This is a genomic window from Bacillus sp. FJAT-27001, assembly GCF_019039175.1.
Taxonomy (GTDB): Bacteria; Bacillota; Bacilli; order Bacillales; family Bacillaceae; genus Bacillus; species Bacillus velezensis.
Genome location: NZ_JAHOAA010000002.1, coordinates 1 through 90564 on the forward strand (window position 1 = coordinate 1; position 90564 = coordinate 90564).

Consider the following 90564-nt stretch of genomic DNA (forward strand, 5'->3'; position numbering starts at 1 on the left):
GGTCACATACCGACAGCTGGCTGCTTAAAGGTGTTTTGATCCCTGTCTCAAAAACGGGGGTCAGTCCCCTATGCAAGGTTTTTTTATTATGCGTTCATAGTGTAAATGGTAAAAGACAGGTATGTGGCAAAAGCGCTCCATAATAAATAAGGGACCAGAAGCCAGGCTGAAGCTTTACTGTATTTACCGGCAATGAGCAACAGAATGAGTGTTGTCACAGCCACAAGCAGGCAATCGATAGATGCAGCAAGCAAATTTTTCTGTGTGAATTGAAAATAGCTGAATCCTTGATTCACGATATAATTGATGAGAAGCATCACCCAAAAAGCTTTGGATTCTTTACATGAAAACTTTGGGTATATCAAGGCTGCTGAGAGCGAAATAAGCGCAAACAAAACCGCCCATATGATGCCGATCACTGATCCGCTCGGCGTCCAGTCAGGTTTTTGCAGCGCGTCATACCATTCACGGTCGATGGGAAAGAGAACCCCCGCTAAAGAAAACAAGACATATGTAATGATAAATACAATAATCGCACCGATATACTTCTTTTTCATTTGTTCCCTCCGTCATTCAATGTCAATACGTTAGTTCCCTTTTTTGGAAATATTAAACCTTTTAAAAGGTTCATGCACCATTAAGTGTATGAGTTTTCAATGTGAAAATGTAGCAAACCATTTATTTGTATTCAAAAACCCCGGCAGGCCGGGGTTTTAATCAGCATGAAGATCGCCAAAGGTCGTCATAATTCCTTCTTCGTCCAGTTCCTGTTCATATTTTTCGTGTGCTTTGCTCGGATACACGGAAATGTTTTTTCCGGTAATATCTGTCGCGATAAAGTTTTCATAATCCTCAGCATAGCCGATGTTTTCTTCTGAGTTCATTGTCATATCCCCATAGCTGAGCGGAGGATCCTCTAAATCCTGAGGCGTTTCTGAGTTTCCGTATTCCTCAACATCCTGATAAGCATCTTCACTATCGTAAGTCGCCCGGATTGATTCATCATCATCAAATTCAAACTGTCCGAACGGTGTTTCCTCTTCAATCGGCCTGTCTTTGGAAACGGCATCCTGCGAGGAATATTCCGCCAATGTCGTAGCCGTCGGCAGAGCTTCGAGTCTGTCATAAGGAATGTCCTTGCCGCTGACTTCACATGTGCCGTATGTGCCGTTTTCAATTTGTTTCAGAGAGTAATCAATGTCGCGAAGGTGTTCCCGTTCATGGTCGAGCAGAGCCAGGTCTTTTTCCCGCTCGTATAATTCGGTCGCCTGATCGCCGGGATGATTGTCATAGGAAGACAATTCGCCGGATGACTGATACGGGAATTCATCAGCTAACTGAAATTGATCATTTTCTTTAAAGCGGCTTAAAATATCATGTCTGGCTTCTTCCAATTCTTTTTTTAAGTGTGTGATCTGTTCGTTTGTAAGCACATCAATCCCTCGTTTCTATGTGATGCTTACTGTTAGTATGAACGCTTTTGCGCAGAAAAATGGTGGATAAAAATAGTCATTTTCCCATGAGGAAGTAAAAGGATACAGTGATTGCCGAGAGTGGGGAAAGAAAATTCAAGTTTGTTTCTTTATTCATTTGCGCAAAAAGGTTTATAATAAGAAATGCAGGCATTTTGTCGTGCTCACATCTGTGTGTTTGACACAAAGTCATCACAGGTGTATTGTATTAAAAGCATTTAACGGATTATGGAGGAATGTCTCATGGTGACAACGGTGCAGCATACGTTCCGAGAGGAAGCAGATCATGCATTACATAAAGCCAAACAAGTCAACCATGCTGTCTTATTGAGCTATTCAAGACGTATTGCGTCTTTAGACCCTCTATCATTTTTCAAAGACGGAGCAAAAAAATATAAAGGCAAACGATTTTTTTGGTCAGAACCCGGTAGTGAATTAACAATAGTCGGTCTTGGCACAGAAGCGCTGTTCCAATCGAATGAAAAAAATGGAAAGCGTTATCACGACGTTTTTGAACAATGGGAGCGCTTTAAAAAGACGGCTTTTCATATTCATGAAGAAGAAGAGGCGGCGCATACCGCGGTCGGCCCTGTCTTATTCGGAGGTTTTTCATTTAATCCCGCTGAAGAGAGAGGAGACGAATGGAACGGGTTCGAAGAAGGACTGTTCTTTATCCCCTCACTCATGCTGACAAAGACGGCAGATGGTGATTATTTAACCGTCAATCAATGGGCGGCAGACGGTAATCAGGCAGAAGATACGCTGAAACGTCTGAAATCTTTTTCGGAAGCTTTTTCAGTTTCTTCAATCGAGTATGAAGAATATCCTGTTTTAACAAAAGCGGAAGAACTTGATGTGGAAAACTGGCTTGAAGCCATTAAAACAGCAACAAATGATATGAAAGCAAATCAATATGATAAAGTCGTGCTGGCAAGGGAAGTCGTTTTGTCATATGATGGGCCTATTCCGGCGGAGAGCGTTGTCCGCAAGCTTTTGACGGACCAAACGACAAGCTATGTTTTTGCGATTGAGCAGGGAGATAAATGCTTTGTCGGCGCTTCACCGGAACGGCTGATCAAAAAATCCGGCAAAGACGTTATGTCCACCTGTCTGGCAGGTTCAATTAAGCGCGGAGAAAATCAACAAGAAGATGAGCGTCTCGGCAAAGAGCTGCTGCATGACGAAAAAAATCTCGCGGAACATGATTTTGTGGTTCAGATGATACACGATTCTTTCTTGTCGAGCTGCAGCGATGTGAAAAAGCCTGCAGGTCCGCAATTATATAAAACAAAAAGTGTTCAGCATCTATATACACCGATCACAGGCCATCTTAAAACGTCCGCTTCGCTGTTTGATTTAATTGAAAAGCTGCATCCCACACCGGCATTGGGCGGAGCTCCCCAGCAGAAAGCTGTTGAAGTTATCGCTGATATTGAACCGATGACACGCGGATGGTACGCGGCACCGATCGGCTGGATGGACGGCAGGGAAAACGGAGAATTTGTCGTGGCTATCCGATCAGGGCTGATTGAAGACAAAAGTGCGCGGCTTTTCGCAGGCTGCGGCATTGTTGAAGATTCAGATCCGCAATCAGAATATGAAGAAACACAAATTAAACTAAAGCCGATGATCTCTGCTTTAGGAGGTGAAAGGCTTTGACAAACCCGATTACACATTATATCGGAAGCTTTATTGATGAATTCGCTCTATCGGGTGTCACCGACGCAGTTGTTTGCCCGGGGTCGAGGTCAACTCCCTTGGCGGTTTTGGCGGCGGCCCACCCGGATATTCAAGTCCATATACAGATTGATGAACGATCCGCAGGTTTTTTCGCACTCGGTCTTGCAAAAGCCCGCCAGCGTCCGGTCATGCTGATTTGTACGTCAGGAACGGCGGCGGCTAACTTCTATCCGGCCGTGATTGAAGCTCATTATTCAAGAGTGCCTCTTATTGTCCTGACTGCTGACCGGCCTCATGAATTGAGGGAAGTGGGGGCGCCTCAGGCGATTAACCAGCATTTTCTGTTCGGTAACTTTGTTAAGTTTTTCACAGACTCGGCTCTGCCTGAGGAAAATCCTCAAATGCTGAGCTATATCAGAACATTGGCCGGCAGAGCCGTAAGTGAAGCCGGGAAGCGCCCGATGGGGCCAGTCCATATCAATGTGCCGCTCAGAGAGCCTTTGATGCCGGATTTATCAGCCGCACCTTTTGATAGAATGAGAAAGGGGCGGCACGTCTCAGTCACAACAGGGATTCAGTCAGCTGATCAAGATTCTCTCTGTCATATTACAGAGCGTCTTGCGGGGACCGAAAGAGGTATGATCGTCTGCGGCGAAATTCACGGTGAAGCAGAAAAGCAGCAAATCATCGCGCTTGCCGAGATGCTTCAGTTCCCGATTTTGGCTGATCCGCTTTCAAACCTCCGAAACGGGGAGCATGATAAGACGCTGATTATTGATGCTTATGACTCGTTTTTAAAAGATGAAGAAATAAAAGAGGCGCTGCGTCCGGACGCTGTGATCCGCTTCGGTCCGATGCCGGTTTCCAAACCGCTCTTTTTATGGCTCAGAGATGATCCTGCCATTGAGCAGTTTATCGTCGATGAAGACGGAGGATGGAGAGATCCCACCCAGGCCGGCGCGCATATGATTCATTGCCATCCGTCTGTGTTTTTGGAAGCGGTCCGTTCAGCTGAAACCGGAAAGCGGCCGTCCGGATGGCTTGAGAAATGGCAGTTTGTCAATGAGCGTTTCCGGAGTCATTTACAGGACGCGAGCATGGATGATTTATCATTTGAAGGAAATGTATATCGTCAGCTTCAGTACCTTGTCCCTGAAGGCAGTTCGATTTTTGTCGGAAACAGCATGCCGATTCGCGACGTGGATACGTTCTTTGAAAAACAAGATCGCTCCTTCCGTGTCTATGCCAACCGCGGCGCTAACGGAATTGACGGAGTTGTCTCCTCGGCTATGGGACTGTGTGAAGGTACAAAAGCTCCTGTCACGCTTGTAATTGGAGATTTATCGTTTTACCATGATTTAAACGGGCTGTTAGCGGCTAAAAAACTTGGAATTCCGCTTACGGTTATTTTAATAAACAATGATGGCGGCGGGATTTTCTCGTTTTTGCCGCAGGCATCTGATAAGACTCATTTTGAAGAACTGTTCGGTACGCCGACGGGTCTTGATTTCCGGCATGCCGCCGCACTGTACGGCGGGACGTATACTTGCCCTGAGACATGGGAAGCATTTAAGGATGCGTATCAGCCGCAGGCGGACAAGCCCGGACTTCATATAATCGAGCTGAAAACAGATCGGACATCAAGAGTTCAATTCCATCGCGATCTGCTGCAGGCCGCAGTGCGGGAAGTGAAAAAAGAATGGAAACTGTAACTGTTAAAACGGCCGACGGCGTGTGCTATCGTGCTGCTGATAGCGGACACGAATCATCTGAAGCTATTGTTTGTCTGCATGGATTTACGGGCAGCAAAGAATCATGGATGTTTTTACGCGGCATGTTTCCCGGCGAACGAATGGTGATGATTGACTGCCTGGGTCACGGGGAGACAGACGCGCCTGTGCAAGCGGCAAGGTACAGTGCGAGCCGGCAGGTTGCGGACCTTGCCGCCGTTTTTGATCAATTAAAACTTCACAAAGTGAAACTTATTGGTTATTCTATGGGGGGAAGACTTGCGTATTCCTTTGCACAGGCATTTCCGCATCGGGTGTCAGCGCTTGTTTTGGAAAGTACAACCCCGGGCCTCAGCACGCTTCAGGAACGCAAAAAGCGGATTCAGTCAGACCGGAAGCTTGCTGACTTTATATTGCGGGAAGGTATAACATCGTTTGTCGATTATTGGGAGGGCATTCCGTTGTTTGCCACGCAGCTTTCTCTGCCGGACAGCGTAAAGGCGTCCATCCGTGCCGGCAGGATGAAAAATAATCCGTCCGGACTTGCAGGCAGCCTGCTCGGAATGGGGACGGGCTCACAGCCTTCCTGGTGGGAGGCATTACACCGCATCAAAGCACCCGTTCTGCTCATATGCGGTGAATGGGATGAAAAGTTTTGCGCTATTAATCAAAAGGTGCATAACCTGCTCCCATCAAGTAAAATAGAGGTTGTCAAACAGGCGGGGCACACGGTACATGTGGAACAGCCGCGAATTTTTGGTAAGATAGTAAGTGAGTTTTTATACGGCTTGTAAAGCATAAAGAAAATAGCTTTTCGGCCGGACTCAGGCAAAAATGAAGGAGGTCATATCAATGGCTGCAGAATGGAAAAGTGAACGTCAGTACGATGAAATCCTGTACGAGACGTATAACGGTATTGCAAAAATAACAATTAACCGCCCGGAGGTACATAACGCATTTACTCCTAAGACGGTATCAGAAATGATTGACGCGTTTGCTCGTGCGCGTGATGACTCCAATATTGGTGTCATCGTTCTTGCGGGAGCGGGAGATAAAGCATTCTGTTCAGGCGGAGACCAAAAAGTCCGCGGTCACGGCGGATATGTCGGAGACGATCAGATCCCGCGTCTGAATGTGCTTGATCTTCAGCGTTTGATCCGCGTTATTCCTAAACCGGTCGTAGCAATGGTATCAGGCTATGCCATCGGCGGAGGCCATGTGCTTCATATCGTCTGTGATTTAACGATTGCGGCCGATAACGCGATTTTCGGCCAAACCGGACCGAAAGTGGGAAGCTTTGATGCCGGTTACGGCTCAGGTTACCTGGCGCGTATCGTCGGACATAAGAAAGCCCGTGAAATCTGGTACCTGTGCCGTCAATACAACGCGCAGGAAGCGCTCGACATGGGGCTTGTCAATACGGTTGTCCCATTAGAGAAACTTGAAGAGGAAACAATTAAATGGTGTGAAGAAATGCTTGAGAAAAGCCCTACAGCCCTTCGTTTCCTTAAAGCGGCATTTAACGCAGATACAGACGGCCTCGCCGGAATTCAGCAATTTGCAGGAGATGCAACGCTTCTTTATTACACGACTGACGAAGCGAAAGAAGGCCGCGATTCCTTTAAAGAGAAACGCAGTCCCGATTTCGGTCAATTCCCTCGTTTTCCGTGATCAGATGACACTACGAAACAGCTTGAGCCGCTCTGGTCCAAGCTGTTTTCTTTTCAAAAACAGTACTTTTACCTCGGAGATGATAACATGCTGACAGAACAGCCGAATTGGCTCATTCAAAGGGCTCAGCTGACACCAGAGAGAATCGCTCTCATATTTGAAAACAAACAGATGACATTCAGAGAATTATATCATGCTTCTAAACAAATGGCCGCGCGGCTGTCCAAATACTGCTCGCTTAAAAAAGGAGACCGGGCCGCGATTTTGCTTTCTAACAGACCGGAAATGGTTTATGCCGTTCACGCTTGCTTCTTATTAGGGGCGGAAGCTGTGCTGTTGAATACGAAGCTCTCAAAACAGGAACGGTTGTTTCAGCTCGAAGATTCACAGGCGAAGCTTTTATTGACGGAGGACGGTTTTTGCCGCGAAGATTATGAATCTGCGGTCGCCGCTGCGGATGTGGACGAGCTGCAGGCCAAAGCCGCGGGAGACATGGAGCCGAAAGCTTATGTAACGCTTGATGATACGGCGACTCTTATGTATACGTCAGGAACAACGGGAAGGCCGAAGGGGGTGCAGCAGACTTTCGGTAATCATTATTCCAGCGCTGTATCGTCTGCGCTGAATCTGGGGGTCACGGAGCGGGACCGCTGGCTTATTGCGCTGCCGCTGTTTCATATCAGCGGTCTGTCTGCGCTGTTTAAGTCGGTCATTTACGGCATGCCTGTCGTGCTTCATCAAAAATTTTCTGTCACTGATGTGCTGGACAGTATCAGCTCCCATCAGGTCACGATCATTTCAGCGGTGCAGACCATGCTTTCGGGCCTGCTTGCGGAAACTGAACAATGTCCTGAATCACTGCGCTGCATTCTGCTTGGCGGGGGTCCGGCACCGCTGCCGCTCCTCGAAGAATGCCGCAGGAAACAATTTCCGGTATTCCAATCTTACGGCTTGACTGAAACCTGCTCACAGATTGTCACGCTTTCTCCGGAATTCAGCATGGACAAGCTCGGCTCGGCCGGTAAACCGCTGTTTTCATGCGAAATTAGAATTGAAAAAGACGGAAACCCTTGTGCGCCGTTTGAACACGGTGAAATTACGGTGAAAGGCCCGAATGTAATGAAAGGGTATTATCATCGTGACGACGCGAACCAGGCCGCTTTTCATAATGGATGGTTTAAAACGGGCGATCTTGGCTATTTGGATGATGAAGGGTTTTTATACGTGCTGGACAGGCGGTCGGACCTCATTATTTCAGGCGGAGAAAACATCTACCCGGCAGAAGTGGAAGCGGCGCTGCTTGCCCATCCGGCTGTAGCGGAGGCCGGTGTTTCGGGAGCCGAAGATCCGAAGTGGGGGAAAGTGCCGCATGCTTTTCTCGTGCTGACTTCTTCTGTCAGTTCTGAGGAGCTGACCGCCTTTTGCCGTGAGCGGCTTGCAAAATATAAAATACCGGCTGCTTTTTTCGAGGTTGACGGGCTCCCGCGGAACGCGTCCAATAAACTGATGAGACATCGGCTGAATGAGCTTCGTAAAGGAGAATTGTCATGATTAAGATTGAAAAAATCACCCTTTATCATGTAAGTATGAGGCTGAAAAAACCGTTTAAAACAAGTATTGAAACGCTGCAGGACCGTAAATTTTTGATCGTGGAAGCGATCGATGAAACCGGGAGAACCGGCTGGGGGGAGGTATCGGCGTTTTCTTCTCCGTGGTATACAGAAGAAACGATTCAGACATGCGCGCATATGCTGAGAGATTTTTTCATCCCAAATGTCGTAGGCCGCGAGTTTTTCCATCCGTCAGAAGTGCCTGACAGTCTCGCGCGTTTCAAAGGAAACCGCATGGCAAAAGCGGGGCTTGAATCAGCCGTGTGGGATCTATATGCCAAGAAAAAGGGGATATCTCTCGCAGAAGCCTTAGGGGGCAAAAGAGATAAAGTGCCCGCCGGCGTGGCGGTGGGTCTGGCTTCGGCTGATGAGATGCTTCGGGAAATTGAGCAATACGTAAAAGAAGGTTATCAACGTATAAAAATAAAAATTCAGCCCGGCCATGACGTTGATCTGGTCAGATCCATCCGCAGCCGTTTTCCGAACGTACCGCTGATGGCGGATGCCAACTCGGCATATGAACTGAAAGACATCAGCAGGCTGAAAGAGTTGGATGAATTCCAGCTCATGATGATAGAACAGCCGCTTCAGGCAGATGATATTGTCGATCACCGCCACCTGCAGAAACACTTGAGAACCGCGGTATGCCTTGATGAAAGCATATGCTCATATGATGACGCAAGGCGGGCGATTGAGCTTGGGAGCTGTAAAATCATTAACATAAAACCGGCGCGTGTAGGAGGCCTGACAGAGGCTTTAAAAATACATGACTTATGCAGAGAGCATCACATGCCGGTTTGGTGCGGCGGAATGTTTGAAACCGGCATTTCGAGAGCGCAGACAGTCGCGCTTGCTTCGCTGCCGCAATTTACGATACCGGGTGATATTTCCTCATCAGACCGATACTGGGAGGAGGATATTGTCACTCCCGACATACGTATCGAAGAGGGATTCATCTCTGTTCCGGACGGTCCCGGACTGGGTGTTGAAGTCAATCAGGAAATAATGAGAAAATACGTCACCCAAATGGACGTTTTTACGACAAACAACTGATAAAAAGACATTTCAGCGAGTTGAGCTGCCTGTATGCTGCTGTTATATTGAAATTGTTCATTATCACCCCTTCCCCCGTTTGAACCGGCTGTATCAGCCGGTTTTTTAATAGGCGGATGCGATGATTTTTTTATTCTTCAAACAGTGTCGGCTTTACATCGCAGGTGTTGCTTTCTGGCTGGGCAAACATGTACATCTTGATAAAAAATTCTGTGCTTGTCATGAATGCGATACTGATCGTACCGTCTGCCGCCTATATTTGCCGACGAACCGCCTTTCTGCCATGCTTCTCATCCGCGCGATTTTCTCCGGCTCAGGGGCTGATTTCAAAAAGGCTTGCGGCGCGGAAATGAAAAAGAGCTGTATAAAACAGCTCTTTTCTTTTATAAATCATGCGGTTTAAAGGTTTTGCAATCCGTTTCTTCACTTTTTTCAGCGGTTTCGCCTGTATGGCTGACCACATAAATCGCGTCGGCCGTGCATTTGTTTCCTCTGCCCCAATATGAACAGTTATTGACTTCACACAGAATTTTTTGGTCCATGCTGGCTCCCCTCCAAGATAAAAGGTACGCCATTAGTATGAGCCGCCCTGATTTTTGTTATTCCTCCTGGCGGATATAACGTCTGTCTTTCATAAAGAGCTTCCAGAAGAAATAAAACCCGGGAAACAAAATGATGAAAGCGACGATATACGTCATAAACAGCGCCCTGAAGGTTGCCGGCTCCGTAAATCCTGACATGACCGTAATATCCGGATAAATCATATAAGGAAGATGCGCCCGTCCGTATGCATAGCTTGCCAGAAAGTATTGAAGCGCAATGGCGATCATGGCGATTCTCGGTTTGCCGAGGTTGCGGCCGAAGCGCTTATTCGGCAAAAACAGAGCCACGCCGGCAATGATAAATGTGATGACAGACAGAATGAGCCATGTCTTGTCTTTCATCATCCCCGTATACAGCCAGCCGGCTTCAGAGCGTAATGTCAGCATAATGAAGAAGGCGAAAAGAAGCGACAGCGGCCCTGTTAGTAAAGAGCTCCGTCTGTAGATGCGGTACGCATGCTCCTCTTCCGCAACATTTGAAAAATCGGCCAGAAGCAGTGAAGATAAAAATAAAGTGCTTAAAATGGCAAAGCCGATAAACGCATACGCATTAAGGCTTGTAAAGACATTTGCCAAATTCAGTTGATACACTCCGCCCGTCTTCTCAATAAACCCTCCGTGTGTGACCGGAAGGACCAAAATCAGCACAGCGGGAATAATGAAGCCCGAAATTCCGGAGATATATCTCATGATTTTTCTTTCCTTCGCCGTATTGGAGAAAACGAGAAAGCCGCTGCGGATGGCTAAAAGCAGCAAAATAATACTCCCCGGGATCAATAAAACGGTTCCCAGCACGAAGGTTGCCCCTGGAAAGAAGCTGAATAGGGCGACAACGATTGCGACGATAAAGACGTTGGTCACTTCCCATGTCGGGGACAAATAACGGTTGGCGATGTTTGTCGCCTTTGTTTGTTCTTTATTTAAATAAATCATCGACCAAAAGCCGGCTCCGAAGTCCATCGTTGCCATGACCGCGTAGATAAACACGAAGCCCCATACGATTGATATCGCAATGAGAGCATCCATGGTAATGTCCATTTTAATTCAGCCCTTTCTATAGTTAGGATTCCGCCGCTTTTACATCCTCCTCAACGGGATGTTTGCGGAAATAATAAAGCAGCACATAAATGACTGCGGCTGCCAAAATGGCGTAAACGACCGTAAACAGGATGAACAGCAAACCGATTGAACCGGTTGTCGTGACGACATCAGACGTTTTCAAGAGATGGTAAATCACCCATGGCTGCCGCCCCGTACAAGCGAATATCCACCCGAATTCAATTCCGATCAGACTGAGCGGTCCTGCGGTTAAAAATAAAATCAAAAGCCAAGTCGGAAAGCTGTCTTTCTTTAAAATTTTTCTCCACACGATGCCGATGATTGAGTACAAAATGAGCAGCATTCCGATGCCGACCATTCCGTTAAACAGTGTATGGATGAATAAAGGCGGCCACTCGTCTTTCGGAAACGCGTTCAATCCTTTGACGACGGTATCAAAGCTGTTTGCAGCCAAAAAGCTTAAAGCCCACGGCACTTCTATCGCCCATTTTACTTTTTCTTCTTTTGCATCAGTAAAACCCCCGATCGCAAGCGGAGCGTGTGATCTAGTTTCAAACAGCCCTTCTGCGCCCGCAAGCTTCTCAGGCTGGTATTCGTAAAGAAGCTGGGCTGACTCGTGACCGTTTAAAGAGGCAATAATGGAGAATATCCCGCCGATCGTTAAGGCGAGCAGCAGCGCTTTTCGGTGAAAGCGGTATACCTGCTCCTGTTTTCTCGTTCTCAGCATTTTATAAGCCGCAACTGACGCAACGATAAATGCCCCGGTCATGAAAGCCGTCAGAACGACATGGCCCGCGGTGGTGAAAAAGCTTGGATTAAAAAACGCTGCCCACGGTTCGACGTCAGTGATTTTGCCGTTTGAAATTTTAAAGCCGGCCGGCGTTCCTTCAAATGCGTGAACATTTGTGATTAAGACGGCAGATGCCGCGGCGCCGATCAAAACGAAAATAACGGCAATGATGCGCATCGCCGGAGTCAGCCGGTCAGCGGCGTAGACATAAATGGACATAAACAGCGCTTCGATAAAGAAAGCATAAATTTCAATCTGAAACGGGAGTGACATCACCCTGCCGATGACCTCCATGAATCCGGGCCACAAAAGGGCAAGCTGTGTACCCGCGATCGTTCCGGTCGGTATCGCCACGCCGAGCAGAACAGCCTGCGCCTTCGTCCACCTTTTCGCCATAATGGCATAATGAGGATCTTTTGTTTTTTGATAAATCAATTCAGCCATTAAAATCATCAGAGGCAAGCCGACACCAAGCGTCGCAAAAATAATATGAAAGCCCATGGTTGTCCCGAACAGACTTCTGGCTAATACTAAATCATCCACGATCATAAACCGCCTTTCTAAATTACCGTTTTATGTAATGTGGTTATATTATTTGCTGAAGCGATTAGATTATTCTTCCGATTCCATATATGTGCAGGGTTTAGAAATCAAGGGATCAGGGCATATATGATTGACAAGCGGATATTTAAGGTTTAAAATAAAACGTAATTATTACGATTTGAGAAAGGGAGATCAGCATGAAAAAAGATATTCATCCGGATAACCATCAAGTGATTTTTCAAGATGTGAACAGCGGCTATCGCTTTTTAAGCCATTCTACGAAAACGTCAGCGGAAACGGCAGAGTGGGAAGACGGAAAAACATACCCGCTGATTAAAGTGGAAGTCAGCTCAGATACCCATCCGTTTTATACAGGCCGCCAAAAGTTCAACGAAAAAGGCGGGAGAGTCGAACAGTTCAACAAAAAATACAATATGGGAAAATAAGACAAGCCCAATGGGGTTTGTCTTATTTATTGAGCACTTTGTCATCTCGTGCGGGGAGTGACGAAATGACCCGTCTTATGTTATATTGTGAATAAAAAAGCAGAAAGGAAACACCAAGATGAGTCTTCTAAACGATATCATGCAATTTAATGAGCAGTTCACTAAAAACAAAGATTATGAAAAATACCAAACATCTAAATTCCCGGATAAAAAAATGGCGATTTTGTCCTGTATGGACACACGTCTTGTAGAATTGCTTCCGCATGCGATGAATATGCGAAACGGCGATGTGAAAATTATTAAAAGTGCCGGCGCGCTTGTCGCCCACCCGTTCGGAAGTATCATGCGCAGCCTTTTAGTGGCCGTATACGAATTAAACGCCGATGAAGTCTGCGTTATCGGCCACCATGATTGCGGCATGAGCAAAATCAACAGCGAGGATATGCTCGATAAAATTATCGACCGCGGTATTCCGAAAGAGCGGATTGACATGCTGAAGCACTCAGGAGTTGATCTTGATCAATGGCTGAAAAGCTTTGATTCAGTAGAAGCGAGTGTTACAGACAGCGTAAACGTCATTAAACACCATCCGCTATTCCCCGACAATGTGCCGGTGCACGGTCTGGTGATTGATCCTGAAACCGGTAAACTTGATCTGGTGATCGACGGCTACCAGCATATGGACTAATGTTTTTGTTTTTTGTCCGGTACGGGATCAACACCGCCCGGATGAAAAGGGTGGCACTTTAAAATCCGCTTCAGTGTCAGCCATCCGCCTTTTAATGCGCCGTGAGTCTTGACGGCTTCGATTCCGTACTGTGAACACGTCGGATAAAAGCGGCATGACGGCGGCGTCAGCGGAGATATGAACTTCTGGTATCCGCGGATGAACGCAATCATTATGGTTTTCATCAAAAAACCACCTTTCTGATGCTAGTATAGAAAAAAAATTTCAGATTGAAAAGCTTCCGCCACAATTCTTATCGGAAAACTGTGTTATAATGGATGCATATTCTGAAAAAAAGGGAGTGCCATTATGCCTTCAGTAGAAAGTTTTGAGCTTGACCATAATGCGGTTGTGGCTCCGTATGTAAGACATTGCGGAGTGCATAAAGTCGGAACAGACGGCGTCGTGAATAAGTTTGACATTCGCTTCTGCCAGCCGAACAAACAGGCGATGAAGCCGGATACGATTCATACGCTTGAGCACTTGCTTGCGTTTACGATTCGCACACATTCTGAGAAATACGATCACTTCGACATCATAGATATCTCACCGATGGGCTGCCAGACAGGCTATTATCTTGTTGTCAGCGGCGAGCCGACAGCGGAAGAAATTGTAGACCTGCTTGACGCTACGCTGAAAGAAGCCATCGATATTACGGAGATTCCGGCGGCCAACGAAAAACAGTGCGGCCAGGCGAAACTTCATGATTTAGAAGGCGCGAAACGCCTGATGCGTTTCTGGCTGTCACAAGATAAAGAAGATTTGCTGAAAGTGTTCGGATAAAAAACAGGCCTTTTTGCTGACATGCAAAAAGGCTTTTTTACATATTTCTAAAAAATGTCACACCTTATGTGTAAGCGTTTGCTAAAATAGAAGCAAACATAAAGGAGTGATGGGATGAAACGGGCTGTATTGGCAGGTATGTGCGGTATGGTATTTCTATTATCTTCCTGCGGGGGCAATTCGGACAAAACCTCCGCGGATGAAGAGCCTAAAGCGCTTGAGGTCAAGCTTACAGGACCGGAAACGACTGCACCGCATGAAAAAGCGGAATACAAGGCGGAAGTTTTTTACGGCGGCAAGCGTGTCACGGATGCGGATGAAGTCATGTTTGAAGTATGGAAAGAAGGAAAAAAAGGCAGCAGCAAAACAAGCAAGGCCAAGGAGGAAAAAGGGGCGTATCACCTGCGGACTGAATTTGATGAAGAGGGTGTGTATACCGTTCAATCCCACGTAACGGCAAAACAGCAGCATAATATGCCGACTGTAAAAGTGCGTGTCGGGGGTGCTGAAGCTGCCGATGATTCCTCCGGCCATGAGGAACAGACGCATCATCATTAAGGATTTTTTTTATCCGTCAAGCCTTTTGATGCGTCCTCCGGCGGGTCAATCGTATGTTTTACATTATAAGCTCTTACAGTCGACCAGATGGATAAAAGCAGCACGGCGAGCACGATAAGAAAGCCGAAGCTCAGAAGAAGCAGCATGAAATCCCTCCTTTTTAACAAATCATAACATATTTTCCATCCGTAAAATCAAGGGCTAAAAATTTTGTTTTAACACACGATATATAGGGTATATCAATAGTAAACCAAAGGAGGAAGATAGGCATGTCAGAAAAACTATTGGACGCAGTCAATAAGCAAGTTGCAAACTGGACGGTCATGTATGTGAAATTACATAACTATCATTGGTACGTCAAAGGGAAGGACTTTTTCACATTGCATGAAAAGTTCGAGGAGCTGTATAACGAAACGGCTACATATATTGATGATCTGGCAGAACGTCTGCTGGCATTAAACGGCAAGCCGATCGGCACAATGACGGAATCATTGAAGACAGCGTCTGTAAAAGAAGCGGAAGGCAATGAGAGCGCAGAACAAATGGTACAGAACATTTATGATGATTTCACTGTCATTGCGGAAGAGCTGAAAAGCGGCATGGATCTCGCAGATGAGGTAGGAGACGAAACGACCGGTGATATGCTGCTTGCCATTCACCAGAATATCGAAAAACATAACTGGATGCTGAAAGCGTATTTGGGATAATCAACAAGGGAAGACCGGGGCTATAAAGCACTCGGTCTTTTATTTGGCTGCCGAAGAGAGGTGTTGTCCATTTTTCTGAAAAATCCAGTCCGTTCCATTCACTTTTCATAGAATAATGTAAGGCCGTTTCTGTGAAAGGATGTTGGATCAAGTGGGCAAAGACTTTGGCATCTTTTCGTTTTTTGCAGTGATCGTGTCGGCAGCGGGGTTTTTCTTCGGAGGTTTTCAGTATTCGTTTCTGATTTTGCTATCGGTCATGGCGATTGAGTTTATCAGTACAAGCTTAAAAGAATCTCTTTTGCAGCAGCTGAGCGCAAGAAAGCTTTTTGCGCGGCTGGTCAAAAAAATCGTGACCCTGGCATTAGTCTCAGTTTGCCATTTTTTTGACCAGCTGCTTCATACCGAAGGCGCCATCCGTAATTTGGCTATCATGTTTTATATCTTATACGAATCGGTTCAGATCGTGATTACGGCAAGCTCGCTGGGCATACCGGTTCCGCAGGTGCTCGTCGACCTATTGGATACTTTGAAAAATAAATTCAAGCGCAAACCGTAACATTTGCTTCAAAGGAGGCTATACTAGCGGGTATGATGGTTTTCCTCTGAATTTTTGATAAAGGGCTTCCGAACAAACGCAACTGTGGTATGATGTATGGAAGATATGAAGGAACGGATTAGAGGGATAAACATGTACGAGTTTAAAGACTATTATCAGAACACTGTTCAGCTCTCCTTTGAACACCAGCCTTTTTCAGACAGCCCGAAGCACGTATGGGTCATATGCCGATATGGAGATAAGTGGCTTTTGACTGAGCACGAAGACCGGGGGTTTGAATTTCCGGGCGGAAAAGTGGAGCCGATGGAATGTGCGGAGGAAGCGGCCCTGCGCGAGGTGAAAGAAGAAACCGGCGCCGCGGTAAGACATCTGAAGTACGTCGGACAGTATAAAGTTCTCGGCAGGGAAAAGGTAATCGTGAAGAATATTTATTTTGCCGATATTGAAAAGCTTGAACAACAGGCTGACTATTTTGAAACAAAGGGGCCGGTGCTGTTCAGCGAACTGCCGGAGAATCTCCCGCGAAATAAAAAATTCAGTTTCATTATGAAAGATTCGGTGCTTCCGATCAGTCTGAAAAAGCTGAAAGAGGACGGCGTATTTCAATCATAAAAACGAAGACCCGGCGTTTACGCACGGGTCTTTTTTAAATTTTTCCTTTCGTCCATTTTCTTTCTAACAGTTCGACTCCCTGATACATCAATGTCGCAAAAATTGCGATGATCAGAAGGCTTAAGAACACAAGAGTGAAATTGAAGACCTGGAATCCGTAAATGATCATGTAGCCCAGACCTTTTTCGGAAACGAGAAACTCGCCGACGATGACACCGACCCAGGATAAACCGACGTTCACTTTAAGCGCGGAAATAATCGCGGGAGCGCATGCCGGCAGAATGACTTCTTTAAACATGATGCTTCTTTTCGCTCCGAAGGTTTTCATCACTTTAATATAGTTTTCATCCACTTCCTGAAAAGCCGTAAAGACGACGATTGTCGTGATAATGACACTGATGACTGCTCCCATGGCGACAATGCTTGTGAAATTCGGTCCGAGTGCCACGATGAGAATCGGTCCGAGTGCGACCTTCGGCATCGCGTTTAAAATGACGAGGTACGGGTCTAAAACCCGGGCGAGCCTGTTTGACCACCATAACAGAGCGGCGAGGCATGTGCCGAGAAACGTGCCGAGCAAAAAGCCGAGAACGGTTTCCCCTAAGGTTACGCCGATGTGCGCCGCAAGGGATCCGTCCGCAATCTTTTCAACTAAAAGCCTGCAAACGGCGGAGGGTGAGCTGAAGATTAACGGATCGATCCAGCCCGCCCTGCTCGATATTTCCCATCCGGCAAAAAATACGATAAAAATGGCGGCCTGATACGCACGGATCCGGAGCTTTTCTTTTTGGTGTCTTTTCTTAAACTGCTGATGAAGCTGTTCAATCGTTCCGCTGCTGTTTTTCAAGGGAATTCAGCTCCTTCCATATGGTTTGAAACAGCGGCTGAAAGGCTGGATCCTGACGCGCGTCAAACGGATCTAAAGCCGCGAGCTCCTTAGGCACGGTGAATATTTGGTGGATGGTGCCCGGCTGATTCGAAAATAAATAGATCGTATCGCTCATGGCGATGGCTTCACCGATATCGTGGGTGACGAGCACGGCGGTTTTTTGAAAATCCTTTAATGTTCTGAAGACAAGGTTTTCCAAGGAAAGCTTCGTTTGAAAGTCCAGCGCGGAAAACGGTTCATCAAGGAGCAGCAGTCCCGGATCTGGCGCAAGAGTTCTGGCAAGTGCCGCCCGCTGCCGCATCCCGCCTGACAGCTCTTTCGGGTATTTCTTTTCAACGCCGATTAATCCGAGCTTAGGCAGAAGGCTGAGAACTTCAGCTCTTTTTTCTTCTGTTAATGTTTTTGAAATGTGTAAACCGAGCAGCACGTTTTCCTCAATTGATTTCCAAGGAAATAAATAATCCTGCTGAAGCATATAACCGATTTGGTGTTCTTTATGGTTCGGCACGCTTCCTTCAATCAGCACCCGGCCTTGCGCAGGGGTGATAAGGCCGGCCAGAATGGACAGGAGTGTTGTTTTTCCGCATCCGCTCGGCCCGAGAAAGGAGATGAAATCCCCTTTTTCAATCTGAAAATGTATATCTTTCACGGCGGTTGTCTTTTCTTTCAGCGAGAAATAAGTATGTGTTACATGATCCACATGTAAAAAAGACATTCATGTTCCTCCTATTGTTCTGAGGTGACTTTTTTGGCGATTTTTGTGTTGACGAGTTTGCTGTACGGAATGTGTTTCGGAAGCTCTCCGGCCTCATCCATAATAGATTGAAGCTGTTCCCATTCATCCTTTTGCAGAACTGGGTCTGCAGAGAATGACTTTTGTTTTTTATATCGCTCTATTGATGTTTCGATAATGGCCGGATCGGTATCGGCAAATTCCTTCTGAATCGTTTTTGCGATGTCTTTGGCCGGATGGCTTTCCACCCATTGCTGGGCGCGATAGATGGCGCGGGTGAATTTTTCCGCCGTCTTTTCATTGGTTTTCAAATAACTTTCTTTTGCCATAAAGGTTGTGTATGGCATTTGGCCGGAAGCTTCTCCGAAGGATGCGACGATATGGCCGATGCCTTCTTTTTCAAATTGGGATGCCGTCGGTTCAAACAGCTGCACATAATCACCCGTTCCGGATGCGAATGCGTTGGAAATATTGGCGAAATCAATGTTTTGAACGAGGTTAATGTCTTTTTTCGGCTCTATGTGATTCTTTTTCAGGACGTACTCACCGGCCATTTGGGGCATGCCGCCTTTTCGCTGGCCGAGAAATGTTTTTCCTTTTAAATCGCTCCATTTGAATGATTTCTCATCCTTCCGTGACACGAGAAATGTGCCGTCCGTCTGTGTCAGCTGCGCGAAGTTGATGACCGGATCTTTTGCTCCCTGCGCCTCCACGTAAATGGATGTTTCAGAACCGATCAGCGCGATGTCTGACCCGTTTGACAAAAGCGATGTCATTGTTTTGTCTCCGCCCCATGTTGTTTGAAGTGACACTTGGAGCCCTTCTTTTTTAAAGAAACCTTTTGCTTCAGCGACATACAGAGGCGTATAGAAGATGGAGTGTGTGACTTCCGCCACCTTTACCTTTGTCAGACTTTCTTCCTGTCTGCAAGCCGGAAGAATGAGCAGGAAAAAGGCGCATATGACAAAAACGCAGCCCGTTTTGAGCCATTTGTTCACGGTGTAACCTCCTTGTTTTAAGCGTTAAAATAACCTTTTCTGCTTTACATATCGTATGATGGGTATAAAAAATGTGTGAGTGCCCATATTCACGTTGGGAAAGAATAAAAAAACTGATGATATAAGGAGGCCATTGTTTTGCTGGTAGAAAAGAAAAGGTTCCCGTCTCCGAGTCCGCATATCCGCCTCTTTGAGGTATGCTATGAGTCAGAAGGGCTGAAGGTAAAGGGGCTTCTTGCCGAGCCTGCGGCGCCGGGAACATATGACGGTTTTTTATATTTGCGCGGCGGCATAAAAAATGTCGGCATGGTACGCCCCGGAAGAATCGTTCAATTCGCTTCCCAAGGCTTTGTCGTGTTTGCGCCCTATTACAGAGGCAACCAGGGCGGCGAGGGAAATGAAGATTTTGCGGGAGAGGACAGAGAGGACGCGTTTTCTGCTTTCCGCCTGCTTCGGGAGCATCCGAACGTCAGAGAAGGGCGGGTGCATATTTTCGGTTTTTCCCGGGGCGGAATCATGGGGCTTTTGACCGCGATTGAAATGAGGCATCAAGCGGCTTCGCTCGTTTCATGGGGCGGTGTGAGCGATATGGTGCTTACTTATGAAGAGCGGAAGGATATGCGGCGGATGATGAAGCGGGTGATCGGAGGCACGCCGAAAAAGGTGCCGGATGAATACAGATGGCGTTCGCCGTTTGAAAACGCAGACCGCATTCAGGCCCCTGTGCTGCTCATCCATGGAGAGAATGATGAGAATGTTTCGATCGAACACGCCCGAATGATCGAGGACAAGCTGAAAGAGGCGGGGAAACCGGTGGAAACTTGGTATTACAGCGGTTTTACGCATTATTTTCCGCCGCAGGAAAACAGACGCATTGTCCGGCGGCTGGCGGAATGGATGAAGACACGGTAAGATGCCTGATTTATGATATGATAATAAAGAATAAGAGAATGAAAGGGGATTTTCATTTTGGGAATGCCTGTTGAATTTAATACCATGATTGTGACAAAAGGCAATGAAAAACGGATAGAGGAAAATATCTTTTTATTGGAGAAAGAGGGCTACCGCGTCTATCCTCTTGATATTCCGATGGACGTGCGCAAAACGAAAACCGGCGAGAAATCCGGCACCGGCGAGGTCCAAAAGCTCGAATGGGCGAACGGCCGGACAAGCATTACATACAGACTCACGTCGCTCCATTCGACAAACTGAAAAAACAAAAGCCGAGGGCATAAACGCCCTTGGCATTTTTGATTACACGAGAGGTCCGCCGGCTTTGGCAATCGAGTCCGCATGGGAAAACTTTTTAAAGTTTTCTTTAAACTCATTGGCTAAAAACAGCGCTTTTTCGTTGTATGCTTGTTTATCGCTCCATGTGTTTTCAGGCTGAAGAACTTCATCCGGAACGCCCGGAACATGAACGGGACTGCGCAGGCCGAAAATGCTGTCTGCAGTCATGTCAGTCTGGTTCAGTCTGCCTTCAATAGCGGCCTTGACCATCGCTCTTGTATACGAAAGTTTCATCCGTTCTCCGACTCCGTACCCTCCGCCGGTCCAGCCTGTGTTGACCAGGAAGACTTGAACGCCGTGTTCGTCGATTTTATGCCCGAGCATTTCGGCATATACATGCGCCGGAAGCGGAAGGAACGGTGAACCGAAGCACGTCGAGAAAGTCGTTTGCGGAGATGTCACGCCGCGCTCGGTTCCCGCGAGTTTACTGGTGTACCCGCTTAAGAAGTGATACATCGCCTGTTCCTTCGTCAGTTTGCTGATCGGAGGAAGCACGCCGAATGCGTCCGCCGTTAAAAAGACGATCGCCTGCGGATGGCCGGCAATGCTCGGCTGCACGATATTGCCGATCATCTCAATCGGATATGCGGCTCTTGTGTTTTCCGTGTAGAAGGAATTGTCGTAATCCGCTTCACCCGTTTTTTCATCAAGCACGACATTCTCAAGAACAGACCCGAAGCGGATCGCACGAAAAATCTGCGGTTCTTTTTCCTCGCTCAGATTGATACATTTAGCGTAACATCCGCCTTCAATGTTGAAAACGCCGGAATCTGACCAGCCGTGCTCGTCATCGCCGATCAGTTTGCGGTCCGCATCGGCTGAAAGCGTCGTTTTCCCTGTGCCGGAAAGGCCGAAAAACAGGGCGACATCGCCTTTTTCACCGACATTGGCTGAGCAGTGCATCGGCAGTATATCCTGCTGCGGAAGCAGGAAGTTCATAATGGAGAATATTGATTTTTTCATTTCTCCGGCGTATTCGGTGCCGCCGATTAAAATGACGCGCTTTTCGAAAGAGACAATGATAAATGTTTCCGAATGCGTGCCGTCCGTCTCCGGATCTGCTTTAAAATGCGGAGCTGAGAGAATGGTGAAAGGCTGCGCTTGCGTGTCTCTTTCATCCGTCTCCGGTCTGATAAACAGCTGGCGCGCGAATAAATTGTGCCACGCAAATTCATTTACGACCGTAATCGGGAGTCTGTATTTTTCATCCGCTCCCGCGAATCCTTCAAACACAAACAGTTCATCCCGCTGTTTTAAGTAGCTGACGACTTTGGCGTACAGCTTTTCAAACGCCTCTTCAGAAATGGGCTGATTCACCGCGCCCCAATCAATTTGATTTTCTGTGCTTTGTTCACGGACGATAAATTTATCTTTAGGTGACCGGCCTGTATATGCGCCGGTGGTGGCGCGTACGGCGCCCGTTGATGTCAGCGTTCCTTCATTTCGGCTGATCACTTTTTCGGTAAGTTTTGGAGCCGATAAATTATGATGCACATTCGGACTTGCAAGTAATGCTTGAAGATCTGCGGTTAAATCAACTAATTTCATAAAAACCTTCCTTTGCCGGTTTATTTGTATTTCGCTGAATGTGGAATTAGTATAACATATATCTGAAAATAGTCTATACTATTTGCGGTTTTTTGTTTGTGTTTTTCCATTGCTTCCCGAAATAAAGGCGCGTAATCGCTTTAATTCATATTGACACTTTCCGCCCTTTTACGATAAGATATTTCATTGAGCGGATACTCTTATCCCGAGCTGGCGGAGGGACAGGCCCGATGAAGCCCAGCAACCGGTTTCTCTGTAAAAAAGCAGGTGAAAACACTGTGGGAAACCAAGGTGCTAACCTGATGCAAGGTTTAATATTTTCCTTGAGCGATAAGAGTGAAAGGCACACAGACCAAACCCTTTCCTCGAGTGGAAAAGGTTTTTTTATTTCATAAAATATGCCAATTAACATTCTCTGATATAGTATGACATTGTATTAAGAGGGAGCGAGTTCCGTATCATATGAAAAGGTCTTGCAAAAGATCTTTTTTCAGGAGGAAAAGTGAATGAGTAAAAACCGTCGACTATTTACATCTGAATCTGTTACTGAGGGTCATCCGGACAAAATCTGTGACCAAATTTCTGACAGTATCTTAGATGAGATTTTAAAAAATGACCCGAACGCGCGCGTAGCCTGCGAAACATCTGTAACGACAGGACTTGTGCTGGTAAGCGGAGAGATTACTACATCAACATACGTTGACATTCCGAAAACAGTCCGTGAAACGATTAAAGAAATCGGCTACACACGCGCCAAATATGGATTTGATGCGGAGACTTGCGCTGTTTTAACATCAATTGATGAACAGTCTGCGGATATCGCAATGGGTGTCGATCAGGCTCTTGAAGCGCGTGAAGGCACAATGAGCGATGCTGAAATCGAAGCAATCGGAGCGGGAGACCAAGGCCTGATGTTCGGTTATGCGTGTAACGAAACGAAAGAGCTTATGCCGCTTCCGATCTCTTTGGCGCATAAATTAGCCCGCCGTTTGAGCGAAGTCCGCAAAGAAGACATTCTTCCGTACCTTCGCCCTGACGGCAAAACGCAAGTTACCGTTGAATATGATGAAAACAACAAGCCGGTCCGCATCGACGCGATCGTTATTTCAACTCAGCACCACCCGGAAATTACGCTTGAGCAGATTCAGCGCAATCTGAAAGAGCATGTCATTAACCCTGTCGTGCCTGAGGAACTGATCGATGAAGAGACAAAATACTTCATCAATCCTACGGGACGTTTCGTAATCGGCGGACCTCAAGGTGATGCGGGTCTGACCGGCCGTAAAATCATCGTTGACACATACGGCGGATATGCACGCCACGGCGGCGGCGCATTCTCCGGTAAGGATGCGACGAAGGTAGACCGTTCTGCGGCATACGCTGCGAGATACGTAGCGAAAAACATCGTGGCAGCAGGTCTTGCTGATTCTTGTGAAGTGCAGCTTGCATACGCTATCGGCGTGGCACAGCCTGTTTCTATTTCCATCAATACATTTGATACAGGAAAAGCTTCTGAAGAAAAACTGATCGAAGTCGTACGGAATAACTTCGACCTGAGACCTGCCGGCATTATTAAAATGCTTGATCTGCGCCGCCCGATCTATAAGCAGACAGCTGCTTACGGCCACTTCGGACGTCATGATGTGGATCTTCCTTGGGAGCGTACTGACAAGGCGGATGCGCTTCGCAAAGAAGCACTAGGAGAATAATTTTATAGCCGCTTACTTAAGCGGCTTTCCCTTTTTGTAGATGCTGCCATGCTTATTTTTTACATAGCGTGAAACCAATGGCGTAACAAAGCGTCTATAAAAAGGGGGTCCAATTAGAAAATTACACTTATGGAGGCTATACTATGTGTGGATTTGTCGGTGTTTTTAATAAGCATCCATTAACTCAAACCGCAGATCAAGAAGAGCTAATCAAACAAATGAACCAAATGATCGTTCACCGCGGTCCTGACAGCGATGGGTATTATCATGACGAGCACGTCGGATTCGGCTTCAGACGGCTCAGTATTATTGACGTAGAAAACGGCGGACAGCCTTTATCATATGAAGACGAAAAATATTGGATCATTTTTAACGGCGAAATCTATAACTACATTGAATTGAGAGAAGAGCTTGAAGCGAAAGGCTACACTTTCAATACAGATTCCGATACCGAAGTTCTCCTTGCGACATACCGTCATTATAAAGAAGAAGCTGCTTCAAAGCTTCGCGGAATGTTTGCGTTTTTAATCTGGAACAAAGCTGACCGCGTCATGTACGGCGCGAGAGACCCGTTCGGAATTAAACCGCTGTATTACACAACCATCGGGGACAAAGTATATTTTGCATCTGAAAGAAAAAGTTTAATGGCCGCTCAAAACGGCATTGATCTTGATACAGCTTCTTTACAGCAATATATGTCTTTCCAATTCGTTCCTGAACCGAGCACGCTTGACGCTGAAGTGAAAAAAGTCGAGCCGGGCAGCCAGTTTACGATCCGCCCGGAAGGCGACATCGCGTTTAAAACATATTTCAAAGCGAACTTTAAGCCTGTTCAGTCTGATGAAGATAAATTGGTGAAAGAAGTCAGAGACGCAATCTTTGACTCTGTCAAAGTTCACATGAGAAGTGACGTTCCTGTCGGTTCGTTTCTATCCGGCGGTATCGACTCTTCTTTTATCGTCTCAGTTGCGAAAGAATTTCACCCGAGCCTCAAAACATTTTCCGTCGGTTTTGAGCAGCAGGGCTTCAGTGAGGTTGACGTAGCGAAGGAAACGGCTGCCGCGCTCGGGATTGAAAACATCAGCAAAGTCATTTCTCCTGAGGAGTATATGAACGAGCTTCCGAAAATCGTCTGGCACTTTGATGACCCGCTTGCAGATCCGGCGGCGATTCCTTTGTACTTTGTCGCGAAAGAAGCGAAAAAACATGTAACGGTCGCGTTATCCGGGGAAGGCGCGGACGAGCTGTTCGGCGGGTACAATATTTACCGCGAACCGCTTTCGCTTAAACCGTTTGAACGCATTCCGTCCGGTCTGAAAAAAATGCTTCTTCATGTGGCGTCCGTCATGCCTGAAGGAATGAGAGGGAAAAGCCTCTTAGTCCGCGGCTGCACACCGCTTGAGGAGCGTTATATCGGTAATGCGAAGATTTTTGAAGAGCCCGTGAAAAAACAGCTGCTCAAACATTACAATCCAGAGCTTTCATACCGTGATGTCACGAAGCCGTACTTTACGGAAAGCCGTTCATACAGCGACATTAATAAAATGCAGTACGTTGACATCCATACGTGGATGCGCGGCGACATCCTGTTAAAGGCTGACAAAATGACGATGGCCAACTCTTTGGAACTGCGCGTGCCGTTCCTTGATAAAGTCGTGTTTGACGTGGCTTCTAAAATTCCGGATGAACTGAAAACGAAAAACGGCACGACGAAATACCTTCTGCGCAAAGCTGCTGAAGGGGTAGTGCCTGATCATGTGCTTAACCGCAAAAAGCTCGGCTTCCCTGTGCCGATCCGCCACTGGCTGAAAAATGAAATGAACGAATGGGTTCGCAACATCATTCGTGAAAGTGAAACAGATGCTTATATTGAAAAGGATTATGTCCTTCAGCTTCTGGAAGATCATTGTGCCGACAGAGCGGACAACAGCCGCAAAATCTGGACCGTGCTGATCTTTATGATCTGGCACAGCATCAATGTTGAAAAAAGACTGGTGCCGGAAGAGCTGAATCATCAGCCGAAAGAAGTCATTTTCGTTTAATCCAAAAGGCTTTCGATGTTATCGAAAGCCTTTTTTCTATTGTTTTTTGTAAACCGTCTATTCCGCTCTGTTTTCGACAAAGTATTACGCAATATTCAGAAAAAGGTTATAATAGGACTAATCGGGTAGATTCCGGAAAGTGTTTTCTGGCTATTTCGTCTCGGTTTGTTGTTTCTTTGTCAAAATCAGGGGGAGGGAGAGTTATGCAAAACAAAGAAAAAACGCTTCACCGCGGCTTGGAAGAGCGGCATATCTCGCTTATGTCGTTGGGCGCCGCGATAGGAGTCGGGCTGTTTCTCGGGTCGGCTTCTGCCATAAAGCTTGCCGGACCGGGGATTTTAGCCGCTTACGCCTGTAGCGGGCTGATTATGTTTTTTATTATGCGGGCATTAGGGGAAATGGCGATTCAAAAGCCTGTAGCCGGCTCATTCAGCCGGTATGCCAGAGATTATCTCGGTCCGCTTGCCGGGTTTTTAACAGGCTGGAATTATTGGTTTTTATGGGTTGTTACCTGCATGGCGGAAATCACCGCGGTCGGCATTTATATGGGCTACTGGTTCCCTGACGTGCCGTCATGGATATGGGCGCTTTGTGCACTCGTCATTATGACGGCTGTCAACTTTCTGGCGGTCAAAGCGTACGGTGAGCTTGAATTCTGGTTTGCGCTCATTAAAGTCTTGGCGATTCTGTCAATGATCGCGATCGGTCTGGTGATGATCGTATTCGGTCTCGGAAACGGAGGCGTTGCGCTCGGAATCAGCAATTTATGGAGCCACGGCGGCTTTTTCCCGAATGGGATTAAAGGGGTGCTGCTGTCGCTTCAAATGGTCATGTTTGCCTATCTCGGGATTGAGCTGATCGGTGTCACAGCCGGTGAGGTCAAAAATCCGGAAAAATCACTGGCGCGGGCCATAGATACTGTTTTTTGGCGCATTCTCATTTTTTACGTCGGAGCTTTGTTTGTCATTATGTCAATTTATCCGTGGCAGGAAATCGGTTCAGGCGGAAGCCCGTTTGTTTTGACATTTGAAAAAATCGGAATACCGGCTGCAGCCGGAATCATTAATTTTGTCGTATTGACGGCGGCCCTTTCTTCCTGCAACAGCGGGATCTTCAGCACGGGGCGCATGCTGTTTAATCTGGCGGAGCAAAATGAAGCGCCTAAAGCATACGGTACGGTCACAAAAGGCGGTGTGCCGGGAAAAGCGGTATTGGTTTCAGCGGGCGCGTTATGCATCGGCGTTCTGCTGAACTACGTGGTGCCGGCGAAAGTGTTTACGTGGGTGACGAGCATTGCGACGTTCGGAGCGATTTGGACATGGTCGATTATTTTGCTTTCCCAAATGAAATACCGGAAAAGCTTACAGCCGGAACAACGGAAAAAACTGAAATATAAAATGCCTTTATACCCCTTTTCCTCATATATCTCGCTGGCATTTCTCGCTTTTGTCGTTGTGCTGATGGCTTTTAATGCAGAGACCCGGGTGGCCGTCATCATCGGGCCTGTCTGGTTCGGCATATTATTAGCCGCCTATTACGGGAAAGGTTTCCATAAAAGAAAAGACATAGGTCTAGAAAACGGACAGACATTCGCCGAAAAAGCGTAAAAAAAGAGCCCGGGACATGGGCTCTTTTTTTCATAGGATCGGGCCGGCGGGGGAAGAATAAAACAAATTCCTGAACATTTTGCTTCTGTTTCCTGACAATCGGGAGAATGCAAATGGTTTTTACTTAAATAATATTTTGAAAAATGGTACAGTAGTAAAACAAAGCTGATCTATTTTTATTTCTCTTGCAGTGTTTTATAGTATCGGCCTTTTTCAACATATTCCGTTCTGATTCTTTCCATGTCCCGTATGTCTTCTTCTGTCAGCCGGCGGATAACCTTTGCGGGCCGGCCGAACGCAAGACAGCCGGGAGGAATGGTTTTGCCCGGAGGAACGAGACTTCCGGCGCCGATAAACGCGCCTTCTCCGATTTCCGCCCCGTCAAGAATGACGGAGCCCATACCGATTAAAGCATTCTTTTTGATGATTGCGCTGTGCAGTGTAACCTGATGGCCGATCGTGACGTCATCTTCAATAAGAAGCGGGCGGTTCGGACTTTGATGCAGACAGCTCAAGTCTTGTATGCTGACTCTTTTTCCGATCCTTGTCGGCGCGACATCCCCCCGGATGACGGCTGAGAACCAAATGCTTGATTGTTCTCCGATCACGACGTCGCCCGTAATGACGGCGTTATCCGCAATGAACGCTTCAGGATGTATGTCAGGCGTAAATTGTTTATAAGGGTAGATTATCATGTCTCATCCTTCTTTCTCTAAATTTATGTAAGAGGTGAACTGCATGTGGACTTGGAAAGCAGACAGGCCCGTCGGTACCATTGTCATTATCCACGGGGCAAGCGAATACCACGGACGTTATAAATGGCTCGTTGAAATGTGGAGATCTTCCGGATATAACGTGGTGATGGGCGATTTGCCCGGTCAGGGAACGTCGACCCGCGCCAGAGGGCATATTCGCTCTTTCCAAGAATACATTGATGAAGTAGATATATGGATTGATAAAGCGAGAACGCTTGAAGCGCCCGTTTTCCTTTTGGGCCACAGCATGGGCGGACTGATTGCGATAGAATGGTTTAAGCAGCAGAGAAATCCCCGCATTACGGCACTCATTTTATCATCACCTTGTCTGGGTCTGCAAATAAAAGTCAATAAAGTCCTTGATTTTGCGTCTAAAGGACTGAACGTCCTCGCTCCGTCCCTCAGAGTGGATTCCGGTTTATCACCTGATATGGCAACGAGGAATGCGGATATGATTGAAGCGGATCAAAACGATTCTTTATATGTCACGAAGGTATCCGTAAGATGGTACAGAGAGCTTTTAAAAACCATTGATGCCGCTATGGTGCCGACTGATGCGTTTTTAAAGGTGCCGCTTTTGCTTATGCAGGGCGGTGATGACAAAATCGTCGATAAAATGAAGGTCCGCAAATGGTTTTCCGGTGTGGCTTCCCATAATAAATCGTACCGGGAATGGGAAGGGCTCTATCATGAAATTTTTAATGAACCGGAAAGAGAAACTGTGTTTAAGGCGGCAAAAGCCTTTACAGATCAGTATATTTGAATTCGCTGGGGGTGCATATGTTGACAGTACCGGAACATCCTTTTAACCTTATGGCAAAAGTGTATCGGGAAATTTTTCCGCTCGTTCATCAGGAATTGAACATGTGGCGGGAAAAATCAGATTCCATTAAAAATACCGAACTGCGGCAGCAGGCGGCCGCAAGTATCCGCGATAAGTCGTTTCATTGTGAAGGCGGCGGCATTTTAGCCCTGCTTTCGGGAGAACAGAAACAAAAATGCGTGCAATTTATCATCGCGTATCAGACAATCAGTGATTATCTGGACAATCTGTGCGACCGCAGCACCTCGCTTGATCCCGAGGACTTCCGCATGCTTCATCTCTCCATGCGTGACGCGCTGACGGTCGGTGCCGAGGTGCGGCCGTACTATCAGTACAGAGACGAGCAGGATGACGGCGGTTATCTTCATGAGCTGGTCAGAACATGCCAGCGGGTGCTCGGGTCAATAGAACATTACGGTATCATTAAACCTTATTTGCTTGAGCTGTGTGATTATTATTGCGACCTTCAGGTTCATAAGCATGTCGTTGAGCATGAACGCGTTCCGAGGCTTAAAGGCTGGTTTGAGCAGTACCGGTCACAGCTTCCGGAAATGGAGTGGTTTGAGTTCTCGGCCTGCGCCGGATCGACGTTAGGCATTTTCTGTCTCGTTGCTTACTCATTCCAGCCTGATTTTAACGAACATACCGCTGAGAAAATCCGCAGCAGTTATTTTCCGTACATACAAGGGCTGCATATACTGCTTGATTATTTAATTGACCAGGAAGAGGATCTGCTTGAAGGCGATCTGAATTTCTGTACGTATTATCAGTCTCATGAAGAAATGATGCAGAGACTGCAGCATTTTATTGAAAAAGCGGATGAACATTTGCAAGGCATTCCGCATGAAAATTTTCACCGGCTGATCAACAGAGGGCTGCTCGGCGTCTATTTATCCGATGACAAAGTCGCCGGCCAAAAAGAAATGGGCCGCCTCGCGCGAAAGCTGATCAGGGCTAGCGGAAAAACGTCATTTTTCTTTTATATCAACGGAAGAGCCTACCGCAAATTTCAGAAGATGGCTTGGACGAAAAGTTCGTAATGGGTGAACTGCGCCTCTCGTGTAAATCATGACGGCGCAGTTTTTTATTTATGACGTGAAGTATGAAATGAAACATTGTTTGCGCCTGCAGAATATGATACTTTAATTTTATGAAAAAATTAAAGTATTTAGCGGTCATAGCATTACTTTCCATTTCCGGAGGCTGCTCCGTCATCCATGCTTCCGCCGGCTATCATCCTGTCTTGATAGCGCACAGGGGCTCTTCTGCGATTGAGCCGGAACATACAGCTTTGTCTTATGCGCGTGCCATTAAAGACAAAGCAGATTATATTGAGATAGACTTACGGGAGACGAAGGACGGCCATCTGATTGCAATTCACGATAAAACGGTAGATCGGACAACAGATGGTAAAGGGATGACAGATGATCTGTCTTTGGCTCAGATTAAGAAACTGAATGCGGGAAAAGGAGAAAAGATTTTAACATTAGAAGAAATCATACAGAAATTCGGACAAACTGCCAATTACTATATTGAGACAAGAGAAAGCAACGGCAGCCTGGTGATGGAAAAGAAACTGATTGACATATTACAAAAACATAAGCTGATTTCCAGCCATAAAGCAGTCATTGAGTCTTTTAGCGGGAAGAGCTTAAAGAAAGTTCGATCTATGGATAAAAAAGTTCCTCTTGTCCGATTATTAAAAGATAACGAGGCTGAGGAGATAAATGATAAGCAGCTGCAAACCATCAGAACGTATGCTGATACAGTCGGGCTCAACGCCAAATTGGCAAATGAAGCAGTCGTGAAGCGTATTCATCACAATAAGATGAAAGTGCACGTGTTTTTTGATAAGGAAGACGAGCATACGCTGACGCCTATTATGCTGAAACAAAAAGCAGATGGTGTCTTTACGAACAATCCCGCTTATACACGCGGCGTGCTGCAAAACAGTAAATAAAAAGAGACATGCGCATTTTACGCTGTCTCTTTTTTTAACGGTTTCTTTTTTGCCGCAAGGTGCATTGCGAATTTGCCGATCAGCCCGATGACAAAAAATGCAGCAAACCACCAGTAATAGGTTTTTGCGAACTCAAATCCTAAATGTCTTGATAAAATGATGACGAACATCACATAGGGAACACTTGAAAATATGATGCGAAGAATATTCAAACTGCCGCTCCTCCCAGATGTTACACTTAAAAGATGAACTTTTTTCCATTACTTCATAGTAATTGATTTTTCAGAAAAAGTAAACACAAAAAGAATCGGCCCGCTTATGTCAGGCCGATTCTTTATTTGCCGGCAGATTTCTTTTCAATCGCTATAATAAACGGCGGGTCGTTTCGCTGGTTGAGAAAGCCGTAGCTCAGCACGCGCGCTTTTTCCTGATCAAGATTGCTGCAGTACTCCAGTAATGCACTTTTTTCCGTCTTGCCTTCAGGATGCCCGTGGTACACAACGAGAACGATCATCCCGTTCTCCTTCAGCAGTTCAAGGAGCTGTTCGATCGCGGAAATGGTTGAGTGGCCGTTTGTCGTAATGCTTTTATCGCCGCCGGGCAGATAGCCGAGATTAAACACGGCGCAAGCCACACGACCGTGCGCATCCTCAGGCAGCGATGCCTTTATTTGATCATGGCTCTTATGGTGAAGCGTGACGCGCGGACTGAAGTCGGCACCGAGCCGCTCCTTCGTTTTAGCGAGTGCGTCCGCTTGAATATCAAAGGCATGGACATGTCCTGTCTCACCGACAAGGCCGGCCAGGAAATATGTATCATGTCCGTTGCCCATCGTCGCGTCAACCGTGATATCACCTTCCTGTGCGGCGGACTTCAGCAATTCTTTACTGAAAGGGAGGATGTGCATCAAGGTCATAGGGCGGTCTCCTCCCCGATCTTTCTGAAGAGCTTTCCTTGATAGCTTCCCCGTGTTTCCAGCTCTTTTTGAATGGCGCCCAGTACTTCCCACTTATTGACGCTCCACATCGGTCCGACCATTAATTCGATCGGCCCGTCTCCCGTAATGCGGTGAACGATCATTTCCGGGGGAATGATTTCGAGCTGATCACATACAAGACTTACATATTCTTCTTGAGAAAGGAACTCCAGCTTTCCTTTTTCATATTGCTTCACCATCGGTGTGCCTTTTAATAAGTGAAGCAGGTGAATTTTAATGCCTTGCACATCCAAATCAGCGACGGCTTTGGCCGTCTCCATCATCATGTCCCTGTTTTCAAGCGGAAGCCCGTTAATGATATGGGAACAAACGCGGATGCCGTGTTTTCTCAGTTTATTGACACCCTCAACATAGCAGTCAAAATCATGGGCGCGGTTGATCAGAAGGGCGGTCCGCTCATGCACGGTCTGCAGCCCGAGTTCAACCCACAAATAGGTCCGCTCATTCAGTTCGGCCAAATATTCCACGACATCGTCCGGCAGGCAGTCCGGACGGGTCGCGATCGACATGCCGACAACGCCGTCAAGCTTGAGGACGGATTCGAATTTTTCTCGCAGCTCCTCTACCGGAGCATGCGTATTCGTGAACGCTTGGAAATATGCGATATATTTGCCGTCTTTCCACTTTTCGTGCATGCGGTTTTTGATATCGTGAAATTGCGTGAGTAAGTCATCGGCCCGATTGCCGGCAAAATCGCCGGAGCCCGCCGCGCTGCAGAATGTGCAGCCTCCGTGTGCAACCGTGCCGTCCCGATTCGGGCAGTCAAAACCGCCGTCAAGCGCGACTTTAAACACTTTATGCCCGAAATGCTCCCGCAGATGATAATTTAATGTATGGTACCGTTTTTCCGTATTTGAATAAGGAAAAGGGTTATTCTCGTTCAATGTTCAAAAAGCCTCCCTCACATCAGATGCATCCTAAAATTGTAGCATGAATGATGGAGCGGAACAATGAAACAATTATGGAACGGTCAGGACGTAATATCTACCTGGTTTTTCTGTTGTTGTTTTAAACGTTTTGGAGAAATATCACTGAACAATGCAAAAATAATTCCTAAAATAAGAATTACACTGCCTACTTTGAATGTATTATTAAAACTGTCACTTATTTTTTCATTATATAAATTTGAAATTTTTTTCTGGATAGCCATAACTTCCTTCTTTTGAATATTGAAGCTTTTTTGTACTTTTTCTTTATACGGATCCGGGGTTATAGAGAGAATTTCTTCCTCTTTTTTGTTTAATTCAGCAATACTTTTGCTTCGATCGAAACCTTTACTGTCTGAATGCTTTAAGTGAGTTATTATCTCGTTCTTTGCATTTTTATCAAAAACCTGATTGCTTTCCACAATTTTAATGGCTTCTTTTTTCGCAGTAGCTGTGTGATCATTTATATTCATTGTAAGCACAGATGTAAGTATGGCAATTCCTAGCGCTTGTCCAACTGTCCGCATCATATTAAGAATACCTGAGGCAATTCCTACTTTCTCAGGAGGAATAAGCCGTATCCCTGAACTCATTGCTGGTCCTATTACAAGCCCTAAAGCTAAGCCGGTCAAACATAACAGAATAATTACTGACGTTATAGAACTGTCGTATCGTATGTATCCATATAAATATGTTGTGATTGTTAAACCGAGCATACCTAGACCCGAAAGCCAAATGCCCCCGAGTTTATCAGATAGCTTTCCAGAAAGTACAGAGGTAAACATAGATGATAGAGCTAATGTAGAAACAATTAACCCCGCTTCTAATTCAGTTTTTCCCATTAAATTAGTGAGGAGTAAAGTAATAATAAGGGTACCGCTTGTTAATCCAAGGCCCTGCATAAAGAGGGTGAAAGAACTGAAACTAAACGTACGTATCTTCAGCATGGATAAGGGAATCATCGGGTTTTTAATTTTAGATTCAATAAAGAAAAACAAACAGAATAATAATACAGAGATTACAAAAAGAGAGATAATTAATGGTGATGACCAGCCTAAGTCAGATACTTTTGCAAAACCAAAGGTTAAACAGAAGAGAGCTCCGGATAAAATAAGAATCCCCATGTAATCAATTTTTTTACTCACTGTTTCATCATAACTCTCAGTAATAAAAAATGCTGCTAAAAAAAGAGAAATCAGACCTAAAGGAATATTTATGAAGAAGATAGCTTGCCAATTAAAATTTTCAGTTAATAATCCTCCAAGTACAGGTCCTAATGTAGCTGCTAATCCTGAGAAAGCACCCCAGATTCCAATGATCATTCCTTTTTTATTTTGAGGTACGATAGCTAAAGCTATAGGCATTGTAACAGGTACAATGAAAGCAGCAGATAATCCCTGAATCACTCTAATTGTGACAAGCATTTCAATTGAAGTGCTCAAACATGCAATAACTGATGTCAAAATAAAAAGTGCTAATCCAAACATAAAAGCTTTTTTTCTTCCAAAATGGTCTGCCAGCTTTGATGCACCTACTAATAAAACCGCAAAAGCTAAAGTATAACCTGTAGCCACCCATGCTACTTGAGAAAGGTTACTCGAAAAATAATCCAGCATCTTAGGTAAGGCGATATTTACTATAGTGGTGTCCATTACTGAAATGAATGTACCTAATAATAATGCAGATAACATAATTAATTTTTGAAAATTCAAACCTATAACCTCCATTAGATATTAATCTAAATTTAAATTCGATATATATCTAAAAACATGATAAATGTAATCTTAAGAGGTGTCAATATTATTCATAAATTGTTTTTTCATCCACTTTTCTCGAAATCATATTTTTATAATTCAACAATTTTGTAACTTGAAATAACTCAATAAGAGCTAAAATTGACCTGTAAATTAGCTGAGATGATGAAGGATTTCTGAAGAGTGTGACATGAGGAGAACACTCAGCAAGAGGTGAGGCAAGTCTAATAAATCTAGGACTGCTCTTGATAATGCTCAGTCAGGTATGTGCTTAAAGGAAAATTCTTTAAAATTAAAAATGAATATTCTTTGAAAGTTCCCTTTTGATTGATAATATTAAAAATGTAAAATGTCTGAAATGAAGATAGTACAACGTTTTCCTTGTGGAAAAAGACTTTATGGGGTGTGAAAAAGTGCGGTTAATAATTAATGACAGTGTTTCAGAATTCTTTGACAAGATATCCTCTATTCTATTCTTGGAACACGAGGAATTCTTCAAAGATTATACAACTAAATTGGGTATAAAATTAGATAATGAATATTTTGTATTACTAGATGATCTTAAAAGAATAAAAGAGTTAGATAGTGAGTTTTTAAATTTTTATTTTGGCAGCTTTTGCGACTACAAAGATGTTAGGAATGCAAATATTTTTTGTTTAGCCACAACCTTTTTTAAAATCCCACAAATTTATACGAAAGATTTTTTTGAAATTATTGATTATTTGTCTGCAGTTACAGAAGAAGAGATAAGAAAAAATATTTTAGAGTCTCTAATTTATTTACAAGGAGATCTTAAAACTGAACCATCTACCCAACAGTATTTAAATGATAGGGAAAGTTTATTTGAGCTACTTAATAATCTAAATATCAAGCCCGAATACAAGTGGATCATATTTAAGGTAATGAAATCTCCTAAAACTTATGTAGATCAATTTTGCAATAAATTAATGTTGGTGAATGGTTATCTTAACGAGGCGATTTATAATTTAATTAAATTTAGAGATGAGTGGATGAATCAATTAAAAAACATAAATATGGATTTTCCAAAAAAGATAATCAGTACGTTAAAAGGTAAGGAATATTTATCTTGTGATTATATTAATATATATCCAACGCTTTTACCTTACACTGCAACTATTACGAAAAGTGAAGATAACATTTATGTTGGACTTGGTTATAAAGTTGATAAAATTTTTGAAAATACATTAGAGAAAGCTGAGATTAATCACATCATTGATTTTTTGAAGCTTTTATCGGATAAAAGTAAGTTCAAGATATTAATCTTACTTAGTCATAAAAAAATGTATGCTAATGAGATTGCTGAACAGCTAAATTTAACCAACGCAACGATTTCACACCATATGAGAATTTTAACGTTGCAAGGTTTAGTTGAGAGTACGAGAAATCAAAATAAAACATACTATTATCTTAATTCTTCAAAATTCGATTCTCTTTTGAACGGTTTGTTGAAAAAATTTAAAGCTGTTCCAGGCTTAGACGGGGATGAGTAAAAAAGGTTTTGGTTTTATAGTTGGTGTTAGTTTCGGGATGATAATTAAAGCTAATAAAAACAGATCGTCTAATGAATTGGATACCCTAAAAAATATGATGAATCCTGGGTGTTTTACACAAAAAAGATAATTTGATGGTGAACAATTTAAAGCGAACCGAAAATCTTGTGAGTGATGTGGGAAAATTTTAATGTTTTTAATAAAAGAAGAATTAAGTTATCGTTCTAAAATGAAGGATTTTTATAAAGAGTTAATTCTGTCTTGATTAAATTATACATTTAATCGTATTTTATACCGTTTCTGTCTTGTGAATGAATTACCTGATATTTCTTGTGAGAATTTATTTGGAATAAGAAATACTATTGATATGACATTATCAATAGGAGGACTGTTTAATGGCAACAAGACAATCAGTAGATGAACATCTCCAAAGAAGCGAACAGGCGTATGAATTTGCGAATGAGCAATTTATGACCGCTTCAAAACAAGAGCATTATAATGATAATGAGTACAGTGAAGCGCAAATGATGCTTGAAAACGCGGTGAATGAATTAAACAAGCTGTCATTATCTGCGAATGATCAGCAAAGAGAGCAGCTTTATCGAATGAGATTGCAGCTGCAGACCTTGCAAAACAATATGATTTTGCAGCGTAATTTTGATTACTGACCGCGCCGTTTCAAATGGTTCAGCAAACCTGCCGGAATCCCGGCGGGTTTTTTGTATTTTTTTAAAAAAAGAATTGACAATAGGGCGGAGTGTGTTTATTGTATTACGTGTACTACTTGATGTAATACACATAAAACACTCAAAAAATGAAATCGACATATAAATGTTAAGCATAGGGAAGGGGAACTTTCATGAAAAACAAAAGATCCGTAAAACAAGATGTGCCTCTTATTATCGCCGCCTCGGTTTTGGCAAGCAGTCTGTTTGTCGTTCTTGTCGTCATCGGTTTTCAATGGCAGAACATTTAAAGAAAGAGAGCAGCTCGTAAAAGAAAGAAGGGAAGTAAATGATTCAAATCGATCCGAGAAGCTCAACTCCGATTTATGAGCAGATCATACAGCAATTGAAAGAGCTTTGTTTAAAAGGGATCATGAAGCCGGGGGATAAACTTCCTTCTGTCAGGGAATTGGCAACGATCATTATCGCCAATCCGAACACAGTCAGCAAAGCGTACAAGGAGCTCGAACGCGATGGTGTCATTGAAACGCTGAGGGGAAGAGGAACGTATATATCGGAGAATGCAAAAACGACATTGGTTGAAGGGAAGATGACGATGATAAAAGAGCAATTGAAACAGCTCATCATCGATGCCCATTACGCGGGAGTTGAGCTGGAGAAGCTGCAGGAATGGATAAAGGAAATCAGCGCTGATGTGAAAGGAGGCAAGGATCATGATTGAATTGCGGAATCTCTCAAAAACGATAGACGGTAAAGAAGTGCTCAAGGATATTTCGCTCACCATCGGAAAAGGGGAAATTTTCGGGCTGCTCGGGCGAAATGGATCAGGGAAAACAACACTGCTCCGACTCATTCAGCAGATTCTGCTGCCGGATCAAGGGACGGTTTTATTTAATCAGGTGGAAATAAAGCGGCATCCGAAAGTAAAACAGAACATCATTTATATGCCTGTTGAAAATCCTTTTTATGACAAGTATACATATAAACAGCTTGTTGCGATTGTAAGCAGAATCTATCCGAATTTTGATGTGACTTACGCCAATGAGCTGATGAACAGGTACGGCATTCCGGAAACGAAGAAATACCGTGAATTATCGACAGGCCTGAAAAAACAGCTTGCGCTCGTCCTTGCCTTTGCTTCACGCCCGGCTCTTATCCTTTTGGATGAACCGACGGACGGAATTGACGCCGTAACGCGTCATGACGTGCTGCAGCTTATGGTGGATGAAGTGGCTGAACGGGAAACGAGCATTCTGATTACCTCACACCGTTTAGAAGATATTGAGCGAATGTGCAACCGGATCGGGTTTTTGGAAGGAAATCAGCTGACGAATGTGATGGACTTGGATGATATGAAGGAAGAGTACATGAAAATCCAAATGGCATTTGAAGAGGACGTCGCCTTGAAGATCAGAGAACAAAACATACCGATTCTCGACCATGCCGGTGTGTTTTATACGGTGCTGATTCAAAAGAACGATGAGAAGAAAAAGAACTTTCTGCAAGAGCTGCAGCCGAAAGTATGGAACGAGCTTCCTGTGAACTTAGAAGAAGTTTTCATCGCGAAGTTTGGAGGGAACCGGAGATGGTAGACAGGGGATTGCTGTACAAGGAATGGGTGCAGAATCGAACTGTTCTTGTGATGGTCGGCATTTTTTTAGCGGCGGTCAATCCATTTGAAGTGTTAAATACCTATCTGGTTTATCAAGGCTGTCTGGACACCCCGGAAGCATATTGTAACTTTTATGTGAATTCTCTGGAGAGCGGAATGCTGAACTTGAACTGGGCGCCCGCTGTCATCTTAGCGGTTTGCTTATTCGGACTGGAGCGTACGAAAGGAACGATTGATGCGCTGTTCAGTCTGCCTTATTCCCGCGCTCAGGTGTTTCACACTAAATTTTGGCTCGGGGCGGCGGTCATTACCGGCGCTCAGGTGATCGGCTACGGGCTGGCTGAACTGCTCATTCTTCTGTTAAAGCCTGAGCGCGTATATTTCTTCCACCATTACAGCGTCGGAGAGATTATTGTGAGTGTTTTGGCTTTTACATTGGTCGCGAGCGCAGGCTGCTTAACGGGGAATACGTTCGCTCAGCTGTTAACGGCGTTTGCCGTGTCGATAGCGCCTTACCTGATTATTACGTTGCCGCTATCCAATGTAGAAGTCATCTTCGGAGTCAGCATATATGAGCTGATGCCGTCAGTCGATGCTTACCTCGAAGTATACAATCTTTTTCAATACTTGAATCCGATCATGTACGTTAATACGGATTGGGTATCTGCCAGCAAGTATATATTAATCATCCCGGCAGTGATGAGCATTGTATTTTATGCCATCGGGTACTTTTGCTATGTCAGGCAGCCGGTGGAACGGAACGGCCGTTTTTTCCTCTGGAGACAGCTTGATAGGCCTATTCAGATTGTGATGATCATAATGGGCGTTCTCGGTTTTGGCCTGGCGGGGTACTCGACGGACCGTACGATGACAGGATATGTGGCCGGGATGATTGTCGGGGGAGCGGTCGGATTTTTAGTCAGTTATTTTGTGATTTATAAAAAAACGAAGCATGTGTAAGAGAGGAGGACCGGAATGATACCGCGGGGATTGTTGTACACAGAATGGAAAAAAAATCAGTGGTTGTTTTTATGCAGCGGCATTCTTTTAATGGCGGCAAACCCTTTTATGGTTTATAACAACTACTCAACATATCAAGAATGTTTGAATAACCCAGCTCTTCAAGATTGTGAATTCGTTGTCAATTATACGAATGGGTCACCTCTTTCCTTCAGCTGGATTGTGAGTGTCATCATTGCCGTCTTCTTATTAGGCTTGGAACGGACAAAGGGAACGATGGATGCTTTGTTAAGCATGCCTTACAGCAGAGGCCAAATCTTTCAGACGAAATTTTGGCTCGGCGGGGCAGTCATTGTTGTTCCTCAGGCGATAGGCTATGGAGCGGCGTCATTGCTGATATCTTTGCTGAAACCGAGCCATACGTACGATTTTGATCATTTTTCAATCGGAATGATTGTCATCAGTTTTATGGCTTACGCCTTGTTAATGGCATCCGGCGCATTAACGGGACAGATATTCGCCCAGCTGTTAACGGCGTTTACCGTCACGGTACTGCCCTTTTTACTCATCGGTCTGCCGGCCGCGAATTTGGAGGTTGTTTTCGATTTTAGTGTGGGAGATCAATTTTCTTTTATCAGCAGTTATATCGAATCCCGTCTTTTTATATTTGTAACCCCTATTGGATATGTGTTTAACGACTGGATCAGAGAAAGGGATTTGGTTTTAATCATTCCGATTGTGATGAGCCTTGTCTTTTATCTGATCGGTTATGTCAGCTTTCTGAAACACCCGAATGAACGGAACGGCAGATTCTTTCTTTGGAGAAAATTGGACCGTCCGGTGCAAATCTTGGTGATTGCCTTTGCTGTTATGGGTTTCGGCGTTTTCGGATATGGGGTCACAGACACGATGTTCGGCTATTTAGCCGGCATTATCTTCGGCGCGATTATCGGGTTTTTCATCAGTTATTTTACGGTTTACAGGAAGTCAAAGCATATGTAGATCTGTTTGAAAATGAGCAGTTTGGAGGAAGGCAAGGTGCCGATTAGCGGTTTGCTTTATAAAGAATGGAAGCAGCGGCAGACGCTGCTGCTCCTTACAGCGGGGTTCTTAGCTATTTTAGGCCCTTTGGCAATTATAAATGAGTATTTTCACTATAAGGATTGTTTGAGTGCGCTTCATCAATATTCAGGTTCAGTTTGTACGTTCAGCATTGATTACAGCAATCGGAATTTGATTGGGCTTCATTTCATTCCTCCGGTTATGATGGGGCTTTTTCTGATAAGAGGAGGCCGGGCTGAAAGGATGTTTACACTGAGTCTTCCGTATTCAAGAAGCCGGATATTTCATACGAAGTTTTTCTTGGGAGCAGCCGTGTTAGCCGGCTCGCAATTTGTTTCTTGCGGAGTATCTGACATATTGTTTCTAGCGCTTAAACCTGACGCTGTCCATCATTTTCAATCATTCAGCGCAGGGGTGCTGGTCATCAGCTTGATGATTTATGCATTAGTGACAGCTGCCGGCACGATAACGGGCAATTTAGCGGCGCAGCTGATCACAGCGTTCACGGTTTCCGTCTTTCCGATCGTGGTTATGACGATTTACCTGTTAAACGCTGAGTTCCTTTTTGGCAGGCAGGCTGTGCCGGATATTGATTTCCCTTGGAGCGGATTTCTGATCTATTTCATGCCTGCCGCTTACATCCATACATCATGGATGTATTACATGAAACACGCATTGTTAATCTCCGCATTAATGGGATGTTGTTTCTATCTATTCGGCTATGTGAATTTCCTGAAAATGCCGAGTGAACGAAGCGGACATTTTATCCTAAGCAAACACATTGAACGCACCATTCAAGTGCTCGTCATGGTGCTCAGTATGCTGGGAAGTGCGGGGGTATGCGGATATGCTTATAACGGTTCGTATACCGGTTACATATTCGGCATGCTTATCGGCGCGGTTATCGGGTTTTTCATCAGTTATTACTTCATCTATAAAAAAACGAAACAGATATAAGGGGGAGTGGTGTACGTGATAGAAGTACAGCATATTGATCATTCATTTAAAATCGGCAGGAAAGGCAGAGAGAGTGAGGTTCCGGTATTGAAGGATGTCTCTTTGACCGTTGAAAAAGGGGAAATTGCCTGTATCGTCGGTCGGAGCGGTTCCGGAAAATCAACGCTTCTGAATTTAATATCCGGATACATAGCGCCGACGAAGGGCCGTATCGTCATTAACGGCACTGATGTGACGGGCTTCAGTGAAAAAGAGTGGGCGCAGTTCCGCCTCGGGCATTTCGGCTTTATTTTTCAAAGTTTTCAGCTCATTCCGAGTCTGACAACCTATGAAAATGTTGAAATGCCGCTTGCCTTAAAAGGCGTCAAACCGTCTGAACGCAAGCAGAAAGTCGCGGACATGCTGAAACGGGTCGGACTTGAGAATCATGCGAATCATTATCCGAATGAGCTGTCAGGCGGCCAGCAGCAGCGTGTCAGTATCGCAAGAGCCCTCATTTTAAATCCGTCAATTATTTTAGCTGATGAGCCGACGGGAAGCCTTGATTCAGAAACGGAACTTGAGGTGCTTGCATTAATTCAGCAGCTGAACCGGGAGCGCGGGATTACATTTGTCATCATTACGCATGACGATGAAGTCGCTTCGATCGCGCATTCAAAATTCCAGCTGCATGACGGTGTATTAAAAGGGGGCGTTACTGTTGAGATTTAAAGATCAGATTCACTTTATCAGAAGAAATATGAAGAAAAACCGGCTGCGCGTTTTCATGACGGTGCTGGCGACGACAATGGCGTGCGCGTTTTTAGTGGTGCTGGCGTCCGTCGGATTCGGCATCCAAAAAACGATTACAGACATTACGATGAGCCAGCAGATTGTTACGGAAATCAATGTGCTCGGCCAAGAGAACGGAAAAGCCGTGAAGAAATCAGACTTGGAAAAGTATAAAAATGTCAAGTCTGTCGTTGAAAGAACACAAGTGTATGAACCGAACAAAGCGTCATTGGGAAACCGAACAAATGAAGATTCAGCCATTGTGCTGACAAACATGAACGATGAAGTCAAAGCCAATATGGAGCTTAATCAGGGAAGGGTCGCCCGTACAGAGAATGAAATCGTGGTCGGCTATGATTTTGCGAAGAACCTATTGACGAAAAAAGAGGCTGACGCTTACGACAAAGAGTTAAATGATCACCAAGGCGACATGTCGGAGGTGAAAAAACCAAAAGGCTATACGAAAGACCTGCTTAATAAAACGATACAGCTGAGCATCTCCAAAACAAACAAAGACGGAGACGTTGAGAAAACGAAAACGTACGACTTTAAAGTAGTCGGAATTACAAAAAAACCGTCCCAAGATTGGATGGAGGATACAAATATTTTTGTGAGTGATCAATTCAAGAAAGACTTCTCAACATTCTTGGATCTGAAGAATGGAAATGCGGAAAAAAGCATCAATGTGTATGCGGACAAATTCGATCATGTCGATCAGCTTACCCATGACCTCACGGATGACGGCTTTTATGTCAGATCTGTCACTACCGAGCTGAAGGGCGTCAACACCTTTTTCCTTGTCTTTAAAATCGGCCTGATCTTTGTCGGCTTTATCGCCGTCGTGATTTCTGCCATCGGTATTTTCAATACGATGACGATGGCGGTGACGGAACGAACGCAGGAAATCGGGATTATGAAAGCAATTGGCGCAAGCCCGTCCATCATCCGCAGAATGTTCCTGATGGAAAGCGCCTATATCGGGATATTAGGTTCTGTCATCGGGATTATCATTTCTTACGGAGTGAGTTTTGCCGTCAATCTGGCTGTGCCGGTTATTTTGAAAGCGGTAGGGGGAAACACCGGAGCCGAAGATCTTCATTATACCTTCTCCTATATCCCGCTCAGCCTCGTTGTGATCGCAGTTGTCATTTGTGCGGGGGTCGCGGTGATTTCCGGTATGAATCCGGCCCGCAAAGCGACAAAAACCAACGTTCTGACTGCATTAAGAAGAGAACTGTAAAGGAAAAAAGCCGGCTGGACATCAGCCGGTTTTTCCTCTATCTATCAGAAAAGGGCGGATACCATGTTTCACATTTTGTTAATAGAAGATGATAACACTTTGTTTCATGAGATGAAAGAGAGATTAACGGGCTGGTCATTTGCGGTGCACGGAATAAAAGATTTCAGCCGGGTCATCCGGGAGTTTTCCGAAATTAAGCCTGATTTGGTGATCATTGATGTACAGCTGCCGAAATTTGACGGCTTTCATTGGTGCAGAATGATACGCTCCCTATCAAACGTGCCGATTCTCTTTTTGTCCTCGCGCGATCATCCCGCGGATATGGTCATGTCGATGCAGCTCGGGGCAGATGATTTTATTCAGAAGCCTTTTCACTTTGATGTGTTAATCGCGAAAATACAGGCGGTGTTCCGCCGTGTGCATCAATACGGTACAGAACCTGCGCTGATGAAAAGATGGTGCGGGGCGGTCATTGACACAGAAACCAACACGGTAAGCCGTAAAAACGGTTCGGTCGAGCTGACCAAAAACGAAATGCTGATCTTAAAACTGCTGGCTGAGCAGAAAAATAAAATCGTCAGCCGGGAAGAACTCATCAGAAGCCTATGGAATGATGAGCGTTTCGTCAGTGATAATACGCTGACGGTGAATGTCAACCGGCTGCGGAAAAAACTCGATCAATTAGGCATCGGGAAAATGATTGAAACCAAGGTGGGGCAGGGATACATCGCAAAGGAAGAAGACGGTCTTTATGATTAAGTCATTTCTGCTCGAAAGAAAAAGCTGGATCGCGATGTTTCTTTTGCAGCAGGCTGTGCTCCTTTTTGCGGCATATATTGATCCGTCTATTCCGTTTTTTTCGGTGCTGTATTTCGTTTACCTGTCGCTTCTTGTGTTTCTTGTATTTCTCTTGTTCCGCTATCGTAAAGAGACCGCCTATTATAAAAGCTTAAGAGAGTGGGACGCCAATTTAGACATGTCTTACCTTAAAGCGCCTGACAGTCCGTTTGAGTCTATCGTTGAAGAAAGCATTGAAGGGCAGACAGAGCAGTTAAGAAAAAGCTCACTTGATCTTCGGGCGGCGTCAGAGCATGAAAAGGACGATCTGATGTCATGGATTCACGAGGTCAAAACACCGCTGACAGCGATGCATCTCATGATTGAGCGCCTTGATGAACAGCCGCTCAAAGCCCCTTTGCTGTATGAATGGCTGCGGATTCACCATCTTCTGGACCAGCAGCTTCATCAGAAACGATTGTCCTTTATTGAAAATGATTTATCATTCCAGCGAATTCAGCTCAGGCCGCTCGTTTTCAAAGAAATTAAAAATCTGCAATCATGGTGTATACAAAAAGGGATCGGGTTTGACATTCAGCTTGATTCACCAGACGTTCACAGTGACGGAAAATGGCTTTCCTTCATCATCAGGCAGCTGTTAAGCAATGCCGTCAAATACAGTGAGGCGGATGACATTACCGTAAAAAGCTATGAACAAAACGGCCGGGTGCATGTGGATATCGAAGACCGCGGCATCGGCATCGAGCCCAAAGATCTTCCGCGCATTTTTGAAAAGGGATTTACCTCGACGCGAATGAGGCGTGATCACGCGTCAACGGGGATGGGCCTGTATTTGGCTCAAAAAGCCGCGGCTCCGCTTCTTATCCAGATCAGCGTGCGCTCTGAGCCGGAAAGCGGCACGGTTTTTACCTTGGTGTTTCCGAAACAGAACGATGCCGTCAGCATGTTCAGTGTGTGACAAAAGTGTCACATGCTTTTCTCTTTTGTTCGCTTAATCAAACGAAAAAAACGGCTTCTGTTTTTAAAATAAAGATAACCAATGTAAAAGGAGAATCAGAACGTGATGATTTTAGAAGCAGGCAATATCCAAAAAAGCTACGGAAACAAGCTGAATAAACAAGAGGTGCTGAAAGGAATTGATCTTCAGATTCACAAAGGGGAATTCGTCAGCATTATGGGCCCGTCGGGATCAGGGAAAACGACCCTTTTGAATGTGCTTTCCTCCATTGATAAAGTGAGCGCGGGCACCATTAAACTGAATGAGACGGAGATTACATCCATGAAAGAAAAACAGCTTGCCGAATTCAGAAAACGGCATCTCGGCTTTATTTTTCAGGATTATAATTTATTGGACACCCTGACCGTGAAAGAAAACATACTCCTGCCGTTATCCATTACGAAAATGTCTAAGAAAGAGGCGGACCTGCGATTTGCCGAGACGGCAGAGGAGCTTGGGATCTATGATTTGCGACATAAGTATCCGAGTGAAATTTCCGGCGGGCAAAAACAGCGGACGTCTGCCGCAAGAGCTGTTATTCACGAGCCGGGCATTATTTTTGCTGATGAGCCGACCGGAGCGCTCGATTCAAAGGCTGCCATGGATTTACTGAATAAACTCAGCCGCCTGAATCAAAAACGCCGCGCCACCATTGTGATGGTGACGCATGATCCGGTTGCCGCCAGCTATTCCGGACGTGTGGTTTTCATTAAAGACGGCCGTGTGTATACACAGCTGAATAAAGGCGGCCAGGACAGACCGGACTTTTTTCAGGATATTATGAAAACGCAAAGTGTATTGGGCGGGGTTCAGGCATGAGTATTCATCATTTGATCTTCCAGAACCTGAAAAAGAATTTGAAAAACTATTACCTTTACGTTTTTGCGCTGGTGTTCAGCGCCGCCCTTTATTTCGCGTTTGTCACGATGCAATACGATCCGGCGCTTGATGAAATGAAAAGCTCCATAAAAGGAGCGGCGGCAATCCGGGCCGCCTCTGTACTGCTTGTGGCGATCGTGTCGGTATTTCTTTTATACGCCAACACCATTTTTATTAAACGGCGCGGCCGGGAAATCGGCTTATTCCGATTAATCGGCATGACGAAAATGCACATTTTCCGCATACTCAGCACAGAAAATTTCATTTTGTATTTCGGATCGATTTGGATCGGTATTTTTGCCGGCTTTTCTCTCTCGAAATTATGTATGATGATGCTGTTTCATACAGTCGGTGTGAAAGCCTCTGTCTCACTGTTTTTTTCAAGCAAGGCGCTCGTTCAGACGTTAATTGTGTTCGGGGCGATTTACGTGCTGATTATGATGATGAATTACTTATTTATTAAACGGCAAAGCATTTTGTCTTTATTTAAAACCGCGTCATCGTCAGAAAGCGGCATAAGACGGCTTTCTTGGGTGCAGATGTCGATCGGTGTTGTCGGTATTGCGGCCATTATCGCCGGCTATGCCGTGTCCGCGGATTTATTCGGAGGCAGTTTTACGAGCATGAATGAACTGTTTTCGGCCATGGTGTTTATTCTCGGCTCGGTCATTATCGGAACCTATCTGTTTTATAAAGGTTCGGTCAGCTTTCTGGCAAATCTCATCCGGAAATCAAAAGGCGGGTATCTGAATGTCAGTGAAGTGCTGTCTTTGTCATCCATCATGTTCCGGATGAAGTCAAACGCCGTCCTGCTGACGATTATTACGACTCTTTCGGCGCTGGCAATCGGTTTGCTGTCTTTAAGCTATATCTCGTACTATTCCGCGGAAAAATCGGCTGAGCAAAATACAGCCGCGGACTTTGCGTTTGATAACCAAAAGGAGACTGACTCATTTACCGCTTTATTGAAGAAAAACGGAATTGAACACAAAGTGAAAACAATCAAGACCATTCAAGCCGGTGTCAATATGAAGAACATCATAAACGGCGACATGAAAAGCTTTCAACAAGACCCGTCCAGCTTGGCGCTGCCGATTATAAGCGAGAAAGACGCAGAAGGGACGGAGCTTTCTGACGGAGAAGCCGTGTTTACCGGATATAATGATATGATGAAAAGATTTCTCGACCTGAAAACGTCAGGTTCCATTGATATAAACGGCAAAACGGATAAAATACCGCTGGCGTATAAGGGCTTGAAGAACGACTTCCTTCTGTCATATACATTTACAAGCGGAGGGCTGCCGACCGTTATCGTCACGCAGCAGGTATTTGACCGGATCGAGAAAGATATCGACCCGTCCATTCAGGGAAAATCAAATCGGTTTTTCGGCATTACACTCAAACGTGAAGAGGACATCCAAAAAGCTGATGGTCTGTTTCAGGCGCAGCACTATTCTGACGGCGCGCTTTCACAATTTGAAACGGCTGACACCCAAAAGAAAAACATGGGGCTGATCATGTTTATTGTCGGCTTTTTGGGGTTAACCTTTCTGATCACCTCAGGCTGTATCCTTTATTTTAAACAAATGGGCGAGTGTGAGGATGAGAAGGCTGATTACACGATATTGCGGAAGCTCGGCTTCACAACGGGGGATCTGCTGAAAGGCATCCGCCGGAAGCAGGCGTATCATTTCGGGATTCCGCTCGTTCTCGGGCTGTTCCACAGCTATTTTGCCGTTCAGTCAGGATGGTTTTTATTCGGAACGGAAGTGTGGACGCCGATGATCATCGTCATGGCGCTGTATACGCTGCTGTACTCCATCTTCGGCATGCTGTCGGTGCTATACTATAAAAAGGTCATTCAATCCGCATTGTAAAACAAGTTGAGGAGCCTCCGCATAAGCGGAGGCTTTTTTTGTATGAATAGAAGAAAGCGATTTTTAAAAGAATAGACATACGTCATTTTCTCGCGCGGGGGAGCCTTATGCAGAAGTATTTTCAATTGAAATCTGAAACAGGAGCCTTTCATCTTTTTTCCAAGGAACACATTTTCACGCTGTTGATCATCGGATTGCTGGGGGCGGGCGTGATCGTATTCCGGAAAAAGCTCAACTACGGCCGGCCGAATCGCGTTTTCCGCTATGTACTGTTCATTCTCCTTGCCGTGTCGCAGATCAGCTATCATATATGGCTGCTTTGTCATCATGCCTGGTCGCTGAAAACAGCTCTGCCGCTGCAGCTGAGCGACCTTTCCGTCTATTTGGCAATGCTGATGGTCATGACAAAAAGCAAAAAACTGTTCGCCTTCCTCTATTTTGCCGGTTTGGGCAGCGCCGTACAGGCGATGGCAACACCTGATTTAGGGGCGTATTCTTTCCCGCATTTTCGGTACATCGTGTTTTTCGTCTCCCACGGCTGTGTTTTTCTTACCTGTCTATTCATGGCCGCTTCAGAAAGGTACAGGCCGTCGGCGCGCGGACTGTGGGTATCGGTGCTGATCGTAAATCTGTACGGGGCGTGTGTCTTTTTTATTGATCGTGTGCTGAATGCAAATTACTTATATTTAATGAAAAAACCGAAGACCGCTTCGCTTCTGAATGTTTTCGGACCTTGGCCGTGGTATCTTCTATCAATGGAAGCGGCGGTGATATTGAGCTTTTTCATTCTGTATATCCCTTTTTGGCTGCTGAGGAAAAGAGCATGAGGCCGGCCTGTTTTTGTGAATCCAATCATTTGTAATTTTTTCAACATTCCGGCATTATTTTTTTCAGATTCTGATGTTGAAAAAAGACGTCCGCGGCGATAGAATGAATGTGCTATGATAACGTGTTCGATACGGAGCCGCGGCTTGCGGTTTCCGTTTTTTCATGGGGTTTTTTATAGAGAGAGGGGGATCGGTATGCCGCGCGCTTTGAAGATATTAATCATCGGAATGTTTATCAATGTGACGGGCGCATCTTTTTTGTGGCCGCTGAATACGATCTATATTCATAATCATTTAGGGAAATCGCTGACTGTTGCGGGGGTTGTTCTGATGCTGAATTCCGGGGCCAGTGTGGCGGGGAATTTATGCGGCGGATTTTTGTTTGATAAAATCGGCGGATTCAAATCCATTATGCTGGGCATTATGATCACATTGGCAAGTCTTCTCGGACTCGTTCTGTTTCATCAATGGCCCGTTTATATTTGGCTGCTCATCATTGTCGGCTTCGGTTCCGGTATCGTGTTTCCGGCCAGTTACGCCATGGCGGGAGCGGTATGGAAAGAAGGCGGGCGGAGAGCTTTTAATGCGATTTATGTAGCTCAGAACGCAGGTGTCGCCGTGGGCTCGGCACTCGGCGGGATGGTTGCGGCGTACTCGTTTACGTACGTGTTTTTAGCCAATGCTATGCTGTATGTGCTGTTTTTCCTTATCGTATTTTTCGGGTTTCGAAATATCAAAACCCAAAATGCGAGCCAGGTTTCTGTTCTGGACTACGAGCCTGTCAGCAGCAGAACGAAATTTACGGCGCTTCTCATATTGAGCGGCGGGTATGTTCTCGGGTGGATCGCCTATTCGCAGTGGTCCACAACCGTTGCGTCACATACTCAAAGCATCGGTATGCCGCTTTCATTATACAGTGTGCTCTGGACCGTAAACGGAATATTAATTGTCGCCGGACAGCCTCTCATGGGAGCTGTTCTGAAAAAATGGTCCGGTGCGTTAAAAACGCAGATGGTCATCGGCTTTTGTATTTTTATCGTCTCGTTCGGCGTGCTTCTCAGCGCCAAGCAATTTCCGATGTACCTCACCGCAATGGTGATTTTAACCGTCGGAGAAATGCTTGTCTGGCCTGCCGTGCCTACCATTGCCAATCAGCTTGCGCCTAAGGGGAAAGAAGGATTTTACCAAGGATTCGTCAACAGTGCGGCGACGGGCGGCAGAATGATCGGGCCGCTCCTTGGCGGCGTGCTGGTTGATCAGTACGGAATGAGCGTGCTGCTGTTGATCCTGATGGTGCTTCTTGTTGTCAGCATCGCAGCGACGGTGCTGTACGACAAACGCCTGAAAACCGTTAATAAACAAAACGTCCAAGTGCGATGACGACATAAAAAAATCCCGCTGTTTCGGCGGGATTTTTTTGTTTATACGACCGGAAGCACGTTGACCGCGTCCTTAACGTTTAAATACGTCTTTAATGAAGAAAAGCTGGCATCAAGCTGATTCATTCTCATGGCGAGGGTAGGCTTGATCCCGGTGATAATCAATTCCGTGCCGATTAATTTAAGCAGGTGGTGCAATTTGAAAATCCGGTCTGCGGTCTGTTCGTTTACCTCGGCCAGACCTGATAAGTCTATAATTAAGTAATCATCTTTAGATGCGGTTAATATGTCCGTCAAAGTTGTCACAATTGAATCAAATCGTTCTTCCGTTAAGTTTCCCACTAACGGCAAGGCGGAGATGCCGTTTCGGATCGGAACAATCGGTGTAGACAGCGTCGTGATTTCTGTGAGGGAATCCTCAAGGAGCTTTTCGTATTCTTTCTGCTCTGTAATGTCTTTTTGAAAACCGACAAAATAGAGCTTGTCTTCAACATAAAGAGGATCAATGTTGAGTTCATTCCAAAACGGGGTGCCGTCTTTTTTGACATTTTTCAGCCGCACCGTGATCTTTTCTTTCTGGGTTAAGCTCTTTCTGATTTTCGCGACTTGTTGACGGTCGGTTTCTTTGCTTTGCAGAAATCTGCAGTTCTTACCTAATATCTCTTCGGAAGAGTAGCCTGTCATATCCATAAATCCCTGATTTGTATATATGATGGGATTGTCCTCAAGAGAGGGGTCTGTAATCACCACGCCGATGCGTGCGTGATCAAGCGCCTTTTTGATAAGCTCCAGCTGCTCCAGTTTTCCGAATACATTTGAGTCAGCCATGTAAAACCCCCTTTTGGCCGTAAAGCTGCGCGCTTTTTCAGCCATTGTTTCTCCCCTTTTTAAATGAATCTACAGTAACCGTAGCATAACATATGTTCTGATTCAAGCAGCCGAAGTTTGCAATTTGTCATTCGGGCTTGTCCTCATATACACTGAATATATAAGGGGAAGGCACATCATCGCTAAGTAAGTGACTAGGTCATTGTCACTGGGTGAAAAATGAATCTAATGCATCAAGCTTACCGATCATGTGTTCACATATAATGGAAGAAACAAGCTTTTTACTTTCCTGCTCAATCGCCGGTATGTAGATATCGAAAATCATCGTATTCGTAAGGGGGCTGGATGGCCTGAAGTCGCTTTACTAAATAAGGGCTTTAGGAAGGTGATGAAGATGCTGCATCAGGTAATAATTGCTTGTGTAATTGGAGGAATCATGGGGGTTCTCGGTCATGTGAAAAAGAGAGGCAGGCTGGAGAAACCCAGAATGACAAAGCGGTTTATCTATCTCGGTTTTTTGGAAGATGGTTTTATCGGAATGGCTGCTTCCATCTTACTTGTCTTATCCGCTGACCCCGATTCAGGAATTCAACTCGTCATCTTATCCATAATCGCAGGCTACGGCGGAGAAGCTGTTCTCAGGAGCTTTGATTTTGTCAGAGAACAAAACAGTAATTCGGCCGAAGCAAAACCACACCAGCAAAAAAATCCTCCATCAAAATAATATCCCCGCTCATGACCCGTTCCGGGTACATTCCCATTGTATACAAACCTGCTTGCACTTATGAACAGAATTCTATAAAATACAGGTAAGATTACGGTAGCGATAAGAACAGTGAAGAGGAGCAGTAAGAAGCAGATTTTGCAATCAGAGAGTTGACGGCCGGTGCAAGTCAATCAAGTCTGTTTCCGAACTCGCCTCAGAGTTGCAGCGGCAAAACCGCTGACGCATAACTGCGTTAAAAGTATCAAGTGAGTGCGGCTCAAAACCGTGCTAACGAGGGTGGTACCGCGGGAAATAAAAATCTCTCGTCCCTTTTTGGGATGAGGGAGTTTTTTTAGTTTTAGAATAATCTGAATATAATCTTTCTCATCCCGTCAATACTTGGACTACATACGCCGTATTCAATCAGAAGGAGGTTTTTACGTTGAGTTTTCAGCACGAAAAAATAGAAAAGAAATGGCAGAATTACTGGTTGGATCATAAAACGTTCGCCGTCAGTGAAGAGAATGACAAGCCGAAGTTTTACGCGCTTGACATGTTCCCGTATCCTTCAGGAGCCGGCCTTCATGTCGGACATCCGGAAGGCTATACGGCAACCGATATCCTTTCGCGCATGAGACGCATGCAAGGATACAATGTGCTTCATCCGATGGGATGGGACGCGTTCGGGCTTCCTGCCGAGCAATACGCGCTTGACACGGGGAATGATCCGGCTGAGTTCACAAAACAAAATATAGATAATTTCCGCCGCCAGATTCAATCGCTCGGATTTTCATATGATTGGGATCGTGAAATCAATACGACTGATCCGGACTATTACAAGTGGACGCAGTGGATCTTCACCAAGCTGTACGAAAAAGGGCTCGCTTACGTAGACGAAGTGCCGGTCAACTGGTGCCCGGCGCTCGGAACGGTGCTTGCGAACGAAGAGGTCATTGACGGCAAAAGCGAGCGGGGCGGCCATCCGGTTGAACGCCGTCCGATGAGACAATGGATGCTGAAAATCACCGCTTATGCGGACAGGCTTCTTGAAGATTTAGAAGACCTTGACTGGCCAGAAAGCATTAAAGACATGCAGCGCAACTGGATCGGACGCTCAGAAGGCGCAAACGTGCATTTCGCGATCGACGGCACTGATGACACGTTTACCGTGTTTACGACAAGACCGGACACGCTGTTCGGCGCGGCTTATGCCGTACTGGCTCCTGAGCATGAGCTTGTGGAGGCCATCACGACGCCTGAACAAAAAGAAGCGGTAGACGCTTATGTTAAAGAAGTTCAGGCGAAAAGTGACCTGGAACGGACGGATCTTGCGAAAACAAAAACGGGCGTCTTCACGGGCGCATATGCCGTAAACCCTGCAAATGGGGAAAAGCTGCCGATCTGGATAGCGGATTATGTCCTCGCCTCTTACGGAACAGGCGCTGTAATGGCCGTGCCGGCGCATGACGAACGTGATTTTGAATTCGCAAAAGTGTTCAGCCTGCCTGTCAAAGAAGTCGTAAAAGGCGGAAATACGGAAGAAGAAGCGTACACGGGGGACGGAGAGCATGTCAATTCCGGCTTTCTGAACGGACTGAATAAAGCGGAAGCGATTGAAAAAATGATCGCCTGGCTTGAAGAAACGAAAAACGGTGAGAAAAAAGTGACATACCGTCTGCGTGATTGGCTGTTCAGCCGCCAGCGCTATTGGGGCGAGCCGATTCCGGTCATTCATTGGGAAGATGGCACGTCAACAGCCGTTCCGGCGGAAGAGCTGCCGCTGATTCTGCCGAAAACCGATGAGATCAAACCGAGCGGAACAGGTGAATCACCGCTTGCCAACATTAAAGAGTGGGTGGAAGTCACTGATCCTGTAACGGGCAAAAAAGGCAGAAGAGAAACGAACACGATGCCGCAATGGGCGGGAAGCTGCTGGTATTTCCTCCGCTTTATCGACCCGAAAAATCCGGATCAGCTCGCTTCACCTGAGAAACTGGATAAATGGCTGCCCGTTGATATTTACATTGGAGGAGCGGAGCATGCCGTGCTTCACCTTCTGTACGCGCGTTTCTGGCATAAATTCCTCTACGATATCGGTGTCGTGCCGACGAAAGAACCGTTCCAAAAGCTGTATAACCAAGGAATGATTCTCGGGGAAAATAATGAAAAAATGAGTAAATCCCGCGGAAACGTCGTCAATCCGGATGAAATTGTGGCGTCTCACGGAGCAGATACGCTCCGCCTGTACGAAATGTTTATGGGGCCGCTTGATGCATCTATCGCCTGGTCTGAATCAGGCCTTGACGGAGCGCGCCGCTTCCTTGACCGCGTATGGCGTTTGTTTATCGAGGAAAACGGCGAGCTGACGGGCAAAGTGACAGAAGGCGCAGGCGAAACTCTTGAGCGCGTCTATCATGAAACGGTCATGAAAGTGACAGAAAACTTCGAAGCCCTTCGTTTTAACACGGGCATTTCTCAGCTGATGGTCTTCATTAATGAAGCTTACAAAGCGAATGAACTGCCGAGAGAATATATCGAAGGTTTTGTGAAGCTGCTTTCTCCTATTGCGCCGCATTTGGCGGAAGAACTGTGGGAAAAACTCGGCCACGAAGGTTCGATTGCATACGAGGCTTGGCCTGCTTATGACGAATCAAAACTGGTGGACGATGAAGTGGAAATCGTCGTCCAGCTGAACGGAAAAGTAAAAGCGAAATTAATGGTTCCGGCTGATGCTGATAAAGCAGCGTTAGAACAGCTCGCACAAGCTGACGAAAAAGTAAAAGAGCAGCTTGAAGGAAAAACGATCCGAAAAATCATTGCCGTACCGGGCAAGCTTGTCAATATCGTGGCAAACTGACCGGGCGAAGCCCCTCTCCTACAGAGAGGGGCTTTTTTATCAGTCTCTATCATAGAAATTGCACCGCGGGCTTTGGTATACTTAACACCATAAAGATGAATGGGAGTGTCACACATTGAAAATAAATGAAATCAGCACAGCCGCACTGGAAGAAAAATTAAAAGCGGGAGAAGAGCTGTATCTGATTGATGTCAGAGAAGACGAAGAAGTTGCCGAAGGAATGATTCCGGAGGCCGTTCACATCCGCATGGGGGACATCCCTGAGAAGATGGATGCGTTAGACAAGGACAAGGAATATGTATTTATCTGCCGTTCCGGAAAAAGAAGTATGAACGTTTGTATGTATTTACATGAGCAGGGCTTCCGTACGGTTAATGTTGAAGGCGGCATGCTGGAGTGGGAAGGCGAAACAAAGCCGAAGAAATAACGCTTTGAAGTGAAAGAAGAAAAGGGACGTGCGTCTTTTTCTTCTTTTTTTATAAAAAAACGGGAGGCGAATCAGGTGAAACCGATGATCCGCGCGATGAAAACAAACGATATCAAACAGGTCCGGCAAGTCGCAGAACGAAGCTGGCATCATACGTATGAAGGGATTATTCCCAGACACATTCAGGATCAGTTTCTCGAATCCGCCTATCAGGATGAGATGATGGAACGCCGGCTCTTGCATTCTCTGTTCTTTGTGGCAGAAGAAGAGGGGCGAGTGCTCGGTTTTGCAAATGCCACCCCGGTTCAAAAAGACGGAAATGCGGAGCTGACCGCCATCTATATTGACCCGGATTGCCAGGGAAGCGGGATAGGCACGGCACTCCTTAAAGAATGCATCAGGCAGTCCGGCGGGGTAAAAAAGCTTTATGTCCATGCAGAAAAAGAGAACCGCATTGCCTTATCCTTTTATCAAGCGAAAGGGTTTCAATGGGTATGTGAATTTGAAGAAGATTTTAAAGGACACACTTTACAGACGGTCAAACTGGTACTGAACATATAAAAGCGTCCGGCCCGCCCAGGACCGGAACGCGAATGATCAGTGATAAGCCGGAAGCCGGTCTTTGTGCGCTTCAAATAAGTCATCGCACAAAGATATGATGTCATTCATGGAAAGCTCGGCGCTTGTATGCGGGTCAAGCATGGCCGCCTGATATACGGCTTCCTTTTTTAATGTAACGGCCGCTTCGATGGTTAAAAGCTGTGTGTTAATGTTTGTTCTGTTGAGCGCCGCGAGCTGCTCGGGAAGTTCGCCCGAATAGCATGGCATAATGTGGTTTTTGACGGCTGTGCAAGGCACTTCAACGACCGCTTTCGCCGGCAGATTCGGTATCAGCCCGGTATTCAGCACATTGCCGCCGAATGTGAACGGTTTGCCCGTCTCCATCGCTTCAATAATTCTCGAACCGTATTCTTTTGAGCGTTCATGCGTCAGGTTTTGGTTGTTGATGATGCCGTCTCTCATCGTTTCCCAATTGTTGATTTGTTCCGCGCATCTCCTCGGATATTCATCAAGCGGAATTTGGAGTTCATCTATCAGCTCCGGATACCGGCTTTTTATAAAATACGGGTGATATTCGGCATTATGCTCAGATGATTCCGTTACGTAGCAGCCGAATTTATCCATCAGCTCAAACCGCACCATGTCCTTATGTTTCGTCTTTTGTTTTTCGCGTGCCCGTCTTTTAATTTCAGGATATAAATCAATTCCGTCTTTTTTAATCTCCAAAAGCCAAGCCATATGGTTAATGCCGGCAATGCGTTCTTCCGTACCTTCGTGATCCATGCCGAGTGAGTCAAACAGATCTTTGGTACATACCTGGACGCTGTGGCACAGGCCGACCGTTTTGACATTCGTATGTCTGAGCATCGCTCCGGTCAGAGAGGCCATCGGATTTGTATAGTTTAACAGCCACGCATCCGGGCAGACCTCTTCCATGTCTTTTGCGATGTCAAATAAAACGGGGATGGTGCGAAGGGAACGGAAAATGCCGCCTATTCCGACGGTATCGGCAATCGTCTGGCGGAGACCGTACCGCTTCGGGATGTCAAAGTCAATGACCGTCGCGGGTTTATAGCCTCCGACCTGAATGGCGTTTATCACATAGCCGGCGTGTTTCAGCGCCTGTTTTCGGTCATCGTAGGAGATGATGGATATACTCGTATTGTAGCGGTCTCTCATGTTTTCCAGCATGAGCTGGGATTCTTTCAGCCGTACAGCGTCAATATCATAAAGCGCGAATTCAAACCCGTTTAATGCTTCAGTCAGTAAGCAGTCCCCCAGTACATTTTTTGCGAAAATCGTGCTCCCCGCTCCGATAAACGTAATTTTCTTCAACAGAAATTCCTCCCTTTTCTTCTCAGCCTTTGACCGCCCCGGAGGACAGCCCTGAGATAAAATATTTTTGAAGCGCCAAAAACAATACGACCATCGGCAGCATCGCCATAATTGCGGCTGCGGCGACTAAGTGAAGATTGTTCGCGTTTTCGCCGAAAAATCCCGCCATGGCCACGGTCAATGTCTGCACCTTTTGATCTTGTAAAAAGAAAATCGCAAATTGGTAATCGTTCCAGATAAACACACAGGAAATAATGCAGACCGTTGCGGTAATCGGTTTCAACAAAGGAAACACGATTGTATAAAAAGTCCTGATCAATCCCGCGCCGTCCATCCTGGCGGCTTCCTCAAGCTCTTTCGGAATGGAAGAGCGGATAAACCCCGAATATAAGAAAACGGTCAGCGGCATATATGCAGCCGTATTAATGAGAATGGCTGCGGCATGCGTATTGATCAGCCCCGCATCAGCGACCATCTTGTATAAAGGAACCATGGAAGTCAAAGGCGGGATGATCATGATTGAAATCAAAAGGCCGAAGACGATTTTGTTCAGCTTTGTATTTCTTCTTGCGAGCGGGTATGCGGCAAGCGAACCCATGAAAATTAATAAAGCGGCGGAAACGGCTGTAATGATAATCGTGTTCAGAAAGGATTGCCCGAGAGAGGCACGTTCCCATGCTTCACGAAAATTCTGAAATGAAAAGGCGGATGGCAGCGACCATTTTGAACTGTAGTCACCTTTTGCTTTTAATGACGTGGTCAGCAAAATATAAAAGGGGACAATATGAACGCACGAGATAACGGCTGCCAACAGCGTAAAAATCCGCATTCGGGCTGTTTTCATGACATTTCCGTCTCCTTTCGCTTGAAATACACGAGAGCCGAAAAGCTGATGACAAGAATAATGACGGACATAAACACGCCTTGGGCGGCGGCATATCCCGCATCCTGCCGTTTAAAATATAAATCATACATAAACGTTGACATCGATTGAGAGGAATTGCCCGGCCCGCCTGCGGTCAGCGCGATAATGACATCAAACAGCTTCAGCCCGCCGATGATATTGATGACCATGTTGATGGTGACAGCCGGCATCAATAAAGGCAGGGTGATGGTGAAAAACGGCTGAAGACCTCCCGCGCCATCCATTTTTGCGGCTTCGTAATAATCTTTCGGAATGCTTTGCAGCCCCGCCAAATATACAATCATCGCAATGCCTGCGTATTGATATGTGTTAATCATGACGATAATCCACGGGTTTGCCGCAGGGCTTGCCAAGGCGTTGACAGGACCGATTCCCAGTGCGCCAAGCACATCATTCAGCGCACCCCCGTCATATGAGAAAATAAAATACCAAATGTATCCCATAATCAGCGGACTGATAATGACGGGCAGGTAGACGATCGTTCTTGTGAGCGCCTTCATTTTTAAGCTCTGATTCAAAAGCAGCGCATATAAAAGTCCGAGCATATTCTGAAAAAAAGTGCTTCCGATGCCGTAAAGCAAAGTGTTTTTCACAACAAGCCACGTGTCCGGATCTGTAAAAAGCCTTTTATATTGAGTAACCCCCACCCATTGATACGTCTGTGAGAAGCCGTTCCAGTTTGTAAATGTGATAAAAGCGCCTTTGACAAACGGAAAAATCATGAAAATAAAAACCGTGGCAAGAGCGGGAACGTACATCCACCACAGTGACGCGGGTTTTACCGGCTTTTGATGTTGAAATCCTTGGGTTTCTTTTGCAAGATCACTCATTCTTTTTCAGCTCCCCGTGAATCAGATTGAAGCCGGAGCCGCTTATATTCCCTGCCGAGTTTCGCTGAAATTTCAGCGGGGGTTAAGATATCGGCCATCAGCTCCTGCCCGGCTGTTCCCATCACATCCCACATTCCGTTCGGCAAATAAAGGCGGTCAAAATAAGGCTGCACCTTAATATGCTGATAGCGCTTATAGTCATTTGCGTAGAAAATGTCCGTTTGCACATTCACTAATCCGGCCGGAAGCGAGGTCGCTTCGGCAATTGATTTTGCATGCTCGGGTCGGGCCATAAATGCGATAAACTGTTTCGCTTCTTCAAGCCGCGGGGAATCCTTGAATGCCGCCAGCGTGTAACGTTCGCCTCCGATCCAAACCGGCGCGTCTCCCTTATGGACGGCCGGGGTCGGTATGATGCCGACTTTTACCTTCGGATTGATTTGAGCGACGTCTTGGCCGAGGGTGCCGCCCTGCAGCGTAAAGGCGATTTTGTTTTGCGCCATCAGTTCAATGAGCTGGGACCGTTTTGCCGTCACGGCATCTATATTGAGCAGGTTTTCCTTTTGCATCTCTTTCAGTTTGTCAGATAAATAGGTGAAGTGTGTCCAGCGGAAGGTTCCGTTTAACAGTTGTTTTTTGTAACGGTGTGCGGGATCTGTGATGAGAAGCGGTGCGGCGAATTGATCGTAATATTGGGCAAATGAGCTTTTCTCATAGCCGGCAAACCAGAAGGGGGTGACTGTTCCGCCGCTTTTTTCTTTAATCTGTCGCAGTGCCTTCATAAAATCATCCATTGTTTCCGGCGGTTTGATTCCGTATTTTTCTAACAACGTACGATTGTAGGCCAGTCCGTCCTTTGCCTGATTCAGAGGGAAGGCGTATATTCTGCCTTTGGCGTCTTTGAGCATGCTGTTTAAATTCGGATCGAGCCGCTTCGTCCAAGACATGCCGCTGAGGTCGGCGGTATATTCTCCGTAGCGGATTTTGGCCCAGCCGTGTGTGTCGAAAAGATCGGGCATATCACCGGCCGCCATCCTGACCCTCATCATATTTTCGTAGTCATTGCCTGGGAAATGAACGTTTACTTGAATGTCCGGATGTTCTTTTTGGAATGAATCAGCCAACTTTCTGAATACGGCGCGTTCGCTGTCTGAGGATATGGTGGAATAGACTGTCAATGTTTTCTGCTTTTCTCCGGCGCCGCTCTGTTCTGCCGAGCAGCCGGGAAGTATCATGCAAGTAAAAGAAAGGAACAAAGCCAGTAAGCGTTTCATCTTTTCCTCCTTTAAATATGATATAAACGCTGCGGGACACGTCACCTCCTTTCTTGTGAGCCGCAGCTTTGTCTGACAATCAATGAAGTGGGGAGCGTCACGGCCAGCGGGACGGTTCTGCCGTTTAAACGGTCGAGAAGCAATTTGACACCCGTCCGGCCCATCTCTTCCGTGTATACTTTTACCGTTGATAACGGCGTGCTGGCGTATTCTGCCTCATCAATTCCGTTGAAGCTGACAACCGCCGTATCGCGCGGGACTTGAAGGCCGGCTTCCTGCAAGGCTTTTAAAGCGCCGACAGCCATCGAATCACTTGCGATAAAAAAGGCATCGGGGAGACTTCCGCCTTTGATGGCTTCATTCATCAGCCGGAACCCTTCGTGCATGCTGTATTCGCCGATCAGTACATGCTCCGGCTCGGCGCCGGCCATTTGTAAGAAAGCGGTCAGACGCTTATCCTCAATCGTTTTATTGCTGTTTACACCGTCTATGACGGTATGCTCCCGCTCCCGGCCGCCGATATAACCGAGCCGCTGGTAACCGAGCGACAGAAGATGTTCTATCGCCTTTTGCGCTGCGGCATAAAAATCCACGCTGACGGAATCGTAGCGGGCGGGATCGGGGGTGCCGTTAACAAATACCGCGTGCCTGAAAGCGGCGCTGATATTCGTAAGCGCCTCGTCTTGCAGGCTGCCGATGACGATGACGCCGTCCAGTTCGTGAAACATATGCTCTTGAAAAGAACCGAGATGGATAGAAGATGTGATAAAAATTTTTTGCCGAAAGCATTCTTCCTCAATGCCTTTTCGGATCGCCGAAAAATAAGGATCCTGCCGTTCTTCTTCCGGTGATAGGCAGCTGACAACGCCGATCAGGGGCGCTGAATCGCTGCGGCTGCGGTTCTTCCGTCTTTTTGCCGACGGCTGATAGCCCAGCTCATCGGCGATCCTCAGAACTTTTTCTCTTGTTTCATCAGTCACAGCCAAAGAGTCATCCTTATTCAAAATTCTCGATACTGTCGCGCTGGATACAGATGCCTGTAAGGCAATATCTTTGAGACGGACCATTTCGCATCTCCTTTTTACTAAATATTTACTAAACAGAAATGACCTGGTTATTGTTAAAATGATATTATCATACGAGAGTAAGCGTTTTCAACAACTATTTTTGGTTACTTTTAGTAAAAATCAGTAAAAAAGAAAATCTGTTTTTCTCTATCATATTTCAATTGAACCGGAATAAATTGATAGAGAAAGGAGAGGGTGATGTGCTGAAGATAGCTGTTTTTGATGAGGAGCATGAAAAGGATCTGCAGACTGAAGTCAATACATTTTTAAAGGGGATTTCTGATGAACAGCTCGTTGATATTAAATATACGGTAGCGGCGGCCTGTGATCCTGAAGGTGAGCAGCTTTATTGTTTTTCCGCTCTCATTTTATACCGAAAATAAAGAAGCCCGGACGAAATGCCGGGCTTCTTTGTGCATTATGCTTTTTTGACGCGGGGACTTCTCGGTTTTTGGTATTTCTCCGCTTGTTTGATTCCTTTTCGCTCGCTCGCTAATGACTTGTACAGAGACACAATCATCAGAAGAATCACGACTGAAAACGGAACCGCGGCGAGAATGGCGGTGTTTTGCAGTGCGGCCAGACCGCCGGAATATAACAAAACCGCTGCCACGGCGGACTGGATGACGCCCCAGATGATTTTCACCCGGTTTGACGGGTCTAATGAGCCGTAAGACGTTTGCATTCCAAGCACAAATGTCGCTGAATCCGCTGATGTAATAAAGAATACAGCGATCAGAACAAGCGTTAATACGGATGTCACCATTGTCAGCGGATAGTGGCTGAGTGCGCCGAACAGCATCGTATCCGTTGACATTCCCGCGACATTGAATACGCCTTTCTGCTGAAGATCCATCGCGGATACACCGAAGATCGCAAACCATAAGAAAGCCAATATACAAGGTGTCACCAATACCCCGATTAAAAATTCCCGGATCGTCCGGCCCCTTGATACACGGGCGATAAAAATGCCGACAAACGGCGACCAGGATATCCACCAGGCCCAATAGAAAATGGTCCAGCTGTTAATCCATTCGCGTTTTTGGGGATCATTCGGAGACAAGCGAAAGCTCATCTGCACGATATTTTGGATATATTGGCCGATAGAATCGGTAAATGAGTTCATAATCAGCACCGTCGGGCCTGCAATGAGCATAAAGATCATTAAAATAGCCGCGAGCGCCATGTTGGTATTGCTTAAGTATTTAATCCCTTTGCCGATGCCGCTCCACGCAGAAATCAAAAATAACACGGTCACGACAGCGATCAGGATCAGCTGAACGGAAAATGTTTTCGGAATGCCGAATAAATAATGCAGACCGCCGTTGATCTGAGTCGCTCCGAGCCCTAAGCTTGTCGCCACACCGACAACGGTCGCAAACACGGCGATACAGTCAATCGCTTTGCCGATCGGCCCGTTTACTTTATCGCCCAAAAGCGGTGTCAGTGTGCTGCTGATCAAACCGGGCGCGTCTTTTCTGAATTGAAAATATGCGATACATAAAGCGACAACCGCATAGATGGCCCAAGCGTGCAGCCCCCAGTGGAAAAATGTGTACCGGAGCGCATCACGAAATGCTTGGGGCGTTTCTGTTTCACCTGAGGGAGAGCTGATGGCGTAATGGCTGATCGGTTCCGCAGCCCCGTAAAATACCAAACCGATTCCCATGCCTGCGCTGAAAAGCATGGCAAACCATGATAATAAGCCGAATTCCGGTTTTTCCCCGGGTTTTCCGAGTTTTATTGTGCCGATCGGACTTACAATGAGAAAGAGACAGAAACCGACAAATATAGAAACGACCAGCAGATAATACCAGCCGAAAGAATCCGTAATAAATTTTTGTGCCGTATCAGTGACTTGCTGCAGGCTGTCAGGAGAAATGGCCCCCCATAAAACCGCAGCGGCTGTGATGACAATCACAATCCAAAAAACACTGGAGATGTTCTTCTTCAAACGTTCTCACCCTCTGACTATTTTTTTCAATACGCCATTTTGTTTTAGTATGGTCGTACGATTGCAGATCAATCCTTTCTTCCTATTCCCTCTATCAGGTGAAACAAAACGCAGAAAACTCTATCATGTTTTTGGTCAATTATCAACGGGGACGCTCAGGTAAATGCGCTCTAAACCATTTAGAGCGAGCGTGAGAAACGTCCTGCATTCAAACCGGCGAGACGACCCGTGACAAAGGCTGAAGTGATATTGTAGCCCCCGGTATAGCCGTGAATGTCGAGTATTTCTCCGCAAAAATATAAGCCTTCCATTTTTTTAGACGCCATTTGTTTCGGCTCAATCTCTTTTACGGAAACACCTCCGCCTGTGACAAACGCTTTGTCCAAAGAAAGCGTTCCGTCAGCGGCAACCGTAAATTGTTTGCAGTCTTTGACAAAAGCCCTGAATTGATCCTTCGGCAGTTCCGTAAAGCTTGTCTGCGGATCAAGACCGTTCCGTTCCAGAAGAAAAAGCAGGTACCGTTCCTGCATCCACGGCTTCAGCGCATTTTTGAGCGCTTTTTTCGGTGCGTCTTTCAGTTCCTTGTGCATCTTTTGAAATAACTCTTCCTCGTTGATGCCGGGAAACAGATCGATGCGGAGTTTGACCTCTGGCTGCTTTTTCAGTTCTTTGACGACAAATTGGCTGCAGCGGAGAATGGCGGGGCCTGACAAGCCGAAATGGGTAAACAGCATGTCCATCACGTGTGTGACGATTGGTTTGCCTTTTTTATTCAGGACGCTGACGGCCGCGTTTCTAAGAGACAGCCCCTGAAGTGTTTTTTGTTTAATAAACGGTTCTGACGACGTAACCGGCACTTCCGTCGGAAAGAGTTCGGTCACGGTATGACCGGCCGCTTCCGCCCATGCATAGCCGTCTCCGGTGCTGCCGGTATGCGGGACTGATTTTCCGCCGACCGCGATAATAACGGCGTCTGCGTTAATGTGTTCGTCATTGTTTGTCGTAATGCCTGCTGTCCTGCCGTTCTCGTACCGCACTTCTTTGATTTTTTCATTTGTGCGGATGGTGACATTCAGTTGTTTTAATCGGTTCAAAAGCGCATCGACAACGCTTTGCGCTTTGTCCGTCACCGGGAACATGCGCCCGTGGTCTTCTTCTTTCAGCTGAATGCCGAGTTTTTCAAAAAAGGCGATGATATCTTCATTATTAAATTCGGAAAACGCGCTGTATAAAAAGCGGCCGTTGCCGGGGATGTGTTTGATGATTTCTTCAACGGGGAGGCGGTTGGTCACGTTGCAGCGCCCGCCGCCGGAAATCGCCAGCTTCCGTCCCAGCTTGTTTCCTTTATCGATTAATAATACGTCCGCGCCTTCTTCGCCTGCCGCAATCGCAGCCATTAAACCGGACGGACCGCCGCCGATCACAATCACGTCATAATGTTTCATCTTTCATCAACAACTTTCTTTTTCACGTATAATAGGCGGAAATGTCCGCTTTCTGCTATTATAGCGAAAGAAAGGGAATCCTTAAACGTATTTTGTTTTTTAAAGAGTTTTCCCAAAAAGTTTCCCGCTGTAATTATTACCGTCTAATTGCCCAGTTGTGTTAAAATAGAAAAGTTGAATCTTCGTAGAAAATGGTGATGAGGAAACATGTCAAGCAAATTGTTAAGGGGCACGTTCGTGCTGACGCTCGGCACCTATATATCGCGGATTTTAGGGATGATTTATCTGATCCCGTTCGGAGCGATGGTCGGAGCGACGGGCGGAGCTTTGTTTCAATACGGATATAATCAATATACACTGTTTTTAAACATTGCCACGATGGGATTTCCCGCCGCGGTTTCAAAATTTGTCTCGAAATATAACTCCAAAGGAGACTATGAGACGAGCAGGCGGATGCTGAGAGCGGGAATGTCGGTTATGCTCGTAACCGGGATGATCGCTTTTTCAATTCTTTATATTTCGGCGCCGTTTTTTGCGGAAACATCTCTCGGCGGCACGAGTAACAACGGACTTACGATTGACCACGTCGTTTATGTCATCCGGATGGTGAGTCTGGCACTTTTGGTCGTGCCGATTATGAGTCTTGTGCGCGGTTTTTTCCAAGGTCATCAGATGATGGGGCCGACAGCCGTTTCACAGGTTGTGGAGCAGCTTGCCCGGATCATCTTTTTATTGGGCGCCACGTATTTGATTTTAAGAGTGATCAACGGCGGCCTTGTCATCGCAGTCGGATACGCGACTTTCGCGGCGCTGATCGGATCATTCGGAGGGCTTGTCGTTCTTTATATTTACTGGAATAAGCGGAAGGGCGATCTTCTGGCGATGAAGCCGAATCTCGTCCCGTCTGCGAACTTAAGTTATAAAAAAATGTTCATTGAGCTTTTCAGTTATGCCGCTCCTTACGTATTTGTCGGACTGGCGATTCCTTTGTATTCGTATATCGATACGAATACGTTTAATAAAGCGATGATTGCGGCGGGCCATAAGGATATCAGCCAGGACATGCTTGCGATTGTCACCCTTTATGTGCCGAAGCTTGTGATGATCCCGGTTTCTCTGGCGACCGCTTTCGGTCTGACGCTGATTCCGACGATTACTGAATCGTTTACGAGCAGGAATTATAAGCTTTTGAACCAGCAGATTAACCAGACGATGCAAATCATTCTGTTTTTGGTTATTCCCGCCGTTGTCGGGATGTCCGTGTTATCGGGTCCGGCCTATACGTTCTTCTACGGCTCTGAAAGTCTTCGACCGGATATCGGACAGGATATATTGTTCTGGTACGCGCCTGTCGCGATTCTGTTTTCTCTGTTTACCGTAAACGCCGCGATCCTGCAAGGGATTAATAAGCAGAAATTTGCTGTCGTGAGTCTTTTCATCGGCGTTATTATAAAAGTGGTGCTGAACGTGCCGCTGATCAAGCTGTTTCAGGGAGACGGGGCCATCTTGGCAACGGCGCTCGGTTATATCGCTTCTCTTCTGTACGGTTTTATTATGATTAAGCGCCATGCGGGCTATTCGTATACGGTACTTATAAAACGGGTCATTTTAATCGCGGTCCTGTCCGTCGTGATGGGAGTCGCGGTCAAGCTGACTCAATGGCTGCTCAGTTTCTTTGTAACATACCAAAGCGGCCAGGTGCATGCGGCGATTGTCGTCTTTGTCTGCGCTGCTGTCGGCGGTGCGGTGTACATGTTTGCCGCGTACCGAATCGGATTTTTACAGAAAATGTTTGGAAACCGTCTGCCCCGCGTTTTGAGGAGAGGCAGGCATTCCGCCCATTGAGAAATAATGAATAGTCCGCTTATCGCGGGCTTTTCTTTTTAAAGGAGAGGATCAGGATGAGACTTGATAAGCTGCTTGCCAACAGCGGATTCGGCTCAAGAAAAGATGTGAAAAAAATCGTCAAGGCCGGGGCTGTCATGATTGACGGAGAGCCGGCGAAAGATGTGAAAACCCATGTCGATCCGGAAAAACAGGACATCACGGTATACGGAGAGCCGGCAGACTATCGTGAATTTATTTATGTCATGATGAATAAGCCGCAAGGAGTCCTGTCCGCTACCGAAGACAGCCGCCAGCAAACTGTGGTTGATCTGCTGACGCCTGAAGAACAGCGATTTGAACCGTTTCCGGCGGGACGTCTTGATAAGGATACGGAAGGCTTTTTGCTTCTGACCAATGACGGGCAGCTCGCTCATCGCCTGCTTTCTCCGAAAAAGCATGTGCCCAAAACATATGAGGTCCGGTTAACCTCGCCTCTGTCACCGGAAGACATCGTTCATCTGGAAAGAGGCGTCGTCATTGAAGGAGGCTATAAGACGAAGCCGGCAGCCGTTGAAATCATTACAGAAAGCCCGGATGAAACGGTGATTCACTTGACCATTACAGAAGGCAAATATCATCAGGTGAAGCTGATGGCAAAGGCTGTCGGAAATGAAGTGGCTTATTTGAAGCGGCTTTCGATGGGGGCTGTTTCTCTTGACCCGGATCTTAAACCGGGAGAATTCCGCGAGCTGACTGAAGAAGAGCTCGAAACGCTGAGAGGCGCTGAAGTGTAATCGATATCAGAAAAGCCCAAAACAGATTTGTTTTGGGCTTTTTATATAGAGGAACAAAAAACAAGGCAAAGACGCTGCTTTGCCTTGCAGCATGTCAGGCCGAAAAGGGCCTTATGTAATTGTTCGCTTAAGATGTAATTTTCACTTTTTTTCGTGTTGTCTCCCACTTGCCTCGGCTAGGACTATGAACAAGATCATTGTATGCTAACACATTTAAGTCTCGCTGAATGGTTCTAGGTGTAATGCCGAATTCATCAACCAGTTCCTGTGTTGTCACAAGGCCTTTTTCCTGGATGAACATGTAAACTGATTTAATCCGAGTCAGCATACGATTTGTTGAAGGTTTCAAAAAACCACTCCCTATCATAAGATCGGATGGACTTGATATACCACAACTTTCGACTCTAAAACTTCGTACGAATAAGCAACAAAGGATGACATTCTGTTTTTTCTCTTTTAACTGCCTCCATTATACACGATATGGACAACATGAATCTAGGAATAAGCGCAGATAATTTTTTCCAAATGGGTGCCGCCTTGGTGCATTACTATGCCCGGTCCGCTTTTATTATTATGGAAACTGAAACTTTTTTTATACATGTCCGTATGAAAACGGGGGAGTGAGAAGTTTGGGAGAATTATTGAATGCAAACATTGTCTGCGCCGGTTATGCTGACAGGCCGAAGGTGATTTCTGATGTATCTCTGTCAGTCAACGCGGGTGAAATTGCCGGTTTAATCGGAGCGAACGGCGCGGGGAAAAGTACAGTGATAAAGGCGGTTCTCGGGCTTTCCCGGGATATAGAAGGCGGTATTGAGTGGAATGATTCATCTTATGCTTACATACCGGAGCGTCCGAGTTTTTACGATGAACTGACGCTTTGGGAGCATCTCGAGCTGACCGGGTCATTGCGGGGCATGGAAGGGGAAGAATGCCGTGAGCGTGCAGGGCGGCTGCTTGAAGAGTTTTCGCTGACGTCTGTAAAACATGATTTGCCTTCCGGTTTTTCAAAAGGGATGCAGCAAAAATTGATGCTCATACAGGCATTTTTGGCGAAGCCGGATATTTACATCATTGATGAGCCTTTTATCGGACTTGATCCGATCTCAACGAAGCTGTTTACCGACATGCTGATTGCTGAGAAAGAAAGGGGCGCGGGGATTTTGATGTGCACTCATGTTCTGGATACGGCGGAAAAAATCTGCGACCGGTTTTATTTGCTGGATCAGGGCGCTCTGCTTCTTCAAGGCACGTTAGAGGAGCTTCAGGAAAAAACGGGGAGCCGTTCACTGCTGGATTGCTTTTATTCAGCGGTTCGGAGCAGTCAGCGATGACCGGGCGGGCTTTGTTTTTTCAAAGGCTGTTTCATTATTGGCGGTATCAATGGAAGGTGTTTCAGACGGTCATTGATTGGACGGTCGCGCTGTATATCGTTCTTCCCGCTGCCGCATTTGCCGTTTATCAATATGCTGAATGGCTGAACGGCAGGGGGCTTCTTAATGGAGCGGCAGGAGTATTAGGATGGGGCTGGCTGTATGTATTCAGTGCCCTGCTATTGTGCACGGGTTTTATTCATACCTTTTTGCTGGAAGCGGATCACGTATTTTTGGTGCATGCAAAACATCTGATGCAAAAGCTGAAACGGTACGCGCTTTTGTATTCGATGTTCCTTTCCCTTATCAAATGGGGTGCGCTTGCCGTATTGTTATTTCCCTTATGGCGCCAATACGGTGACTGTACCTTACCGGCATATTCGGGTATGTTTTGCTGTCTGTTCGGCTTCCATACCGCAATATTAGCGGTGCACCGGCACAGAAAAAACAGCAGGCGGACATTCGGGAATCAGGCGGCGGGCTGGCTGAAAGTGATGGTTCTGATGGCGGGTGCGTTTTTTATGATCGTCTTTGCCGCCGAATGGTATTGGCTTTGGCCGGCGGGATGTATATTGTTCATCTGTTCCGCTCTTTTGACTTGGAAAGGATCGGAGACATTATCAGCCTTTGAGGAAGAAGTGCTTGAGGAGAACAGGCGCAAGCTTTCATTCGCGGCCTCTGTTTTGATGCTCAGCCATGATGTGCAGCTCCCGAATGGTAAACATAAAGGGCGGAGCAAGCCGTTTTTATATCCCGGCTCAAAGCACATCTTTACAAAACGGTCGGCGTATACGGCGTGGAAAGAATTGTTCTTTAAAGTGCTGATCCGAAACGGCGGGTATCTCCGGCAGCTTTACCTTTTAACCGCGGCTTTTACGGCTCTTATTCTCGTTCTTCCGCTCTTAGTGAAGCCGGCAGTCCTCATTTTGTTTGCGATCGTCAGCCGCTATGCCGCGTCGCTTTTATTTGACCGGATCACGGACAAACCGGTTTTAAGCGGTATCAAGAGAGACAGTGATGACTATTTCAGGGCGCGAAACAGCGCATTAACCGTCATCCAAGTCATCTGTTCCGCCTGGTGTCTCATTGCCGCGATTCTTTCCGTTCTTTATATGTGAAAATCCCTTTCCGAAAAAGGAAAGGGATTTTTCTTAATGTCCGTTCAAAATAAAAAGCTGAATAAAAAACAGCACGGCGAAGATGATGACTAAAGGATGGATTTCGCGCCATTTTTTCTTAGCTGCTTTAACAAGCGGATATGAAATGAAGCCGAGTGCGATTCCGGTTGAAATACTGGACGTTAAAGGCATCGCCAAAATGACGAGAAAGGCCGGGAACGCTTCATCAAGCTCATTCCAGCGGATATTCGATACCGCACCCATCATCAGGCTGCCGACAATAATCAGAGCCGGTGACGTAATCGCGGACACTTCCGATAAGACGCTGACAAGCGGGCTGAAAAACATGGAAACGGCAAACATAACCGCAATCGTCAGCGCCGTCAGACCCGTTCTTCCGCCGGCCGCCACACCTGCTGAAGATTCAACGAACGCGGTCGTCGGGCTGGTGCCGAAGATGCTTCCCACCGTCGTAGCGGTCGAATCAGCCAAAAGCGCTCTTCTGGCATTCGGCAGCTGATTGTTTTTGATCAGTCCCGCTTGTTCGGCGACACCGATCATGGTGCCGGTCGTGTCAAAAATCGTAACGAGAAGAAAAGAAAACACAACGGCGTACAGACCGTGATGCACGACATCCCCGAGGGCTCCGAACGGATTTGTGATCAAAAGCCCCTCCGGCAGGTGCGGGAAGGACATGAATCCTTTCGCGAAATGAATCTGCCCCGTCAAAAAGGCAATGACGGCGGTCAGCGCCATGCCGATGAACAGAGCCCCGTTAACATTCAGCACCATCAGTACAATACTGATGATAAGCCCGATAAGCGTTAAAATGACGGCGGGCGAATGAAGATCGCCGAGTGCGACCAGATTAGATTTATCAGCCGTGATGATTCCGGATTGGCGTAAGCCGATAAAAGCGATAAATAAGCCGATGCCGGTCGTAATTCCGTATTTTAAATTGTCCGGAATCGCTTCTATAAGTTGTTTTCTTAAAGGCGTTAACGATAAAATAATAAAGATGACTCCCGCGATAAAAACGGCGCTGAAAGCCGTCTGATACGTAATGCCGCTGCCTGTGCCGACAACGTGAAAGGCAAGATACGCGTTTAAGCCCATGCCGGGGGCAATGGCGATCGGAAAATTCGCAGTGAGAGCCATCCATAAAGTTCCGACAATGGAAGCGATAATCGTCGCGGTGAACACCTGGTCAAACGGAATTCCCGCATTGGAAAGGATCACCGGATTGACGACAATGATATACACCATTGTGAAAAAGGTGGTCAATCCCGCGGTAATTTCTCTTTTTATTGTCGTTTGATGCTTGTCGAGATGAAACATAAGTACCTCCAATGACGAACATTTTTTCAAAACATCATCTATATTATTCGTTTTATCGACATTTTGCAAGTCTTTATCAAGAAAGGGGATTTGTGATGAACTGGGAAGTTGAAGTCATCAGAAACAAAGAAGATCTGATCCGTGACACGCAGAAGTTTTTGCAGATCAACAGCGTAATGGACGAATCAACAGCCGGTCCCGGCCGGCCGTTTGGAGAAGGCGTCAATGCCAGCCTGACGTCACTGCTGGAATTCGGTGAAAAAGAAGGCTTCACCGTAAAGAATCTTGATGGCTATGCGGGCCATATTGAATGGGGAACGGGTGACGAAATCGTCGGCGTTCTGTGCCACGTCGATGTCGTTCCGCCCGGAGACGGCTGGACGAGCGATCCGTTTTCAGCCGATATCAGGGACGGCCGGATATATGCCAGAGGCGCCATAGATGATAAAGGGCCGACAATGGCGGCGTTTTATGCGCTGAAAATCGTCAAAGACATGCAGCTCCCTTTATCCAAACGCGTGAGAATCATCATCGGAACGGATGAAGAAAGTGATTGGAGATGTGTGGATCACTACTTCAAACACGAAAAAATGCCTGACATCGGCTTTGCTCCTGACGCGGATTTTCCGATCATTAACGCGGAAAAAGGAATTATAGATGCGTCACTGCGCATTGCAAAAAGCGCTTCTGACAAAGACGCAAAAAACGGGCTTCTGTCATTCCGTTCAGGACTGCGCTTGAACATGGTGCCGGATGCGGCTGAAGCGGTTATTGAAGGGGACGGTCTTGATGCCGTGCACGCATATTTCAGCAAATGGCTTGAGCAGTCAAAAACACAGGGTGAAGCAGTTTCGGAAAATGGAAAACTGACGCTTCGGGTATACGGAAAATCATGCCACGCGATGGAACCGGATAATGGTGTTAATGCCGGCTTAAAGCTTGCTGAATGCCTTAACGGAACAGAGCTGGATGAAGCCGGAAAGAACTTTGTCAAAACCGTCAGTGACTATTTTTTAAATGATACACGAGGCAAAAAACTGAAAATTGATTGCAGGGATGACATCAGCGGAGAGCTTACATTGAATGTCGGCACCTTTACATACAGAAAGGGTGAGGAAGGAGAACTCGGCATCAACATCCGTTATCCCGTCACTTCAGACAGCAAAGTCATCCGTGATGCTTTTACGTCTGCTGAAGAATTCCGGCTTGAAGAATTTAAAGACAGCAAACCGCACCACGTTTCTGCCGATCATCCGCTCGTAAAGACGCTTCAAAAGGTTTACGAAGGACAGACGGGAAAGAAAGCGGATCTGATTTCAATCGGCGGAGGAACGTATGCGAGATCCCTTTCGGCGGGCGTCGCGTTCGGGCCGCTGTTCCCCGGCCGGCCTGACAGCGCGCATCAAAAGGATGAGTACATTGAAATCGATGACCTTCTCCGGTCAACCGCTTTATACGCCGAAGCCATTTATGAGCTTGCCAAGTGATAATAAAAAGGGACGCCGAAAGCGGCATCCCTTTTTATCATTCAAATGACCATAAATCCGTTGATAAATAACGTTCTCCCGTATCGGCCGTCATACAGATGACGATCTGTTCGGAAGGGAGGCGTTTTGCGGTTTCAATGGCGGCGAAGCAGGCGGCGCCTGAAGACGGGCCGACGAGTATACCTTCTTCCCGGGCCAGACGGCGTGTTGTCGTATACGCATCTTCATCAGATATTTTCATGATTTCATCGTAAACGTCCTGATTCAGTATGCCGGGAATAAATCCGGGGCTTGTCCCGACAAGCTTATGGGCTCCGGGTTTTCCGCCAGACAGGACGGGAGATCCCGCCGGCTCGGCGACATGAACAATCATATCCGGGAAAAGCTCCTTCAGCGTTTCTCCGGTTCCGGTAATGGTTCCGCCCGTTCCCGCCGTTGCCACAAAAGCACCGAGCGGTCTGTTAAGCTGCTGAACGGCCTGATAGATTTCAATGGCGGTCGTTTTTCGGTGGGCATCTGGATTTGCGCCGTTATCGAATTGCATCGGGATAAAACTTCCCGGAATCTGTTCGGCGAGTTCTTTCGCTTTTTTGATGCTGCCGGGCATTCTTTCCGCCCCCGGTGTTAACACAACCTCCGCGCCGTACGCTTTCAGGAGGTTGATGCGTTCTTTCGTCATCGTGTCAGGCATGACGAGGATTGCCTTGTAGCCGCGCGCCGCCGCGTTCATCGCCAGGCCGATGCCTGTGTTGCCGCTTGTCGGTTCGATGATGACAGAGCCGGGTTTTAAATGCCCGCTGTTTTCCGCTTCAATGATCATATTGTAAGCCGCTCTGTCTTTGACACTGCCGCTCGGGTTAAACGATTCTAATTTTAAATAGACCTGTGCTGCATGTTCTGGCTGAAGGCGATTGAGCTTTACGATCGGTGTGCCGCCGATCAGCTCCGCCGTGCTGTTTACGATTTTCAAGGCCGGCTCATTCCTTTCTGTATAAAACGTTCGGTACATAATATCCTATCATAATGAGCGGACAGGGTTCTCCTCTCCGCTTATCCGTTTTATAATAACACCATAACCAAAGAGGGGGAGATCCTCGTATGAAAGCTTCATTGCCGCATTATTTTATCGGCATTCCGATTCCGGCTGACATTGCTGAACCGATTTGGGAAGCAGCCGAAAAGGAGCCGGCGTTAACATTCAAAAAATGGGTGCACCCGCATGACTATCATATTACACTCATTTTTCTCGGAGCCGCGGATGAAGAACGGCTTGCGAAATTATCGTCTCTGCTCGCAGATGCTGCGTCGGCAGCGCAGCCGTTTACCGTACAGTTTCAGCATCTGGATATTTTCGGCGACCGCAGACAGCCGAGAGTGCTTCACCTTGAGCCCGAACGGAATGAACTGCTCTTTGATTTGCGGGAAAAAACAAAACAGGCTGTTTTGAAAGCCGGTTTTCAAGTGGAAAAACGCCCGTATCACCCTCATATGACGATGGCGCGGAAGTGGGCGGGAGACCGGCCGTTTCCTGACGATGTGCCGTTTGAAAGCGGCAGGGTGCAAAGTGCCGTCAGCCGGTTTTCCCTGTTTCAGACCCATCTTGACCGGTCGCCTAAATACGAAGAAATCGCACAGTTTCAATTGACATAAACAAATATTCGGAGTGGAGAAATCACATGGCACAGATCATCAAAATTCACGACTGCATATCCAGATATGAACTTGATCCATATCATTATATGAACCAGTTTATCCGGCTGAAGAAAGAACGCTGGGAGGCGCTTCTTGAAGCGTTTGACCGGATGACGGAAGAAAAAGAAACGGAAACGGCTGCAGGCGGGGAAACCGATCAAGCGCCGGCCAGGAAAAAATTTTCCTTAAAAAAGAGAAAAGAAGAAAATACGGCCGATATAAATGAAAAGAGGCACCAATGGTTTGATGAGCCGGAGGGAGAAGAGGCGCTGTTCGGGAATCTTCCGTCTCGAAAGTCTGAGCTCGCCCCTTTTTTCAAAGATCAGCTGTATGACTTTCAATTAAAATGGGCGAGCTCCACGCTTTCTCAAAAGTCTGTGCTTTCACAGGCGGTTAAAAGGGACGGGATGTTAAAAATGCTGGCTCAAAAGCTGCCCGATTCCTATTTTGTGATGTATCATCCGGTTCTGCAAATTCAGCAGGCGTCCGTCGAACTGAGCATGATCATCATCTCGCCGCTGGAGATTTTCTGCGCTGCTTTTATGGAAGCGGAAGAGGACAGCGTATATATCGGATCAAAACACCGTTTTTGGGAAGAAAGAGGCTCCGGCAGCACGCGCCAAGTATTGAATCCGTCTCTCAGCCTGCACCGGACGGGCTCGGTCGTTTCGCAAATCGTAAAAGAAAAGCAGGCCGACATTCCCGTGCGGAAGCTTTTGCTCAGCAGAACGTCTTATATTGATTATCCGGAGCCGCCGTACGGGCTGGAAATAGCTGATAAACGGACTGCCGCAGAGTGGCTGGAAAAGCAGCAGAAAAATACGGCGCCGATCAAGCACCACCAGCTGAAGGCGGCGAAGGCTCTTTTGTCTTACGGCTTGAGCGATTCAAGCCGGAGACAGGAATGGCTTGATTAAAACGGACGTTTGCCGGCTGTCTCTTCATCTATGAAGCAGGTGAAAACAAACGATGAGTCAATGGTTTTTTATTATTAATCCGGTCTCAGGAGGCGGACGGGGCCGGCGTGTCTGGAAATCAGTTCAAAAAGAGCTGACCAGGCGCGGGGTCAGCCACCGCTCTTTTTTGACCGGGCATCCCGGACATGCGGAGGTGCTGGCGAGGCAGATTTCAATGATGCAGGATCATAAGCTTAAGCGGCTGTTCGTCATCGGCGGTGACGGGACGATGCATGAAGTCATTAACGGACTGAAAGGAACGGATCAGATTGAGCTGACCTTTGTGCCCGCCGGTTCGTACAATGACTTTTCCAAAGGGCTCGGTATTAAGAAGTCGGCGCTCCTCCAAGAAATCAAAAGTCTGCACCGCCCGCTGACACGGAAATTTTTTGCGGGAAACATCAACTTTTTTCATGACAAAGCGCAATCACTTTATTTTATTAACCACCTGTCTGTCGGCTTCGATGCCTCAGTTTTGAAGGCAGCGGCGAATTTTCCGTTATCGCGCGTTCTTCGGTTTTTGCGTCTCGGCTTTGTGATTTACCCGCTCGCGCATTTACATACGGCCTCGGGGTTTCAGCCGTTCAGATTTGTTTGCACGGCAGACGGCCAGAGGCGAGAATTCCGCAATGTCTGGTTTGTCATAGCGGCTAATCACCCTTATTACGGAGGCGGCATGAAAGCGGCGCCTTCAGCAAATCCCCGTCAAAACCATTTTGATATTGTCATCGCAGAAAACCTGTCCTTTTTCTCGCTGTATCGTTTTTTATGGGCGATGAGCTTCGGCCGGCATATCAAAATGGACGGAGTGACGATGATAAAGGGGAAGGAATTCGTTTTTGAAACAGATGGGAAAATTCCGTTTCACGCTGACGGCGAGCTGATCGGAACGACGCCGTTTCGGCTTATGCCGGGCGGTACGCCGTTGAAAATAAAAACATAATAAACAAATGAAACCCGTCAAATGTTTCACGGCAAAGAGCGGTTCGCGGCATAAATCTTCAGAATTCACAGGTGTTCTTGCTAGTTTTGCTTGACGAAGTTTGTGCTGTAGCGCTAAAATTTATAGGACGGCTATTGATTAGCATATGAGACTCTCAATAGCTGTCTTTTTTATTCTCATGAAATTGTTTATGACAGGCCGCTCCGCCAATAGAGAAAGGCTGGAGGCCTATTCTAAAATATTTTAAGAAATGATGGGTTGAACATTGATATGAACTGGTTGGGACAATTACTAGGTAGCGATTGGGAGATCTTCCCCGCCGGAGGAGCTACAGGAGATGCATATTATGCGAAACATAACGGCCAACAGCTTTTTTTAAAACGTAATAGCTCGCCCTTTTTAGCCGTGTTATCCGCCGAAGGCATTGTTCCGAAGCTGGTTTGGACAAAACGGATGGAAAACGGAGACGTCATTACGGCTCAGCATTGGATGGCGGGCAGGGAGCTGAAGGCAAAGGATATGAGCGGACGCCCGGTGGCTGAGCTGCTCCGCAAAATCCACACATCAAAAGCTTTGCTCGACATGCTGAAAAGATTGGGAAAAGAACCGCTTGATCCGGGCGCCCTTTTGTCGCAGCTGAAGCAGGCCGTCTTTGCCGTGCGGCAATTTTCGCCGCTTATTCAGGAAGGCCTTGCTTATTTGGAAGCTCATGTGGATCAGGTGCAATTCGGTGAAAAAGTCGTTTGCCATTGTGATGTGAATCATAATAACTGGCTTCTGTCTGAAGACAACCAGCTGTATTTAATAGATTGGGACGGCGCCATGATAGCTGATCCGGCCATGGATCTCGGCCCTTTATTGTATCATTACGTCGAAGAGCCAGCGTGGGACAGCTGGCTTGGGATGTACGGCATGAAGCTCACGGAAGGGCTTCGGCTGAGGATGGCGTGGTACATGTTATCGGAGACCATCACCTTCATCGCCTGGCACAAATCAAAAGGAAACGACAAAGCGTATCATGATGCCATTGAAGAGCTTCATGCCCTGATGAAGCGGATTGTCAAGTAGTCAGGAGTACGAATCCATCTGCTCCACCCATTGGGACAAATGGTTTTGGTGCTCCTGAATATGCGTGTCGATGGAATCGGCCGTGATGCCGGACTGGCTGTAGCGGTAGACATCCTCGAGCACGTTTTTTATATTTGAATCAAGCCCGGTGTTGGCCATCAGTGATTTGATGACGCGCTCCAGCTGTTCATACTCGGCAACCGTGCCGCAGCAATCCAATTGATGGTCGGCCAGTATGTCCTTTAATAACCGGACCTGATGTTCGCTTGTTAAGCCCATGATTCATATACACATCCTTTCTGTGTCATACATTGTGCAAAGCGGTGCGGTTTTATGCATCACATGAGTGTTCCGGACCGGGGAGCCTCTTTTTTTATGCAGCCGGCGCCTTTAAAAGGCGCTTGCGGCTCTTTATGTTTCATGGTATGTTGTTACTCGAAATTATAGATAGAGGTGTCAATCATATGAGAATGCGCCATAAACCTTGGGCGAATGATTTTCTGGCAGAAAACGCTGACATCGCCATCAGTGATCCGGCCCAGTATAAAGGGCGGTGGAACACGGTCTTTGGCAATGACAAACCGATCCACATTGAAGTCGGTACGGGAAAAGGGCAGTTCATTTCAGGAATGGCCAAGCAGAATCCGGATATCAACTATATCGGGATTGAGCTGTTTAAAAGCGTCATCGTCACTGCCGTCCAAAAAGTTAAGGACAGCGGGGCTCACAATGTCCGTTTGTTAAATATAGACGCGGAAACACTGAATGACGTATTTGAACGGGGAGAAATCAAGCGCGTATATCTAAACTTTTCTGACCCGTGGCCGAAAAACCGTCACGAAAAGCGCCGTTTAACATTTAAAACGTTCTTGAAAAAATACGAAGAAGTGATGGGCGAAACAGGTGAGATTCATTTTAAAACCGATAACCGCGGTTTATTCGAATACTCTCTGAAAAGCTTTTCCGAATACGGCCTGCTTCTGACGGAAGTCAGCCTTGATCTGCACAACAGCGATCCGAAGGGCAATATTATGACAGAATACGAAGAAAAATTCTCCGCGCTCGGCCAGCCGATTTATCGGGCCGAAGTTGAATGGAGAACAAAAGACAGACTCTGATGCGGGAGTCTGTTTTTTTATGCCGCCATTTGCTACCATTACATCAGGAGGGATCAAGATGGAGACATTGAATATTGGGAATATTTCATTAACATGGCTGGACGGCGGTGTAACGCATATGGACGGCGGAGCGATGTTCGGCGTTGTTCCGAAACCTTTATGGTCGAGAAAATACCCCGTAAATGACAAAAACCAGATTGAATTAAGAACAGACCCGATTCTGATCAGAAAAAACGGCCTGAATATATTGGTTGACGCGGGTATCGGCCGAGGGAAATTCTCAGATAAACAAAAAAGGAATTACGGCGTAACACAGGAATCCAATCTGAAACAATCTCTTCGTGACCTCGGGCTTTCCTGTGAGGACATTCATATCGCCGCGATGACCCATCTTCATTTTGACCATGCATGCGGCCTGACGGAGTACAGCGGAGAGGAGCTTGTCTCTGTTTTCCCGAATGCCCGCATTATCACTTCTGCAACAGAGTGGCGCGAAATGAGAAACCCTAATATCAGATCGAAAAATACATATTGGAGAGAAAATTGGGAGGCGATACAAGATCAGGTCGAAACCTTTGAGAACGAGTATCAGCTGACAGAAGGCATTACGATGCACCACACCGGCGGCCACAGCGACGGCCACAGCGTCATCGTCTTAGAAGACGGTGGGGAGGCGGCTGTGCATTTTGCCGACCTGATGCCGACGAATGCGCATAAAAATCCGTTATGGGTGCTGGCCTATGATGATTATCCGATGACCTCTATTCCAGAAAAGCAGAAATGGCAGACGTTCGCGGCAGAAAAAGACGCCTGGCTGATTTTCTATCACGACGCGATTTACAGAGCGGTAAAATGGGGAGAAGACGGCGAAGTGGCTGCATCTGTCAAACGGGAGAAAAAATAAGCGGATCGATGATTTGCCTGTATGAATTTCGGGAATAAAAGCAAACCTAAGACAAATTGCTTTGAAAGGAAGAGACAGGTGAATCAATTTCAAGTGACGAAAGATGGAGAAATCAAAACAACTCTGCGCGGATTAGAAGTGCTTTCTACGCCTTTTTTAAATAAAGGGGTGGCCTTTACACAGGAGGAAAGAAAGGAACTCGGGCTCGAGGGCTTTCTGCCGCCGAAAGTATTGACAATCGAAGAGCAGGCGAGGCGGGCCTACGAACAATTCAGTTCGCAGCCTGATGAGCTGAGCAAAAATGTCTACTTGACCGCTCTCCATGACCGGAATGAAACGTTATTTTACAGGCTGTTAAATGATCATTTAGGCGAAATGCTGCCGATCGTATATACGCCGACCGTCGGCACTGCGATCCAGCGTTACAGCCATGAGTACAGAAAACCCCGCGGTCTGTATTTGTCAATAGATGATCCTGAAGGAATGCGCGCCGCATTTCAGCAGTTCGGAAAAAATGAAAACATTGACTTAATCGTTGCCACAGATGCCGAGGGCATTCTGGGAATCGGTGACTGGGGCGTCGGCGGCATCGCCATTTCTGTCGGAAAACTCGCGGTGTATACGGCGGCGGCCGGAATTGATCCGTCACGAGTGCTTGCGGTCGTATTGGACGCGGGGACAAATCAGGAAAGCCTCTTAAATGACCCGCTGTATGTCGGAAACCAGCATTCAAGAGTGCGCGGCGAGAAATATGACCGCTTTATTGATGAGTATGTCTCGCTTGCCCGGGAAACATTCCCGAATGCGCTGCTTCATTGGGAGGATTTCGGTACGGCTAACGCCCGCGGCATATTAAAACGGTATAAAGATAAAGTCTGTACGTTTAACGATGACATTCAAGGAACGGGCGCGGTATCGCTTGCAGCTGTTTTAGCGTGTGCAAAAGCATCAAAAGTGCCTTTAAAAGAGCATAAAGTCGTCGTCTTCGGCGCGGGAACGGCCGGTATCGGAATTGCTGAGCAGCTGCGCGAAGCTATGGTGCATGACGGATTAAGCGAAGAAGAATCCTACAGCCATTTTTGGTGTATCGACAGAAACGGATTGTTAACGGATGATATGAAGGACTTGCGTGATTTTCAGGTTCCGTACGCGCGCCCTGCTGATGAAGTGAAAGAGTACGGCCGCAGCGGTGAAGGCGGATCAATTGATCTGGCGGAGACGGTGCGTCAGGCCAAGCCGACGATTCTGATCGGCACATCCACCGTATCAGGCGCATTTACGGAAGAAATCGTCAAAGAAATGGCCTCGCATGTCAAACGGCCCGCTATTTTGCCGATGTCAAACCCGACGACATTATCAGAAGCAAAACCTGAAGATTTGATTAAATGGACGGAAGGCCGCGCGCTTGTCACTACGGGTAGTCCGTTTCCGCCTGTTGCGTATAACGGCGTTACCTACCATATCGGACAGGCGAACAACGCGCTCGTATTCCCGGGACTCGGACTCGGCACGATTGTGACAAAAGCAAGGCTCATTACGGACAATATGTTCGTTGCCTGCGCGAATGCCATCGCCGGTATGGTGGACGTCGGCAAGCCGGGGGCGCCGATGCTTCCGAAAGTGGAGGATCTCAGGACGGTATCGGCAACTGTGGCGGTAGCTGTAGCTAAAGCTGCGATTCAGGACGGTGTAGCGGAAACGGAACCCGAGGATCTGATCCAAGCGGTGCAGGACGCGATGTGGCACCCCGTATATAAACGAATTCGGCCGATGTAACCGAATAAAGCCCAAAACGCTGATGGTTTTGGGCTTTATTTTTTGCTTGTCCGAATTATGAGGCGACAGAATCAATGACATCGACAATCTGGCCTGTTTTTGCATTGACCATAACTTCATATTGCTCCAGTTCGCCGAATGCCGAACGTGTCACGCCGGTCTTGTATACCTGGATGGTTTCTCCGTTTACCTGGTAGGGCTCGGGCTCTGTGTAAATCCATGATCCGTCTATCGGCCCGCGCTGTTTAAAAGCCGCTTTCACGATACGGAGCGCTTTTTCTGAAGAGATATAAGGTTTCATCGCATACTTTTTCACTGCGATGGCAGCGCATAATCCGACTCCTGCACCTAAGAGAAAATGACGTAATTTCAATATGAAGCACCTCCAATTATGTCGTAGTTTTTATTATACAGAAGATGCCAGACGGTGTTAAGTAAAGCGTCGGTTTTCCAGCCCATTCAATCTGAGCGCTTGGAAAACGGTTGTTTTTCTAATAAAATAAAAGCATTACATAGAAATGAGGGGAAAATATGAATGAGGAAACGAAAACGCTTTTCCGGACGCTGACGCAGCTTCCCGGTGCACCGGGAAATGAACATCAGGTCCGCTCCTTTATGAAACGGGAGCTTGCGAAATATGCGGATGACATCGTGCAGGACAGACTCGGAAGTGTTTTCGGAGTAAGGCGCGGCGCTGAAGATGCGCCGACCGTTATGGTAGCCGGCCATATGGACGAAGTCGGGTTTATGGTAACGCAGATTACGGATAACGGCATGCTGAGATTTCAGACGCTCGGCGGCTGGTGGAGTCAGGTGCTGCTTGCCCAGCGCGTCGAGGTGCAGACGGATAACGGACCGATTATCGGCGTCATCTCAAGCATCCCGCCCCACATTTTAACGGATGCCCAGCGCGCAAAGCCGATGGAGATCAAAAATATGATGATTGATATCGGTGCCGATGACAGAGAGGACGCGGTCAAAATGGGGATCAGACCGGGACAGCAGGTCGTGCCTGTCTGCCCGTTCACCCCGATGGCCAACGAGAAGAAAATATTGTCCAAAGCGTGGGATAACCGCTACGGCTGCGGGTTAAGCATTGAACTATTAAAAGAGCTGCACGGAAAAGACCTGCCGAACAATCTGTACGCCGGGGCCACCGTTCAGGAGGAAGTCGGCTTGAGAGGGGCGCAGACAGCGGCCAACATGATTCAGCCTGATCTCTTTTTCGCGCTTGATGCCAGCCCGGCAAATGATATGAGCGGCGATAAGGAGCTGTTCGGCCGTCTCGGCGAGGGGGTGCTGCTCCGCATTCTCGACAGAACGACGGTCATGCACCGCGGGATGAGAGAGTTCGTCCTTGATATGGCGGAAACGCACAATATCCCTTATCAATATTTCGCTTCAGGCGGGGGAACGGATGCCGGACGGGTCCACATATCAAACAGCGGGGTTCCGTCTGCCGTCATTGGCATTTGTTCAAGATACATTCATACAAATGCCGCCATCATCCATGTCGATGATTATGCCGCGGCGAAAGAAATGCTCATTAAGCTGGTCATGGCGAGTGACAAACAGACGGTCGAAACGATCAGAGAAAATGTGTAAAAAAATAAGCAGGACCGCATAAAGGCGGCCTGCTTATTCTGTTTCAAATAAATAAGAGAGTGCTTTCATCGCTTGATTGACGGTTTCGACCGTGATATTCGCTTTTCCGGAAAGCTCTTTCAGCGGATGATGAAGTTCTTTCGGACGGATGAGAATGAGCGGCTTTCCTTTTGCGATGGCATAAGAAGCATCCATCGCGGTATTCCACTGCTTATATTTCTCGCCAAACAGGGCGATCACAAAATCGGCTTTTTCCATCAGCACCTCTGTACGGAAATTGTTGATATCAGAAGCTCTGGCGTCTTTTAAAACAGAATCGGGCTGCACGCCCATAATCTCTTCTCCGATATTGTCTGAGCGTTCATGGTTTTCCATCGGGCCGACAAACGTAATCGGCAGGTCCAGCGCCGTTGCTTTTTGCTTAATCTCATCCCGCCAATTACTGTGGATCTCACCTGCTAAATACACGACAAACTGCATCTTTTGCCCCTCCTTATGTACATATTCAGATTTTCGTACGGCTACAAGCAAAATGGTAAACGAAACTTGCTTGATAATGCAAATGAAATATGATAATGATATTGCATATAGTTGGTCTTGCCGTAAACAGTCTGGTATGATCCAATTGGACAAACATCAGCATATAAAAAACTCATAATCCAGATGGAGGAATGACAATGAAAAAGATTGAAAGCACGGAAGAATTGCAAAAAGCGGTACAAGACGATTGGGCGGTATTTATGTTTTCAGCGGATTGGTGCCCGGACTGCCGCTTTGTGGAGCCGTTTCTCCCTGAGCTGGAAGCGGACTTTCCTGAATTCACTTATTACTACGTAGACCGCGATCAATTTATTGATACATGCGCGGAATGGGAAATTTACGGCATTCCGAGCTTTGTTGTGTTTAACGGAGGAAAAGAAGTGAACCGCTTCGTCAGCAAAGACCGTAAAACAAAAGAAGAAATTGAGCAATTTTTAACCGATTCCCTTGCTAAAGCATAAAGGAGGCCACGGGCTTTGAAAATGACGTCAAGGAAGCTGGCGGATTTATTAAAACAGCGCCTGCAGCACGAGAACCGATCCTTCTTTTTTGACAGAGAAAAAGACACCCTCCGTGTTGAGGATCAAACGACCAAAAAAGGCATCACATTGGAGCTCCCGCCGATCATTGCGAAGTGGGAGACGAAAAAAGAAGAAGCGATCGACGAAATCGTCTACTATGTGTCAGAAGCAATGGAGGCGATGGAAGGCAGCGGACAGGAGATGTCCGGAAAGGAAGCCGGTATCTATCCGGTCATCCGCTCCACATCATTTCCCGATCAAACGAGCGACGGCATTCCCCTCGTGTATGATGACCATACGGCCGAAACGAGAATCTACTACGCGCTTGACCTCGGCAAGACGTACCGCTTAATTGACAGCCGTATGCTCGAGAAAGAAAACTGGACAAAAGAACGGATCAGGGAGACGGCGTCATTCAATCTCCGCTCTCTTCCTTCAGTAGTGAAACAGGATACGGTTGCGGACAATTATTTTTATTTTTTCAGGGCGAATGACGGCTATGACGCCAGCCGGATTCTCAATGATTCGATTCTTCATGAATACAAGCAGGCCGCTGAAGGCGAATTGGCGATTTCCGTCCCGCATCAGGATGTATTAATACTTGCTGACATTCGAAATGAATCGGGTTATGATATTTTAGGGCAAATGTCCATGAGCTTCTTTGCAAGCGGCACGGTGCCGATTACGGCCCTTTCATTTCTGTATAATGAAGGCAGACTGGAACCTGTGTTTATCATGGCGAAAAGCCGGCCGAAAAAGGATTAGAAAGGATTTTTCTTATGAACGCTTTTTACAATAAAGAAGGTGTGGGAGATACGCTTCTGATCTCTCTTAAAGATGCAGCACGCGAAGAAATCGCCTATGAAAAAGAAGGCGATGTCATCAGAATCTTTAACAAAGAAACAAAAGAAACGACGGGCTTTAACATTTTTAATGTGTCTTCTTATCTACAGATTGAGGACAACGGCCCCGTCGCTTTGTCTGAGACATTCGTTCAGGATGTGAATGAAATACTGAACAGAAACGGCGTTTCAGAAACGCTGACGGTTGACCTTTCTCCGAAATTTGTTGTCGGTCACGTTGAATCGAAAGAAAAACATCCGAATGCGGATAAACTGAATATCTGCCAAGTGAATGTCGGAGAGGAAACCCTCCAAATCGTTTGCGGCGCGCCGAACGTGGACAAAGGGCAAAAAGTCGTCGTCGCTAAAGTCGGCGCGGTGATGCCGAGCGGACTTGTGATTAAAGACGCTGAATTAAGAGGCGTTCCGTCAAGCGGCATGATCTGCTCCGCGAAAGAACTCGCTTTGCCGGATGCGCCGGCGGAAAAAGGGATTCTTGTTCTTGAAGACAGCCGCGAGGCCGGCGAAGCATTTCAATTCTAACTCCCATAAATAAGCGCACAGAATCGAATGATGTGAGAGAAAGCCGTTAAGCAGGCCTGCTTAACGGCTTTCTTCAGTTGGGAGCTTAATCTTTTCTGAGCCGCCCGGCAATGGTATACTAAATATCGTCCCAGACTACTAAAAAGGGAGTTAGAGAGTGATTAAACATGAGTTGGCTGAATAAATTTTTTGACTTATTTTTAGGTGAAAAAGAAGAAGAGCATGAACGTGAACCAAACACGCATGCCCAAATCCCGAAACAGCAGATACCGGATCAGCCAGAAGGCAAATTCACGCGCATGGAAGATCCTAAAATATATTACGAATATCCGAAAGGGAATTTCCGCTTCCCTGTCGTTCCGGACGGCTATAAGCGAACGGAGCAAAACCAAAGACAGCGGGAAAGGCACGAACGCCGCCAGCCGTCCCGGGATTATGCCGCCGGGAAGGAGCAAACCGAGCGGAAACAGCATACACATAAAGAGCCTGATACGGTGAAAAAGCCCTTTAAACCGTCATCCATTCCTTCACCGGTTTACGGCTTTCAATCTCAGCACAGCATAAAAAAAGCGCCTATATCCGAAAAGCGGCGTGAAGAGAACGTAACATTGCTGTCAGAGGAGCAATTTGTTCCGCCAAAAGCCGGTCAGGAAACGGAAAAAGAGCCCGTCTTCACAACATCCGGCATAACAAAACAGACGAATGACCGGCCAGAACCGTTTGCGAAACAAGAAACGGAAGAAATCCCGGTCTTTAAAAAAGAGGAGCTTCACACCGAGGCTGAGAATGCAAAAGAGCAAGTGTTTGCAGCAGCAGAACCGCAGCAGACTGAAGAGCGGGAGCACACGGAAAGCGCGGAGTCTGCCGGCTTTACAGAAGAACAAGAGCATGAACAAACCCGCCCGCAGCCTATTAAAGAGCCTGAGTATGAAGTATCCCGAACGGCTGAAAACACAGAGGAACAAGCGGCGCCGCAGGAGGAATATCAGGAGCCTGAGCCGGAAAAAGCACCGCCTTTTGAAACCGCAGAAGAACCGGTGTATACATACACAGAACCCGGATACGATGAGGAAGTTCAGCCGCAGTCTGAAGACAAGCCCGAATCAGCTGAAACCGACGCGGAACAGGAAACAGACTCGCAGCCTGAGTACAATGAAGTCACGCGGCATTCAGACCCCGAGCCTGAACCTGCAAGCATCGAGACTGCCGATGCCCCGTCCCGGCCTGCCGAAGAAAAAACGGAGCATCACGGACAGCCTCAGCCTGTGAAAAAAGCGGAGCGGCCGAAAGAGCGCAATGTTCCGTTTAACGTCATGATGCTTAAAAGTGATAAACACAAGCAGACGAAGACGTCAGAGGGCGGAGCGAGCTATGCCTTTCCGAATCTGTCGCTTTTGGACGTACCGCCGGCGCAAAGACATGACGACCAATCCTGGATTGAAGAACAGCGCGAGCTTTTAAACGTTACACTGAAAAACTTTAATGTGCGCGCCCAAGTCGTTCATGTCACACAAGGCCCGTCCGTCACACGTTTTGAAGTGCATCCTGAGCCCGGAGTGAAAGTAAACAAAATTACAAACTTAGCAGATGATATTAAACTGAGCCTGTCTGCCAAGGATATTCGGATTGAGGCGCCGATCCCCGGTAAAAACACGATCGGCATTGAAGTTCCGAACCGCGTAAGCAAAGTCGTTGATTTAAGGCAGATGATCAGAAGCGCCGCTTTCAGGACGAATCCGTCTCCGCTTACAGCCGCGCTCGGTGTCGATATTTCCGGAAACCCGGTCGTCATTGATTTGAAAAAGATGCCGCACGGGTTGATAGCGGGTGCGACAGGATCGGGAAAAAGCGTCTGCATCAATACCATTTTGGTCAGTCTGCTTTATAAGGCGGATCCGAGTGATGTCAAAATGCTTCTGATTGATCCGAAAATGGTCGAGCTTGCGCCTTATAACCAAATTCCGCATTTGGTCAGCCCCGTCATCACGGACGCCAAAGCCGCGACCGCCGCGTTAAAATGGGTTGTGGAAGAGATGGAACGGCGATATGAACTGTTTGCCCATTCGGGTGTGAGAGATATCGGCCGCTTTAATGAATTAACCGCCGATCATAAGACAGGCGAAAAGCTTCCGTACCTCGTAGTGGTCATTGATGAGCTTGCTGATTTAATGATGGTTGCGCCGAACGATGTGGAAGAAAGCATTGCCAGAATCGCGCAGAAAGCGAGAGCCTGCGGCATTCATCTGCTTGTCGCGACACAGCGTCCGTCTGTCGATGTCATTACCGGAATGATCAAGGCAAACATACCGACGAGGATTGCATTCTCCGTCTCAAGCCAGGTAGATTCCAGAACAATCATCGACATGGCGGGAGCGGAAAAGCTGCTTGGAAAAGGCGACATGCTGTACTGGGAAAACGGTACCGGAAAACCGGTGCGCCTGCAAGGCAACTTTGTATCCGACAGAGAAATTGACCGCGTCGTCTCTCATGTCAGAAAGCAGCTGCCGCCTTCTTATTTGTTTGAACAGGAAGAACTGATCAGGCAGGGAACCGCCCTCAAGGAAGAAGACGAACTGTTTCCTGAGGCGTGCCAATTCGTCGTGGAGCAAAACAGCGCCAGCACCTCAAGCCTTCAAAGAAGGTTCAGAATCGGTTATAACCGCGCCGCGAGGCTGATTGACATGATGGAAGCCGAAGGCATGATCTCAGAAGCGAAGGGCAGCAAACCCCGTGAAGTGCTGATTACGGCCGCTGACATTGCTCAAGAATAAGAATATCGTTCATTTTTCTCACAAACATGGTATGATAGTGGATGGACCATCAAAACTGCATCACTGTCACGCGCTGAAATATCATGCGGCAGGTTTAATCAAAAAGAAAGTTACAGATACTGACGATAACGTAAAAATAAATGGAAGCGCCGCTGTGCGGGCTTTTTGCCCGCGGCGGTCGCAAAATGAAATGAGCGTCATATACTGGGGAACAGATAGACGTTTGTTGGAGGTACGATTATGACTGTTTATCATTTTGTTGGAATAAAAGGGACAGGTATGAGCCCGCTTGCTCAAATCCTGCATGATACAGGGTATCAGGTGCAGGGATCGGATATCGAGAAGCAGATTTTCACTCAGGCTGCCCTTGAAAAAAGAAATATCCCGATCTATCCGTTCAGCGCCGATAACATCAAACCGGGCTTAACGGTAATCGCCGGAAACGCATTCCCTGATTCTCATCCGGAAATCGCAAAGGCGCTCGCTGAAGGGATTCCTGTCATCAGATATCATAAATTTTTAGCTGAATATATGAAAAAATACACAAGTGTCGCGGTAACGGGCGCACACGGCAAGACGTCCACAACGGGCCTCTTGGCACACGTGATGCAGCAGGCGAAGCCGACTTCGTTTCTTATCGGGGACGGAACGGGCAGAGGAAATGAAAGCAGCGAATACTTTGTATTTGAAGCCTGCGAGTACCGCCGTCATTTCTTAAGCTATCAGCCTGATTATGCGATTATGACGAATATTGATTTTGACCACCCTGATTATTTCGCCAACATTGACGATGTGTTTGATGCTTTCCAAAACATGGCGCTTCAAGTCAACAAAGGCATCATTGCCTGCGGTGATGACGAGTACCTGCCGAAAATTCACGCCAATGTGCCTGTCGTGTATTACGGCACGGGAGAAGAAAATGATTTTCAAGCGAGAAACATCGTGAAAAATACGGAAGGCACGACATTTGACGTCTTTGTCCGCAATACGTTTTACGATACGTTCTACATCCCGGCATACGGGCATCACAATGTCCTCAATTCCTTAGCGGTCATTGCAATCTGCCACTATGAAGAGATAGACGTGAACATGATTAAGCGCGGACTTGAATCATTCGGCGGCGTCAAACGCAGATTCAATGAAAAAGTGATCGGCAGCCAGGTATTGATCGACGACTACGCCCACCATCCGACTGAAATCAAAGTCACGATTGAGGCGGCGCGCCAAAAATATCCCGAACGTGAAATCATCGCGGTATTTCAGCCGCATACGTTTACACGGACGCAATCATTCCTTGATGAATTCGCAGAAAGTTTAAGCGCGGCCGATCGCGTGTATCTGTGTGACATTTTCGGCTCAGCCCGCGAGAACGTCGGCAAGCTCACGATCACGGATCTTCAGGAAAAAATCGATAACGCAGAACTCATTGAAGAAAATGACACATCCGTGTTAAAAGCGCATGAAGGCGCAGTGCTGATCTTCATGGGCGCCGGAGACATTCAAAAATATATGAGAGCCTATGAAAACGTCATAGCGTAACGAAAAAGCAGTGGGGCTCTCACTGCTTTTTTGCGCGTGCTGCAAAGGGATTTACCGAGAAACGGAGAAATAGTATACATACAGATCTTTCATATATGTTTATCATTTTAAGAATTGGGTATATACCACTATATCCTGCATTAAGGAGGTATTAGATGATCATCATTCTTTACTTAAGTGTCGCACTCATTGCCGTTGCATTTCTCATCCTCGTCATCTATCTGTCCAAAACATTAAAGTCCGTGCAGATGACTTTAACAAACGTTGCCTCGACTTTAGACGGCCTTGAAGGGCAGATGAAAGGTATTACCGCAGAGACAACCGAGCTGTTACATAAGACAAACCGTCTCGCGGAAGACATTCAGGAAAAATCAGAGAAATTAAATACGGTTGTCCATGCTGTCCAGGAAGTGGGAACTTCCGTCCAGCAGTTTAATACATCCATAAAGCAGGCAGCAGGTTCCGTTACGGCCTCTGTAAGAGAGAATCAGGATAAGATCAGTCAGGTTGTCACCTGGAGCCAGGCCGCTATGGAAATATGGGACAAGTGGAAGCAAAAGAAAAAAACATCGCTTTAATCATAAGAAAAATCCACTAAGGAGGAATCATAATGAGCAAAGATGGAATCAATAGTAAGGATTTTTTAATCGGAACGCTGATCGGGGGAATTATCGGCGCGACAACGGCGTTGTTTCTGGCGCCTAAATCAGGTAAGGAGCTGCGCGACGATCTCGGCAGTCAGGCTTCTGCGTTAAAGGATAAGACGGACAGAATGACGGCCGACGCGAAAGAAAAAGGCTCTCAATATGTCAGCATCGCCAAAGACAAAACATCTAATATCACCCAGCTGGTAGCTGATCAGTCAGGCCAGATTATGAATAAAGTGAAGGATTTAAAAGACCGTTCTAAGAGCACACTAACCGAGAAAGCCGAAGAGACGAGAAGCGAAATGCAGGACACGGCCCAAAGCATCAAGGCCGAAGCGGAAGACGCCGGGGAAAAAGCCGGTCAGGCAAATCGCTGATCCTCAATAAGGAGAGATAACCGACATGACAAAACAGCTGATATCGTCTGAGGAAGAGTTCAAAAATGCCGCTGAGAAAGAAAACACGCTCGTGTTTTTGAAACACAGCACAACCTGCCCGATCAGCCAAGCCGCGTTTCAGGAGTTTGACGCCTTTGCATCGGCGCATTCGGAAGTGCCTTCTTATTACCTGCAGGTGCAGGACAGCCGGCCGCTTTCAAACTATATCGCCGAGACATACGGCGTGAAACATGAAAGCCCGCAAGTATTCGTCATTGCAAACGGCGAAGTGAAATGGCACGCGTCTCATTCACAAATCACAAAAAACGCAATAGAGCAGCACCTTTCATAATTGCTGGCCGCCGGTTGATACCGGCGGTTTTTTTTTTT

Annotated in this window: 93 protein-coding genes, 1 riboswitch and 1 other annotated feature; of the genes, 63 read left to right on the forward strand and 30 right to left on the reverse strand. The window is 46.6% G+C overall.

Annotation, left to right across the window (positions count from 1 at the left end; genetic code table 11):
• Positions 1 to 86 precede the first annotated feature (86 nt).
• Together BGM27_RS04715 and BGM27_RS04720 are read right to left on the reverse strand one after the other, a co-directional pair.
• The gene (locus tag BGM27_RS04715; protein WP_007408851.1) at positions 87 to 557 is read right to left on the reverse strand and encodes a TspO/MBR family protein; all 471 of its coding nucleotides are present in this window, start codon (positions 555 to 557) and stop codon (positions 87 to 89) included.
• A 156-nt stretch (positions 558 to 713) separates the two neighbouring features.
• Entirely contained in the window at positions 714 to 1433 is a 720-nt protein-coding gene (locus BGM27_RS04720; RefSeq protein ID WP_007408850.1) for a TraR/DksA C4-type zinc finger protein, read from the reverse strand.
• A gap of 282 nt (positions 1434 to 1715) precedes the next feature.
• Between BGM27_RS04720 and BGM27_RS04725 the strand changes: the two genes are divergently transcribed.
• From BGM27_RS04725 to BGM27_RS04755, 7 genes are all read left to right on the forward strand, one after another.
• Positions 1716 to 3131: an isochorismate synthase gene (locus tag BGM27_RS04725; protein ID WP_007408849.1), complete on the forward strand. Its 1416-nt coding sequence runs from the start codon at positions 1716 to 1718 to the stop codon at positions 3129 to 3131.
• Entirely contained in the window at positions 3128 to 4864 is a 1737-nt protein-coding gene (menD, locus tag BGM27_RS04730) for a 2-succinyl-5-enolpyruvyl-6-hydroxy-3-cyclohexene-1-carboxylic-acid synthase (protein ID WP_007408848.1), read from the forward strand. Before BGM27_RS04725 ends, menD begins: the two co-directional genes overlap by 4 nt.
• Positions 4852 to 5676 (forward strand): 2-succinyl-6-hydroxy-2,4-cyclohexadiene-1-carboxylate synthase, encoded by an 825-nt coding sequence (menH, locus tag BGM27_RS04735; protein ID WP_007408847.1) that lies wholly within the window; start codon positions 4852 to 4854, stop codon positions 5674 to 5676. The genes menD and menH overlap by 13 nt, the downstream gene beginning before the upstream one ends.
• 58 nt (positions 5677 to 5734) lie before the next feature.
• A complete protein-coding gene (menB, locus tag BGM27_RS04740; protein ID WP_007408846.1) occupies positions 5735 to 6553 on the forward strand; it encodes a 1,4-dihydroxy-2-naphthoyl-CoA synthase in 819 nt (272 codons plus the stop codon).
• Positions 6554 to 6640: 87 nt separating this feature from the next.
• Complete coding sequence (locus BGM27_RS04745) at positions 6641 to 8104, forward strand: o-succinylbenzoate--CoA ligase (RefSeq protein WP_007408845.1); 1464 nt, start codon at positions 6641 to 6643, stop codon at positions 8102 to 8104.
• Positions 8101 to 9216 carry an o-succinylbenzoate synthase gene (menC, locus tag BGM27_RS04750; RefSeq protein ID WP_007408844.1) on the forward strand — a complete coding sequence of 372 codons (1116 nt, stop codon included), beginning with the start codon at positions 8101 to 8103 and terminating at the stop codon, positions 9214 to 9216. Before BGM27_RS04745 ends, menC begins: the two co-directional genes overlap by 4 nt.
• 121 nt (positions 9217 to 9337) lie before the next feature.
• Positions 9338 to 9619, forward strand: a complete 282-nt coding sequence (locus BGM27_RS04755) for a hypothetical protein (RefSeq protein WP_007408843.1) — start codon at positions 9338 to 9340, stop codon at positions 9617 to 9619.
• Here BGM27_RS04755 and BGM27_RS04760 read toward each other — a convergent pair.
• Genes BGM27_RS04760 through BGM27_RS04770 form a run of 3 tightly spaced genes read right to left on the reverse strand, consistent with a single transcriptional unit; the run spans position 9600 to position 12210 of the window.
• Positions 9600 to 9758, reverse strand: coding sequence for a DUF1540 domain-containing protein (locus BGM27_RS04760; protein ID WP_007408842.1), 159 nt, complete (start codon positions 9756 to 9758; stop codon positions 9600 to 9602). The genes BGM27_RS04755 and BGM27_RS04760 overlap by 20 nt on opposite strands.
• Positions 9759 to 9815: 57 nt before the next feature.
• On the reverse strand, positions 9816 to 10856 hold the full coding sequence (locus BGM27_RS04765) for a cytochrome d ubiquinol oxidase subunit II (RefSeq protein WP_007408841.1): 1041 nt from the start codon (positions 10854 to 10856) through the stop codon (positions 9816 to 9818).
• Between the two features lie 22 nt (positions 10857 to 10878).
• Positions 10879 to 12210: a cytochrome ubiquinol oxidase subunit I gene (locus tag BGM27_RS04770; RefSeq protein ID WP_007408840.1), complete on the reverse strand. Its 1332-nt coding sequence runs from the start codon at positions 12208 to 12210 to the stop codon at positions 10879 to 10881.
• 197 nt (positions 12211 to 12407) lie between these two features.
• On the opposite strand from BGM27_RS04770, the gene BGM27_RS04775 reads away from it, so the two are divergent.
• Positions 12408 to 12656, forward strand: a complete 249-nt coding sequence (locus BGM27_RS04775; protein ID WP_007408839.1) for a type B 50S ribosomal protein L31 — start codon at positions 12408 to 12410, stop codon at positions 12654 to 12656.
• 118 nt (positions 12657 to 12774) lie between these two features.
• The gene (locus tag BGM27_RS04780; protein ID WP_003152233.1) at positions 12775 to 13344 is read left to right on the forward strand and encodes a beta-class carbonic anhydrase; all 570 of its coding nucleotides are present in this window, start codon (positions 12775 to 12777) and stop codon (positions 13342 to 13344) included.
• Here BGM27_RS04780 and yidD read toward each other — a convergent pair.
• A complete protein-coding gene (gene yidD / locus BGM27_RS04785) occupies positions 13341 to 13568 on the reverse strand; it encodes a membrane protein insertion efficiency factor YidD (RefSeq protein WP_007408838.1) in 228 nt (75 codons plus the stop codon). The genes BGM27_RS04780 and yidD overlap by 4 nt on opposite strands.
• Before the next feature lie 124 nt (positions 13569 to 13692).
• On the opposite strand from yidD, the gene BGM27_RS04790 reads away from it, so the two are divergent.
• Entirely contained in the window at positions 13693 to 14166 is a 474-nt protein-coding gene (locus tag BGM27_RS04790; RefSeq protein ID WP_003152237.1) for an S-ribosylhomocysteine lyase, read from the forward strand.
• Positions 14167 to 14280: 114 nt separating this feature from the next.
• On the forward strand, positions 14281 to 14724 hold the full coding sequence (locus tag BGM27_RS04795; RefSeq protein WP_020954287.1) for a FixH family protein: 444 nt from the start codon (positions 14281 to 14283) through the stop codon (positions 14722 to 14724).
• Here the strand turns inward: BGM27_RS04795 and ytzI are convergent.
• Positions 14721 to 14870, reverse strand: coding sequence for a YtzI protein (gene ytzI, locus BGM27_RS04800; protein WP_007408836.1), 150 nt, complete (start codon positions 14868 to 14870; stop codon positions 14721 to 14723). The genes BGM27_RS04795 and ytzI overlap by 4 nt on opposite strands.
• Before the next feature lie 123 nt (positions 14871 to 14993).
• On the opposite strand from ytzI, the gene BGM27_RS04805 reads away from it, so the two are divergent.
• From BGM27_RS04805 to ytkD, 3 genes are all read left to right on the forward strand, one after another.
• Positions 14994 to 15431 carry a Dps family protein gene (locus tag BGM27_RS04805; RefSeq protein ID WP_007408835.1) on the forward strand — a complete coding sequence of 146 codons (438 nt, stop codon included), beginning with the start codon at positions 14994 to 14996 and terminating at the stop codon, positions 15429 to 15431.
• Positions 15432 to 15582: 151 nt separating this feature from the next.
• The gene (locus BGM27_RS04810; protein ID WP_007408834.1) at positions 15583 to 15987 is read left to right on the forward strand and encodes a phage holin family protein; all 405 of its coding nucleotides are present in this window, start codon (positions 15583 to 15585) and stop codon (positions 15985 to 15987) included.
• Between the two features lie 132 nt (positions 15988 to 16119).
• Positions 16120 to 16599 (forward strand): RNA deprotection pyrophosphohydrolase, encoded by a 480-nt coding sequence (gene ytkD, locus BGM27_RS04815; protein WP_007408833.1) that lies wholly within the window; start codon positions 16120 to 16122, stop codon positions 16597 to 16599.
• Between the two features lie 34 nt (positions 16600 to 16633).
• Here the strand turns inward: ytkD and BGM27_RS04820 are convergent, their stop codons facing one another.
• Genes BGM27_RS04820 through BGM27_RS04830 form a run of 3 tightly spaced genes read right to left on the reverse strand, consistent with a single transcriptional unit; the run spans position 16634 to position 19219 of the window.
• Complete coding sequence (locus BGM27_RS04820; RefSeq protein WP_007408832.1) at positions 16634 to 17446, reverse strand: ABC transporter permease; 813 nt, start codon at positions 17444 to 17446, stop codon at positions 16634 to 16636.
• Positions 17421 to 18203, reverse strand: coding sequence for an ABC transporter ATP-binding protein (locus BGM27_RS04825; RefSeq protein ID WP_007408831.1), 783 nt, complete (start codon positions 18201 to 18203; stop codon positions 17421 to 17423). Before BGM27_RS04825 ends, BGM27_RS04820 begins: the two co-directional genes overlap by 26 nt.
• 11 nt (positions 18204 to 18214) lie before the next feature.
• Positions 18215 to 19219, reverse strand: a complete 1005-nt coding sequence (locus tag BGM27_RS04830; RefSeq protein WP_007408830.1) for an ABC transporter substrate-binding protein — start codon at positions 19217 to 19219, stop codon at positions 18215 to 18217.
• 138 nt (positions 19220 to 19357) lie between these two features.
• On the opposite strand from BGM27_RS04830, the gene BGM27_RS04835 reads away from it, so the two are divergent.
• Together BGM27_RS04835 and BGM27_RS04840 are read left to right on the forward strand one after the other, a co-directional pair.
• Positions 19358 to 20131: an alpha/beta hydrolase family protein gene (locus BGM27_RS04835; protein ID WP_007408829.1), complete on the forward strand. Its 774-nt coding sequence runs from the start codon at positions 19358 to 19360 to the stop codon at positions 20129 to 20131.
• A 57-nt stretch (positions 20132 to 20188) separates the two neighbouring features.
• Entirely contained in the window at positions 20189 to 20431 is a 243-nt protein-coding gene (locus BGM27_RS04840; protein WP_003152249.1) for a DUF2584 domain-containing protein, read from the forward strand.
• Positions 20432 to 20473: 42 nt separating this feature from the next.
• Here the strand turns inward: BGM27_RS04840 and pckA are convergent, their stop codons facing one another.
• Positions 20474 to 22057 carry a phosphoenolpyruvate carboxykinase (ATP) gene (gene pckA / locus BGM27_RS04845; RefSeq protein ID WP_007408828.1) on the reverse strand — a complete coding sequence of 528 codons (1584 nt, stop codon included), beginning with the start codon at positions 22055 to 22057 and terminating at the stop codon, positions 20474 to 20476.
• 197 nt (positions 22058 to 22254) lie between these two features.
• Positions 22255 to 22394: riboswitch (SAM riboswitch) on the forward strand.
• 169 nt (positions 22395 to 22563) lie between these two features.
• On the opposite strand from pckA, the gene metK reads away from it, so the two are divergent.
• The 3 genes from metK (at position 22564) to alaP (ending at position 27415) form a co-directional block, all read left to right on the forward strand.
• Entirely contained in the window at positions 22564 to 23766 is a 1203-nt protein-coding gene (gene metK, locus BGM27_RS04850; protein WP_003152253.1) for a methionine adenosyltransferase, read from the forward strand.
• A gap of 143 nt (positions 23767 to 23909) precedes the next feature.
• Positions 23910 to 25808: an asparagine synthase (glutamine-hydrolyzing) gene (gene asnB, locus BGM27_RS04855; RefSeq protein ID WP_003152255.1), complete on the forward strand. Its 1899-nt coding sequence runs from the start codon at positions 23910 to 23912 to the stop codon at positions 25806 to 25808.
• Between the two features lie 203 nt (positions 25809 to 26011).
• Positions 26012 to 27415, forward strand: a complete 1404-nt coding sequence (gene alaP / locus BGM27_RS04860) for an alanine permease AlaP (protein ID WP_007408827.1) — start codon at positions 26012 to 26014, stop codon at positions 27413 to 27415.
• Between the two features lie 176 nt (positions 27416 to 27591).
• On the opposite strand, the gene BGM27_RS04865 is transcribed toward alaP, so the two are convergent.
• Complete coding sequence (locus BGM27_RS04865) at positions 27592 to 28107, reverse strand: gamma carbonic anhydrase (protein ID WP_025285156.1); 516 nt, start codon at positions 28105 to 28107, stop codon at positions 27592 to 27594.
• 46 nt (positions 28108 to 28153) lie between these two features.
• Between BGM27_RS04865 and BGM27_RS04870 the strand changes: the two genes are divergently transcribed.
• The 3 genes from BGM27_RS04870 to BGM27_RS04880 all read left to right on the forward strand — a co-directional run bounded on the left by BGM27_RS04870 (position 28154) and on the right by BGM27_RS04880 (position 30953).
• Positions 28154 to 28933, forward strand: a complete 780-nt coding sequence (locus BGM27_RS04870) for an alpha/beta hydrolase (protein ID WP_003152261.1) — start codon at positions 28154 to 28156, stop codon at positions 28931 to 28933.
• 20 nt (positions 28934 to 28953) lie between these two features.
• Positions 28954 to 30033 carry a tetraprenyl-beta-curcumene synthase family protein gene (locus tag BGM27_RS04875; protein WP_007408825.1) on the forward strand — a complete coding sequence of 360 codons (1080 nt, stop codon included), beginning with the start codon at positions 28954 to 28956 and terminating at the stop codon, positions 30031 to 30033.
• 110 nt (positions 30034 to 30143) lie between these two features.
• On the forward strand, positions 30144 to 30953 hold the full coding sequence (locus BGM27_RS04880; RefSeq protein ID WP_007408824.1) for a glycerophosphodiester phosphodiesterase family protein: 810 nt from the start codon (positions 30144 to 30146) through the stop codon (positions 30951 to 30953).
• 17 nt (positions 30954 to 30970) lie between these two features.
• Here BGM27_RS04880 and BGM27_RS04885 read toward each other — a convergent pair whose 3' ends face one another.
• The 4 genes from BGM27_RS04885 to BGM27_RS04900 all read right to left on the reverse strand — a co-directional run bounded on the left by BGM27_RS04885 (position 30971) and on the right by BGM27_RS04900 (position 34588).
• The gene (locus BGM27_RS04885) at positions 30971 to 31165 is read right to left on the reverse strand and encodes a hypothetical protein (RefSeq protein ID WP_003152265.1); all 195 of its coding nucleotides are present in this window, start codon (positions 31163 to 31165) and stop codon (positions 30971 to 30973) included.
• A 122-nt stretch (positions 31166 to 31287) separates the two neighbouring features.
• Positions 31288 to 31869 (reverse strand): tRNA 5-(aminomethyl)-2-thiouridylate-methyltransferase MnmM, encoded by a 582-nt coding sequence (gene mnmM / locus BGM27_RS04890; RefSeq protein ID WP_007408823.1) that lies wholly within the window; start codon positions 31867 to 31869, stop codon positions 31288 to 31290.
• Positions 31866 to 32834, reverse strand: coding sequence for a tRNA modification radical SAM protein MnmL/YtqA (gene mnmL / locus BGM27_RS04895; RefSeq protein WP_007408822.1), 969 nt, complete (start codon positions 32832 to 32834; stop codon positions 31866 to 31868). Before mnmL ends, mnmM begins: the two co-directional genes overlap by 4 nt.
• Positions 32835 to 32920: 86 nt before the next feature.
• The gene (locus BGM27_RS04900; RefSeq protein ID WP_007408821.1) at positions 32921 to 34588 is read right to left on the reverse strand and encodes an MFS transporter; all 1668 of its coding nucleotides are present in this window, start codon (positions 34586 to 34588) and stop codon (positions 32921 to 32923) included.
• Positions 34589 to 35028: 440 nt separating this feature from the next.
• Between BGM27_RS04900 and BGM27_RS04905 the strand changes: the two genes are divergently transcribed.
• From BGM27_RS04905 to BGM27_RS04975, 15 genes are all read left to right on the forward strand, one after another.
• On the forward strand, positions 35029 to 36141 hold the full coding sequence (locus tag BGM27_RS04905) for an ArsR/SmtB family transcription factor (RefSeq protein ID WP_007408820.1): 1113 nt from the start codon (positions 35029 to 35031) through the stop codon (positions 36139 to 36141).
• A gap of 395 nt (positions 36142 to 36536) precedes the next feature.
• A complete protein-coding gene (locus tag BGM27_RS04910) occupies positions 36537 to 36809 on the forward strand; it encodes a YtzC family protein (RefSeq protein WP_003152272.1) in 273 nt (90 codons plus the stop codon).
• A gap of 346 nt (positions 36810 to 37155) precedes the next feature.
• On the forward strand, positions 37156 to 37548 hold the full coding sequence (ytrA, locus tag BGM27_RS04915) for a GntR family transcriptional regulator YtrA (protein WP_003152275.1): 393 nt from the start codon (positions 37156 to 37158) through the stop codon (positions 37546 to 37548).
• Positions 37541 to 38419, forward strand: a complete 879-nt coding sequence (locus BGM27_RS04920; protein ID WP_003152276.1) for an ABC transporter ATP-binding protein — start codon at positions 37541 to 37543, stop codon at positions 38417 to 38419. Before ytrA ends, BGM27_RS04920 begins: the two co-directional genes overlap by 8 nt.
• The gene (locus tag BGM27_RS04925) at positions 38413 to 39399 is read left to right on the forward strand and encodes an ABC transporter permease subunit (RefSeq protein WP_007408819.1); all 987 of its coding nucleotides are present in this window, start codon (positions 38413 to 38415) and stop codon (positions 39397 to 39399) included. Before BGM27_RS04920 ends, BGM27_RS04925 begins: the two co-directional genes overlap by 7 nt.
• A gap of 15 nt (positions 39400 to 39414) precedes the next feature.
• Positions 39415 to 40401 carry an ABC transporter permease gene (locus BGM27_RS04930; protein WP_020954285.1) on the forward strand — a complete coding sequence of 329 codons (987 nt, stop codon included), beginning with the start codon at positions 39415 to 39417 and terminating at the stop codon, positions 40399 to 40401.
• A 36-nt stretch (positions 40402 to 40437) separates the two neighbouring features.
• Positions 40438 to 41418, forward strand: coding sequence for a hypothetical protein (locus BGM27_RS04935; protein ID WP_007408817.1), 981 nt, complete (start codon positions 40438 to 40440; stop codon positions 41416 to 41418).
• A gap of 15 nt (positions 41419 to 41433) precedes the next feature.
• Complete coding sequence (locus BGM27_RS04940; RefSeq protein WP_007408816.1) at positions 41434 to 42129, forward strand: ABC transporter ATP-binding protein; 696 nt, start codon at positions 41434 to 41436, stop codon at positions 42127 to 42129.
• Entirely contained in the window at positions 42119 to 43429 is a 1311-nt protein-coding gene (locus tag BGM27_RS04945; RefSeq protein ID WP_007408815.1) for an ABC transporter permease, read from the forward strand. The genes BGM27_RS04940 and BGM27_RS04945 overlap by 11 nt, the downstream gene beginning before the upstream one ends.
• Before the next feature lie 63 nt (positions 43430 to 43492).
• Positions 43493 to 44188 (forward strand): response regulator transcription factor, encoded by a 696-nt coding sequence (locus tag BGM27_RS04950; protein ID WP_007408814.1) that lies wholly within the window; start codon positions 43493 to 43495, stop codon positions 44186 to 44188.
• Positions 44181 to 45185 (forward strand): sensor histidine kinase, encoded by a 1005-nt coding sequence (locus tag BGM27_RS04955; protein ID WP_007408813.1) that lies wholly within the window; start codon positions 44181 to 44183, stop codon positions 45183 to 45185. The genes BGM27_RS04950 and BGM27_RS04955 overlap by 8 nt, the downstream gene beginning before the upstream one ends.
• 102 nt (positions 45186 to 45287) lie before the next feature.
• Positions 45288 to 46043 carry an ABC transporter ATP-binding protein gene (locus BGM27_RS04960; RefSeq protein WP_007408812.1) on the forward strand — a complete coding sequence of 252 codons (756 nt, stop codon included), beginning with the start codon at positions 45288 to 45290 and terminating at the stop codon, positions 46041 to 46043.
• Complete coding sequence (locus BGM27_RS04965) at positions 46040 to 47980, forward strand: FtsX-like permease family protein (RefSeq protein ID WP_007408811.1); 1941 nt, start codon at positions 46040 to 46042, stop codon at positions 47978 to 47980. Before BGM27_RS04960 ends, BGM27_RS04965 begins: the two co-directional genes overlap by 4 nt.
• A gap of 107 nt (positions 47981 to 48087) precedes the next feature.
• Entirely contained in the window at positions 48088 to 48807 is a 720-nt protein-coding gene (locus tag BGM27_RS04970; RefSeq protein WP_007408810.1) for a YwaF family protein, read from the forward strand.
• A 195-nt stretch (positions 48808 to 49002) separates the two neighbouring features.
• Positions 49003 to 50187 (forward strand): MDR family MFS transporter, encoded by a 1185-nt coding sequence (locus BGM27_RS04975; protein WP_015240418.1) that lies wholly within the window; start codon positions 49003 to 49005, stop codon positions 50185 to 50187.
• Positions 50188 to 50228: 41 nt separating this feature from the next.
• Here the strand turns inward: BGM27_RS04975 and ytvA are convergent, their stop codons facing one another.
• Entirely contained in the window at positions 50229 to 51014 is a 786-nt protein-coding gene (gene ytvA, locus BGM27_RS04980; RefSeq protein WP_007408808.1) for a YtvA family blue-light photoreceptor, read from the reverse strand.
• Between the two features lie 388 nt (positions 51015 to 51402).
• On the opposite strand from ytvA, the gene BGM27_RS04985 reads away from it, so the two are divergent.
• The 4 genes from BGM27_RS04985 to BGM27_RS05000 all read left to right on the forward strand — a co-directional run bounded on the left by BGM27_RS04985 (position 51403) and on the right by BGM27_RS05000 (position 55565).
• Positions 51403 to 51738 carry a DUF4257 domain-containing protein gene (locus BGM27_RS04985; RefSeq protein WP_020954281.1) on the forward strand — a complete coding sequence of 112 codons (336 nt, stop codon included), beginning with the start codon at positions 51403 to 51405 and terminating at the stop codon, positions 51736 to 51738.
• A gap of 102 nt (positions 51739 to 51840) precedes the next feature.
• Positions 51841 to 52054 (forward strand) — a binding site (T-box leader).
• A gap of 108 nt (positions 52055 to 52162) precedes the next feature.
• Positions 52163 to 54577 carry a leucine--tRNA ligase gene (gene leuS, locus BGM27_RS04990; RefSeq protein WP_007408806.1) on the forward strand — a complete coding sequence of 805 codons (2415 nt, stop codon included), beginning with the start codon at positions 52163 to 52165 and terminating at the stop codon, positions 54575 to 54577.
• Positions 54578 to 54692: 115 nt separating this feature from the next.
• Complete coding sequence (locus tag BGM27_RS04995) at positions 54693 to 55004, forward strand: rhodanese-like domain-containing protein (RefSeq protein WP_003152299.1); 312 nt, start codon at positions 54693 to 54695, stop codon at positions 55002 to 55004.
• A gap of 84 nt (positions 55005 to 55088) precedes the next feature.
• On the forward strand, positions 55089 to 55565 hold the full coding sequence (locus BGM27_RS05000) for a GNAT family N-acetyltransferase (protein WP_012118234.1): 477 nt from the start codon (positions 55089 to 55091) through the stop codon (positions 55563 to 55565).
• Positions 55566 to 55601: 36 nt separating this feature from the next.
• Here BGM27_RS05000 and melA read toward each other — a convergent pair whose 3' ends face one another.
• The 5 genes from melA to BGM27_RS05025 are packed head-to-tail and all read right to left on the reverse strand — an operon-like array spanning position 55602 to position 60996.
• Positions 55602 to 56900, reverse strand: coding sequence for an alpha-galactosidase MelA (gene melA / locus BGM27_RS05005; protein ID WP_007408804.1), 1299 nt, complete (start codon positions 56898 to 56900; stop codon positions 55602 to 55604).
• 22 nt (positions 56901 to 56922) lie between these two features.
• Positions 56923 to 57744, reverse strand: coding sequence for a carbohydrate ABC transporter permease (locus tag BGM27_RS05010; protein WP_007408803.1), 822 nt, complete (start codon positions 57742 to 57744; stop codon positions 56923 to 56925).
• The gene (locus BGM27_RS05015) at positions 57741 to 58655 is read right to left on the reverse strand and encodes a carbohydrate ABC transporter permease (protein ID WP_007408802.1); all 915 of its coding nucleotides are present in this window, start codon (positions 58653 to 58655) and stop codon (positions 57741 to 57743) included. The genes BGM27_RS05010 and BGM27_RS05015 overlap by 4 nt, the downstream gene beginning before the upstream one ends.
• Positions 58652 to 59929 carry an ABC transporter substrate-binding protein gene (locus BGM27_RS05020; protein ID WP_007408801.1) on the reverse strand — a complete coding sequence of 426 codons (1278 nt, stop codon included), beginning with the start codon at positions 59927 to 59929 and terminating at the stop codon, positions 58652 to 58654. The genes BGM27_RS05015 and BGM27_RS05020 overlap by 4 nt, the downstream gene beginning before the upstream one ends.
• Positions 59930 to 59970: 41 nt before the next feature.
• Complete coding sequence (locus tag BGM27_RS05025; protein ID WP_007408800.1) at positions 59971 to 60996, reverse strand: LacI family DNA-binding transcriptional regulator; 1026 nt, start codon at positions 60994 to 60996, stop codon at positions 59971 to 59973.
• A gap of 200 nt (positions 60997 to 61196) precedes the next feature.
• Between BGM27_RS05025 and BGM27_RS05030 the strand changes: the two genes are divergently transcribed.
• Complete coding sequence (locus BGM27_RS05030; protein WP_003152309.1) at positions 61197 to 61379, forward strand: sporulation protein Cse60; 183 nt, start codon at positions 61197 to 61199, stop codon at positions 61377 to 61379.
• 35 nt (positions 61380 to 61414) lie between these two features.
• On the opposite strand, the gene opuD is transcribed toward BGM27_RS05030, so the two are convergent.
• Positions 61415 to 62950 carry a glycine betaine transporter OpuD gene (opuD, locus tag BGM27_RS05035; RefSeq protein ID WP_007408799.1) on the reverse strand — a complete coding sequence of 512 codons (1536 nt, stop codon included), beginning with the start codon at positions 62948 to 62950 and terminating at the stop codon, positions 61415 to 61417.
• Between the two features lie 179 nt (positions 62951 to 63129).
• Positions 63130 to 64395, reverse strand: coding sequence for a BaiN/RdsA family NAD(P)/FAD-dependent oxidoreductase (locus BGM27_RS05040; RefSeq protein ID WP_007408798.1), 1266 nt, complete (start codon positions 64393 to 64395; stop codon positions 63130 to 63132).
• Between the two features lie 207 nt (positions 64396 to 64602).
• Between BGM27_RS05040 and BGM27_RS05045 the strand changes: the two genes are divergently transcribed.
• A complete protein-coding gene (locus tag BGM27_RS05045; RefSeq protein WP_003152313.1) occupies positions 64603 to 66240 on the forward strand; it encodes a putative polysaccharide biosynthesis protein in 1638 nt (545 codons plus the stop codon).
• A 56-nt stretch (positions 66241 to 66296) separates the two neighbouring features.
• Positions 66297 to 67016, forward strand: coding sequence for a pseudouridine synthase (locus BGM27_RS05050; RefSeq protein WP_007408795.1), 720 nt, complete (start codon positions 66297 to 66299; stop codon positions 67014 to 67016).
• 127 nt (positions 67017 to 67143) lie between these two features.
• On the opposite strand, the gene BGM27_RS05055 is transcribed toward BGM27_RS05050, so the two are convergent.
• Complete coding sequence (locus BGM27_RS05055; RefSeq protein WP_003152337.1) at positions 67144 to 67365, reverse strand: DeoR family transcriptional regulator; 222 nt, start codon at positions 67363 to 67365, stop codon at positions 67144 to 67146.
• A gap of 280 nt (positions 67366 to 67645) precedes the next feature.
• Here BGM27_RS05055 and BGM27_RS05060 point away from each other — a divergent pair, with 280 nt between their 5' ends.
• Together BGM27_RS05060 and BGM27_RS05065 are read left to right on the forward strand one after the other, a co-directional pair.
• Entirely contained in the window at positions 67646 to 68350 is a 705-nt protein-coding gene (locus BGM27_RS05060) for an ABC transporter ATP-binding protein (RefSeq protein ID WP_007408794.1), read from the forward strand.
• Positions 68347 to 69507, forward strand: coding sequence for an ABC transporter permease (locus BGM27_RS05065; protein ID WP_020954279.1), 1161 nt, complete (start codon positions 68347 to 68349; stop codon positions 69505 to 69507). The genes BGM27_RS05060 and BGM27_RS05065 overlap by 4 nt, the downstream gene beginning before the upstream one ends.
• Positions 69508 to 69540: 33 nt before the next feature.
• Here BGM27_RS05065 and BGM27_RS05070 read toward each other — a convergent pair whose 3' ends face one another.
• Entirely contained in the window at positions 69541 to 70845 is a 1305-nt protein-coding gene (locus BGM27_RS05070; protein ID WP_007408791.1) for an NCS2 family permease, read from the reverse strand.
• A 95-nt stretch (positions 70846 to 70940) separates the two neighbouring features.
• On the opposite strand from BGM27_RS05070, the gene pepV reads away from it, so the two are divergent.
• Positions 70941 to 72332: a dipeptidase PepV gene (pepV, locus tag BGM27_RS05075; protein ID WP_007408790.1), complete on the forward strand. Its 1392-nt coding sequence runs from the start codon at positions 70941 to 70943 to the stop codon at positions 72330 to 72332.
• 37 nt (positions 72333 to 72369) lie between these two features.
• On the opposite strand, the gene cysK is transcribed toward pepV, so the two are convergent.
• On the reverse strand, positions 72370 to 73341 hold the full coding sequence (gene cysK, locus BGM27_RS05080; RefSeq protein WP_020954278.1) for a cysteine synthase A: 972 nt from the start codon (positions 73339 to 73341) through the stop codon (positions 72370 to 72372).
• 89 nt (positions 73342 to 73430) lie between these two features.
• Between cysK and thpR the strand changes: the two genes are divergently transcribed.
• The 4 genes from thpR to BGM27_RS05100 all read left to right on the forward strand — a co-directional run bounded on the left by thpR (position 73431) and on the right by BGM27_RS05100 (position 76991).
• Positions 73431 to 73982, forward strand: coding sequence for an RNA 2',3'-cyclic phosphodiesterase (gene thpR / locus BGM27_RS05085; RefSeq protein WP_007408788.1), 552 nt, complete (start codon positions 73431 to 73433; stop codon positions 73980 to 73982).
• A 26-nt stretch (positions 73983 to 74008) separates the two neighbouring features.
• The gene (locus BGM27_RS05090) at positions 74009 to 74941 is read left to right on the forward strand and encodes a hypothetical protein (protein ID WP_007408787.1); all 933 of its coding nucleotides are present in this window, start codon (positions 74009 to 74011) and stop codon (positions 74939 to 74941) included.
• 52 nt (positions 74942 to 74993) lie between these two features.
• A complete protein-coding gene (locus tag BGM27_RS05095) occupies positions 74994 to 75923 on the forward strand; it encodes a YegS/Rv2252/BmrU family lipid kinase (RefSeq protein WP_007408786.1) in 930 nt (309 codons plus the stop codon).
• Positions 75924 to 76193: 270 nt separating this feature from the next.
• Entirely contained in the window at positions 76194 to 76991 is a 798-nt protein-coding gene (locus BGM27_RS05100; protein ID WP_007408785.1) for a phosphotransferase family protein, read from the forward strand.
• Here BGM27_RS05100 and BGM27_RS05105 read toward each other — a convergent pair whose 3' ends face one another.
• Positions 76992 to 77270, reverse strand: a complete 279-nt coding sequence (locus tag BGM27_RS05105; RefSeq protein WP_003152357.1) for a YtzH-like family protein — start codon at positions 77268 to 77270, stop codon at positions 76992 to 76994.
• Positions 77271 to 77455: 185 nt separating this feature from the next.
• On the opposite strand from BGM27_RS05105, the gene trmB reads away from it, so the two are divergent.
• The 3 genes from trmB to BGM27_RS05120 all read left to right on the forward strand — a co-directional run bounded on the left by trmB (position 77456) and on the right by BGM27_RS05120 (position 80789).
• Complete coding sequence (gene trmB, locus BGM27_RS05110; RefSeq protein ID WP_007408784.1) at positions 77456 to 78109, forward strand: tRNA (guanosine(46)-N7)-methyltransferase TrmB; 654 nt, start codon at positions 77456 to 77458, stop codon at positions 78107 to 78109.
• 58 nt (positions 78110 to 78167) lie between these two features.
• The gene (locus tag BGM27_RS05115; protein ID WP_007408783.1) at positions 78168 to 79013 is read left to right on the forward strand and encodes a YtnP family quorum-quenching lactonase; all 846 of its coding nucleotides are present in this window, start codon (positions 78168 to 78170) and stop codon (positions 79011 to 79013) included.
• 78 nt (positions 79014 to 79091) lie between these two features.
• Positions 79092 to 80789 carry an NAD-dependent malic enzyme gene (locus tag BGM27_RS05120; protein WP_007408782.1) on the forward strand — a complete coding sequence of 566 codons (1698 nt, stop codon included), beginning with the start codon at positions 79092 to 79094 and terminating at the stop codon, positions 80787 to 80789.
• A 55-nt stretch (positions 80790 to 80844) separates the two neighbouring features.
• On the opposite strand, the gene BGM27_RS05125 is transcribed toward BGM27_RS05120, so the two are convergent.
• On the reverse strand, positions 80845 to 81162 hold the full coding sequence (locus BGM27_RS05125; RefSeq protein ID WP_003152366.1) for a PepSY domain-containing protein: 318 nt from the start codon (positions 81160 to 81162) through the stop codon (positions 80845 to 80847).
• Positions 81163 to 81320: 158 nt separating this feature from the next.
• Here BGM27_RS05125 and BGM27_RS05130 point away from each other — a divergent pair, with 158 nt between their 5' ends.
• Positions 81321 to 82394, forward strand: coding sequence for a M42 family metallopeptidase (locus BGM27_RS05130; protein WP_003152370.1), 1074 nt, complete (start codon positions 81321 to 81323; stop codon positions 82392 to 82394).
• A gap of 33 nt (positions 82395 to 82427) precedes the next feature.
• On the opposite strand, the gene BGM27_RS05135 is transcribed toward BGM27_RS05130, so the two are convergent.
• Positions 82428 to 82874 carry a YtoQ family protein gene (locus BGM27_RS05135; RefSeq protein ID WP_007408781.1) on the reverse strand — a complete coding sequence of 149 codons (447 nt, stop codon included), beginning with the start codon at positions 82872 to 82874 and terminating at the stop codon, positions 82428 to 82430.
• Between the two features lie 197 nt (positions 82875 to 83071).
• Here BGM27_RS05135 and BGM27_RS05140 point away from each other — a divergent pair, with 197 nt between their 5' ends.
• From BGM27_RS05140 to ytxJ, 8 genes are all read left to right on the forward strand, one after another.
• Positions 83072 to 83395, forward strand: a complete 324-nt coding sequence (locus tag BGM27_RS05140) for a thioredoxin family protein (RefSeq protein ID WP_003152373.1) — start codon at positions 83072 to 83074, stop codon at positions 83393 to 83395.
• Between the two features lie 15 nt (positions 83396 to 83410).
• Positions 83411 to 84220, forward strand: a complete 810-nt coding sequence (locus BGM27_RS05145; RefSeq protein WP_012118213.1) for a DUF1444 domain-containing protein — start codon at positions 83411 to 83413, stop codon at positions 84218 to 84220.
• Between the two features lie 14 nt (positions 84221 to 84234).
• A complete protein-coding gene (gene ytpR / locus BGM27_RS05150; RefSeq protein ID WP_007408780.1) occupies positions 84235 to 84840 on the forward strand; it encodes a YtpR family tRNA-binding protein in 606 nt (201 codons plus the stop codon).
• Positions 84841 to 85007: 167 nt separating this feature from the next.
• A complete protein-coding gene (locus BGM27_RS05155; RefSeq protein ID WP_007408779.1) occupies positions 85008 to 87611 on the forward strand; it encodes a DNA translocase FtsK in 2604 nt (867 codons plus the stop codon).
• 240 nt (positions 87612 to 87851) lie between these two features.
• Positions 87852 to 89150, forward strand: a complete 1299-nt coding sequence (gene murC / locus BGM27_RS05160) for a UDP-N-acetylmuramate--L-alanine ligase (protein WP_007408778.1) — start codon at positions 87852 to 87854, stop codon at positions 89148 to 89150.
• A gap of 155 nt (positions 89151 to 89305) precedes the next feature.
• Positions 89306 to 89728, forward strand: coding sequence for a DUF948 domain-containing protein (locus tag BGM27_RS05165; RefSeq protein WP_007408777.1), 423 nt, complete (start codon positions 89306 to 89308; stop codon positions 89726 to 89728).
• A 32-nt stretch (positions 89729 to 89760) separates the two neighbouring features.
• Positions 89761 to 90174, forward strand: coding sequence for a YtxH domain-containing protein (locus BGM27_RS05170; protein ID WP_003152380.1), 414 nt, complete (start codon positions 89761 to 89763; stop codon positions 90172 to 90174).
• A gap of 25 nt (positions 90175 to 90199) precedes the next feature.
• Entirely contained in the window at positions 90200 to 90526 is a 327-nt protein-coding gene (ytxJ, locus tag BGM27_RS05175; protein ID WP_007408776.1) for a bacillithiol system redox-active protein YtxJ, read from the forward strand.
• The last annotated feature ends 38 nt before the right edge of the window (positions 90527 to 90564 follow it).

What these genes read in the sequence shown, in the direction of transcription:
- BGM27_RS04715 (WP_007408851.1), bottom strand. Translation starts at nt 557, where the DNA reads ATGAAAAAGAAGTATATCGGTGCGATTATTGTATTTATCATTACATAT.
- BGM27_RS04725 (WP_007408849.1), top strand. Translation starts at nt 1,716, where the DNA reads ATGGTGACAACGGTGCAGCATACGTTCCGAGAGGAAGCAGATCATGCA.
- menH (WP_007408847.1), top strand. Translation starts at nt 4,852, where the DNA reads ATGGAAACTGTAACTGTTAAAACGGCCGACGGCGTGTGCTATCGTGCT.
- menB (WP_007408846.1), top strand. Translation starts at nt 5,735, where the DNA reads ATGGCTGCAGAATGGAAAAGTGAACGTCAGTACGATGAAATCCTGTAC.
- BGM27_RS04745 (WP_007408845.1), top strand. Translation starts at nt 6,641, where the DNA reads ATGCTGACAGAACAGCCGAATTGGCTCATTCAAAGGGCTCAGCTGACA.
- menC (WP_007408844.1), top strand. Translation starts at nt 8,101, where the DNA reads ATGATTAAGATTGAAAAAATCACCCTTTATCATGTAAGTATGAGGCTG.
- BGM27_RS04755 (WP_007408843.1), top strand. Translation starts at nt 9,338, where the DNA reads ATGATTTTTTTATTCTTCAAACAGTGTCGGCTTTACATCGCAGGTGTT.
- BGM27_RS04760 (WP_007408842.1), bottom strand. Translation starts at nt 9,758, where the DNA reads ATGGACCAAAAAATTCTGTGTGAAGTCAATAACTGTTCATATTGGGGC.
- BGM27_RS04765 (WP_007408841.1), bottom strand. Translation starts at nt 10,856, where the DNA reads ATGGACATTACCATGGATGCTCTCATTGCGATATCAATCGTATGGGGC.
- BGM27_RS04775 (WP_007408839.1), top strand. Translation starts at nt 12,408, where the DNA reads ATGAAAAAAGATATTCATCCGGATAACCATCAAGTGATTTTTCAAGAT.
- BGM27_RS04780 (WP_003152233.1), top strand. Translation starts at nt 12,775, where the DNA reads ATGAGTCTTCTAAACGATATCATGCAATTTAATGAGCAGTTCACTAAA.
- yidD (WP_007408838.1), bottom strand. Translation starts at nt 13,568, where the DNA reads ATGAAAACCATAATGATTGCGTTCATCCGCGGATACCAGAAGTTCATA.
- BGM27_RS04790 (WP_003152237.1), top strand. Translation starts at nt 13,693, where the DNA reads ATGCCTTCAGTAGAAAGTTTTGAGCTTGACCATAATGCGGTTGTGGCT.
- BGM27_RS04795 (WP_020954287.1), top strand. Translation starts at nt 14,281, where the DNA reads ATGAAACGGGCTGTATTGGCAGGTATGTGCGGTATGGTATTTCTATTA.
- ytzI (WP_007408836.1), bottom strand. Translation starts at nt 14,870, where the DNA reads ATGCTGCTTCTTCTGAGCTTCGGCTTTCTTATCGTGCTCGCCGTGCTG.
- BGM27_RS04805 (WP_007408835.1), top strand. Translation starts at nt 14,994, where the DNA reads ATGTCAGAAAAACTATTGGACGCAGTCAATAAGCAAGTTGCAAACTGG.
- ytkD (WP_007408833.1), top strand. Translation starts at nt 16,120, where the DNA reads ATGTACGAGTTTAAAGACTATTATCAGAACACTGTTCAGCTCTCCTTT.
- BGM27_RS04825 (WP_007408831.1), bottom strand. Translation starts at nt 18,203, where the DNA reads ATGTCTTTTTTACATGTGGATCATGTAACACATACTTATTTCTCGCTG.
- pckA (WP_007408828.1), bottom strand. Translation starts at nt 22,057, where the DNA reads ATGAAATTAGTTGATTTAACCGCAGATCTTCAAGCATTACTTGCAAGT.
- metK (WP_003152253.1), top strand. Translation starts at nt 22,564, where the DNA reads ATGAGTAAAAACCGTCGACTATTTACATCTGAATCTGTTACTGAGGGT.
- asnB (WP_003152255.1), top strand. Translation starts at nt 23,910, where the DNA reads ATGTGTGGATTTGTCGGTGTTTTTAATAAGCATCCATTAACTCAAACC.
- alaP (WP_007408827.1), top strand. Translation starts at nt 26,012, where the DNA reads ATGCAAAACAAAGAAAAAACGCTTCACCGCGGCTTGGAAGAGCGGCAT.
- BGM27_RS04870 (WP_003152261.1), top strand. Translation starts at nt 28,154, where the DNA reads ATGTGGACTTGGAAAGCAGACAGGCCCGTCGGTACCATTGTCATTATC.
- BGM27_RS04880 (WP_007408824.1), top strand. Translation starts at nt 30,144, where the DNA reads ATGAAAAAATTAAAGTATTTAGCGGTCATAGCATTACTTTCCATTTCC.
- mnmM (WP_007408823.1), bottom strand. Translation starts at nt 31,869, where the DNA reads ATGACCTTGATGCACATCCTCCCTTTCAGTAAAGAATTGCTGAAGTCC.
- BGM27_RS04905 (WP_007408820.1), top strand. Translation starts at nt 35,029, where the DNA reads ATGGGGTGTGAAAAAGTGCGGTTAATAATTAATGACAGTGTTTCAGAA.
- BGM27_RS04910 (WP_003152272.1), top strand. Translation starts at nt 36,537, where the DNA reads ATGGCAACAAGACAATCAGTAGATGAACATCTCCAAAGAAGCGAACAG.
- ytrA (WP_003152275.1), top strand. Translation starts at nt 37,156, where the DNA reads ATGATTCAAATCGATCCGAGAAGCTCAACTCCGATTTATGAGCAGATC.
- BGM27_RS04920 (WP_003152276.1), top strand. Translation starts at nt 37,541, where the DNA reads ATGATTGAATTGCGGAATCTCTCAAAAACGATAGACGGTAAAGAAGTG.
- BGM27_RS04925 (WP_007408819.1), top strand. Translation starts at nt 38,413, where the DNA reads ATGGTAGACAGGGGATTGCTGTACAAGGAATGGGTGCAGAATCGAACT.
- BGM27_RS04930 (WP_020954285.1), top strand. Translation starts at nt 39,415, where the DNA reads ATGATACCGCGGGGATTGTTGTACACAGAATGGAAAAAAAATCAGTGG.
- BGM27_RS04950 (WP_007408814.1), top strand. Translation starts at nt 43,493, where the DNA reads ATGTTTCACATTTTGTTAATAGAAGATGATAACACTTTGTTTCATGAG.
- BGM27_RS04955 (WP_007408813.1), top strand. Translation starts at nt 44,181, where the DNA reads ATGATTAAGTCATTTCTGCTCGAAAGAAAAAGCTGGATCGCGATGTTT.
- BGM27_RS04965 (WP_007408811.1), top strand. Translation starts at nt 46,040, where the DNA reads ATGAGTATTCATCATTTGATCTTCCAGAACCTGAAAAAGAATTTGAAA.
- BGM27_RS04970 (WP_007408810.1), top strand. Translation starts at nt 48,088, where the DNA reads ATGCAGAAGTATTTTCAATTGAAATCTGAAACAGGAGCCTTTCATCTT.
- BGM27_RS04975 (WP_015240418.1), top strand. Translation starts at nt 49,003, where the DNA reads ATGCCGCGCGCTTTGAAGATATTAATCATCGGAATGTTTATCAATGTG.
- ytvA (WP_007408808.1), bottom strand. Translation starts at nt 51,014, where the DNA reads ATGGCTGACTCAAATGTATTCGGAAAACTGGAGCAGCTGGAGCTTATC.
- BGM27_RS04985 (WP_020954281.1), top strand. Translation starts at nt 51,403, where the DNA reads ATGAAGATGCTGCATCAGGTAATAATTGCTTGTGTAATTGGAGGAATC.
- BGM27_RS05000 (WP_012118234.1), top strand. Translation starts at nt 55,089, where the DNA reads ATGATCCGCGCGATGAAAACAAACGATATCAAACAGGTCCGGCAAGTC.
- BGM27_RS05010 (WP_007408803.1), bottom strand. Translation starts at nt 57,744, where the DNA reads ATGAAAACAGCCCGAATGCGGATTTTTACGCTGTTGGCAGCCGTTATC.
- BGM27_RS05015 (WP_007408802.1), bottom strand. Translation starts at nt 58,655, where the DNA reads ATGAGTGATCTTGCAAAAGAAACCCAAGGATTTCAACATCAAAAGCCG.
- BGM27_RS05020 (WP_007408801.1), bottom strand. Translation starts at nt 59,929, where the DNA reads ATGAAACGCTTACTGGCTTTGTTCCTTTCTTTTACTTGCATGATACTT.
- BGM27_RS05025 (WP_007408800.1), bottom strand. Translation starts at nt 60,996, where the DNA reads ATGGTCCGTCTCAAAGATATTGCCTTACAGGCATCTGTATCCAGCGCG.
- BGM27_RS05040 (WP_007408798.1), bottom strand. Translation starts at nt 64,395, where the DNA reads ATGAAACATTATGACGTGATTGTGATCGGCGGCGGTCCGTCCGGTTTA.
- BGM27_RS05045 (WP_003152313.1), top strand. Translation starts at nt 64,603, where the DNA reads ATGTCAAGCAAATTGTTAAGGGGCACGTTCGTGCTGACGCTCGGCACC.
- BGM27_RS05050 (WP_007408795.1), top strand. Translation starts at nt 66,297, where the DNA reads ATGAGACTTGATAAGCTGCTTGCCAACAGCGGATTCGGCTCAAGAAAA.
- BGM27_RS05065 (WP_020954279.1), top strand. Translation starts at nt 68,347, where the DNA reads ATGACCGGGCGGGCTTTGTTTTTTCAAAGGCTGTTTCATTATTGGCGG.
- BGM27_RS05070 (WP_007408791.1), bottom strand. Translation starts at nt 70,845, where the DNA reads ATGTTTCATCTCGACAAGCATCAAACGACAATAAAAAGAGAAATTACC.
- pepV (WP_007408790.1), top strand. Translation starts at nt 70,941, where the DNA reads ATGAACTGGGAAGTTGAAGTCATCAGAAACAAAGAAGATCTGATCCGT.
- cysK (WP_020954278.1), bottom strand. Translation starts at nt 73,341, where the DNA reads ATGTACCGAACGTTTTATACAGAAAGGAATGAGCCGGCCTTGAAAATC.
- thpR (WP_007408788.1), top strand. Translation starts at nt 73,431, where the DNA reads ATGAAAGCTTCATTGCCGCATTATTTTATCGGCATTCCGATTCCGGCT.
- BGM27_RS05090 (WP_007408787.1), top strand. Translation starts at nt 74,009, where the DNA reads ATGGCACAGATCATCAAAATTCACGACTGCATATCCAGATATGAACTT.
- BGM27_RS05095 (WP_007408786.1), top strand. Translation starts at nt 74,994, where the DNA reads ATGAGTCAATGGTTTTTTATTATTAATCCGGTCTCAGGAGGCGGACGG.
- BGM27_RS05100 (WP_007408785.1), top strand. Translation starts at nt 76,194, where the DNA reads ATGAACTGGTTGGGACAATTACTAGGTAGCGATTGGGAGATCTTCCCC.
- BGM27_RS05105 (WP_003152357.1), bottom strand. Translation starts at nt 77,270, where the DNA reads ATGGGCTTAACAAGCGAACATCAGGTCCGGTTATTAAAGGACATACTG.
- trmB (WP_007408784.1), top strand. Translation starts at nt 77,456, where the DNA reads ATGAGAATGCGCCATAAACCTTGGGCGAATGATTTTCTGGCAGAAAAC.
- BGM27_RS05115 (WP_007408783.1), top strand. Translation starts at nt 78,168, where the DNA reads ATGGAGACATTGAATATTGGGAATATTTCATTAACATGGCTGGACGGC.
- BGM27_RS05130 (WP_003152370.1), top strand. Translation starts at nt 81,321, where the DNA reads ATGAATGAGGAAACGAAAACGCTTTTCCGGACGCTGACGCAGCTTCCC.
- BGM27_RS05135 (WP_007408781.1), bottom strand. Translation starts at nt 82,874, where the DNA reads ATGCAGTTTGTCGTGTATTTAGCAGGTGAGATCCACAGTAATTGGCGG.
- BGM27_RS05140 (WP_003152373.1), top strand. Translation starts at nt 83,072, where the DNA reads ATGAAAAAGATTGAAAGCACGGAAGAATTGCAAAAAGCGGTACAAGAC.
- ytpR (WP_007408780.1), top strand. Translation starts at nt 84,235, where the DNA reads ATGAACGCTTTTTACAATAAAGAAGGTGTGGGAGATACGCTTCTGATC.
- BGM27_RS05155 (WP_007408779.1), top strand. Translation starts at nt 85,008, where the DNA reads ATGAGTTGGCTGAATAAATTTTTTGACTTATTTTTAGGTGAAAAAGAA.
- murC (WP_007408778.1), top strand. Translation starts at nt 87,852, where the DNA reads ATGACTGTTTATCATTTTGTTGGAATAAAAGGGACAGGTATGAGCCCG.
- BGM27_RS05165 (WP_007408777.1), top strand. Translation starts at nt 89,306, where the DNA reads ATGATCATCATTCTTTACTTAAGTGTCGCACTCATTGCCGTTGCATTT.
- BGM27_RS05170 (WP_003152380.1), top strand. Translation starts at nt 89,761, where the DNA reads ATGAGCAAAGATGGAATCAATAGTAAGGATTTTTTAATCGGAACGCTG.
- ytxJ (WP_007408776.1), top strand. Translation starts at nt 90,200, where the DNA reads ATGACAAAACAGCTGATATCGTCTGAGGAAGAGTTCAAAAATGCCGCT.